Below are 115343 nucleotides of genomic sequence, written 5' to 3'. Positions count from 1 at the left end.
CGCGACGACGCCGGGGCGGTGCGCCACGTCTACTCGGTACATCCCCGGATGGCCGAGGACATCGACCAGCGCGGGATCGACCTGCTCACGCCGGTGTGGCATCTTCTCGACCTCACGCCCGGGGGCCGTGGCGAATGGTTCCCGGCGCTGCGCTACTAACGCGTGTCCGACCCTGACCCATCGGACAGGCCCTGGCTTCGGAAGGACAGTGAGGGCCTCCTGGTCACCGGTTGCAGATCTCGCGATCCGCACCGGGCCAGAAGGCCCTCGTCCCGTTTCGGGCCGCTCACGGAGTTTCGGTGGTCACCACACTCCGCGCACCGACCGAATTAGACCGGGCCGTCCTTGCCGCACAGATTCTTGACTTCGTCGGCAGTCATGTCGTTGGGCTGGAACCTGATGAGCTTGTAAGTGATGTCCGAATCGACGTCATGGAATTCGCGCGGCCCAACGGCGGTGTACTTGTTCGCCGTACCGAAGGGATTTGTCTCACTGACGCCTGCGATCTTCCAAGTCCCCTTCGCCTTCTGGGTGACGGGGACCGACTCGAACCAGCCAGTTTGATGGGGGGCCAGTGTGCCTGTGAGCGCATTGCTCACAGTGTTCGACTTGAACCAGCTCTGATCGACTTTCGCCGTCGCCCCGAGGCCTGCGATCGACAAGCCGACTGTGGTCGTTTCGCCGATGGTCTCAGCCTCTTCGAACTTCTGTGTAGCCGTTTCGGTGGCGGAGCAGTTCTGGCTCGGCGTCCCCACCCTCGTCGGCGTACCGTAAACCGGGTCCCCGATCTTTTCGAGGGGCACGAAGGTGCACGTGTCACCGGGGCAACCAGAGAGGTACTTGGCGAGCCCCTCGGGAGTGCTCCAGTCGTCGGTGTCCTGGGGGACGACTCCAACCCCAGGCTTCGGCATAAGGCTGCCACCGCCGCCAGGCGAGTCTGCCTGCGCCGGGGTGATGGTCAGGCACAGCGCCGCCACGACGGCCGCTGATCCCACCGCGGCCGCCTTCGCCCGCCAACTGCCTATTCTGCTGTTCATTTTGCTTCCCTTGCCTTCCACCTGAAGTGCGGATTGCGTCCTGCGATTCCGTTCACGACTCCGGGCGATGCCGTCCAGGGAAGGCGGAGCCCGTTGTGAGCGAGGGGTGCATCAGCTCCGAACCCTCCGGGAACGAAGTGCCGCCGGCCACGCAGCAGAAGCGAATTGCCTCCGCGACCGGCATATGAGAAGGCTCGGCCACGTCGCTCACGATCGGCTCACACCACGCTCATGCGACGTCGCCGGCCTGATCCGCAGGACACCCCCTGGCACGCACCGGCGGCGGCCCTCTGCCGGCTGTCACCAGGAGAAAGGCAATCGAGCGGCTCGTCGGCGGGCTCTTAGAACTCTCTTAATCCCGCTGACTATTCACTCCAGTATGAATCCCCACCTCCCCAAGACCACAGGGCGGCACCGCCGTACCACCCGTGTGCTCGCCGCCTCCCTGGCCCTCACCGCGACCACCTTCGGTGCGACCGGATGTGACAGTGCTGCCGCCGGCACGCTGGAGGGAAGCCGGCTCGAACTTCCCGTCCGCGGCGGTACGGCCGTAGTCGACACCGCCTCGCTGGCGGTCGACGCGCGCACCGCGGACGGGCGGCGGCTGGTGCTGTCCGGTCCGGCGGGTGGCGGGCTCGGGAAGCCGGGGCCGGTGACGCGGACGGCCGACGGGGCGAGCTGGAGCTACCCCGCCAAGGGGCTGAAGGTCACGGCGAGTTCGGAGCGCGGGCGGCTGCGGATCAAGCTGCGGGCGGACCGCGACGGGTCGGTCAGCTGGCCGGTGACCGGTACCGACCGGGCCGCCTCCGCGCTGCAACTGCCGCGCGGCGAGGGCCTGGACGTGCCGGTGCGGGACGCGTTCTGGAACGCGAGCGCGGAGAAGGGCGGGCTGGCCGGCAGCACCGTCGACGTCGGCGAGGGCTTCTCGCTCCCGCTGTGGGGCTATTCCATGGGGGCGGCCGGGGTCAGCTATCTCACCCCCACCGACATCGGCACCTCGCTGCGCTTCGCCTCCACCGGAGGCAGGCTGCGGGCCACCGCCGCGCATGCCTTCGACGCCGGTGAGGGCACCCGTGACTACGAGGTGTCCTTCGCGCTGACCGACGGCAACCCGGTCGCCCCCGCCGCCGACTACCGCTCCTACCTCTCCCAGCGGGGAAAGCTCCACAGCCTGCGCAAGAAGATCCGGCAGAATCCGGCCACCAGCAAGCTGCTCGGCGCCTTCCACGCCTACGGGTGGGGCGAGGCCCGTACCGCCGCCGGGGTCGACAAGCTGAAGCGGCTGGGCGTGGACCGGATGTGGCTCGGTTATGACGCCGGGCCGGACCCGATGAACGCCGCGGCGGTGCGGGCCGCCAAGAAGGCGGGCTATCTCGTCGGGCCGTACGACACCTTCGCCAACGGGCAGGACCCGAAGACCACCGACAGCCCCACCTCGGCCTGGCCGGACCGGGTCTACCCCGACTTCTGTATACGGAAGGCGGACGGCACCCCGGAGACGGGGTTCGGGAACCGTGGCTGCTACCTCAGCTCCCGCGCCTTCGAGAAGGCCGAACCGGGCAAGCACTACCTCGCCGACCGCACCCGCAAGATGGTCGCCAACGGGGCGGACAGCTACTTCCTCGATGTGGATGCGACCGGTGAGGTGTTCCGCGATCACGGCAAGGGTCATGAGATGACCAAGGCCGGTGACCGTGAGATGCGGCTCGCGCGGATGCGGCGGCTGTCCAAGAACCTCGTCCTCGGATCGGAGTCCGCCCAGCCCTGGGCCAACCAGGTGCTGGCCTACAACCACGGCTCGGGCACCCCGGTCGCCGACGGCCTGTGGAAGCTGCAGCGCGACAAGAAGACCTGGGGCGGCTGGGCCCCGGGGAACGCCCCGGAGAATTTCTTCAAGCCGGTGAAGCTGCCCGCCGAGCTGGCCACGGCCATGTACGACCCGAAATACCGCGTCCCCCTCTACGAGACCGCGCTGCACGGCTCGCTGGTCAACACCGAGCGCTGGGAGCTGTCGTACGAGAAGCTGCCGGAGCAGAAGACCACCCGGGCGCTGCTGGCAATGCTCTACAACACGCCGCTCAACTACGCCCTTGACGGGCCGACGCTGGACAAGAAGGGGTCCGAGCTCGCCGCGCTGCAGAAGTACTTCTCGCCGCTGCACCGCGCGGCCGGCACCGAGCAGCTGACCTCTTTCCGGTGGCTGACCCCCGACCGCAGCGTCCAGCGCACGGTCTTCGGCAAGGGCGCGCTGACCGTCACGGCCAACTTCGGCACCGAGGCCCACGACGGTCTGCCGGGCGGCTGTGTCGACGCCAAGCTGCGCACCGACAAGCAGCCGCGGCGGCTGTGCCCGGCGCAGCTGAGCGGCTGACCGGACGGTCAGACGGGGGCGGGCCTGACGGTCAGACGGGGGCGGCCTGACAGCCGGGCCGTACGGCCGGGGCGGGCCCGCACCGGGCGGCCCGCCCTCACACGGCGCCCCGCCCGCCACTGAGGGCAGCGTTCCGCCCGGGAAACAGAGCAGATGCGGGCGGGTAACAGCCGGACCGCAGGCTGATGAACATGACCTCGATGCCGCCGCACCCGGAAGCCACGCCAGCCGCCGCGCCTGGCACCACCCCCACCCTTGTCCTCATCGGCCACGGCATGGTCGGCCAGCGTTTCCTGGAGGAGCTGGCCGACCGCGGCGTCACCGAGCGGAACCGGGTGGTCGTGCTGTGCGAGGAGCCCCGCCCGGCCTACGACCGCGTCCAGCTGACGTCGTACTTCGCCGGCCGCGGCCCGGAAGACCTGAGCCTGGTCGATCCGGACTTCATGGCCCGCCACGGCATCGAACTGCACCTCGGTGACCCCGCCACCGCCGTCGACCGCACGGCCCGCACGGTCACCGCCCGCTCCGGCCTGACCGTCCACTACGACACCCTGGTGCTGGCCACCGGCTCCTACCCGTTCGTCCCGCCGGTGCCCGGCAAGGACAGTGCGGGCTGTTTCGTCTACCGCACCATCGAGGACCTGCTCGCCATCGAGGAGTACGCCAAGAACGCCCGCACCGGTGTGGTGGTCGGCGGCGGACTGCTCGGCCTGGAGGCGGCCGGGGCGCTGAACGGGCTGGGGCTGCGCACCCACATCGTGGAGTTCGCGCCGCGGCTGATGGCGCTCCAGGTCGACGAGGGCGGCGGCCGCGCGCTGCGCCGTACCGTCGAGGAGATGGGCCTGGAGGTGCACACCGGCGTCGGCGGCAAGGAGATCGTCGCGGACGCGGCCGGTGCGGTGACCGCCATGGGCCTGTCGGACGACTCCCGGATCGAGACCGATCTGGTCGTCTTCTCCGCCGGTGTCCGGCCCCGCGACCAGCTCGCCCGGGACTGCGGGCTGCCGGTCGGCGAACGCGGCGGCATCGTCGTCGACGAGCAGTGCCGCACCACCGACCCCGCCGTGTACGCGATCGGCGAGTGCGCCCTGGCCGCCGACGGCCGGGTCTACGGACTGGTCGCGCCCGGCTACGACATGGCCCGCACGGCCGCCGGCACCATCGCCGAGGCACTCGGCGCCGGCACCGGAGAGACCGAGGGCTTCACCGGCGCTGACCTGTCCACCAAGCTCAAGCTGCTCGGGGTGGACGTCGCGTCCTTCGGCGACGCGCACGGCGCCACCGAAGGCTGTCTGGACGTGGTCTACTCCGACGCCCGCAGCGGTGTCTACAAGAAGCTGGTGATCGGCGCCGCGGGCGAGCTGCTGGGCGGGGTGCTGGTCGGCGACGCCGAGGCGTACGGCATGCTGCGCCCGCTGACCGGCAGCGTTCCCCCGGTGGCGCCCGAGCAGCTGGTGCTGCCCGCCGGGGCGGCGGAGGGCGGGGCCGCCGCGCTCGGCCCGTCCGCGCTGCCGGACAGTGCGGTGCTGTGCAACTGCCACAACGTGACCAAGGGGACGGTGCGGGCGGCGGTCACCGAGCACTCCTGCGGCACCCTCCCCGAGATCAAGAAGTGCACCAAGGCCGGTACCGGCTGCGGCAGTTGCGTCAAGTCGCTGACCGCCGTGATGAACGACGAGCTGGCCGCGAACGGCGCCACCATCGACACCGGGCTGTGCGGCTGCTTCCCGCACACCCGCGCCGAGCTCTACGAGATCGTCCGCACCCTGCGGCTGACGACCTTCGCCGAACTGCTGGACTCGCACGGCCGCCCGGAGGCCAGGAACGGCGACGGCTGTGAGATCTGCAAGCCCACGGTCGGCTCGATCATCGCCTCCCTGGCGCCCTCCGTCGGCGCCGACGGCTATGTCCTCGACGGCGAACAGGCCGCCCTCCAGGACACCAACGACCACTTCCTCGCCAACCTCCAGCGCAACGGCTCGTACTCGATCGTGCCGCGCATCCCCGGCGGGGAGATCACCCCGGACAAGCTGATCGTGATCGGCGAGGTGGCCCGCGACTTCGGCCTCTACACCAAGATCACCGGCGGCCAGCGGATCGACCTGTTCGGCGCCAGGGTCGACCAGCTCCCCGAGGTGTGGGCCCGGCTGGTGGACGCCGGCTTCGAGTCGGGGCACGCGTACGGCAAGGCGCTGCGCACCGTGAAGTCGTGTGTGGGGCAGACCTGGTGCCGCTACGGCGTGCAGGACTCGGTCCGTATGGCCATCGAACTGGAGCTGCGCTACCGGGGGCTGCGCTCCCCGCACAAGCTCAAGTCCGCGGTCTCCGGCTGCGCCCGGGAGTGCGCGGAGGCCCGCGGCAAGGACTTCGGTGTCATCGCCACCTCCAACGGCTGGAACCTGTACGTGGGCGGCAACGGCGGCGCCGATCCGCGCCACGCCGATCTGCTCGCCCAGGACCTGAGCGACGCCGAACTGATCCGGCTGATCGACCGGTTCCTGATGTTCTACATCCGCACCGCGGACCGGCTGGAGCGCACCTCCGCCTGGCTGGAGCGGATCGAGGGCGGCCTCGACCACGTCCGGGACGTCGTCGTCCATGACTCCCTGGGGCTGTGCGACGAGCTGGAGGCCCTGATGGCCGCCCATGTCACCCACTACCGCGACGAATGGGCCGAGACCCTCGCCGACCCCGAGCGGCTGGCCCGCTTCGTCTCCTTCGTCAACGCGCCCGACGCGCCCGACCCGTCCGTCCGCTTCGTGCCGGAGCGCGACCAGGTCAAGCCGGACCTGGAGCTGCTGGCCGGCCCGACCCTGCCCGTACGCACCCTGGAAGGGACCTCCGTCTGATGACCACCGCCACCGCCACACTCACCCGCACCGAAGAAGACATCGAGGCCGCCACTACGGCCGCCACGGTCGAGATCCGCTGCCCCCAGGGCTGGGTCGCGGTCTGCACACTGGACGACCTCATCCCGGGGCGCGGGGTCGCCGCGCTCCTCCCGGACGGCACCCAGGCCGCACTCTTCATCGACCGCGCCGGGCAGGCCTATGCCATCGCCAACCGCGACCCGTTCACCGGCGCCCAGGTCCTCTCCCGCGGCCTGACCGGCTCGGCCGACGGCCGCCCGTTCGTGGCATCACCCCTGCTCAAGCAGCGTTTCGACCTGGCGTCGGGGAACTGCCTGGACGATCCGTCGGTCTCGGTCCCGGCGTATCGCGTAAGGAGTGTGGAGCAGGTACGGGGTGCGGGGGCTCGGGGTGGGGAGAGGGGTCTCTGATCGGTGGCGGGGAGCCGGTGACCGGTGACCGGTAGCTGAGAGCTGATAGCCGACGCCGGTGGCCGACGGCCGGGGTGACGGAGAGCAACGCGCAACCGCTCGGTTGCACCTCCTGGGCTTACGTGCAACCATTGGGTAGCACGTAAGGCATCAGTCGATCCGAGAACGGCAGGAGGCGCGCGCCATGAGCACCGACGGCAACCAGAGCACTGACAGCGGCGCGGGCGGCGACGGCAGGGACCGCATCGAGCGGGAGATCAGCATCGCCGCGCCCGTGGAGCGAGTCTGGGCCGTGCTCACCGAACCGGAGCATGTCGGCTCGTGGTTCGGGCAGGGCCGGCCGACACCGGTCGACCTGCGGCCGGGCGGCATCATGCAGCTCGACCACGGCGAGTACGGCCAGTTCCCGACCACCATCGTGACCGTGGACCCGCCGCGTCACTTCTCGTACCGCTGGGCCAGCGCCTTCCCGGGCGAGGTGGCGACCGAGGGCAACTCCACCCTCGTCGAGTTCACCCTCACCCCGGAGGGCGACGGCACCCGGCTGCGCGTCGTGGAGACCGGATTCGCCGCGCTCACCATCCCCGAGGACCGGCGGAAGACCGCCGGGTACGAGAGCCACTCCGAGGGCTGGTCCGGCCAGGTGGAGAACATCCGGCGGTACGCGGAGCAGCTCGCGGCATGACGAGGGATGCGGGGCCGGGGGCAGAGCGGCCGGGAGGAGAACGGCCGGGGGAGAAATGGTCGGGCGCTGGGGCGGGAGCGGGGCCGGGCGGGGGGCCGGGCAAGGGCGCGGGCACCGGAGCAGATCCGGGCTCGGGCCCCGGCTCGGGCCCTGCCCCCGGCTCGGGCGCGGACGCCGGCTCGGACGCGGGCGCGGACGCCGTGGCGGAGGTGTTCGCCGCGCTGGCGGACCCGACCCGGCGCCGGATACTCGACGCCCTCGCCGCACACGGCGAGGCGACCGCCACCGTCCTTGCGGCGGAACTGCCGGTCAGCCGCCAGGCCATCGTCAAACATCTGGGGGTCCTGGACCGGGCCGGTCTGGTCGCCGGCCACCGGGAGGGCAGGGAGGCCCGCTACCGGGTCATACCGGAGCGGCTGGGGGTCACCGCCCGGTGGATGGACCGGGTGGCCGCCGCATGGGACACCCGCCTCTCGGCGATCAAGCGCCTCGCCGAAGGGGAGTGACCACGGCCGGTGCGGTGGCGGCGGACGGTGTCCGTGCGCGCCGCGCCCGCCCGTCACCTCCGCACCTCCGGACCCATCCGCCTCACCACGCGGCGTAACCTGGTTGCCCCCTACGGAGGAGTGCAGGCGTGACCAGGTGGAACACCAGCCACATCCCCGACCAGACGGGCCGCTCGGCGGTCGTCACGGGCGCGAACAGCGGCATCGGCTATGTCACCGCCCGCGAACTGGCCCGCCAGGGCGCCCGCGTACTGCTGGCCTGCCGCAACGAGACGCGCGGGATCGCCGCCCTGGACCGGCTGCGCTCCGAAGTCCCCGCCGCCGAGGCGGAGTTCCGGCCGCTCGACCTGGCCGACCTGTCCTCCGTACGGGACTTCGCCGCCGCCCTCGACGACTTCGACGGCGACCGCCTCGACCTGCTCATCAACAACGCGGGTGTGATGGCCCTGCCGTACCGCACCACCGCCGACGGCTTCGAGATGCAGTTCGGCACCAACCACCTCGGCCACTTCGCGCTGACCGGGCTGCTGCTGCCCAAGCTCCTCGCCACACCCGGCGCCCGGGTCGTCACCGTCTCCAGCATGCTGCACGCCCTCGCCGACCTCGACTACAGCGACCTCAACAGCGAGCACTCCTACCGCCGCTGGATCGCCTACGCCCGCTCCAAGAGCGCCAACCTCCTCTTCGTCCACGAGCTGGCCCGGCGGCTGGCCGCGGCCGGTTCGCAGGTCGTCGCGGCCGCCGCGCACCCCGGATACGCGTCCACCAATCTGCAGACCACGGGCGTCCGGATGGAGGGCCGCACCTCCGCCGAGCGGGCCATCGAGCTGGGCAACCGCCTCATCGCCCAGTCCCCGGACGGCGGCGCCCTGGGCACCCTCTGCGCGGCCACCGCCCCGCACATGCGGCCGGACTCCTTCATCGGCCCGCGCAGCGGACTGCGCGGCGCCCCCGCCCAGTCCTTCCGCGCCCCCTGGACCAGGAAGGACGCGAACGGCGAGCGCCTGTGGGCCGCCTCGGAACAACTCACCGGTGTCCGCTACGACTTCTCTCGGCCCGCTGCGGCGTTCTGACCCGCTCGGCATGGAAAGATCCGGACCTGTGTACGAGCGACCTTTCCCTCCCCAGCAGCCTTCTCCATACCCACCGCAGCAGCCCTCTCCGCAGGGCCCGCCGTCCCCCTATCCGAACCCGCCGCACCCATACGGCCAGCAGCCGTACCAGGGACAACAGCACCCGTACCAGGGGCCACAGCAGCCGCCCCAGGGGCCTGCGCACCCGTATTCACCGCAGTCGGCTCCGCATTCCCCGTACGCTCCGCCCGCCGCGGCTCCGCGCATCCCCAACGAGACGAACCTGCTGCGCCGGCTCGGCGGGATATTCCTGGACGGGCTGCTGGCGCTGACCGCCGCCTACGTCGCCCTGCGCTCCGCCAACCACGCCGGTCTGCCCGCCCTGCAGACCTTCTACACCGTCGCCGGCGCGGGCTTCGGACTGTCGTTCCTCAACCATGTCCTGCTGACCCGTGTCGCCGGTGCGAGCCTCGGCAAGTTCGCCGTCCGTACGCGCGTCATCCGCGAAACGGACGCCACCCGCCCGCGGCTGCCCCGGCTGTTCCGCCGCTGGCTCGGGGGCTACTTCTTCCTGGTGATCTGGATCATCGCCTCCTGCTTCGACCTGGAGGACGACCCCGAGGACTTCTGCGGGCTCCGTCTGGTCAGCTACCGCGATCTGCGGGCGGCCACCGGGGCACCCCTCCGCTGAGCGGGCGGTCACCGGGGCTCTTCCGCTGAGCGGGCGGCGGCGCGGCGGCGGGCCGGTACGCGTCCGCGTCAAGAACCCGTTCTGCCACCCGCGCAGCTGGATGGCGATCGGCCGTCCGGGACAGCGCACACCACCTCACGTCCCGGCACTGCCATGAGCCGGTCGCCTACCGGTCGGTCGTGGCCTTCTCAAGAAGCGAAGTGAGGATCGACTCGGAATGTGTCCACAGCAGCGCGCCGCCGATCCCCGGGACGACACGGTGATGAGCACCGGGTATACGGGTAGCGAGCAGTGCTCCGTTATCGGGCGAGTGGCTGGTGTCCCGTTCGCCGTACCAGATCCCGACCGGGACAGTGATCTCGTCGAGGGCGAACGGCCATCGCCCCATGGACAGGACCGTGTCGCGGGCGTATCCAGCAGCACCTTGAACAAAACCCTCGTCCAAGGCCCTGCGGTAAACAGCCGCGAAATCAGGATCCTGATACACGGCGAGGTCGCACCCTGGACTCCCGGCCATGACCATGCCCCACATCGCATCCGCAGTGAAGCCCGCGAAAAACTCCTCGGCGCCGACCGGGTCGCACGCGGTCCGCTCAACCAGGCCACGCAGGTCCGCCGCCAGAGCGGAAGCGAACTCCGGCGCGGCGACCTCATCCGCGCCGGAGACGACAGCCAGTACCGAGGCCACACCCTCCTCAGCGCAGGCGAGAGCAAACGGCGCGCCTTGTGAGTTCCCGACCACAGCCGGATGCCCCAGCCCTCGCAGCACGCAGAGTTGCCGAATATCACCAGCGAAGTCGGAGAAGGTCCGGCCGGGCGCAGGTGTTGAGGCACCGAGCCCCGGGCGGTCCACAGAGACAAGACGCACTCCAAGCGCCTCAACGACCCCTGCGCCGAAGCCGAGCCACCGGCTCGTAGCCGCACCCGGACACAACAGAACGGGCACCCCGTCCAACGGCCCCCACTCGGCCCAACCAAGCAACCGTCCATCAGACAGACGACTCTCACCGAGCCGGGCAGGATTGTCGACGTACACAGTCATGATCCACATCATGGCCATGGAGCAGGATGTCTCGCACTCGACTTTCACCGTAGCCCCGTACAGGGCGAACGTTTCCTGATGCGGCACTAGCTGAGCGCTTGCCGCGTCACGGTAATCGGGTCCAGCGCCGGGAAGCGCTGCCGGATCTGCTGTTGCGCCTGAGAGATCAGGTCATCGAGTAGGACCGGCGCGGCGCCGTACAGCAAGTCATGGAGGTACGGCACCACCGCGGAAGGGCCACGGTGTACTGGCGCCGGCCGCCGTCGCCGCCGCGCTGCTCATCTTCTCCGGCGGCGCCTCGGCGACGAGGTGGTGGCGGTCACCGTCACCCACGACACCCCCGAGGACCGCCCGGCCACCGAGACGCTCCGCCGGGACTGGGAACTCTGGAACCCCGGCGTCGAGCTCCTCGAACTGCCCTCGGCCACCCGGTCCCTCGGCCGCCCATTGCCGCCCACGTCACCGGCCTGGCCGCCCGCCGTCCCGGCACCCGCATCACCGTGCTGATCCCGGAGGCCGAACCCGGCCACCTCTGGCAGCGCCTGCTCCAGAACCAGCGCGGCGCGGTCGTCGCGCATGCGGTCCGCCGGGACACCGACGCGGTGATCTGCCGGTTGCGGTTCCGCCTGGCGGCGCCCGCTGGCATGTGGTGACGGCCAGTTGTCGGTGGGGGCCTCTACCGTGACGACATGGACGCCACCACCACGGATATGGATTTCGACGACCATTGCGCCGAAATCGTCGACCAGGCCGACCTGCTGAGCACCGGCCTCGACGAGGGCACCCGGCTGACGGCCTCCGTGCCCTCCTGCCCCGACTGGAACCTCGCCCAGCTGCTCCGGCATCTGGGCGAGGCCCACCGCTGGGTCGAGGAGCTCGTCCGGACCCGGGCGACCGAGCCCCCGCCCGACACCGCGCTCCGGGACCTCCCCCGCGACACCACCGAGACCCCGGTCGCGCTCGCCGCCTGGCTGACCGAGGGCGCCCGGCTCCTCGCCGGCACCCTCCGCGCCGCGGGCCCCGACGCCCGGATCTGGACCCCGCTCCCCTCCGGCTCCCCGCGCTTCTTCGCCCGCCGTATGGCCCACGAGACGGTCATGCACCGGGCCGACGCCACTCTGACCCTCGGCACGGACTTCACCGTCGACCAGCGGGTCGCCCTCGACTGCCTCGACGAGTGGATGGAACTCGGCTCCCTGCCCGAGATGTTCGACCACCACCCCGACCGGCGCGAACTCCTCGGCCCCGGCCGCACCCTCCACTTCCACGCCACGGACACCCCACCGGAAGCGGCGGCCGACTGGCTCGTCGACCTCACCGGCACCACCCTCACCTGGCGCCGCACCCAGGAACCGGCCGCCGTCTCCGTCCGCGCCCCCCTGACGGACCTCTTGCTCCTCATCTACGGCCGCGCCCCCAGCGACCGCGACGTCTACGAGATCAGCGGCGACACGGAGTTGCTGGAATTCTGGCTGGCGCGGGTGTTGTTCGGGTGAGCGCTTGGGGGGGTGGTGGTGCGTCGCGGCAGAGGGGCGTCGCGGCGGAAGGGCAGCGCGGCGGTGGGGGTGAGTCCGGTGCGGGGTCGGCCTCCCGGACTTGCGGTCTCCCGGTACCTGGCCTCCCGGTTACCCAGCCTCCTGGCCTCCCGGACGTGAACCGATCGGGCCGCCACGGCGTGAGTTAGGTTGACCGTCATCCGTGTGTCCAGCATCAAGGAGTCAGAACATGACCGATTCCGACCAGTCGGGCAGCACCCCGGGCCTGCCTCCCACTCCGCCCCCGCTCCCCCCGCAGACCGGACCGCAGACCGTTCCGGCGAACGCGGACGAAGCGCTGGAGATCGGCCGGGAGCACTACCCCGAGGTCGGCTCACCCGGCGGCCCTTCCGGCTTGTTCGTCCATGAATTCGACATCGGCTACCTGATCCACGCGAGCTGGCCGCCGGCCGAGGACCCCACCGCCCCTCCCGCGAATCCCGGAGGAAGCAACGTCGTGATCTCCAAGGCCGACGGCGAGGTGTCGTTCCTGCCCAACTTCCCCCCGGAGGCAGCAGTCGAGCTCTACCACCGCCTCCGCGGCCGGCAGACTCCCTGAGGCCCCTCAGCCGGATCTCCTTCGCCCCAGGCGGAGCCAGGGCCTCGCCAGTAGCACCTGGTGGGTTGTCAACCTCGGCGGTTAAGCTTTGGCTTGAATATCTCGTTGGGTAACCAGTACGAACACGGGGGATGTCATGGCTGGCGCCGGCGGATTCCAGACCGACGTGGAGAGCCTCAAGGCTGAGGGCACGAACTTCGTCAAGCTCGGTGAGGACTTCTATTCCTCGGTGGCGCGGCTGATGGACGGCCTGCATGCGCTGGGGGCGGGGCCGCCCAGCAACGGGCAGGAGAAGCCTCCGCCGGAGAAGTCGTTCGGCGAGCAGTTCATGAGCGGTCTGACGACGTTCGCCAGCAAGGACGGGGCTCCGCCGTGGGGCGATGACGAGATCGGCGAGAAGTTCGGTGTCGTCTACGAAGGCGTGCGTGACGGCATGAACGAGTCGATGGGCCATCTCTCCGCCCAGCTCCAGAAAATCGGCAAGGCGCTGACCTCGATGTCCAAGAACCACGCGGAGAACGAGGAGTTCAACGACTCGCTGATGAAGCAGCACGTCGAGAACAAGCAGGCGTGGCGGGACCCGACCGTCGACGACACGGTCCGCACGTCCATCACGCCCGCGAAGCACTGAGGCCACCGGCCGGTTCCGGGGATTTCCACACAGCGGGCCTTCCGCAGCGGGTCTTCCGCGCGGCCCGCGCCTGCAACACGTCTAGAAGCACTTTTCACGGGGGAGCTCCATCTTGTCTGTCATGCTGCCGGATCCTCTTGAGTGGGTCCTGGACATGCTCGGCTTCAACTGGCCGCATGCGGACGAAGACAAGTTGATGGAATGCGCGCAGGTCTGGCGCAATTTCGCGGCGGAGGTACAGGGGCACCAGGCCCGGGGCGCCGGCTATGCAAGCAATGTGCTGGCGGAGAACTCCGGCGATGCCATCGAGGGCTTCAGCAAGGCATGGGAGAAGTTCTCCGGCGGTTCGGGGTATCTGAACGACGCGGCGCAGGCGGCCGAGGTCATTGCCTTCACTTTCGAGGCCGCCGCCGTGCTGGTCATCGGCATGAAGGTCGCCGTGATTGTCCAGTTGGCGATTCTGGCCGCGGAAATCATCGCGGCGCAGGTCGCGGCCCCCTTCACCCTCGGACTGTCCGAAATAGCCGGCGCGGCCGCCACGTTGGCCACCCGTGAAATGGTCCGCAGGATCCTCAAGGAGGTCGCCAAGCAGCTGCTTGACGCGATCATGGAGGCCGCCAAGGAGCCGGTGATCTCCGCGCTGGAGGCCATGGCGTCCGACCTCATCGCCCAGACCGTCAACCAGAACTTCGGCGCCCAGAACGGCTACGACCTCGGCCGCACCGCCAAGGAGGGCCAGAAGGCCGCCACCGAAGCCCTCAAGAACACCGGCGAAACCCTCGGCGAAAGCCTCCGCGACGGCGCCGGCGGCCGCGCCGGACGCCACGCCCGCAACGGCCTGGACAGCGCGGCGGGGCACGGCAGCGACTCCTCGGACAGCGGCAGCGACGGCGGCTCCAGCGGGTCGGAGAGCGGGTCCGGCAGCGGGCCGGGCAGCAGGTCCGGGAGTGGGTCGGGCACTGGCTCCGGTAGTGGGGCCGATGGCGGGGGTTCCGGAAGCGGTTCCGACGGGGGCAGCTCCGGCAGCACCTCGGGGACCGGCTCGGGGACCGGCTCGGGGACCGGCTCGAACGGCGGCTCCGACGGAGGCTCCGACGGGGGCGGTTCCGGCAGCACCTCCGGTGACTCCGGCGGCAGCAGCACGGGCAGCGGCAACCGCGGCAGCTCGGACACCGGTGGTTCCACCAGCCACACCCCCCGCGCCTCGGACAACACGGGCCCCGGCAGCACGGACTCCGGCAGGGGCTCCGACACAGGCTCAGGGACGAACTCGGGCACGGGCACGGGTACGGGTACGGGCACCAACCCGAGCTCCTCCGCCGACAGTTCTTCCCACGGCTCGGACCCCTCGCGCAGCGTCCCGGAAGCCCAGCCCCTCCCGCCCCCGGACCAGCGCTCCCCCTTCGACGAGGGCTACTCCGGCAGCAACGACAGCCCGTACGGGACGTCCCCCACCCCCGACTCGGGGCCCGCCCCTGACTCCGGACACACTCCCGAATCGGGGCCCACCCCGGACACCTCCCGCCCGGACACGGACTCGATCAGCACCCAGCCCACCCCCGACAACACCCCCGACGCCGCCCGCCCCGACCCTGACTCGATCAGCACCCAGCCGACGCCCGACAACACCCCGGACGCGGTACGTCCGGACCCCGACTCGATCAGCACCCAGCCCGCACCGGACACCACCCCCGACGCCGCCCGCCCGGACTCGGACGCGATCAGTACCCAGCCGGCCCACGACAACACCCCGGACGCGGCACGCCCCGCCCCCGCCCCTGCCCCTGCCCCTGCCCCGGACTCCGTCAGCACCCAGCCCGCACCGGACCAGTCCCCCCAACAGGGCGCGCCTTCACACCCCGACGCGCCCCAGTCGGCACCGACTCCCTCGCCGAGCCCGGACCCCGTAGCCGGCAACCCGCCCTCGTACGGCGACAACTCCCATGACGCGGGCAGCAACGGCACCTCCAACGGGGACAACTCCGCCACCGGCAGCGGCCGCGCCTCGATGCCGCACGTCGGCACACCGCAGGGCGCACCCGTACAGCACACCCCGTCGTCCGGCCAGCCCATCCAGCAGCGTGACCCCGCTCCCGGCGACCCCATGCCCACGGTGGACGTCCCCGACGACACCACCGTCACCACCCAGTCCGCGGGCACCGCAACGCTCCCCCCGCCCACCCAGCACACCGCCGACACCGGCGCGCCCGCCACCCCCACCCCGCAACAGACGGCGCAGCCGAACACCCCTCAGGCCAACGGCCCGATGATGACGGGCGCCATGCCACCCCAGGGAGCCGGGACCGCTACGACCACACCCCGCGGCGGCACCCCGTCCCACGGCAACACCAGCGGCAACGGCAACGGCAACGCTTCCACCCGCTCCAACCGTCGCCCCGACGGCTCCCAGGCGATCCACGACGCCAGCCAGCAGCCCACCCCGGACCGCCCCGCCTACAACCCCCGCCTCGACGGGCCCCGCCGGGAAGAGACGTCCCGGCCCTACAACCCGCGCCTGGACGGCCCCCGTCGCGACGCCCCCTCCACACCGCCCGGCGACAACCGCCGCCCGGACGGCTCACAGATCATCCAGGACCACACCCAGCAGCCGAGCCCCGAGCGCCCCCCGCACAACCCCCGCCTCGACGGCCCCATCCGCGACAACGAACCCCGCCCCGACCAGAACAACACCTCTCGGCCGGACGCCAACACGCCCCACCAGAACGACAGCCACCAGCAGGCCCCCGGCGACCCGAGCGGAGCCACCACTCATCCGGACGCGGCGCAGCAATCCGACTCCCCCCGCACGGACCGACCTCGGGCCGACGTCCCCCAGGCCCCGGCGCGCCCGGACGCCCAGAACCCCGGCGTACCGAACGCCAACTCCCCCCACCCGCAACAACATCCGCAGCAGCAGCCGTACTCACAGCAGCAGAACCCCCAGCACCAGCCACAGCAACACCCGCAGCAAAGCCACCAGCAACAGCCCACGCTGCAAAGCCACACACCGCCTCAGCAGCACTCGCAGCAGAACCCACAGCAGCAGGCACCTCAGCAGCCACACCCCCAGCACCAGCCGCCACAGCAGCATCCGGCCCCACACCACCAGAACCAGAACCCCAGCCAGAACCAGAACCAGGCCCCCCACCAGACCCAGCCCACCCCGGACCAGCAGCCTCAGCAGCAGGCGCCGGTCCCGCAGCCCGCGAACCTGCAGAGTCACACCGATGTCCGGATCGGGCTCAACGTCCAGCCGGGCGGCCTGTATTCACCGTTTCCCCACGACCAGCAGGCGCTGGTGGCGAGCTTCCCGCGGAACCCGGACGGCACCCCGCGGCCGTTCAACGACCCGTTCCAGCCCTGGGCCCAGCTCCAGAACGACGGTGGCCACACCGTGGTCGGCCGGTCCAACAACTGCGCCGACTGCACCCGCTCCTTCATGGAGTCCTGGTACGGCAACCCGCAGGTGTCCGCGCCACGTACCTACGACCCGGACGGCAAGGGCGGCATCGACCGCAATTCCGGTGAACGCAACGGCACCGCCAACATCCAGCAGTACACGGGCACCACGTTCCGTAACTCCGGACCGAACTCCAAGGACGGCTACGCCCGAATAGCCGACGAGCTCCGCCAGGCCGGCCCTGGCGCAGCGGCAGCGGTGCTGGTCACCTGGCCGAAGAAGCCCAACGGCGATCCCGGCGGCGCGCACGTCTTCAACGCCGTCAACCACAACGGCCGGGTCATTTGGGTCGACAGCCAGACCGGCAAGGTCAGCGAACAACCGATCAACACCAGCGCCGAGAACGTCTGGCACCTCGTCCTGGACGCCGACCGCAAACCGTTCGACCCCGCCACAGCCCAAACCCAGACCCCACAGCAACAAACCCCGCAACCGCAGCCACAAAACCAACAGCAGCAGGCCCAGTCCCAACAGCAGATCCAGCAGACCCAGCAGCCGCACCCGTACGCCCAGCAGCAGCCCAGCCCCTACCAACAGCAGCAGGCCCAGCCCCCGCAGCACCAGCCGAACCCATACGCCCAGCAGCCCCACCAGCAGCAGACCTCGTACGCCCAGCAGCCCGGCCCGCAGCAACCCAACCCGTATCAGCAGCCGGCCCCACAGCAGCAGCCTCACCACCAGGCCCCGCAGCAACCGGCTCCCCACCAACAGCACCAGCCGGGCCCCTACAACCCGCAGCCCCAGCATCAGAGCCCGTACACGCAGCAACCCAACCCGTATCAGCAACCGCACCAGCAACAGCCCGGCCCACAGACACAGCCGCACCAGCAGCAGAGTCCGTACGCGCAACAGCCCAACCCCTACGCTCAGCCTCAGCCGAACCCGTACGCCCAGCAGCAGCCAGGTCCACACGCGCAGCAGCAGCAGCCCAATCCGTACACCCAGCCACCGCATCAGCAGCCCCAGAACCACAACCCGTACCTGCAGCCGTCCCCGCAGAATCCGCAGCACCCAACGCACCCGGCAGCAGCACCGGAGACCATCAGCGGCTCACCGGACTCCGTGCGGCCCAACGACCGCACCCAGCCGGACGCGGGCGACACCACCCCGCGACCTGGCACGGAACCACGCCGACCTGCCCAAACCCCGGACTCCGACGCCCAGGAACCGGCAGAGCCAGGTGCTTCCGGCGATCACCGTGTCGACGATGACGCCGACCACACCCCGCGTCCTGAGGGGACCCCTCAGGACCAGGACGCCGATGTCTCTTCCCCCGATCCGGAAGAGCACAACGACACCGACACCCCGCCCGCCGGACAGCCGCCTGCCGACGCCGGGGATTACCACCAACCGAGCTTCGAGGACATCCGCAACGAGCTCCTGGAGGGCGAGGGCGGGCTCGTCCTGCCCGATTCCCACGACCAGCAAGCGCTCGAGGATGCCGTACCACGCGACGAGGACGGCTATTTCCAGCGGTTCCCTGACCCCTACGGTGACTGGGCAGATCTCCAGAACGACGGCGGCCAGTCCGTACCGGGCCGCGACGACAACTGCGCCGACTGCAGCCGCTCGTACCTGGAGACCTGGTACGGAAACCCGCAGGTATCCGCGCCCCGCATGCAAGACGGCGACTTCGGTGAGAGGGACGGCGAGGACAACATCCAGCGCTGGCTCGGTGCGGAATTTCAGCACGCGGGCGACGATGCCCTGGCGTACTCACGGGTCGCGGAGGACCTGCGTAACGCCGGGCACGGAGCCGCCGCCATCGTCTGGGTCGGGTACGTCGACAGCGACGGAGATCCTTACTCGTCCCACCTCTTCAACGCGGTCAACTACCACGGCTCTGTCGTCTGGGTGGACACCCAGTCGCGCGAGGTAATGAACCGGCCGATCAACACAGCGGACGTGGGCGAGGTCTGGCACCTCCCCCTGGATGCGGAGGCACAGCCGCTCTATCCCCCGAGCGACTCGGAGTCGGATGCTTCGGAGTCGGATGCTTCGGAGTCGGGCGCCGCGCCCGCTGCGAGGGACGGTGCCGCGGCCTACCCGGATCCCGGGGGCCACCGAGAGCAGGGTCGGTCGGACCCGTCGGACAACCAAGACGCCGATCCCTCACATGCTGTGTCGGCCGCTGCGCCGGACAACCAGCCGGAGCCCGCGCATTTGGCCTCGGACTCGCGTCCCCGGACGGAGCCCGGCGGAATCATCGATCCCGACCCGGAGCACCAGAGGGATCTTGAGAACAGGATCCCCCGGACCCCAGAAGGCACCGCCCAGCGCCATCCGGACCCGAACGAGGGGGACTGGACGGACTTCATCAACCAGCCTGGTGCCGATGCCCCGGGGCGCAGCAACAACTGTGTCGACGTGGCCTTGTCCACGGCTGACACATATGCAGGCGCACCGACCGCGGCCGGAGCTCGCACACCTGACCTCACTGCTGATGGCGTCGCGTCCGATCGCGGTGAAACGGGCGGCCGCGACCGCATGGAAAATGCCCTCGGAGCCCGCTTCACGGACTTCGGCAACGGCCGCCAGGCCTTCAACGGCATCGAGAACGCCCTTCGCCAGTCCGGGCACGGCTCCCAGGCCGTTATCGTGACCCAGCACTCCGACGGCCGTGCGCACGCCTGGAATGTGGTCAACCACAACGGCAGAATCACCTACATCGATGCCCAAACGGGCCGCCGCAGCGACAAGCCACTCCACAGCGGCGAGCACGGCGTATTCGCAGTACCCCTGGACAGCAACCGCAAGCCCATTCAGGTTGTCCCCTCTGCCGGCACCAGTGGACAGCACGACCGGCAAAGTGCTTCTTCGGCCCAAGCTGGGCGCCGTCCGTCGGAGAATCCTGCCGGCACTGCTGATGGCTCAACCGAGCAGGACGGACAATCCCAGCCCAAGAGCAAGTACAGAGAACCCGGCATGCCAGACGGGCAACCGGCCAATCACCTGCCAGAGAATGTCCGGGTACTGCCCGATGGGGGACAGCAACTGCTGCGGGACAACCTCGACGTCTACGAGACAGATATGCAGGCTGTCTACGACAACGTGCGCGACTGGGTCAATGATGGAAGCGTCGAAGCTCTGATCCAGCACCTGACCCCCGATGAGGAATCGCCGTCGGAGGAGGGTGACTCCACCCCGGAGACCGGAGCCACCGATGCCGGCTCGAAGAAGCCCCCGAGGTTCACTCTGACGTCGGAGGAGCTCGGGCAAAGGCTCGACGGCTTTGCGGACATGGACGCCGGACAGCGTGGAGCGGTGGTATCGATCATCGCCCGTCTGAGTCTCTCCTTTCATGAGAGCCATGCCGTCGGCGTTTCCCCGTACCCCGTCGAACGGCCGTACAAATGGAAAGAAGATGCTCAGCGACCGACTCCACTGCGGCGCGATGTGCGGCGCCAGGCCAACGACGCGAAATCCGCGGAAGAAGAAGACTCTCGCGGCGTGAAGCAGCACCGCAAGGCCAACTTCATGGAGGCAAAAGACTTCGCCGGAAATGTACGCAAGCATCTTCTCGCGGAGCTCGCGGATGCCGGCCGACCGGCATCGGACCTCAAGAATTCATCCGAAGGTGACGGCGCCAGCAACACTCGACCGGACTTCAGTGGCCGCAATTACGCAGTGATTGAGGTGTACGACCCGAAATCACAGAAGACGAATTACATCGTTGACAGCTCGATTCCGCCCGGCGAAAAGGGCGTCAGCACCGCGCACTCCGAACCTCATCTGGTTGGCTACGTGAAGCGACTGAATGAGGAACGGGGCACCGACATTAGTCAACACATACAGATACGCGCCATGTTCACGGAGCGAGAGCCTTGCGGAACGGTGAAGGGCGCGGGCCATGCCGAGTGCTCCCCCTACCTGGTCCAGCACTCCGAGGGGACCACCGTGCACTACGCCACGACCTATCGAAGTGGCCCGTGGGTGGCGGATCCGGATCCGAACGGAATCCAGACCCGGACCAAGGCTCAGATCAAGGCAATGGTTGACGCCGAGTTCCAGGATCACCTCAACGAAGTCGGCGAAATCTGGCTTTCGTTGCGCGACGCCCAGCGAAAGAACGGGACGGGCACGGACGACTGATAGGCAGATGCACTGGCCCCGACTCAAATGACACACCAATTCCCGTCTAGTAGGGTATGTCCATGACCGATGCGCGCGATGCGGAACTCCATGCCTCCGCCAGTCGACTTCTGGATGGTTTGACGGCATCGGGCCGCGCCGGTGACGTCTCCTTCGTAGCCGGCCCTCCTGCTGCCGGGAAGAGTCGCACACTGGAGCTGGTCCGTCGGCGTATGCCCGAAGCAGCACTTATCGATTGCGTCGGGCTGCGCGCCGATGAAGTGATCCTTCAGGTGTTGGATGTGTGCGGAGTTCAGCGTCCGCATTCAGTCGCCAAAGAGAACCTTGATGCGCTGGTGAAGGGCATCCGCGGCGATCACACCGTCCTGCTGACGAACGTGCAATGGGCAGGCACCCTGCGTACCACTGATGAGCCAGGACGCATCAGGCGCGCGGCTTTCCGGATGGGCAGGGCGAAGCGGTCTCGCATCCGCTTGGCGCTGGAGACCGCCGAACCACAGCCGGCGCAGGCGGATGAGCCGCCCCAACTCATCCGCCTGGGATCCGGAAACCTCTTCAGTACCCCTGAAGGACTGGCTCCCGAGATCCAGGCCCTGGCCTTGGCGGAATACCCCGTGGTACCCGTCCAAGCGTGGAGCATCCTGTGTGAAAGCACGGGACTGACCACCGCGCCCGCAGACCTTCAGGGATTTCCGGATCGATATCCCGATCTGCTGAAGTGGGTGCCGAATGACGCGTTTGCCGGTCCTGGTGTGGCGTTCACCCACGAAGGGATTCCTCACGCTCTGCGCCTCTCAGGCCACCCGGGCGCGGGCGAAGCACACGCGATGATCCGGCAGTTGCTGAGCGAGCGGCTCATAGTGCACACGCATCCGCACGGCTGGGCGGACGGCGGCCCGTTGGCTCGTTATGCAGCTCACGGCCTGCCGGGACATGCCGCAGCATCCGGCAGTCTGCAAGAAGTTCTGGAGGACCGGAGGGTACTTGCTCTCCTGGATCCGAGTTCGGTCATGGAGGCGTATCGTGCCGCCTTCGGCCGGGATATCCCGCCGGACACCATGGCTGCGAGCCTGCGGTATGGGGAGTTGTCCGGCATGGAACCCATGCGCCAAGGGGAGTGGGCGGCCTGGCTGCACCATTTCGCCGTCACACATGGAGATCAGGAGGCCGCAAACGCAGTACTGGCCTCCGAAGTCGCCCTGGAATGGCAGACATTGTGGTCTGACCAGCGTCCGACCGGTGCTTTCCTCGGGGAGGGACTCTCGTACCGCCCGACCGGTATCACCAGCCTTGTCGCCACCGAACATACAGTCACCGCGACCAACGAATTGCTCGGAACCTCGTGGGCGTGGGAGCTTCGCTCAGGTCGGCCACACGAATCGGCCGATACGAGCACCCAAGCCCTGGAAGTACAACGCATGGTCAATACGTCACAGGGCTGGCGCCCGGCCCCTGACGAACCCCAGGGTGCGTTCATTCCCCGCTGCCCCAGGGACATTCGCGCGGCAGTACGGATCGGGGACATTGCCGTGTTGGGTGGAGACCGCGGGGTGTTCGCCGTGAAAATCCTCGAAAAGGAACCAGAGCACGAAGTGTCGCCCTGGCATGGCGCGCCCTTGCTGGATGCGTACGAGCGTGAAGTCGCCACGCGTCCGCTCCCCGAAGCCTTCCGGGGCCCGTCAGCGACGCAACTGTCCGAGGTATTCGGGAACGATTCGGTGTTCCGGCCGACCGAGTCGGAAATCCCCGAAAGCCTGCACGGCACGGAAGCGGCTCAGTGGCTCATCGAGCACGGCCTGCCAATGGTGGAGTTCCTTACCCTGAACACACGTGGTCTGCGCACCCAGGGACTTCGAGAGGTTCCACCGCCCGATGAGCTAGAGGTTCCTTCGCACCGGCACACCGGGCCCTACTTCGCGTTGGGAGAACTCCTCGGCGGCGACTTGATCCTGGACGGGGGAACCGGGCAGGTGCTGTGCACGTCCGGTGCCGTGGAAGATCAGCTCTCGGGCAGCAGTCTGCGGCAATTCGTCGCCATGTTCCATGTGGTGGGGCGATATCACCTACTGCTCTCCGATTCACTCACCGTAGACAAACTCGAGGCGGATGCGGAGCTGCAGTCATGGCTCCTTGAGATTGATCCTGCTGCCCACGGAGAGGTCTGGGAAACTTTGCTCAATGACCCGGAAATCGAGCCGTAGGTCTCCCCGTCGTTCCTGGAGCGAGCTCCCCCAGCACGGCACGAGTTGCATACAGCGAGGAAATCACATGACAGAGCCCAGTTCTTCGACACCCGATCGACCACTGCCGACAAACGCCGAGGAAGCACTGGAAATCGCCCGCACGAAATACTCCCCGATTTGGCCGGATGGGACTCCGGCCCCCCTCAAGGTCCTTGAGTTCGACATTGGATACCTCGTTTATCCCAAGCTCCCGCCCCATCCTCGGACGACACCGACGGGGGAGCGTAAGCCCCCCAGGAACCCCGGCGGTACCTGCGTCGTGGTCTCCAAGGACACCGGTGAAGTCAGCAGCGTCTCCCTGCGGCCACCGTCGGACGCCATTGCGTTGTATCGCAAGTTCTACCGGCCCGACACGCTCTGAGCGCGCGTCTATCGGTAGGGCAAAGCGTCCCCGTGCCCGGCCTCCCCACGGAGACAGCCATCGCCCACTTCCTGGCAGCAGCGTCAGCCCCCGCCTAGGCAGGCACGGCATCATGGCACAAAGCGATCCCAGCAATTGCAGCGATTCACCGGAGTACCGGAATGCCGTCCCGAAGACGGCCGACGAGGCGCTGTCCATGGCCCGCGCCCACTTTCACCCCCGCTGCCGCGACGGCTCCCCCGCGTCCCTGCACGTCCAGGAATTCGACCTCGGCTACCTCATCTTCGCCACGTTCCCGCCCACCGAGCCCCGTTCGTTCGGTGGCAGCCACCTTGTCGTGTCCAAAGTTGACGGAGCACTGACCTTCGTTCCCAACTTCCCCCCGAAGTCCGCGATCGCCCTCTACCGCAGACGCCACCACCCCAACCCCTGACGCCGGGCGCCCGCGGCCCCTCAGGTCAGCTCGTCCGCACGACTCCACTTCTCACCACTGGACTATCGATCCAAGTCTGAAACCGCTAAAGAGCCACCCGCACAGGAGTGAAAACGCGCATCGAGGAAGACGACTGTGACTTTGGAGACGACATGCTCGTCTACCACAATGGAGAACCGCTCACCGGTGAAGTCGTCACACGGGACGCCGAAGGCCGGATGATTAGCCTCATCCACTACGTCGGGGGAATCACCTCCGGGCCGCAGAACCATTGGTACCCCGACGGATCAAAGAAGACGGAAGGCACAGTCATGCGAGGAGAGGCCGTCGGCGAATGGCGCAGCTGGCACGCCAATGGCCAACTCTCCGAATACACCCTTTTCAGTCAGCACGGTGAATATATGCGTCGTCAGCGATGGGACAAGGACGGAAATCTCACGGTGGACAAGTCGTACACGGCTTGAGTCGCTTTCCATGGCCTGATCCGGGCAATATTTAACGGACGCTTGCCTCGCCACTCGCCACTCGCCACCGAATCCGGCGGCTTCGCCGCCCCCACCGCAGTTGCGTACCCGCCCGAGGCACCGCACCCGACGGAGTGCGGGACGGGCGAGCGTCGCGTGCAAGAACCACGCTGAACAGGAGAGATACGACTATGCCGCAGGGCAGCACCACCCCGCCGACCACCCCTGAGGAAGCGCTCGCCATCGTCCGTGGCCGCTACGCCGATCCCACACTGGCGGACGGCTCTCCCGCTCCGATGCACGTCGACGAATTCGACATCGGCTACCTCGTGTACGCCACTTACCCCGCCACCGCCGACGCCACGGGCGAGCCCCAGCCGGCCCCGCCGGGCGGGGCAAAGATCATCGTGGCCAAGGACACCGGCGAAACCGTCACCGTGCCCAACCTCCCCACCGAGAGCGCCATCGCCCTCTACCGGCAACAGCGCCCGTCCCAGGCATAACAGCGCAGAGGAGACCGCACGGCGGCGGATGAGGTCACGGCGGTACCGGCGGGAAGGCGGCAGCTGCGCACACGCTCTTCCGCACGTTCTATCGGCCTGGCGCGGGATGCTGCGATGGAGGGGAGTGCGCGTCCAGCCAGCCGGTGGCCCTCAGGACCTCCCCGGCGATGTCTGTGACGGATCGGGCGTCGGTGGCCACCCGGAAGGTGTCGTCGGACGCCCTTTCGTCCAAGAGCCGGGCCTTGTACGCGCTGTTCCTGAGCTCCCGTTCGAGCTCCGATCCGATCTCGCGGGCCGCCATCCGCTCGTGGGTGGTGGAGTCGGAGGCGGTGAGGAGGACCCGTACGGTCCGGATGTCTGCACCTATGGCTCGCTCGAAGATCCCTGCGCTCTCCGGTAGCACACTCACCGTGTTGGTGTAGATGAGGCGGCGATAGCCGAGTTGGTGGTAATTGGCCCATATCGCGGTCAGGTTGCGTTCGGTGATCCGGGAGCGGTGCGGGTCTCCCTCCGGGGCGGGATGCACCTGGCCCATGAAATCGCCCTCGATGATGGCGTGGGGAACGGACGCGGCGCGTAGTTGATCCGAAACCTCCCAGCCGACCGTGGACTTGCCAACGCCTGCCCTGCCGCCGATCAGCAGGAGTTCTGTGCAGTTCATGGCGACAGGATGACAGCGGACTGGGTGCTGGGGACTGGGAACTGGGAACTGGGGCTCCTGAGAGCTGATTTCAGCTCGTCCGCCAGCAGATCCATCAGCAACCCGTCCGCCCAGCCGCCCGTCCGGTAGTCGCGTCCGTAAGCCCGCATGATTCCCACGGGTTGGAAGCCGACCTTGCGGTAGCTGCGGATGGCGGCGGTGTTGGCGGCGGCCGGGTCGATGGTCAGGCGGTGGTGGCCGCGTGTGTGGATCAGCCAGTGGGCGAGGGTGCGGACGGCGTCCGTGCCGAGGCCCTGGCCGTGGTGGCGCGCCGTGAGGAAGATGTCGATGCTCGCGTGCCGGAATTCGGGGTCGGTTTCCTCGGAGAACTGGATCGCCCCGATGACCTCCTCGTGGAAGAGAATGGCGAGCATGTCCCGATAGTCGTCGGGCACCGACCACCACGCCGCGACCTCCGGTTCGCGGACGATGCGGTCGAGGGTGGGAATGTCCGCATCTGTCGTCGGCCGCAGCACGACCGCCGCTCCGCGCAGCTCCCCCACTTCCCCGCCCGGTTGCTGTTGTCGGTCGTTGCCGCTGTCCGAGTCCATTTATGCAGTGTCCTGCGCGGGCAGGATCGGACGGGCGACCGTGGTCCGCATTCGGTCAAGATGGGTGCGACCGTACGGAGGAGCGCAGGAGACCAGAGGATCGAACCCGGGGAGGCCGGATTGAGGACGCCCAGCCCGTCGAGCAACGAGGGCCCGCGGAGACCGGCAAACGCTCGCGGCGAGGACCCGCAGAGAGCGGCATACGCCGGCGACGAGGGCCCGCGGAGACCGGCAAACGCCGAGGAGGCCCTGGAGATTGCCCGTACGCAGTACGCGCCCGTGTGGGCCGATGGGACTCCGGCTCCCCTGCGGGTGCACGAGTTCGATATCGGGTATCTCGTCTGTGCACAGCGGGAGCCGCTTCCGCCGGTCGCGGCGCAGGGCACACGTCGGCGGCCCATGAGGAACCCCGGTGGTACCTGTGTGGTGGTGTCCAAGGAGGACGGCGCGGTCTGCCGGGTTCCCCACCGGCCGACGGCCAACGCCATTGCGCTGTACCGCAAGTTCTATCGGCCGGAGACCCTGTAGGCGGAAGATGCCGTACGGCCCAGGAGGAAGGCGCCGTACGGCCCAGGAGGAAGGCGCCGTACGGCTGCCGACGACCGGGGCAGCCGCCCAGCCACCCAACCCAGCCGCCCCGGCCCCCCGTTTCGCAGAGACGCAATGCACCCGTCACGCCCATACGGCAGCATGGACGGTCGCACCGTCGGTGATCGACCATCATCGGGACGTGACGAGCGCAGGGGGCGATGTGCCATGACGGAGATCGACAGGCGGCGGCTGCTGGCGGCCGGTGGTGGGGTCGCCCTTGCGGCGGGGCTGGCGACGGCGTGTGGTTCCAACACCGGGCGGGGCGGGGGTGGTTCGGGGACGGAGATCAGCCAGTGGTACCACCAGTACGGGGAGCCGGGGACCGAGCGGGCCGTGAAGCGGTATGCCGCCGCGTACCGGAAGGCGAACGTCTCGGTGCAGTGGCGGCCGGGTGACTACGACCGGCAGACGGCGGCGGCGCTGCTCACCGACTCGGGGCCGGATGTCTTCGAGGTCAACGGGCCGCTGCTGGACCAGATCCAGGGCGGGCAGGTGGCCGATCTGACGGAGGTCGTGGAGCCGGTCAAGGACGACTTCAACCAAGCCGTGCTGGCGCCGAAGATCTGGCAGGACAAGATCTGGGGCATCCCGCAGGTCGTGGACACGCAGGTGCTCTATTACCGCAGGAGCCTGCTCAAGGAGGCCGGGGTCCGGCCGCCGGGGACGCTCGACGAGCTGGTGGACGGGGCGAAGAAGCTCAGCGACAGGAAGACCAAGGGGCTGTTCCTGGGGAATGACGGCGGGGTCGGGGTGCTCGGTGGGACGCCGTTGTTCGCCGCCGGGCTGAGTCTGATCACTGAGGACGGCAAGGTCGGGTTCGACGATCCGGCCGCGGCGCGGGCGCTCGGGAAGATCCGGCAGTTGTACGCGGACAAGTCGTTGCTGCTGGGGGCGCCCACGGACTGGTCCGATCCGGCCGCGTTCGTCCAGGGGCTGACCGCGATGCAGTGGTCGGGGCTGTGGGCGCTGCCGCAGATCAAGAAGGCGCTGGGGGACGATTTCGGGGTGCTGCCGTTCCCGAAGGACGGAAGCGGCGGAAAGCCTTCCGTTCCGGTGGGTGCTTATGGCTCCGCGGTCAGTGCGCGCAGCAGGCACAAGGCGGCGGCCACGGCCTTCGCGAAGTGGCTGTGGGTGGACCGCACCGACTTCCAGCAGGACTTCGCGCTGTCGTACGGCTTCCATATCCCGGCCCGGACCTCGCTGGCGAAGAAGGCCGAGCAGCTGCGGGAGGGGCCGGCGGCGGACGCGGTCCGGTTCGCGACCGATCACGGCTATGCCGAACCGCTGTTGTGGACGACCGCGGACCGTACCGCCTATCAGGACGCGCTGAGCCGGATCATCAAGGACGGCGCCAACCCGGAGAGTGAGCTGAAGACCGTGGTGCGCAAGGTCAACGCCGAGCTGCAGCGGGTCAAGAAGAAGGTCAAGAAGAAGTGACCCAGGGAGTGGCCGACGACGTACGGGGGCCCGCGGTCGCGGCGCCGCCCGCCCCCGAGCGCCCTTCGCTCGGTGCCCGGCTGCTCGGGCCGCAGCGGCGGAATCTGTGGTTCTGGGCCTTTGTCGGGCCGTTCGCCGTCGGGCTGGGGCTGTTCACCTATGTGCCGTTGGCGTGGAGCGTCTACCTGAGCTTCTTCGACGCGCACAACACGGTGAGTCCGTCCGGCGCGGATTTCGTCGGGCTGGGCAACTACACCGCGATGGTGACCAACGAGGCGTTCCTTGGCAGCCTCGGCACCTTTGCGCTGTTCACCGTCTTCATCGTGCCGGCCACCTACGCCCTCTCGCTGGCGCTGGCGCTGATGGTCAACCGGCTGCGGTTCGCCCAGGCGTTCTTCCGGTCGGTGTTCTTCCTGCCGACGGCCTGCTCGTATGTGGTCGCGGCGGTGATCTGGAAGCTGTCGATCTTCAACGGGGTGCGGTTCGGGCTGGCCAACACCGTGCTGGGGTGGTTCGGGGCGGACCAGACCGCCTGGCTGTCGACGACCGATCCGCCCTGGTACTGGCTGGTCATCGTGACCGTACGGCTGTGGCTGCAGGCCGGGTTCTACATGATCCTGTTCCTGGCCGGGCTGCAGCGGATCTCACCGCAGCTGTACGAGGCGGCGGCGGTGGACGGGGCGCGTCCGGGCTGGCAGGTCTTCCGCCACATCACCTTTCCGCAATTGCGTGCCACCTCGGTGGCGGTGGTGGTGCTGCTGGTGATCAATGCGTTCCAGGCGTTCGACGAGTTCTACAACCTGCTGAGCGATGCGCGGGGCTATCCGCCGTATGCCCGGCCGCCGTTGGTCTATCTCTACTACACGGCGCTCGGCCGGGATCAGAACCTCGGGCTGGGCAGTGCGGGCGCGGTGATCCTGGCGCTGATCATCGCGCTGGCGACGGTGGTGCAGGCCCGCTGGTTCGGCCTCGGCCGCAAGGAGGAGTGAGCGGGATGAGCGGGATGGACGATGCGCTGACGAGGGTCGGGCGGGCGCTGCGGGTGGTGCTGCTGGTGGCGCTGGCGCTGCTGTTCCTGGTGCCGTTCTTCCTGCTGGTGCGGAACGGGCTGGCGACCGAGCAGGACATCACCGCGCCCGACTGGACGTTCTTCCCGCAGGTGCTCCAGTGGTCGAACCTCACGGAGGTCTTCCAGGACCCGAACCTGCCGCTGGGGCGGGCGCTGCTCAACTCCACGCTGATCGCGGTGTCGACGACGGCCGGTACGGTGCTGCTCGCCTCGCTCGCGGGGTACGGCCTGGCCCGGATTCCGTACCGGCACGCCAACATCGTCTTCTACGCGATCCTGGGGACGCTGATGGTCCCGGCGGCCGTGACGTTCGTGCCGAGCTTTGTGCTGGTGTCGTCGCTCGGGTGGATCTCCACCCTGCGCGGACTGGTCATTCCGACGCTGTTCAGCGCGTTCGCCTGCTTCGTCTTCCGGCAGTACTTCCTGGGCTTCCCCCGGGAGCTGGAGGACGCGGCACGGGTCGACGGGCTCGGCTACTGGCGGACGTACTGGCGCATCGTGGTGCCCAACGCCCGGCCCGTCTTCGCCGCCGTCGGCACGATCGTCTTCATCGGCGCCTGGAACGCGTTCCTGTGGCCGCTGGTGATCGGGCAGGACCAGGAGGCCTGGACGGTGCAGGTGGCGCTGTCGACGTTCACCACCGCGCAGAACCTCAATCTGCACGAGCTGTTCGTGGCCGCTGCGGTCTCGATCGCCCCGCTGGTGGTGGTGTTCCTGCTGCTGCAGCGGTACATCGTCGCGGGGGTGGAGCGCAGCGGGATCGATGACTGAGGCATTGAGGACATCGGTCCGAGGAGGTACGGTGCGTGGCATGAGCACGCACCTGGACGTCCGTGAGGCGGAGCCGCGCGACCGCGGCCCCCACGGCGAGTGCGCGCCCCGCGGCCTGAGCTTTCTGCGCCGCCGCGGCCGGGTGGGATCTCCCCCGGCCGGCTGTTCCTGTTCCTGTCAGTCCTGACGGCTCCGCGCGTCTGTCCTGACGGCGTCGTGTGCCCGTCCTGACGGCTCCGTGCGTCTGTCCTGACGGCTCCGTGCGCTGACGCCCGGCGGACGGTGGCCCCACGGCGCGCCGGCCCCGGCCGCTCCGGCCGCTCCGGCGGTTCCCGCCTCCCCCTCACGGCTCCCCCCGTGCCTCCCCTTCTCGCGTTCCAGGAGCACCAGTTGACGACACTTGCCGATTCCGCGGCTCCCCGTACCCCTGCCCTGCGCCCCCACCGCATCCCCGCCGACGGGCTGTACGAAGGGCCCCGCCTCCTGCGCCGGACCCCCGATGGAGCGGACGACCGGCCCTACGAGCGCTTCGAGGCCGTGCCGCAGGCGGCCACCATCGGGGCCGAAATCCGTGGGCTGGACCTGTCCCGGCCACTGTCCGGGGAGCTGCGTGCGGAGCTGAACCGGGCGCTGCTGGAGTGGAAGGTGCTGTTCTTCCGCGGGCAGCGGCTGAGCTCCCGGGAGCAGCGGGAATTCGCCAGGAATTGGGGCGAGCTGGAGTCCAATCCGCTGCTGGCGCGGGGTGATTCGAAGGACGTGGTGCGGTTCGACAAGACGGCCGGCGGGGTCGCGACGTTCGAGAATGTATGGCACACGGATGTGACGTTCCGGGAACGCCCGGCGATGGGTGCGGTGTTGCAGCTGCGTGAGGTGCCGCCCGCGGGCGGGGACACGATGTGGGCCGATATGGCGGCGGCATACGACAATTTGCCGCCGGAAATCCGGGCACGGGTCAATGGGGCGCGGGCGGTGCACGACTATCTCCCGGGCTTCGCGCGCTTCTACTCCCCCGTTCAACTGGCGCCATTTCAGGAGGAGTTCCCTCCGGTCGAGCACCCGGTGGTGCGCCGGCACCCGGAGACGGGGCGGCGGATGCTGTTCGTCAACGCGTCCTTCACCACCCACATCGTGGGTCTCGCCCAGGAGGAGAGCGACCGGTTGCTGCGGCTGCTGTTCCAGCAGGCGCAGGTGCCGGAGTTCCAGGTGCGCTGGCGCTGGCAGGCGGGGGACCTCGCGTTCTGGGACAACCGCGCCACCCAGCACTATGCGGTGAACGACTACGGGACGCACCGCCGGGTCGCCGAACGGGTCGCCATCGCGGGCGACCGCCCCTACTGACCGAAGGCCCTGCGCCGCCGACGGGAGTCCGGACGCCCCGCACACCTGCGGCGGGCGGCCGGGCACACCCGGCACCCGGCACGGCGTCCCCGGCGTCCCCGGCGCACCCGTCGGCGCCCGCGGCGCTCCTCACCGGAGCCGCTCGTACGCCGCCTCCTCCGCCGGGCGCGCGCCGCGCAGCAGGGCCGCGCCCAGCGGGGTGAGGGTATGCAGCACCGCGTTGCCCTGCCGCAGGGTGAGCAGCAGTCCGGCGTCGCGGAGCACCGTCGCATGCTGGCTGGCGGAGGCCAGCGAGACATCGGCGCGACGGGCGAGTTCGCTGGTGGTGCAGCCGACGCCGATCCGCTGGAGTATCGCCGAGCGGGTCTGGCCGACCAGCCGGCCCAGCGAGCGCTCCGGCGGCACCTGGGGGGTGAGCCGGGGCGCGGGGTGCTCCACGGGATAGACCAGGACGGGCGTCAGCTCCGGGTTGTGGAAGGTGACGGGGGTCCGGCGGCAGAAGTACGACGGCAGCAGCAACAGCCCCCGCCCGTTGAGATGGAGATCGCGGTCCACGGGATAGTCGGCCTCCAGGACCGGCGGGCGCCAGCGCATCATCGGCGGGAGCGAGGCGAGCAGCCGGTCCGCGCCGCCGTCGAGCAGCGCCCGGCCACGGGCCGCCCGGTCGGCCTCTATGCGGCCCTGGACGCGCGGCCAGTACGGGGCGACGGCCGCCTCGTAATAGCGCTGGAGTATCCCGGCGAGCCGGCCGAGGGCCCGGGTGTCGCCGTCGGCCATCGCCCGTATCCACGACGGGAACGGGCGGGCGGCCGTGGAGAGCCGGCCGAGCTCGGCGCCCAGCCGGGCCGAGGGTGTCTCCCGCAGGGCGGCGAGCGCGTCGGTCATCCCGAGGAGCCCTTCGGCGGGCGTCAGGAAATCGGGAAAATAGCCGCGGGTGGGCACCAGCGGCGCCAGCAGCCGCGCTTCGCCATTCAACCTTCCACGTGTTTCCGATCGCCATTTACCGAACGCCGAATCGTCCCGTCTGTCACGAAGCCGGTGAAAGCTTAAGACGGTCTCCCACAGTGCGTCCGGGCGTGCCGCAATGCGCACACGGGCCAGATCGAGTCCACTGAAATGGACGCGTAACACCGAACCCCCACCCCTGGTTTCCTCAGTCGGCCCCCGGCACGCCTGAGTATGCACGCCAACACGCGCGGTCACCATGCCCTTTTGGCCAGACTTGAAAGTGGTCGCGCCACCGGGCGGCCGGAAGGAATGCTGTACTCAATTCAACGGCGGCGCGAACGGCCCGGGTTGCTCGATCCCGTGGGGGGTGATGGGCAAGGAACCGGCCGCTCGCCAGCCCCGTTGAAGGCCGCCTTCCCGCGCCGACCGGGGTGGCGGCAGCTCCCGAGGGGGGAGTCCGGAGAAAGCGAGGGCGGCACCTCCGCACAGGTGCCGCCCTCGTCGGACAGCTCCTGCACAAACGGGCGTCGCCCGGCAGCCCCCACTCCACCGGATGCACCCTCGGGGACACGGGGGCAGGCTGGAGGCATGGCCGAGCACCCGCCCGTCATCGTGCATCCGCCGTCTCCGACCGGTGGCCGGCGCGTCACGATCGAGGGCGAGATCCTCGGCCTCGCGTACAGCAGCGTCGACCTTCTGGAGTTCCTGCGCCGTGCCGGTCTGGACACGGACGTGGTGTCGCTCGACGACCACGACTTGATCGAGTGGCGGGGCGGCGGCCACAACGTCTGGATATGACGGACCCGTGTGAACCGTGCCCCGACCGCCGGTACCGGACCGCCTCGACGACACGGGAGCCGACGGGCCCCGGAACCGAAGCGAGGGCGGCACCTCCGCACAGGTGCCGCCCTCGTCGGGGTGCCGGAGCCGACAGCCACTGGCGGCTGAGGGTGAGGTGCCGTGGCGCCGGCTCCGGTGGGCTGTCCGGGGCCCGCGGACGCGCCTGGCGCCCGCGGTGCCCCGGTGGGGTCAGCGGCTGTCGCTGCCCTTGGACTCGGCGGCCGCGCGGCCCGCCTCCAGCCGTGCGACCGGGATGCGGAACGGCGAGCAGGAGACGTAGTCCAGTCCGGCCTCGTGGAAGAAGTGGACGGACTCCGGGTCACCGCCGTGCTCACCGCAGACCCCGAGCTTGAGGTCGGGGCGGGTGGCGCGGCCGGCCGCGGCGGCGTTGCGGACCAGGGAGCCCACACCGTCCTTGTCGATGGTCTCGAACGGGCTGACGCCGAAGATGCCCTTCTCCAGGTACGCGGTGAAGAAGCTGGCCTCGACGTCGTCGCGGCTGAAGCCCCAGACCGTCTGCGTGAGGTCGTTGGTACCGAAGGAGAAGAAGTCGGCGGATTCGGCGATCTGACCGGCCGTGAGGGCGGCGCGGGGCAGCTCGATCATCGTGCCCAGGGTGAGCTTGAGGCTGACGCCGTGGGCCTTCTCGACCTCGGCGATGACCTGCTCGGCCTCCTCGCGGACGATCTCCAGCTCCTGGACGGTGCCCACCAGCGGAATCATGATCTCCGCACGCGGGTCGCCCTTGGCGTTCTTGCGCTCGGCGGCCGCCTCGGCGATCGCGCGCACCTGCATCGCGAACAGACCGGGGATGACCAGGCCCAGCCGCACACCGCGCAGACCCAGCATCGGGTTCTGCTCGTGCAGCTTGTGCACCGCCTGGAGGAGCCGCAGATCGTTCTCGTTGGCGTCCTTGCGGGCCTCGGCGAGCGCGACCCGCACCGACAGCTCGGTGATGTCGGGCAGGAACTCGTGCAGCGGCGGGTCCAGCAGCCGTACGGTCACCGGCAGCCCGTCCATCGACTCGAACAGCTCGATGAAGTCGGCCTTCTGGAGCGGCAGCAGCTGGTGGAGCGCGGCCTCCCGGTCGGTCTCGGTGTCGGCCAGGATGAGCCGCTCGACCATCTCGCGGCGCTCACCGAGGAACATGTGCTCGGTGCGGCACAGGCCGATGCCCTGGGCGCCGAACCGGCGGGCACGCGCGGCGTCCTCGGCGTTGTCGGCGTTGGCCCGTACGCGCAGCCGGCGCACCCGGTCCGCGTACGCCATGATCCGGTGGACGGCCTTGACCAGCTCGTCGGCGTCATCGGCGCCGGCGTGCATCCGGCCCTCGAAGTACTCCACGACCGGGGACGGCACGACCGGCACCTCACCGGCGTAGACCTTGCCGGAGGAGCCGTCGATGGAGACGACGTCGCCCTCCTCGATGACGGTCCCGTCCTGGGTCGTCATCTTGCGGGACTTGGTGTCGACCTCCAGCTCCTCGGCGCCGCAGACACAGGTCTTGCCCATACCGCGGGCGACGACGGCGGCGTGCGAGGTCTTGCCGCCGCGGGAGGTGAGGATGCCCTCGGCGGCGATCATGCCGTTGAGGTCGTCGGGGTTGGTCTCCCGGCGGATCAGGATGACCTTCTCGCCGGAGCGCGACCACTTGACGGCGGTGTACGAGTCGAAGACGGCCTTGCCGACCGCCGCGCCCGGGGAGGCGGCGATACCGCGGCCGATCATCTCGGACTTCGCGCCGAGGTCGAAGCGGGGGAACATCAGCTGCGCCAGCTGCGCGCCGTTGACCCGCTGGAGGGCCTCGGCCTCGTCGATCAGACCCTGGTCGACGAGCTGGGTGGCGATCCGGAAGGCGGCACCGGCGGTGCGCTTGCCGACCCGGGTCTGCAGCATCCACAGCTTGCCGCGCTCGATGGTGAACTCGATGTCGCACAGGTCCTTGTAGTGCGTTTCGAGCGTCTCCATGATCTGCATCAGCTGGTCGTACGACGCCTTGTCAATCTGCTCCAGGTCCGCGAGCGGGACCGTGTTGCGGATACCGGCGACGACGTCCTCGCCCTGCGCGTTCTGCAGGTAGTCGCCGTAGACGCCCTGGTGGCCGCTGGCGGGGTCGCGGGTGAAGGCGACGCCGGTGCCGGAGTCCGGGCCGAGGTTGCCGAAGACCATGGAGCAGACGTTGACCGCGGTGCCGAGGTCGCCGGGGATGCGCTCCTGGCGGCGGTAGAGCTTGGCGCGGTCGGTGTTCCACGAGTCGAAGACCGCGCGCACGGCGAGGTCCATCTGCTCGCGCGGCTCCTGCGGGAAGTCGCGGCCGGTCTCCTTGGCGACGATGTCCTTGAAGTGCGCGACCAGGCTCTTGAGGTCGGCCGCGTCCAGCTCGATGTCGACGCGGATGCCCTTGGCCTGCTTGGCCTCCTCCAGCGCCTCCTCGAAGAGCTCGCCGTCGACGCCCAGCACGGTCTTGCCGAACATCTGGATGAGGCGGCGGTAGGAGTCCCACGCGAAGCGCTCGTCGCCGGCCTGCGCGGCGAGGCCGGAAACCGACGCATCGGAGAGGCCGATGTTGAGGACGGTGTCCATCATGCCGGGCATGGAGAACTTCGCCCCGGAGCGGACCGAAACGAGCAGCGGGTCATCGGCCTGGCCGAGCTTCTTGCCCATCTTCCGCTCAAGGGCATCGAGATGCTCGGAGACCTCGGCACGCAGTGCCGCGGGCTCGCTGCCGCTGTCGAGGTAGACCTTGCAGGCTTCGGTGGTGATGACGAAGCCGGGAGGGACGGGAAGTCCCAGGTTGGTCATCTCGGCGAGGTTCGCGCCCTTGCCGCCTAGCAGGTCCTTGAGGTCCTTGTTGCCCTCGGTGAAGTCGTAGACGAACTTCGCGGACGAAGGCTGGGTTACGTGGGGATCTTGTGTTTCCGGCACGGCACTGACTCCTCGCCGACGGGCTGCCCTGACGGCGAGGAACATACCCAGATCGAAGGCGTATGGGTACGTCCACTTGGTCGACATACCTGCGTAACCAGTCGTCCGCCACCAGATCGAAAGTGATCACGCCTTTGGAGCAGACTTCATTACCTGAATGCATCAATGCGCTGCGCAATCAGAAAGCGGATCTATGCTACGCACTGCAACGAATGGCTTAATCATTCGAACACATGAAGCGTGGCACCGGGTGCCACCATTGGAGAGGTGGAGTCCAGCTCTCAGTGCTCATCTGAGCGCACCCCCTATCAGGGGTGGCGAGAATCACGCGCTCATGTGTGACCGGGTTCCATCATTTGGACCCCCACTCCAGCTGTGTGATCAAGGAAAGCGTCCGCCCGCGCTGCGTGCGCCGAGCGCAGCAGGGCCCGTTCCCCTTCGATCCAGGCATTCCTTCACGCCACCGACCACGGAGCACCGAGCGTAAGGATCAGGCCATAGTCCTCGGCCGCCGGGAACACCACGTCGACGTCCGGGTTCGTATACCGTCCGGCCGGCACGACGAGCAGCTCCGCCAGCTCATGGCCCCGTTCGGCCGGCCGCTCGTCCATATGGCCCGCGGTGGGCAGAGGGCCAAGAACGCCGAACCCTGCGCGTCCCGCCCGTCGTTCCCCGCGCGCGGGACGGCCGCCGGACGAGCGGCCGTCCCCGGCTCAGCGCCGTGTGCGCAGCAGCGGGAGGATCGCCAGCGCGCCGAGCAGGGTGCCGGCCGCCACCGGCAGCGCGGTCGCGTACAGGGCATGCGCCGAGGCGACGGCCGACGGCGCGGCGACGGCTCCGGCGGTCCCGGGCCGGTCGGCGAGGGCCAGGAAGATGCTGCCGTACGCCGCGACACCGACCACCTGCGCGAGCTGCGGGACGGTGGTGAGCACCCCGCTGGCATCCGAGGCGTCCGCGGGGTCGATCCGGGACAGCGCGAGGGTCAGCAGCGGGCTGGTGGTGTACCCGAGACCGAGCCCCCAGAGGAGCTGCAGCGCCGGCAGGACGAGACCACCCTGGCCGCCCGCGCGCAGGGTGCACCCGATGCCCAGATATCCGGCCGCCGCAAGGGCCGAGGCGGCGGCGATCATCGGCAGATGCCACCGGGCGGGCAGCTTCCGCCAGGTGAGGCTGCCGGTGGCGACGCCGAGGGCCAGCGGGACGAAGGCCAGACCGGCGCGGGTCGCGGACTCGCCGAGCCCCGACTGCAGATGCTGGGAGAAGGAGAAGAGGAAGCCGGCGTATCCGGCCATGCCGAAGAACAGCGCGGCCGCACCGCACACCAGGTCCGGTGAGCGCAGCACCCGGCCGGGCACCAGCGGAGCCCCGCCGCCCCGTGCGACCCCCCGCTCGACCAGTACGAACACCCCGAACATCGGGGCCGCAGCGGCCAGACAGAGCGTCGTCCACAGCGGCCAGTGCTGCTCATGGCCCAGGACCAGCGGTACGACCAGCAACAGCAGCGCGGCCGTCAGTGTGACCAGGCCGGGCAGGTCCAGACCCTTGGACGACCGGGGCGTCCCGACGGGCAGCAGCCGTACCGCGGCGGCCAGCAGCGCCAGCCCGACGGGCACATTGATCAGGAAGGCCGGACGCCAGCCCGTGCCGAACAGATCCGCACTGACCAGCAGTCCGCCGACGACCTGGCCGACCACCACGGCGACCGCGATCACCGTGGCGTACAGGCTCAACGCCCGCGCCCTGGCGGGCCCTTCGAAGGTCAGCTGGATCAGGCTGTAGATCTGCGGGACCATCAGCCCCGCACCGAGGCCCTGCACCACACGGGCGGCGATCAGCACGCCCGCCGTGGGCGCCAGACCACAGCCGAGCGAGGCGAGGGTGAAGGTGGCGAGACCGGTCAGGAAAACGGTCCGGAAGCCGTGCCGGGCGCCGAGTCTGGCGCCGGTGATCAGCAGCGCCGCATAGGAAATCGTATAGCCGGCGACGATCAGCTGGAGTGCGGAACCGGTGGTGTCGAGGTCGGTCCGTATGGTCGGGGTGGCGACATTCACCACGGTGGCATCCAGCAGCGCCATGAACACCGCGCCAAGGACGACAAGAAGGATTCCGGTGTGCTGCGGGCGTTTTCCTTTCGGGGCGGCGGGCGGCGCATTCCTTGTGACGCCGTCCGCGGATTCCACGGCGGATATCCGGCCGGGTTCGGGGATGCGGTCCTGTGTCAGCTCGCTCATGACAGCGATGATCACGGGCGGGGTATTCGGGTACCAGATATCCAGTGATCCTGGTACCGGCGGTATCTGGCACGGGGTCACGGCGTCCCGCATGATGGTGCGGTGTCCAGCACCAGCACCCGTTCCGCAGCCGCCGCGGCCTCCCGGCGCGGTGAACTCGCCGCGTTTCTGCGGCTCCGCCGGGAGCGCATCACACCGGCCGACGTCGGACTGCCCGGCGGTCCGCGGCGGCGCACACCGGGACTGCGCCGTGAGGAGGTCGCCCAGCGCGCCGGGGTCGGGGTGGCCTGGTACACCTGGCTCGAACAGGGCCGGGCCATCAACCCGAGTGTGCAGGTGCTCGATGCCATCGCCCGCGCGCTGCTGCTCGGTCCGGCCGAACGCGAGCATCTGCACCGGCTCGCCGGTGTCCCCGGCGTCGCGGACTGCACCCCGGCGCGGCAGCCGCTGCCGTCCGAGGCACAGGCCATTCTGGATGCGCTGAATCCCTTGCCGACGGGCCTGGTGTCCGCCGGTTATGACGTACTGGCGTTCAACGACGCCTATGCGGCGCTCGACCCCCGTATCGTGCTGCTGCCACCGGCCGACCGTAATGTGCTGTGGCGCCTTTTCACGGCGGACGAGGAAAGCCAGCCGCTCGTCGACTGGGAACGTGAAGTCTCCTTCATGGTGGGCCAATTGCGATCCGAATTCGGCCGCCGCCTCCATGACCCGCACTGGCAGGCGTATATCCGGAAACTCTCCGGGGCGAGCCCGCTCTTCGCGGAAATGTGGGACCGGCACGAAGTCACCGCACCGGTCACCCACCGCAAGAGATTCCGGACGGCCGACGGCCGCGAGGTCACCATCACGGCGACCGGCTTCACGACGATCGCCGTCCCGGACGCCAAGATGTGGATCTACACGCCGGCCGACGAGGAGGCGGTCCGGGTACTCGGTGAACTCCTCGTCCGCTACCGGGAGATCGGCGCCGCCGGGCTGGTGGCCGCCGGCGCGGGCGGCGGCCCGGAGAGCTGACCGGCACGGCGGCCGGTACGGGGCGCCCGGAGAGCCGACCGGCACGGCGGCCGTACGGGGCGGCCGGTCGTGCGGGCGGCGCGGGTGGTGAGCCGGGGAGCCACGGCCCCCGCCCCACTCCCTACCTCTTGGCCCGGCGTCCGCTCCGCCGCGGGCGCGGCTCATGGCCGTCCAGCAGCTCCAGCCGCCGGTCCTCGCCCCGGGTCTCGACCTGGTCCACGACCCGGCGCAGCAGATCCGCCAGGTCCAGCGCCTCGTCGTCGCTCAACCCCTCGGTGACAAAGACTTCTTCGGCGTTGAACTCCGGGAAGACCCGGGCGATCAGCCGCTCGCCCTCGGGCGTGAGCGCGAGCAGGGCGAGCCGTCCGTCGGTCGGATGGTCCTTGCGCTCCAGCAGACCACGGCTCTGGAGGGTGCGGGCGACGCCGGTCAGCGTGCCCTTGGAGATACCGGCTTCCTCGGCGACCTGGCGGGTCTCCCGCTCGCCCCCGATCCACACCACCCACAGCACGACGAAGGAGGTCCAGGTCAGCTCGACGCCGCGCAGTACGGAGTTCTCGAAGTGCTGCCGTACGGCGGCCGCGGCGCGGTAGAGATTCGCGACCGCGGCCATCCGCTCGTGGCGGACGGGGGTGTCACCGAGCTTGGCCTGGACGGCCTTCTCCGTGTCCCCGATGGAACGGTGCCCGCTCACCACAGCGACTCCTTCGGCCTCGGTCCCGCCGCCCGTGCCTGCCGGGTTCCGGGGGCGGCAGTACGGGCTGCCGGGCGCCTCCCGTACGGGCGCAAACGGTAGGGCGCCGCGGCCTCGGCGGCCCGCGCCTGCGCGCTGACACGCCATGGAGGTACACGGGTGCCGTAGGGGTGGGGCGGAAGGCGCCCTTCGCGGCGCCGCCGTTCCCGGCCCGGCTCAGCCGCCCGAGGTGTCCAGTTCCGCGCCCGCGTCCACGCCCGCGCAGTCGTACGGGTCGTCGAGCCAGCCGTCCGGCAGGACGACCCGGTTGCGGCCCGAGGTACGGCCGCGCGGGCCGTCCGCGCCGGCCGGCCACGGCTGGTCCAGGTCGAGCTCCGACAGCAGCGCGTCCAGCTCGTCGAGGGAGGAGGTCACCGCGAGACCGCGGCGCATCTCGGAGCCGATCGAGAAGCCCTTGGTGTACCAGGCGACATGCTTACGGAAGTCGATCACGCCGCGCGCCTCGTCGCCGATCCACTCGCCGAGGAGGGTGGCGTGCCGCAGCATGACGGCGGCGACCTCCTTGAGCGTCGGCTGGGCGTAGGTGCCGGTGCCCTCGAAGGCCGCGACCAGATCCCCGAACAGCCACGGCCGCCCGAGGCAGCCGCGCCCCACGACCACCCCGTCGCAGCCGGTCTCCCGCATCATCCGCTGGGCGTCGTCGGCCGACCAGATGTCGCCGTTGCCGAGCACCGGGATCTCCGGGACATGCTCCTTGAGGCGGGCGATGGCGTCCCAGTCGGCGGTGCCGCCGTAGTGCTGGGCCGCGGTGCGCCCGTGCAGCGCGATCGCCGTGATGCCCTCCTCGGCCGCGGTCCGCCCCGCGTCGAGGTAGGTGAGGTGGTCGTCGTCGATGCCCTTGCGCATCTTCATCGTCACCGGCAGGTCGCCCGCGTTCGCCACCGCCTCGCGCAGGATCGAGCGCAGCAGATTCCGCTTGTACGGCAGCGCCGAGCCGCCGCCCTTGCGGGTCACCTTCGGGACCGGGCAGCCGAAGTTGAGATCGATGTGGTCGGCGAGGTCCTCCTCCGCGATCATGCGGGCGGCCTTGCCGACGGTGTCCGGGTCGACGCCGTACAGCTGGATCGAGCGCGGCTTCTCGGTCTCGTCGAAGTGGATCAGCTGCATGGTCTTCTCGTTGCGCTCGACCAGCGCCCGCGTCGTGATCATCTCGCTGACGAACAGGCCCTTGCCGCCGCTGAACTCCCGGCACAGCGTCCGGAACGGGGCATTGGTGATCCCGGCCATCGGCGCGAGGACCACGGGTGGCTGCACCGCGTGCGGACCGATCTGCAGCAGAGTCATGGCGGCGATACCTTCGGCTTTCTTCGGCTTCCGTTGGCGGGGCGGGCGGGCCGCGGCCGTACGGGGTTGCCGGCCGCTGCGACCTCCCATTGTCCCGCACCGCGCGAGTGGCCCCGCCAGGACCGGGGACGGCAGATCGTTGTAGCGTTCAAGAATGCCTGAGCTCAGCCGTCGACGGCGTCTTCTGGTGCTGGCGATCTGCTGTATGAGCCTGCTGATCGTCAGCCTCGACAACACCATCCTCAATGTCGCCCTGCCGTCCATCCAGCGCGACCTGCACGCCTCGGTCGCCGGCATGCAGTGGACCATCGACGCCTACACCCTGGTCCTGGCGGCGCTGCTGATGCTGGCCGGTTCCACCGCAGACCGGCTCGGGCGGCGCCGGATCTTCCTGGTCGGCCTGGTGGTCTTCGCGGTCGGCTCGCTGCTGTGCAGCCTGGCGCCCGGCCTGGAGTGGCTGGTGGTCTTCCGGATGGTGCAGGCGGTCGGCGGCTCGATGCTCAACCCCGTCGCGATGTCGATCATCACCAACACCTTCACCGAACCGCGGGAACGGGCCCGGGCGATCGGGGCGTGGGGCGGGGTCGTCGGCATCAGCATGGCGGCCGGTCCGGTGATCGGCGGGCTGCTGGTCCAGAGCGTCGGCTGGCGTTCGATCTTCTGGATCAACGTCCCGATCGGCGCCCTCGCGCTCTTCCTGACCCTGCGCTACGTCCCCGAATCGCGCGCCCCCAAGGCGCGCCGCGTCGACCCGGTCGGCCAGCTGCTGGTGATCGGGCTGCTCGGCTCGCTGACGTACGCGATCATCGAGGCCCCGGACGCCGGCTGGACGTCCCCGGAGATCCTGGCGTTCGTGCTGCTCGCGCTGGCCTCCCTGGCCGGTCTGATCGGCTATGAGCGGCGCCGCCGGGAACCCCTGATCGATCTGCGGTTCTTCCACAGCGCACCGTTCAGCGGGGCCACGGTCGTGGCGGTCTGCGCCTTCGCCGCGCTGGCCGGCTTCCTCTTCATCAACACGCTGTATCTGCAGAACATCCGCGGTCTGTCCGCTCTGGACGCCGGGCTCTACATGATCCCCATGGCCGGGATGACGCTGATCTTCGCGCCGGTGTCCGGACGGCTGGTCGGCAGCCGCGGCCCCCGGCTGTCACTGCTCCTGGCCGGTACGGCGATGGGGGCGAGCGGGCTGCTCTTCGCGGCCTTCGACGCCCAGTCGACGAACCCGCTGCTGTTCACCGGCTATGTCCTGTTCGGCATCGGGTTCGGCCTGGTCAACGCCCCGATCACCAACACCGCGGTGTCCGGGATGCCCCGCGCCCAGGCCGGGGTGGCCGCCGCTGTCGCCTCCACCAGCCGGCAGGTCGGACAGTCGCTCGGCGTCGCGGTGATCGGCGCCGTACTGGCGAGCGGGGCACATGCCGCCGCCACCGCGGACGCCTTCCTCGCGGCCGGCCGCCCGGCGTGGTGGATCATCGCCGGCTGCGGCGCTGCCGTCCTGCTGCTCGGCGCACTGACCACGGGCCGGTGGGCGAGGGCGACGGCCGACCGCACGGCGGCGCTGTTCGAGGACGAGGCCCGGGGGTACCGTCCGGCGGATGCGCGCCCTTAGGCGGGGGCTTCCTTCCGTCCAGCGAGCCTGCGCCCCTCGGACGCCCGGCCGTACGGTCACACCGCGGCGAGCGCCGCCGGCTCCGCCGCCAGCTGCTTCAGCCGCTCCCGGGACGTCTCGTCCACGGGCGTGTAGGACAGCAGCTTGGGACCGGGGCTGGGCCCCGTCCACAGGCTGGTGGCGGTCAGTTCGAGTGCGCCCACCCGCGGATGCCGGAAGAGCTTGACGGAGCTGACCGGGCGGATGACCTCGTGCTGCGCCCAGATCTCCCGGAACTCCGGTGAGGCCTCCGTCAGCCGCGCGACCAGCGCCTTCCAGGCCGGCTCCGCGACATGCTCGGCCATCGACGCCCGGAACTTGGCGGCCATCACCCGCATCGCGGCCTCCAGATCGCCCACGGTGGCCCGCCACTCGGGGTGAGTGAACGCCAGCCACATGCAGTTGCGGTCCTCTTCGGGCAGCGCATCGAGATCGCACATCAGGCGGCCGTACGTGCGGTTGTAGGCGAGGATGTCGAACCGGCTGTTCTGGACGACCGCGGGGAACGGGGTGAGCTGTTCCAGGATCTGCCGCAGCTCCCGCGTCACGCCCGTGCACTCCCTGCCGGGCATCGGATCGACCGCCCCCGCCAGCGCGAACAGATGGCTGCGCTCGGCGCGGTCGAGCAGCAGCGCACGGGCCACCGCGTCCAGGACCTGCGGCGATACATGGATGTCCCGGGCCTGTTCGAGCCAGGTGTACCAGGTGACCCCGACCGCACCCAGGTGCGCGACCTCCTCACGGCGCAGACCGGGCGTCCGCCGTCGGGCGCCCCGCGGCAGCCCGACCTGCTCGGGCGTGATCCGCTCCCGTCGGCTGCGCAGGAAGGCGGCCATCTCGGCCCGGCGGGCGGCGTCGTCGCGCGGAGCCGTGCCGTACGGCGGGGCGGCGGCGCCACCGGGGCCTGTGGCAGGCTGCGGCAGGGGCGGGTCCAGGGTCATGGGTCCAGCGTGCCGCAGGCCCGAGCCCGTTGCCAGGTAGCACTGGTACCAGGATAAGAACACTCTGGTACCCGGGTGAGCGGTCGACGATCGTCGAACCCGTGAGCGATATCCGAGCACAGACGACCACCCCGGAAGCCCCGGCCGTGCCATTGGGGGCCCCGGCCACCGCCCCGGAGGCCGCGTTCCCGGACGCCCCGGCGACCCCGGAGGCGCCGGCCGCACCCGGCCCCGCCCCACAGCAGCAGCGGACTCCGACCGTGCTGACCCCGCTCGGCCTGCTGACCGTACTGCTGGGCGCGGCCCTCCCCCTGATCGACTTCTTCATCGTCAATGTCGCGCTGCCGACCATCGACCACGATCTGCACGCGGGCCCGGCGATGCTGGAGATGGTGGTGGCCGGTTACGGCGTCGCCTACGCAATGCTGCTGGTCCTCGGCGGCCGGCTCGGCGACATGGTCGGCCGCCGCCGGCTGTTCCTGTGGGGCCTGGCCGCCTTCGGGCTGACCTCGCTGGCCTGCGGTCTGGCGCCGGACGCCTGGACGCTGGTGGCCGCCCGGGTCGCCCAGGGCGCCGCGGCCGCACTGCTGCTGCCGCAGGTGCTGGCCACCATCCAGGCGACGACCACCGGCAAGCGGCGCGCCAAGGCCGTCAGCCTGTACGGCGGCACCGCCGGAGTGTCCAGCGCCGTCGGCCAGGTGCTCGGCGGGCTGCTGGTCTCCGTCGACCTGGCGGGCACCGGCTGGCGCGCGGTCTTCCTGGTGAACGTCCCGATGACCGCCGCGGCCTGGCTGCTGGCCGCCCGTACGGTCCCCGAGACCCGCTCCCCGCACCCGGCCCGGGTGGACGGACCCGGCACCGCACTGCTCGCCGCCACCCTGATCACCCTGCTGCTGCCGCTGACCGAGGGCCGGGCGGCCGGCTGGCCCCTGTGGTCCTGGCTCCTGCTGGCCGTCTTCCCCTTTGCCGCCACCGCGTTCGTGCTGTTCGAGCGCCGGGCCGAACGCCGCGGCCACACGCCGCTGGTCCCGCCCTCGCTGCTGCGCATCCCCTCCGTGAACAGCGGACTCCTCATGCTCGTTCCGTTCACGCTGGGCTTCGGCGGCTTCATGTTCGTGGTGGCGGTCGCCCTCCAAAGCGGCCTGCACTTCGGCCCGTTCGCGGCCGGGCTGTCCCTGGCGCCGATGTGCGTCACCTTCTTCCTCGCCTCCCTCGCCGGTCCGCGGCTGGTGCTGCGGTTCGGGCGGCGGGTGGTGATCGCCGGTTCACTGATCCAGGGCACCGGGCTGGTCCTGCTGGCGCTGACCGTGCACGCGGGCTGGCCCGGGATATCGGTGGCCGGCCTCGCGCCGAGCATGGCCGTACTGGGCATCGGACAGGGCATGGTGATGCCGGTACTGATGCGCATCGTGCTGAGCGAACTGCCGGTGACGCAGGCGGGCGTGGGCGGCGGCGTCCTGGTCACCACCCAGCAGTCCGGCCTCGCCCTGGGCGTGGCCACTCTCGGCACCCTCTTCCTCTCTCTGATGCCGTCCGTCGGCATCCGCGACGCCCTGCTCACCGCGCTGCTGACGCAACTGGCGATCGTCGCGGGCACGACGCTGCTCGCCCTGCGCCTGCCACGCACCGTGCACTGAGGTGCCCTGACCTGGGCTGAACTGGCCCTGGGCTGAACTGGCCCTGCGCTGAGGCGAGGAGCAAGAAACCCCGGGCACGGCTCACAGGCGACGGCAGGCGACGGGCGACGGGCGACGGGCGACGGCAGACGGTGAGAGACGACGGCAGGCGGTGAGAGGCGACGGCAGACGATCGGGCGTCCGCCCCGCCCGATGTCCGACGCCCGATCCACATGACGGCTGACAGATATTGAAATCTGTCAGCCGTCATGTCATGGTGAATGCACGGCAGCCGTTTCCCGTCCCCTCAGCCACCCTCCTTCTCTCACCTCCAGGAGCACGCAGTGCAGACCCGCACCCTGGGCACCACCGGCCCGCAGACCTCCGCCCTCGGCCTCGGCTGCATGGGCATGTCCGCCCTCTACGGCGACAGCGACCGCGGCGAATCCCTCGCCACCCTTCACACCGCCCTCGACGCGGGCATCACCCTGCTCGACACCGGCGACTTCTACGGCATGGGACACAACGAACTGCTGATCAACGAAGCCCTGCGCACCGCCTCCGCGGCGGCTCGCGAAAAGGCGCAGATCAGCGTGAAGTTCGGCGCCCTGCGCACCGTCGAGGGCCACTTCACCGGCTATGACGGCCGACCGAACGCGGTGAAGAACTTCGCCGCGTACTCCCTCCAGCGCCTGGGCGCCGACCACATCGACATCTACCGGATCGCCCGGGTGGATCCGGACGTCCCGATCGAGGAGACCGTCGGCGCCATCGCCGAGCTGGTCGAGGCCGGACATGTCCGCCACATCGGCCTGTCCGAGGTGGGCGCGCAGACCCTGCGCCGGGCCGCCGCCGTGGCCCCGATCGCCGACCTCCAGATCGAGTACTCCCTCATCTCCCGCGGCATCGAGGAGGCGATCCTGCCGACCGCCCGCGAACTGGGCATCGGCATCACCGCCTATGGGGTCCTGTCCCGCGGCCTGATCAGCGGCCACTTCACCCGCGACCGCAAGCTGGCCGCGAATGACTTCCGCGGCATGAGCCCGCGCTTCCAGGGCGAGAACCTCGACCGCAATCTCGACCTGGTGGACGCGCTGCGCAAGATCGCCGAACAGAAGGGCGTCTCGGTCGCGCAGACCGCCATCGCCTGGATGCTCTCCCGCGGCGAGGACATCGTCCCGCTGATCGGCGCCCGCCGCCGCGACCGGCTGACCGAGGCCCTCGGTGCCCTGGACGTCACTCTGGACGCCGACGACCTGACCGCGATAGAGCAGGCCGTCCCGGCCGGGGCCGCCGCCGGCGACCGCTACCCCAGCGAACAGATGGCCCACCTGGACAGCGAGCACTGACGACCGGGGAGGCGGAGCACTGGGGAAGCGTCACGGCTGGGAGGCGTCGCCACCGGCCCGGGTGACCACGGGGGCGGTGTCGCCACAGGGCCACGCGGCTACCGGGCCACTGGGCCACCGCAGCGGTTACGGGGCACGGCCAGGTACCGTCCGTACGTACCACCGTCCCCACGCCCTCCCGGCCCCGTGACCACCCGCTCTCCCGAAAGGCCGACCCGCCCCATGCCGCCCGAGACGTTGACCCCAGAGCGCATCCTCGAAGCCACCGAGGAGGTGCTGCGCCGCTACGGGCCGGCCAAGGCCACGGTCGTGGATGTGGCGCGGGCCCTGGGCGTCAGCCATGGCAGCGTCTACCGCCACTTCCGTACGAAGACGGCGCTGCGGGAGGCGGTCACGGAGCGCTGGCTGGACCGTACGAGCAAGGAACTGTCGGTCATCGTCACGACGGAAGGACCGGCTCCCGAGCGGCTGGACCGCTGGCTGACCGCTCTTTTCGAGGCCAAGCGGCACAAGGCCGGCGACGATCCCGAACTGTTCGCCACCTATATGACGTTGATCGGAGAGAGCGGCGGCGTGGTCGACCGCCACATCACCGACCTCGAAGCCCAGCTCACCTCCATCATCGAAGCCGGCGTCAGCCAGGGCGACTTCCACACCCCCTCCCCCGCCACCACCGCCCGCGCGGTCTTCGACGCCACCGGCCGTTTCCACGACCCGTGTTACGCCCCAGAGTGGTCCCGCCCCGAGATCACCGCCGACTTCGAGGCCGTCCGCGACCTGGTCCTGCGGGGCCTGCGCACGCAGACCTGAGCACGGAGGCCCGAGAACGGCGGAGGCCCGAGAACGGCGGCCCGAGCAGGGCTGCCTGAACAGCACACCGCCGGCCGCTACGTCGTGCCTGCTGCCGTGCCGTGCAGAAAGAGGGCCCAGGCGAGAACGCCGAAGGCAACGGTGTGGAGGAAGGCGCGGACGAGGTTCCAGGTGACCCAGCGGCCCTCGAAGGCGGCCCTGGCGGCCTCGGCCCGGTCGTCGTCTCCTGTATCGGCCTTGTCGAGGGCGTTGTTGAGCGGGACGTTGGCCCCGCTGGTGACGAAGAAGCCCACCAGGTAGAGCGCCAGCGCGGCGAGGATCCAGGGCAGGGCCACCCGCCCATGGCCGTTCCAGGCCAGGACAGTGGCGAGGAGGAGCAGCGGGATCGGCAGCAGGAAGGGGAGCAGGAACCAGCCGTTGATGATGGCCCGGTTGATGTTCTGCATGGCCTGTACGAAGGTGCGGTCGGCAGAGCGGGCAAGTCCGGGCATCACCGCATAGGCAAAGGCGGCGAACAGGCCGGCCATCAGGCCCGCACCGAGCGTCGCCACCAGGAGCGTGACGGTCTGCAGGGCTCTCATGGCTCCTCCGTATCCGATACGTGGGCCGACCCTACCGAGAGCGGCCCCACGCTTCCGTAACGAGCCACCCGGCGCCGCCGTACGCCGCGGGCCGGGCTCAACGACCGTACGCCGCAGATCGGGCCCCACCGCCGTACGCCGCAGATCGGGCCCAACGGAGGCACGCCCCGGGCCGGCCTCCGGCACCGTGCGGCACGGGACGCTCAGGGCAATTCCTGGCCGGCCGCACGGGACGCTCAGGGGGATTCCTGGCCGGTCGCACGGGACGCTCAGGGGGATTCCTGGCCGGTCGCACGGGAGCGCTCGGACAGCTCCGCGGCCCACCCCTCCGACCAGCAGGCGAGGGGGCGAAGGGCCCGGTGGGCGTCCTCGCCGAGTGCGGTGAGGACGTACTGGCCCTCGGGGGTCTGCTCGACCAGGCACGCCTCGACCAGTTCCAGAAGGCGTTGGCGCAGCACGCTGGAGGACATGTTGTCGCACCGTTGCTGAAGGGTACGGAAGCCCAGGGCGCCTTCCTTCAGCTCCCACACGATGCGCAGACTCCACCGCCGGCCGAACAGATCGAGCGCGGCCATGAGCGGCCGCCCCGTGGCCGAGCCACGGACGGGCTGCCCCGGTGTCGGCGTTGCCATGGGCGGTTCCTCCTGCGGACCTTCTGGTGGCTGGGCTCCCGGAAGACTAGATGAGCAGTTCCGATGTGTTCAGCCGGCGAATGCGGCCGGTTTTCCTGGAGGAGCGCAGCGGGCGCACTTCGAGGGCGTGCTCGGCGGCCCTGGGAGGCTAGTGCACGCAGAACTCGTTACCTTCCGGGTCCGTCATGACCACCCACTCGCCGCCCTGTTCCGCGACGTGGCGCTGGGTCCCGGCGCCGAGGGCACGGAGGCGCTCAACCTCTGTGTCCCGCTGGCCCGCGGGACCGTGCAGGTCGATATGCAGGCGATTCTTGGACGTCTTCTTCTCCGACGGCGGTACCCGGTTGAAGAGCAGCCGACGCCCCAGTCCCGCGCCGCTCTCCGCGTCATACGGGTCGTCGGGGTGACGTACCGCCGCCGCGTCCCGCCAGGCGCGCCGATCGTGGTGGTCGAGGAGGATCTCGGACGGGATGGCACCGAGGTCGAGGAGCTTGGCGATCAGGGCGCTGTGGTCCTCGACCTCGTAGCCGAGCGCAGCCGCCCAGAAGTCGGCCTGGGCGTGTGGGTCGTGAGCGTCGACGACGAGCTTCCAGTGCACAGGAGTTGAGGTCATGGTCACCACCTATAGCCCATGGCACTGACACTGACGGCCCTCCGCCCGCACCCAGCCGGGTGGTTCAGATGCGATCGGTGAGCACATGCGGTCAGCGACCGCAAGACGGGCGTCAGGTCCGGCAGATACGGGGCCCGCCCCACCCACGACCTGGCCCGCCCCACCCCATGCCAAGGCCCGCCTCCCGACCAAGCCCCACCACTCGCCCAGGGGGCCCACCCCACCGACCAGCACCAGCACCAGCACCAGCACCCCACCAACCAGCAGCCAGCAGCCAGCAGCCAGGCCCGAACGACCCCTAACCCCCCACCCCCAGGAAATGCAGCACCGCCAGCACCCGGCGGTGGTCGGCGTCCGCCTTCGGCAGGTCCAGCTTGGCGAGGATGTTGTTGATGTGCTTGGCGACCGCGCTCTCGCTCACCACCAGTTGTGCGGCGATGCCCGCGTTGGAGCGACCCTCGGCCATCAGGGCGAGAACCTCCCGTTCTCGGGCCGTCAGCCGCTCCAGTGGATCGCTCGCCCGGCGCACCAGCAGCTGGGCGACGACCTGCGGGTCGAGCGCGGTGCCGCCGGCCGCCACCCTCCGCAGCGCCTCGATGAACTCCTCGACATCCGCGACCCGCTGTTTGAGCAGATAGCCCACGCCGCTGGTGTTCGTCGCCAGCAGATCGGCCGCGTACCGCTCCTCGACGTACTGGGAGAGCATCAACACCGCGGTGCCGGGCCACTTCTGCCGGATCGCCAATGCCGCCCGCACGCCCTCGTCCGTGAAGCCCGGCGGCATCCGGACATCCACCACCGAGAGTTCCGGCCGGTGCTCCTCGACCGCCGCCAGCAGCCCCTGCGCGTCCCCCGCCTCGGCCGCCACCTCGAACCCGGCCATCTCCACCACCTTGACCAGCCCGATCCGCAGCAGAACGGAGTCCTCGGCGATCACGGCACGCCTCACATCGGGCACGGCAGCTCCACGCTCATCATGGTCGGGCCCCCCACGGGGCTGCTCATCCGGAACGTTCCGTCCACGGAGCGCACGCGCTGGGCGAGCCCCTTCAAGCCGCTCCCCCTGGCCGGATCGGCGCCGCCCATACCGTCATCGGCGATCACCACCCGGAGTATCCCGCCGAGCCGGGTGACCGTCACCTCCGCCCGGGTCGCCTCCCGCGCATGCTTGGCGATATTCGTCAGCGCCTCGGAGACGACGAAGTAGGCGACCGCCTCGATGGCCGGCGCCGTGCGCTGCGGCAGATCCGCCGGAAGGTCCACCCGCAGCCGTACGGGCAGCGGCGCGCGGGCCGCGAGCCCCGACAGCGCGGCATCCAGCCCCAGTTCGTCCAGAACGGCCGGATGCAGTCCCCGCACCAGATTGTTGAGCTCTTCGATCGCGTCCTTCGCCTCGCGGTGCGCGGCGTCGATGACCTGCTGCGCCTGCGGCGGCAGATCCGTGAGGGTCGCCTTGGCGAGTCCGAGGTTCAGCGCGAGGGACACCAGCCGCTGCTGTGCGCCGTCGTGCAGATCCCGCTCGATCCGCCGCCGTTCGGCGTCGGCGGCGTCCACCGCACCGGCCCGGCTCTCGGTGAGGTCCTCGACCCGCCGCGCCAGTTCCTCGGACCGGCTCACACCCAGCACCGCCCGTCCGACCAGGATCTCCAGCCGGCCGAGCCCCGCGGCCAGACCCGGTATCACGGCGAGTGCCACCAGCCCCAGCACGGTGAGATAGGCGCCGGGGACGGTGTAGCCGGGGTGCCCGCGGCGCCACTGCGGCGGAACGAGCCACACCCACACCAGCACCAGCGCCGCGGCCGACGCCGCCAACAGCAGCGTCAGCAGCAGGAGTTCCAGCACTCCGAGCAGCGGGCCGATCAGCAAGTTGTAGCCGAACTGCCGCTTGGCCTCCCTGAACCGCAGCCGCGGCAGCTCCACCCCGCATATCGCCCGGAACCGCCGGCGCTGCGCCTCGGTGAACCCGTATCCGGCGATGACCAGCAGGGTCAGCGGGGCGATCAGCTCCACGGGAGCCTCGGAGGAGACCCCGTTCACCGTGTCGGCCAGCAGGGAAACGGCCCACCAGGACAGCAGCGCCGGGACGAGGTGCAGCGGCACCCCGGCGGCGACGAAGGCGAGGTCGCGCCGCATGCGGACGAGGGCCCGGCGCAACCGGGGTGGGACGGTCATGATCACACCGTATGGGGCCGGTGGTGCAGCGGCCATGACAGCAGTGTCCGTTCCGGGGGTGTAGCTGGTGCCACCCCAAGTCGGACAGCGGCGTTACTGACGGCGGGCACCGGAAACCGGAGTGTTGATCACGAGCCCGACGGCCGGGTTCGCCACTCCGAAAGAGAACCTTTCCATGGCCCTCATCGCCTTCAACTCCCCGGTCACCCGTGGCAGTTACCCTCTCCGCGCGGTCTCCTGCGCCCCGGCGCGAATCGGCACCGGACGCCGGTGGCAGGGCAGGATCCTGACCGGCGCGGGCCTCATCCTTCTCCCCTGGCTCGGCTACCTCGCCGGCACCCTTCCGCCCGCCGAGGCCGTCGCCTGGATCGCCCTCGACGCCCTGGAGGCCGTCGCGCTCCTCGCCACCGGCACCCGCCTGCTGCGCGGCGACTCCCGGCACCGCGCCCCCGCGGCCGCCGCGGCCGTCCTCCTCCTCGCCGACGCCTGCCTCGACCTGGCCACCGCCGCCCCCGGCACGGAACTGGCCACCGCCGTCGCCATGGCAGTCGGAGCCGAACTGCCCCTGGCGGCCCTGTGCGCGGTGCTCGCCACGTGCCCGAAGCGGAAGAGCTAGGGAACCGGCGCCGCGGAGAACCTAGGGCGCGGCCGAACAGAACCCGTAGGGGTGGCGAGGGCCCCCTGCGGGCCACAACGTGGGGGCGCTGGGAGGCATTCCCGCTGCCCCGTCCCGACGCCATGGCGATCAGCCCCCACGACGAGCGCCCCTCGGCGAGCGGTTCCCACAGCGAGCGCGCCCCCGGCGAGCAGCCCCCACAGCGAGCGCCCCCACCGCGTATCCCCCAGCAAGCGCCCCCACCACGCATCCCCGGCGAGCAAGCCCCCACGCCACCCGTCAGCGTTCCCCGCCCAACAGCAGCCCCACCCACCACCCCCGCACAAAAGCGCCGGCCCGGCCCGGAAGTTCCGAGCCCGACCGGCGCTTGAGGTCACAGGGCACAGGTGGGGCACCGTCCCAGAGAGACCGGCGCCGCCCCGCGCGGGACTAGCAGCCCAGCAGTCGCGCGCCCAGGTAGGCCTGGATCTGGTCCAGGCTGACCCGCTCCTGCTTCATGGTGTCGCGCTCACGCACGGTCACCGCGTTGTCGTCGAGGGTGTCGAAGTCGACGGTGACGCAGAACGGCGTGCCGATCTCGTCCTGGCGGCGGTAGCGGCGGCCGATCGCGCCCGCGTCGTCGAACTCGATGTTCCAGTTCTTGCGCAGGTCCGTGGCCAGCCCCTTCGCCTTCGGCGACAGCTGCGGGTTGCGGGACAGCGGCAGCACCGCGACCTTGACCGGCGCCAGGCGCGGGTCGAGCCGCATGACGGTGCGCTTCTCCATCTTGCCCTTGGCGTTGGGCGCCTCGTCCTCGATGTACGCGTCGAGCATGAAGGCGAGCATCGCGCGGTTCACACCGGCCGCCGGCTCGATGACGTACGGAGTCCAGCGCTCGCCGGCCTCCTGGTCGAAGTAGGAGAGGTCCTGGCCGGAGGCCTTGGCGTGCGCCGACAGGTCGTAGTCGGTGCGGTTGGCCACGCCCTCCAGCTCGGAGAACTCGGTGCCGCCGAAGTTGAAGCGGTACTCGATGTCAGCGGTGCGCTTGGAGTAGTGCGAGAGCTTCTCGGCCGGGTGCTCGTACCAGCGGATGTTCTCCTCGCGGATGCCGAGGTCGCGGTACCAGTTCCACCGCTCCGCCATCCAGTACTCCTGCCACTTCTCGTCCTCGCCCGGCTTGACGAAGAACTCCATCTCCATCTGCTCGAACTCACGGGTCCGGAAGATGAAGTTGCCGGGCGTGATCTCGTTGCGGAAGGACTTGCCCATCTGCGCGATGCCGAACGGCGGCTTCTTGCGGGAAGTCTGCTGCACCTGGGCGAAGTTGGTGAAGATGCCCTGCGCGGTCTCGGGGCGCAGGTAGGCGACCGAGGCGGTGTCCTGGGACGGGCCGAGGTGGGTGGAGAGCAGGCCGGAGAACTGCTTGGGCTCGGTGAAGCCGCCCTTGTTGCCGCAGTGGGGGCAGTTGACGTCGGCGAGGCCGTTCTCGGGAAGCCGTCCGTGCTTGGCCTCGTACGCCTCCTCCAGGTGGTCCGCGCGGAAGCGCTTGTGGCAGGAGGTGCACTCGGTGAGCGGGTCGGTGAAGGTGGCGACGTGGCCGGACGCCTGCCAGACCTCGGGGGCCAGGATCACCGACGAGTCGAGACCGACGACGTCTTCGCGCGAGGTGACCATGGCGCGCCACCACTGACGCTTGATGTTCTCCTTGAGCTCGACGCCCAGCGGACCGTAGTCCCAGGCAGCGCGGGAGCCGCCGTAGATCTCACTGCACGGATAGACGAAGCCACGGCGCTTGCTCAGGCTGACGATGGTATCGATCTTGTCGGCGGCCACGGTGCTCTCTTCATTACGACGACGAACGATGGATGGGCGGCGCCCTAGCGTCTCAATGAGGGGTGCTGGTCAAAAGACGGCCGGGCGAATAGTTCAGGGTACCGGCGGCCGTACCCCCTGGATCAAATCGGTTCCGGCCCACTGTCGCACCGCTCACACCGGCCCATCCGTTGTTGACAATCGTTTCCAACTTTGTTGAAAATGAGTGTCATGAACATACGCCGTCCCATATCCACCGCGACCCTCGCCGGAGTCTCGGCGCTCGGCCTGCTGGCCCTCTCCGCCTGCTCCCCCTCCGGCGGCGCCCGCACCGAGGACGGCAAGCTGAAGGTGACAGCGTCCTTCTACCCCATGGAATTCCTCGCCCGGCAGATCGGCGGGAAGCACGTCGAGGTGACCGACCTCACCAAGCCGGGGGTCGAGCCGCACGACCTGGAGCTCTCCCCGCAGCAGACCGCCCAGCTCGGCGAGTCCGGCGCGATCGTCTACCTCAAGGGCCTGCAGCCCGCCGTGGACGACGCCGTGGAGCAGTCCGGCGTCAAGAACGTCGCCGACGCGGCCTCCCTCACCTCCCTCGAAGAGCACGGCACCGAGGTCGACGGCCACCACCACACCACCGGCGACAACCACTCGCACTCGGAGTCCGAGGGCGGCAAGGACCCGCACCTCTGGCTCGACCCGGTGAAGTACGCCGAGGTCGCCAAGGGCGTCAACAAGACCCTCGCCAAGGCCGACCCGAAGCACAAGGCCGACTACCAGAAGAACACCGACGCCCTGGTGAAGAAGCTGGAGGGGCTGGACAAGGACTTCAAGGACGGGCTGAACAAGCGCACGTCCGACACCTTCCTCACCACCCACGCGGCCTTCGGCTACCTCGCCGAGCGCTACGGCCTCACCGAGGAGGCCATCAGCGGACTCGACCCGGAGGCCGAGCCCAGCGCCAAGCGCATCAGGGACCTGCACACCCTCGCCAAGGATCACCACGTCTCCACGGTCTTCTTCGAGACGATCGCCAACCCGGCCACCGCCAAGGCCCTGGCCGGCGATCTCCATCTGAAGACCGATGTCCTCGACCCGCTGGAGGGGATCAACGCCAAGTCCCGCGGCAAGGACTACTTCGGCGTCCAGCGGGCCAACCTCGCCGCGCTGCAGAAGGCGCTCGGCAGCAAGTGACGGACACCGCACCGCACGTGACGGAGGCCTCCATGAACCAGCCGCCCACCCAGCCGGTGATCGACCTGCGCGGGGCGAACGCCTCGCTGGGCGCCCGTCCCGTGCTGCGCGGTGTCGACCTCACCGTGCGGTCCGGTGAGGTCGTCGCGCTGCTCGGTGCCAACGGCTCCGGCAAGTCCACCGCCGTACGCTCCGTGATCGGCCAGGTCCCGCTCACCGGCGGTGAGCTGACCCTCTTCGGTACGGAGTTCCGGCGGTTCAGGGACTGGGCCCGGATCGGCTATGTCCCGCAGCGCACCACCGCGGCCGGCGGCGTGCCCGCCACGGTCCGCGAGGTCGTCACGGCCGGCCGGCTGGCCCGTACGAAGCTGGGCATCCTGCGCAAGGCCGACCGGGCCGCGGTGCACCGGGCGCTGGAGCTGGTCGGCATGGCCGACCGCGCCAAGGACTCCGTCGACGCGCTGTCCGGCGGCCAGCATCAGCGGGTGCTGATCGCCCGTGCGCTGGCCGGCGAACCGGAACTGCTGATCATGGACGAGCCGATGGCCGGCGTCGACCTGGCCAGCCAGGAGGTGCTCGCCGCCGCCCTGCGCGAACAGGTCGGCCGCGGCGCCACGGTCCTGCTGGTGCTGCACGAGCTGGGCCCGCTGGAGCCGCTGATCGACCGCGCGGTGGTGCTGCGGGACGGCTGCGTCGTCCACGACGGCCCGCCGCCCGAGGCCGTGGGCCAGCATGCGCTGCCCGGCCACGACCATGTCCACCCGCACGCCGACCCGGCCGCTGAACCGGTCCGGACGGGGCTGCTGAGCTGATGCCGCGATCTTCGGGGGACGACCCCCGCACCCCCAGCCGACACCCGAGCACCGGCTCCCTTTCGCGAGGTCGACCGACATGGAAATCCTGAACTACGCCTTCATGCAGCGGGCCCTGATCGCCGCCCTGATCGTCGGCGTCACCGCCCCCGCCATCGGCATCTACCTCGTTCAGCGCCGCCAGGCCCTGATGGGCGACGGCATCGGCCATGTCGCGCTCACCGGCGTCGGCCTCGGCTTCCTGCTGAACACCAGCCCCATCTGGGTCGCCACCGCCGTCGCCATCGCCGGCTCCGTCGTGATGGAGCTGATCCGCTGGTACGGCAAGACCCGCGGCGACCTCGCCCTGGCCATGCTGTTCTACGGCGGTATGGCGGGCGGCGTGATGCTGATGAACCTCTCCGACGCGGGCTCCAACGCCAACCTCGGCACCTACCTCTTCGGCTCGATCACCACCGTCTCGCCGCAGGACATGACGACGATCTATGTGCTGGCCGCCCTGGTGCTGGCGATCACGATCGGCCTGCGCCGGCAGCTGTTCGCGGTGTGCCAGGACGAGGAGTTCGCCCGGGTGACGGGCCTGCCGGTGCGGCTGCTCAATCTGCTGGTCGCCGTCACCGCCGCGGTCACCGTCACCGTCGCCATGCGCGTCGTCGGTCTGCTGCTGGTCAGCGCCCTGATGGTGATCCCGGTCGCGGCCGCCCAGCAGATCAGCCGCAGCTTCGCGGTGACCTTCTCGGTGGCGGTGGCGATCGGTGTCGCGGTCACCCTGACGGGCACCACCACCTCGTACTACGTGGACGTCCCGTCCGGCGCGACCATCGTGCTGTTCGCCATCGGGGTGTTCGTGCTCTTCACCGGGCTCGCCGCGCCGCTCGCGAAAAAGCGTGCAAGGGCTGCCGCAGAGGCCTCGAAGGGGTGCACTCTGGAGGTACCCGGCGACCGCACCGTCGCCGACGATGTGAGTGTGACCGGGTGAGGACGGGCAAAGGGGTGCCGGCGCACCACCGTCGGCAGACAGATGCGTGTACGGGTAAGCGTCTCACCGGGGAGCCGGTCATCACCTGGCACAATGGCGGGACGCACGTGCAGGGGGAAGTCCTGACGTCCTAGGGAGGCAACGGTGGCGACGAGCGCGGGATCTCCGGTACGCGGCCGGTCGACGCGGCAGCGGACCGCGGTGTCGGCCGCACTCGACGAGGTCGACGAGTTCCGCAGTGCGCAGGAGCTGCACGACATGCTCAAGCACAAGGGCGACTCCGTCGGGCTGACCACCGTCTACCGGACGCTGCAGTCCCTCGCCGACGCCGGTGAGGTCGATGTGCTGCGCACCAGCGAAGGCGAGGCGGTCTACCGCCGGTGCAGCACCGACGATCACCACCACCACCTGGTGTGCCGGGCCTGCGGCAAGGCCGTCGAGGTCGAGGGCCCCGCGGTGGAGAAGTGGGCCGACCAGATCGCCCGGGAGCACGGCTTCCAGGACGTCGCGCACACCATCGAGATCTTCGGGACCTGCGGCGAGTGCGCCGCCGCCCGGACCGCCGCGAAGCAGTAGCCGGCAGCACGGACAGCCATGCGTACGGGCCGCCTCCGGTCATCGGAGGCGGCCCGTACGCATGGCCCTGGCCCGTCGGGCGTCGCCCTCAGGTAGCCGTCCGGCCCTCCGGCTCCGGCGCCGCACCGAACCTGCGGTCCCGCTTGGCGTACTCCAGGCACGCCTCCCACAGGTTCCGCCGGTCGAAGTCCGGCCACAGAATGTCCTGGAACACCATCTCGGCGTACGCGCTCTGCCAGATCAGGTAGTTCGAGGTCCGCTGCTCACCCGACGGCCGCACGAAAAGGTCCACATCCGGCATGTCCGGGTAGTACATGTACTTCGCGATGGTCTTCTCGTTGACCTTCGACGGGTCCAGCTTTCCGGCCCGCACATCCGCCGCGATGGCCGCCGCCGCGTCCGCGATCTCGGCCCGGCCGCCGTAATTCACGCAGAAATACAGCGTCATCGCGTCATTGTTCTTGGTCTGCTCCTGGGCGATCTGGAGCTCCTGCACGACCGACTTCCACAGCTTCGGCATCCGCCCGACCCAGCGGATACGGATACCCAGCGCGTCCATCTCGTCACGGCGCCGCCGGATCACATCGCGGTTGAAGTTCATCAGGAAGCGGACCTCGTCGGGCGACCGCTTCCAGTTCTCCGTCGAGAAGGCGTACAGCGAAAGGTTCTTCACGCCCATTTCGATGCAGCCCTTGAGGACGTCCAGGACGACGCCCTCGCCGACCTTGTGGCCCTCGGTGCGCGGCAGCCCGCGCTCCTTGGCCCACCGGCCGTTGCCGTCCATGACGACCGCCACATGGTTCGGGACGAGCTCACCGGGGATCTTCGGCGGCCGCGCACCGGAAGGGTGCGGCTCGGGCGTCACGTACTCACGTCGATTACGGCCCAGAATCCCGCGTCGTGCCATGCGGCCCACGTCTCCTATATGTCTTGAGGGCGTTTCGCCTTGAGGATGGTCGTTTTCGCTATTTCTCTACGTACCGGAGAGAGCGCAGGCCCCGCTCCAGATGCCAGTGCAGATACGCCGTGACGAGCCCGCTGCCCTCCCGGGCATGACGGGCCTCACAGGCGTCCGCGGTCTCCCAGTCGCCGGTCAGCAGCGCACTCAGGAGTCCAATGGCCTCAGAGGAGGGTACGACGCTCCCCGGCACCCGGCAGTCGCCACAGGTCACCCCGCCCGACGCGACCGAAAAGAACCGGTTGGGGCCGGGCAGCCCGCACCGTGCGCAGCTGTCGAAGCTCGGCGCATAGCCGTTGACGGCGAGCGAGCGCAGCAGGAACGCATCCAGCACCAGATGCGGCTCGTGCTCCCCGCGGGCCAGCGTCCGCAGCCCACCGACCAGCAGCAGATACTGCTGCACGGCGGGCTCGCCCTCGTGGTCGGTGAACCGCTCGGCGGTCTCCAGCATGGCCGTCCCGGCCGTGTAGCGGGCGTAGTCGGTGACGATCCCTCCGCCGTACGCCGCGATCGTCTCGCTCTGCGTACACAGTGGCAGCCCGCGCCCGATCAGCTCGCTGCCGCGCGCATGGAACTGCACATCGACATGCGAGAACGGCTCCAGCCGCGCCCCGAACTTCGACTTCGTCCGCCGCACCCCACGGGCCACCGCACGGACCCTGCCGTGACCCCGGGTGAGCAGCGTGATGATCCGGTCCGCCTCACCCAGCTTCTGGGTGCGCAGCACGATGCCGTCGTCGCGGAACAGACTCATGGCGCCATTCTCGCGCATGGGCGAAGCGGGCTGGGCGCCTTCACTGTTCGCACAGGCAGGGTGACGCTGCGGAATCAGGCTGGGCGGCGAGGAAGAGATGGAGGTCTGCGACAACCACCCCGCCCCCGTCCCCGTCCCCGTCCGTGACGGCGAGGTCCCCCATGGCGCCGCGGCCGTCTTCCCCGCGACCGCCTGGGCCGCCTTCACCGACGCCGTCAAAGACGGGCATTTCCCGGGCGCCTGACCAGCTTTCACCGGCCGTACACAACAGGGACACAAAGGCCCCGCCATCTCACTGGATGACGGGGCCACATCACGTTATGGTCCGGGTCATCGCGGGCGGAAGACGACCTTCCGCACTTCTCAGTCGCCCCTGGGAAGTGGCCCTCACGGCACGTCAACTGCCCGGTAGCATCCGGTGATGTTCGGCAGCACATCGCCGTGAAGGCCGGCCGATCCAGTCAGTACCCCAATTGAGGATCTCGATGACATCCATACCGGAGGCGCTGTTGTGGTGCCTCAGCGCAGGTACGGCCGCCGCCGTGGTCCTGGCGGCGCTCTCGATCCGTGCGGGCAGGCAGCGCGCGGACCTGAGAAGGCGCCTGTCCGCCGCTGAGGAACAGAACAGCGCCACGCTCCACAGCAATACGGAGCTGACGGCCCGGCTGCGCGCCACCGAGGCCGAGATCCGGCATCTGGCCGGTAGCCGGCTCCCCGACCTGACGCTGGCGCTGGCCCACCCCCATGTGCCCGTACCGGGGCTGCTGGACGCGCGGTTCACCGGGTCGGAGACCGAGCAGGCGCTGAACGCCGTACTGGAGCAGGTCAGCGACGCGATCACCAAGGAGCGGGCGCGGGTGGACGCCGCCGCCCAGTCCACCCTCCGCGGGGCGACCACCACCATCCAGGCGCTGCTCTACCAGCTCCAGACGTCGCTGCAGGAGATGCAGCACCGCTACGACGACCCGAACGTCGCCCAGGACCTGCTGAACGCCGACTTCCTCAACGAGCAGGCGCTGCGGCGCATCCAGGCCACCGGCGTCGTCTGCGGCGCCTGGCCGGGCCTGACCCGCGAGGACTCCTACCTCGCCGAGCTGGTCGTCGGCGCCACCTCCCGGCTGCGCGGCTACGAGCGCGTGAACGTCAGCAATCAGCTGCGTGACCCGGTCGCGGTGGTCGCGCGGGCCGTGGAGCCGATCGCGATCACCGTGACCGAGCTGCTGGCCAACGCGCTGCACCACTCGCACCGTGAACTGCCCGTCACCATCACCCTCCAGCAGGGCAACCGCGGCGCCTCGGTCATCGTCGACGACTACGGCGTCGGCATGCACGACGACGAGATCAAGGCGGCGATGGAGCTGCTGTCGGGTGACGAGGACCTGCTGCTCACCCAGCTCGGTGACCCGCCGCGGTCCGGGTTCGCGGCGGCCGGTCAGCTGGTGCGCCAGTACGGCTTCGGGGTGCATGTCGAGCCCTCGCCGTACGGCGGGGTGCGTGCGGTCGTGTACATCCCGGGTGACCCCCTCCTCACCGTCCTCGACGAGAGCGCCCAGCCGATGTCCGTGATGGCTCCTCTGCCGCACCGTTCCGCGGTGCCGGATCGTTCCGCCTCCGTGCTGCCCACCGGTTCCGCGACGCCGTCGCAGGCCGCCGCCGCGCCCCCCGCGCAGCCCGCACCCGCCGCACAGCCCGCGCCCGCCCCTTCCTACGAGGCACCCGCCCAGCAGGCCGAAGGGGAACTGCCGCGCCGGCGGCGCCGGAAGCCCGTGTCCGAACTCGACGAGAGTGCCGCGCGCACCGAGTCGGCTCCGCCGCGCTCCCCGGAAGAGACCGGAACCCGCTGGGCCGCGCTCCAGCGCGGCACCGAATCCGGCCGGGCAGCCGCCCAGTCAGAACCCCCTCGCAGTCCCGAAGGGAACTCCCAGTAATGAACAGCCCCACCCGCCGCCGTGTTGCCGAGGACAAGTCCTGGGTGCTGGCGCCCCTCCTGGAGTTGCCGCATGTTATTCACGCAGCAGTCATCTCCGGCGACGGATTCATCGAGGGCTCCTCGCCCGGCCTGAAGCGGGACTCCGCCGAGGGTGTCGCCGCGATGATGTCCGCGCTGCAGGGTGCGGGCCGTGCCGTCACCGCGGCGTTCGCCGAGAAGGACGACACCCGGCTGCGGCAGACCGTGATCGAGTCCGATGAAGGCTTCGTCTTCGCGATACCGGCCGGCGAGAACACCTGCCTGGCCGTCTTCGCCGGCCCGGAGGTGAACATGGGTGTGGTCGCGCACCATATGCAGGTCCAGGTCACGACCCTGGGCAACAAGGTCATGAACAGCCGGGCACGGGACCTCGGTAACCCGGCATGACCCCGCGCCAGAGCAGCGGCAGGCGCCTCGTACCGGCCTATCTGGCGACCGGCGGACGCGCCCAGCCCAGCCGCAACACCTTGGACCGGCTCACCCTGCTGCACAGCGTGGGAATGCCGATCACCAGTGAGGTACGCCCGGAGGAGCACCGCATCCTGGAGCTGCTGCAGCCCGGGGCGCTGTCTCTGGCCGAGGTCGCCGCCCACCTTCACCTGCCCGTGAGCGTGGTGAAGGTGCTGGTGGCCGACCTCGTCGACGCCGGGCGGCTGCACGCCCGTGCCCCCATCCCCGAAGCCGAGCAATTCGACCGACACATCCTGGAGAGGGTTCTCGATGGACTCCGCTCTCTCAAGTCCTAGCCCCGGCACCGGCGCGAGCACCGGCAGCATGTACCTCTCCGGCGAGAACCAGACACTGGTCAAACTGCTGATCGCGGGACCGTTCGGGGTCGGCAAGACGACCCTCATCCGTGCGCTGTCGGAAACCCCGCCGCTGCACACCGAAGAGGTCATGACCCAGACCGGCGCCGCCGTTGACGATCTCGCCGGAGTACGGGAGAAGACCACCACCACCGTCGCCATCGACTTCGGGCGGCTGACCCTGCCCGGGGACCTGGTGCTGTACCTGTTCGGCACGCCCGGACAGAAGCGCTTCCGTCCCCTGTGGCAGGACATCGCCCGCGGCGCACTGGGCGCCCTCGTCCTCGCGGACACCCGCCGGCTGGCGGACTCCTTCGAGGTGATGGACATCGTCGAGGAGGCCGGGCTGCGCTACGCGGTCGCGGTCAACACCTTCCCCGACGCGCCCCAGTACGACGTCGAAAAGCTCCGCGAGGCGCTCGATCTGCATCCCGAGACGCCGCTGGTGCTGTGCGATGCCCGCGACCGGGAGCAGTCCGTCGACGCGCTGATCGCGCTCGTCGGGCACGTCCTGGCCCACACCCCCGAGGAGAACCCGAACCCGTGACTTCCCCGCACCAGCCGGGAGCCGTACCGCCACCGGGCTGCCCGGCGCACGCCGCCCCGTACCAGCAGGCACCGGCCCAGCCCGACGCCCACACGCCGGTGAAGCTCTACGGACCGGATTTCGCCGCCGACCCGCACCGCATCTACGCACAGCTGCGCCAGTACGGGGCGCTGGCGCCGGTCGAGATCGCGCCGGAGGTGACCGCGATGCTGGTCACCGACTACCGGGCGGCCCTCGACCTGCTGCACGACGACAGCACCTGGTCCAAGGACTCCCGTGAGTGGATGACGACCGTCCCCGCGGACTCGCCGGTCATGCCGATGCTGATGTGGCGCCCCAACATCTTCTACGCCGACGGGCCGGCGCACGTCCGCTACCGGGACGTCGTCGTCGACAGCTTCAAGCTGGTCGAGCCGCATGAGCTGCGGGCCCGCGTCCACCACGCCGCGGACACCCTGATCCAGCGCTTCGGCGCGCACGGCGAGGTCGATCTGATCGCCGACTACGCGCGGCTGATCCCGCTGCTGATGTTCAACAACCTCTTCGGGATGCCCGACTCCTACAGCGACCGGCTCATCGAGGCCATCGCGGGGATGCTGGACGGCACCTCCCCCGAGGAGGCCGCGGCCGCCAACGAGGCGTACACGAACTACATCATGGAGCTGGTCGGCTCCAAGAAGGCCGAGCGCGGTCCGGACCTGACGTCCTGGTTCATGGACCACCCCAACGCGCTCAACGACGAGGAACTGATCCACAACATCATCCTCACGATGGGCGCGGGCAACGAACCGCTCGCCAACCTCATCGGCAACGCGCTGTCGCGGATGCTCTCCGACGACCGTTACTACAACACCCTGTCCGGTGGCGCGCTGACCGCGCACGACGCCATCAACGAGGTGCTGTGGAACGACCCGCCGCTGACGAACTACTCCGCCCACTTCCCGGTCCGTGACGTCTTCTTCCACGGCACCTGGGTGCGCAAGGGGCAGCTGGTGATGGTGTCGTACGCGGCCGCCAACAGCCAGTTCGACACCACGTCGCTGGGGACGCCCGGTTCGGGCGGCGGCTCACACCTGTCCTGGGCGGCGGGTCCGCACGCCTGTCCCGTGAAGCGGCATGCGCTGCTGATCGCCACCACCGCGATCGAGCGGCTCACGGCCTGGCTCTCCGACATCGAACTGGCCGTGGACGCAAGCGAGTTGCAGTGGCGCAACGGCGCCTTCCACCGGGCACTCGTCGGGCTCCCGGCCCGCTTCACCCCCATCACCCCCGACCAGGCAGGAGCAACTCCATGGCACAACAGGGACAGCAGCCCTTCGTCATCGACCCGGTCGGAAGCGACATCCACGGGGAGGCAGCCCGCCTCCGCGCACTAGGCCCGGTGGCGCGGACCGAGCTGCCCGGCGGTATCGAGGCCTGGTCGGTCACCAGCCACACCCTCCTCAAGCAGCTGCTGACCGACGACCGGGTCTCCAAGAACCCCCGGGACCACTGGCCGGCCTGGCAGCGCGAGGAGATCCGCAGCAGCTGGCTGCAGTCCTGGATCGGCGTCACCAACATGTTCACCGCGTACGGCGCCGATCACCGGCGGCTGCGCAAGCTGATCGCCCCGGCGTTCACGGCCCGCCGCACCGACGCGATCCTGCCGCGCGTGGAGAGCATCACCATGGCGCTGCTGGACGACCTCGCCACGCACCCCGAGGGCGAGCCCCTGGACCTGCGGGCGCGTTTCAACCACCCGCTGCCCATGCAGGTCATCTGTGAGCTGTTCGGCTTCCCGGAGGGCGAGCAGCGCGCCGAACTCGCCCGCCTCGTCGAGGCCATCATGGACACCACGGCCACCCCGGAGCAGGCCGGCGCCACCGCGGCGGGCGTCCATGCGCTGCTGTCCGAACTGGTCGGCAGCAAGCGGGAGAACCCGGCCGACGACCTCACCAGCCTCCTGGTCTCCGCGCGGGACGACGAGGGCCAGCGGATGACCGAGCAGGAGCTGCTGGACACCCTCCTGCTCGTCATCGGCGCCGGTCACGAGACCACCGTCGATCTCCTCGGCAACGCCGTGCACGCCCTGCTGACCCACCCCGAGCAGCTCAAGCCGGTGCTGTCGGGCCAGGTCCCCTGGGCCGACGTCATCGAGGAGACCCTCCGCTGGGCCCCGAGCATCGCCGCCCTCCCGCTCCGCTTCGCCGTGGAGGACATCGACATCCCGGACGGTCCGACCATCCGCAAGGGCGAGGCGATCCTCCCGGCGTACGCGGCGGCCGGACGGGACGCCGCGTTCCACGGCGACACGGCCGCCGACTTCGACATCCGGCGGACCCGCCAGGAGCACCTCGCGTTCGGCCACGGCGTCCACCACTGCCTCGGCGCCCCGCTGGCCCGTATGGAGGCCCGGATCGCCCTCCCGGCCCTCTTCGCCCGCTTCCCCAACCTTCAACTGGCCACCCCGGCAGAGCAGTTGGAACCCACCAGCGGCTTCATCTCGGGCGGCCTGCGCACCCTGCCGGTCCGTCTGACCCCGGCCTGAACCGGTCCGGTCGCTCCCGGTACCCGACCCCGTCACCCCGTTTGGGATGGCGGGGCTTTCCGCCGTTCTCCAGGGCTCAGGACGGCGTACGCGCCGCCGCCAGCAGGCGGTTCGTCTCGGCGGGGCGCAGCATGAGGGCGCTGCCGACCGTGCTCAGCACCTCGCGTTCCGCGGGCGTGTAGGAGCCGTCGGCGAGGGCGATACGGGCGGCCTGGAGGAGGAGGGACTCCCGGCCCGCGGGGGCGAGATGCGGGGCGAGCGGTTCCAGCGCCTCATGGAGCTCTATGGCCAGCGCGGTGCCGCACGGGTCCAGGCCCTGGTGGCCGCAGTGGCCGCCGGTCACCGCGTCATAGGTGCCGGTCAGCCGGCCGGTGTCGGCGGCGAGGGCGGCGAGCAGGGTCAGCAGCTCGTCCTCGGAGCAGTCCGCGAAGCCGGCCGCACGGACCGTGTCGACGGCGGTGTCGCGGACCGCGCGGGAGGAGGTGCCGCCGGCGGCCAGCAGCGCGAGGGTGACGGTGTGGACGGCGTCCCTGAGCATCGCCGAGAAGCGGAGGGTGGTGGGGTGGTCCAGGGCGTCCGGGCCGAAGTGGCCGTGGCAGGCGGAGCACTCCAGGACCGGTCCGGTTGCGCCGCGCGAGAGGAGCGGCAGGCCGAGGAGGGTGAGCCGGCGACGGCCGGTCCGGCGGAGGTAGTTGCGGTCCCCGCCGCAGTCCGGGCAGAAGAACTCGCCATCGGCGACGGTCCGCCAGGACGTGCGCACGCCCATCACACACATCTTGTGCATCACGTCAGCCCTCCGTAACTCACCCGTGCCCCTCCGGACACGGGTGGGGCCCCCAGCGGTAGCTGGGGGAGTACCCCCACGGCCCCCTCGTCGTATGGGACGTGATGTTAGCCACATACGTGATGCGGCGTCAGCACCCCGTACCGGACAACTGGCCGGATGACGAAGGACCCCGCCCCTCCGGAAGGTAGGGGACGGGGCCTATGGACGCCGTGAAGGGCATGGCCATGAGGAGGCGGGCGACGGGTGGGGCGGCTGAGGGGTCCGCTCCTGACGGGGCCCGGCTTGGCCAAAACCGGTGGGGGGTACGGCAGGGGCCGCGCCGGGACCGGTGTCAGTCTTACGGGGTCATCAGCGCCCGGCTCACCTGTCGTGTCTGGTTGTCCAGACCGCGGGCGTTGGGGTGGACGAAGGTGCAGGCCTCACCGGCACCGGGAAGGGAGCGGCACGTCTCGTTCGGCGGGTCGGTCTGGTCGCCGTCACCGGTGAGGTTGTCCTTGATGCCGTACATCCACTTGGCGTCGCCGCTCTCGCACACCCCGTGCGCCGCACTCGGCCCGTAGGTGTCGACATAGCTCGCGGCGTGGTACGCGGCGTGCTTCTCCAGCAGCGCGTTCAGATGCAGTTCGAGGCCGTCGAGCCAGGGCATATCGCCCTTCTTGACGCTGCCGAGCTGGTTCCAGTGCCAGAAACCGCAGCCGGTGTTGTCGGGGACGATGGCCGGGTAGCCCACGACGGCGACCCGGGCGTGCGGTGCGCGCCGGTGGATCACCGTCATCATGCGGGCGAGGTCGGTGTCGAGCCGGGTGAACTGCTCCTCCAGCCAGTCCTCGCCCGCACCGCCGTTGCTGTAGTGGTTGGTACAGGGCCGGAGCTGCAGGGGCTTGGTGGCGCCCAGTTCGAGGCACTTTTTCACGATGGGCCCGAAGCCGAGGGAGTTGCCGCCGATGCCGACGGTCACGTAGTCGGTCTCCGGGGACAACGCGTCGACCTGCGCAGGCAGATCGGACCAGCCGCCCGGGGGCGGGGTGGTCGGCGGCCCGTAGATCTTGGAGGCGGGCTGGGGCGCAAGGACACCGTCGACCACCTCGGCGGCCCCGCAGGTCACATCCGTCAGCTCGTATCCGAGCTGACCGGCCACCTGATGCGGGTAGTTGCGCCCGGAGCGGCCGCAGCCGTCGTGCTCCTCCCAGGGGCGGACGAACACCCCGGCGCTGTACGAGTCGCCGAGCGCCACGTACTCCGGGCGGTCGGCCGTCCGGGCCGGGGCCCCGGATGCCGCCGGGGCGAATGCGGAGGCCACCACGGCGAGCGAGGCAACCGCCGCGACGGCCAGCCGGGAGAGTGCGGGCATGCCATGTCTGCTCATCTGCACGTCCTTGGTGTCCGCGCCGCGGCCTGTCCGACGGGCGCTGATCACCAAACGTACTGAATCACTTACTCACCGTGACAGGCGCGGAGTCCAAACCCCACCTTCAGGTGGCGGGGTCGCACAACGGCGCCCCCGCGGCTCGGTGAGAGCCACGGGGGCGCGGGAGGAGGCGGCCGTGCCGGGTCAGCGGCCCGCGCGGTTCACGGCGGAGACGACGGCCTTCAGTGAGGCGCGCGTGGTGTTGGCGTCGATACCGATGCCCCACAGGACCTTGTCACCGATCGCGCACTCGATGTACGAGGCGGCCAGCGAGGAGGCGCCCTCGCTCATGGTGTGCTCCTGGTAGTCCAGCAGCCGCGCGTCGACGTCGATGCTCTGCAGCGCGTCGAAGAACGCGGAGATCGGGCCGTTGCCGGTGCCGACCAGCACCGTCTCCGCACCGTCCACCTCGGCCTCGACGGTGAGGGTGTCGATGCCGTCCTTGTCGGTGGTGGTCTGGCCGTTCTTGACCTGGATGCGGCCCCACGGGTTCTCGGGGTTGGGCAGGTACTCGTCCTGGAAGGCCGACCAGATGGCGGTCGGCGTGACCTCGCCGCCCTCGGCGTCGGTCTTCTCCTGGATGATCCGGGAGAACTCGATCTGCATCCGGCGCGGCAGTTCCAGCTTGTGGTCGTTCTTCAGGACGTAGGCGATACCGCCCTTGCCGGACTGCGAGTTGACGCGGATGACGGCCTCGTAGGAGCGGCCGACGTCCTTGGGGTCGATGGGCAGGTACGGGACCGCCCACTCGATGTCGTCCACGGTCTTGCCGGCGGCGGCGGCCTCGGCCTCCATGGCGTCGAAGCCCTTCTTGATGGCGTCCTGGTGGGAGCCGGAGAAGGCGGTGTAGACCAGATCGCCCGCGTAGGGGTGGCGCGGGTGGATCTCCATCTGGTTGCAGTACTCGCTCGTGCGACGGATCTCGTCGATCTGCGAGAAGTCGATCTGCGGGTCGACGCCCTGGGAGAACAGGTTCATGCCCAGCGTCACCAGGTCGACATTGCCGGTGCGCTCGCCCTGCCCGAACAGACAGCCCTCGATCCGGTCGGCCCCCGCCATGATCGCCAGCTCGGCGGCGGCGACGGCGGTGCCCCGGTCGTTGTGCGGGTGTACGGACAGGCATACGTGCTCGCGCCGGGACAGGTTGCGCGACATCCACTCGAAGCGGTCGGCGTGGGTGGACGGCGTGGAGCGCTCGACGGTGGCGGGCAGGTTCAGGATGATCTCGCGGCCCTCTTCGGGCTGCCAGACGTCACAGACCGCCTCGCAGACCTCCAGCGCGAAGTCCAGCTCGGTGTCGGTGAAGATCTCGGGGCTGTACTGGTAGCCGAAGATCGTCTCGTCGCCGAGGATCTTGTCGGCGTACTCCATGACCAGCCGGGTGCCGTCCACGGCGATCTGCTTGACCTGCTCCTTCGAGCCGCGGAAGACGACCCGGCGGAAGGTGGGGGCGGTGGCGTTGTACAGGTGCACCGTGGCGCGGTGGGCGCCGCGCAGTGACTCGACGGTGCGCTCGATCAGCTCCTCGCGTGCCTGCGTCAGGACGGAGATCGTCACGTCCTCGGGGATCGCGCCCTCTTCGATGATCGAGCGGACGAACGCGAAGTCCGTCTCCCCGGAGGAGGGGAAGCCGACCTCGATCTCCTTGTAGCCCATGCGCACCAGCAGATCGAACATCTCGCGCTTACGGGCGGGCGACATCGGGTCGATCAGCGCCTGGTTGCCGTCCCGCAGGTCGGTGGAGAGCCAGCGGGGCGCGACGGTGATGCGGTTGTCGGGCCAGGTGCGGTCGGGGATGTCGACCGCTTCGTAGCGGCCGTACTTGTGGACCGGCATCCCGGAGGGCCGCTGCAGCTGCGTCGTGTTGGTGACCGGGGTGGGCCGGCCGACGGCATGACCTGCGGGGCTCGACGGATTCGTCATGGTGCGTAGGGCTCCTCGTGTGTCCGCTGGGGGTCCCCCTGCTCCGGAAGAGCCAGGGAGAGGCCGACGGGGCGATAGATCGCAACACCGAACTCCGCGGGGAGGGGGTCGGCCTACGACTACAGGCCCTCGCCGCGGCAGCTAAGGAGAAGCAGCCCGAAACGCATGATGCACAGCACCCTAGCCGAGGTACGCCCTGTATGGCGGTCGCGTATCAGTATGCGGGACCGGACGGACGTTACGGCCTAAATGCGACCAACCACACTTTTACGGGAATCTTGGACGCAGGCAGTGACAGCGGCATTACAGAGTGCCACCGTTTGTGCATGGACCTCAACGACGCGCAGCCAGATCCCGCCACCTGCCACACGCCCGTCTTCTGCACGATCATCCCGCCGCACATCCTCGACAACCTGGCCCAGTCCGACGACCCGGACCGGCACGAGCCCGCCCGCCGCACCCTGGAGCACGACCACGTACGGCGCACCGAGCGCCGCGCGATCGCCGACCGCGGCGGCCTGACCCCCGGCGAGCCCGGAGCCGGCGCCGACAAGCCGAACCGCACCATCTACGACGCCCGCCACCACGAGGACCTGCCCGGCACGAAGGTGCGCAGCGAATCCGACGGCCCGTCCAAGGACGCCTCCGTCAACCGCGCACACGCCGGCCTGGGCGCCACCTTCGAGCTCTACCTCAAGATCTACGGCCGTAAGTCCATCGACGGCGCCGGACTACCGCTCAACGCGACCGTCCACTACGGGCGGCGGTACGACAACGCCTTCTGGGACGGCGAGCGGATGGTCTTCGGTGACGGCGACAACGACCTGTTCAAGGACTTCACGATCTCGGTCGACGTGATCGGCCACGAGCTCACCCACGGGGTCACCCAGTACACCGCCAACCTCGACTACCAGGGCCAGTCCGGCGCCCTCAACGAGTCGGTCTCCGACGTCTTCGGCGTGCTGATCAAGCAGTACGCCCTCGGGCACACCGCCGACCAGGCCGACTGGCTGATCGGCGCCGACCTGCTCGGCCCGAACGTCACCGGCACCGCCCTGCGCTCGATGAAGGCCCCGGGCACCGCCTACGACGACGACGTCCTCGGCAAGGACCCGCAGCCCGCCGCCATGAAGGACTATGTCCAGACGACCGACGACAACGGCGGCGTGCACATCAACTCCGGTATCCCCAACCACGCCTTCTACCTGGCCGCCACCGCCCTCGGCGGCAAGGCCTGGGAGCGTGCCGGGCAGATCTGGTACGACGTGCTGACCGGCGGCGAGCTCACCAAGACCGCCACGTTCACCGACTTCGCCACCCTCACCGTCAAGGCCGCCCGGACCCGCTTCGGCGCCGGTGACGAGCACGAGGCGATGATCAAGGCCTGGACACAGGTCGGCGTCACCACGAAGTAGCGGCACGACGGTGCGCGGGGCGGGAGGATTCGGCAGCGCCTTCCGCCCCGCGCACGATTACCGTGGCTGTACGGGGTAGGAGTCCGTCGAAGACGTCGGAGGAGTCCGTTATGCGCATTCACGTCCACCGCACCGGAGGCTTTGCGGGCGTCGACCGCCGCGCCGAGATCGACACCTCGGGCCGCCCCGATGCCGACGACTGGCAGGACCTGGCCAAAGAGGCCGTCGCCACCGCCCGCACCGAACCCCCCGTAGGAGTTCCGGACGGCTTCAGCTACCAGATCACGGTCGACGGCCGGACGGTCTACTGCTCCGACCCGCGCCTCACGAAGGAACAGCGGTCACTGATCACGAAGGTGATGAAGGAAGGCGCGTAGGCGCCTCCACGGGGGCACCGCGGGGTCGCTGCCGGGTCAACTCCTGGGCACCACCGCCCTCTTGACACCGTTACCGCCGGTTACAAAGATCCGGCACATGACGAGCGAACCGGTGCCCTGTGCCCTGCCCCGCTTCCCCCATGACTTCGTGTGGGGGGTGTCCACCTCCGCCGCGCAGATCGAGGGGGCGGTGGCGGAGGACGGGCGGGGGCGGTCCGCGTGGGATGTGTTCGCGGCGGAGGCAGGGCGGATCAAGGACGGTTCGGATCCGTGGGTGGCGACCGGCCACTACCACCGCTACCGCGAGGACGTGGGGCTGCTGAAGGAGCTCGGGGTCGGGGCGTACCGGTTCTCGGTGGCCTGGCCGCGGGTGGTGCCGGACGGGAGCGGGCCGGTCAACAAGGCCGGGCTGGACTTCTACGACCGGCTGGTGGACGCGCTGCTGGCGGCGGGCGTCGCCCCGGTGCCGACGCTGTTCCACTGGGACACGCCGCAGGCGCTGGAGGAGGGCGGCGGATGGCTCGTCCGGGACACGGCCGAGAAGTTCGCGGCGTACGCGGACGTGGTGGCGGAGCGGCTCGGGGACCGGGTGGAGCGGTGGATCACGCTCAATGAGCCGGCCGAACTGACCTTGCTGGGCTACGGGCTGGGACAGCATGCGCCGGGGCGCCAGTTGCTGTTCGAGGCGCTGCCGGCGGCACACCATCAGCTGCTGGGGCACGGGCTGGCCGTCCAGGCACTGCGGGCCCGCGGGGCGACGAACATCGGGATCGCCAATTCGCACGGGCCGACATGGACGGCGAGCGCGTCGGAGGCGGACACCGCGGCGGCCGATCTCTATGACCTGCTGCTCAACCGGCTGTTCGCGGAGCCGGTGCTGCTGGGGCGGTATCCGGACGAGGAGCTGGCGGCCCTGCTGCCGGGGCCGGTCGCCGAGGATCTGAAGGTGATCGCGCAGCCGCTGGACTGGTACGGGATCAACTACTACCAGCCGACGCTGGTGGGCGCCCCGGGAGCCGAGGGGACGGGGGCGGCCGACTTCGGCGGGATTCAGCTGCCGCCCGAACTGCCCTTTGCGCCCCAGGAGATCGAAGGGTATCCGCGGACCGACTTCGGCTGGCCGGTGGTGCCGGAGGCGCTCACCGAACTGCTGGTGTCGTTCCAGGAGCGGTACGGCGACCGGCTGCCGCCCGTCGTGATCACCGAGAACGGGTGCTCGTACGAGGGGATCGAGGACGCGGAGCGGATCGCCTTCCTGGACGGGCATCTGCGGGCGCTGCACGCGGCCATGGCGGCCGGGGTGGAGGTGCAGGGGTACTTCGTCTGGTCGCTGATGGACAACTTCGAATGGGCGGAGGGGTACGCCCGGCGGTTCGGGCTGGTGCATGTGGACTTTGCGACGCTGGAGCGGACGCCCAAGGCCTCGTTCCGCTGGCTGCGTGACGCGCTCCGGGAGCAGGCCCGGGGATGAGCCGGCCGACGGCTCCGGAGGCGCTCGCGGAGCCGACGGAGCGGGCCGGGCGCGGGTGGACCGCCTCGCTGTCGCTGGCCAACGGGGCGATCTGGGTCGGGTGGTACGGACCGCTGCAGATCCTGCTCGCCCTGCAGGCCGCGGAGCTCGCCCCGCCGGGCACGGCGAAGGAGTCGGTGCTGGCGTGGGTGACGGGCGCGGGGGCCGCCGTCTCGATGGTGGCCAACCCGCTGTTCGGGGCGCTGTCGGACCGTACGGCCTCGCGGTTCGGGCGGCGCGCCCCGTGGGTCCTCGCGGGGGTGCTGGGCGGGGCCGGGGCGCTGGTGCTGCTGGCCGGGGCGGGCACGGTGCCGGCGATGGCTCTGGGGTGGTGTCTGGTGCAGCTCACCCTCAACGCGGCGTTCGCGGCGATCACGGCGGCGGTGCCCGACCGGGTGCCGCAACGGCAGCGCGGGGCGGTGGGCGGCTGGCTGGGGGCCGCGCAGATTCTCGGGGTGGTGGCCGGGACGGGGCTGGCGACGGTGGCGGGCGGCGTGGTCGCGGGCTATCTCGCCTGTGCCGGATTCGTCGTGCTGGGCGCCCTCCCGTATGTGCTGCTGCACCGGGACCCGGTGCTGCCGGCCGCGCGGCGTCCGGCGCTGACCTGGCGGGCCGTGCTCGCCGGATTCTGGATCAGCCCGCGCCGCCACCCCGATATGGGGTGGGCCTGGCTGACCCGGTTCCTGATCAACCTCGGCAACGCGCTGGCCCTGCTGTACCTGCTGTACTACCTGCGGGATGTGCTGCACCGTCCGGACCCGGACGGCGGGGTGCTGGTGCTGACCGCCGTCAACGCCGTCACCCTGCTCGGCACCGTCGTCGTCGGGGGCCTCTGGTCGGACCGGGTCGGCCGCCGGCAGCCGTTCGTGCTGGGGGCGGGGGTGATCATGACGGCCGCGACCGGACTGCTCGCCGGGTGGCAGACCTGGCCGGGCGCGCTGTGCGCCGCGGCGCTGCTCGGGGTCGGCTTCGGCGTCTTCACGTCCGTCGACTTCGCGCTGATGACGGAGGTGCTGCCGGCCGCCGCCCACCGCGGCAAGGACATGGGCCTGATCAACGTCGCCAACGCGCTGCCGCAGGTGGCCGCCCCGGCACTGGCCGCGCCGATCGTGCAGCACCTCGGCGGCTACCGGGTGCTGTACTGCGTCGCGGCGGCCATCGGGCTGCTGGGGGCGCTGCTGGTACGCAGGATCCGGGGCGTGGCCTAGGTGTATTGACCTGGGGCCGGAGCGGGCTCAGAAGCCCAGCTTGCGCAGCTGCTTCGGGTCGCGCTGCCAGTCCTTGGCGACCTTGACGTGCAGATCCAGGAAGACGGGCGTGCCCAGCAGAGCCTCGATGTGCTTGCGGGACTTCATGCCGACCTCCTTCAGCCGCTTGCCCTTGGGGCCGATGATGATGCCCTTCTGGCTGGGGCGCTCGATGTAGACATTGGCGTGGATGTCGAGGAGCGGCTTGTCGGCGGGGCGGTCCTCGCGCGGGAGCATCTCCTCGACGACCACCGCGATGGAGTGCGGCAGCTCGTCGCGGACGCCCTCCAGCGCGGCCTCGCGGATCAGCTCGGCGACCATGACCTGCTCGGGCTCGTCGGTGAGGTCGCCCTCGGGGTAGAGCGGCGGGCTCTCGGGGAGCATCGGGACCAGCAGGTCCGCGAGCAGGGACACCTGGGCGTCACCGACCGCGGAGACCGGGATGATCTCGGCCCACTCGATGCCCAGCTCCTTGCCGAGCTGGTCGATGGCGATGAGCTGGGCGGCCAGTGCCTTGTTGTCGACCAGGTCGGTCTTGGTGACGATGGCGACCTTGGGGGTCTTCTTGATGTCGGCCAGCTCACCGGCGATGTAGCGGTCGCCGGGGCCGATCTTCTGGTCGGCGGGCAGACAGAAGCCGATGACATCGACCTCGGACCAGGTGGTGCGGACGACATCGTTCAGCCGCTCACCCAGCAGTGTGCGCGGTTTGTGCAGACCAGGGGTGTCGACGAGGACCAGCTGGGCCTCGGGGCGGTGCACGATGCCGCGGACCGTGTGGCGGGTGGTCTGCGGGCGGTTGGAGGTGATGGCCACCTTCGTGCCGACGAGCGCGTTCGTCAGGGTCGACTTGCCCGCGTTGGGGCGGCCGACGAAGCAGGCGAAGCCCGCGCGGTGCGCGGCGGAGGACTCGGTACGAACGCTCATGGCGCCCATTCTCCCCGATCCCGGGCGCGTCTCCGACCACCCCGGCCCGGAGACGGCGGTGGGTGGGCGCGGACGGCCCGGGGCGGCCCTCCGGTGCCGGCGGGCCGCCCCGTACGCCGTCGTACGGCCTTCCGGCTCAGGCCGGGGTGCCGCCCGCCGGGACGGTGCTGCGCAGGGTGCCGTCGAGGCCCGCGACCAGCACCGGCGTCTCGGGGCCGCCGAGGTCCCGTACGGCCGCGCGGTCGGCGTCGGTGGCGCGCTCGGCCTCGGTGACCACGGCCGCGGCCTCCAGGGACGTCGCCCCGCTGGCGACGGCCATGGCGACGGCCGTCTGCAGCGCGCTGAGCCGCAGCGAGTCCAGGGCGACGGTGCCCGCGACATAGGTGCGGCCGGTCTCGTCGCGGACGGCGGCGCCCTCGGGCACGCCGTTACGGGCCCGCGCCGAGCGCGCGAGCGTGATGATCTTGCGGTCTTCGGGGTCCAGCGGTGCGGCTTCGCTCATACGGGCGAGCATATGCGGGGCGGCGGAGGACGGCGGCAAGGGGCGGCGGCCCTGCCCTGCCCCGGGTCGTCAGCCCGCGACCGAGGACATCCCGCCGCGCCGGCCCTCCGGAGAGGTCAGCCACTCCAGCTTGGCCGCGGTGTCCGTCTCCGGGCGCGGATGGTGCAGCACGATGTTGAGATCGGGGCGGACCGGGACCCGCAGCTGGGTGGTCTCGAAGAGCAGGGCGCCGACGAGCGGATGGTCCATCTCCTTGTGGAGCTGGCCGCCGTCCTGCACATCGCCGCGCCCCCACAGCTCGGTAAACTCCTCGCTGAGCTCGGAGGCCTCGCGGACCACCTCGTCGAAGCCCTCGTCACCGGGCCGCGCCGACCATGCGGCACGGTACTGCGCCACGATCAAGGGGGCGTTCGCCTCCCAACTCGCCGCCCGCGCACGGTAGACGGGGTCGGTGAAGAAGGCGATCAGGCAGTTCGGCGAGACACCGGGGCGGCCGTGGCCGAGCACCAGATGCGCCGCGTCGTTGTGAGCGATGGTGTTCCAGTACGGGTCCATGATGTGCGCCGGGTACGGCATCCAGGCGTCGATCAGCCGCTGCAGGCCCGCGCAGACATCGGTGAGTCCCAGCTCCTCGGCGTCCTGCCGCAGCGGCGGGTTCAGGCCCGCCAGGACGTACAGATGCCGGCGCTCGGCGCCGCTGAGCCGCAGGACCCGGGCGACCGCGTCCAGCACCTGCGGCGAGACGGTGATGTCGCGGCCCTGCTCCAGCCACTGGTACCAGGACGCGCCGACCCCGGCCAGGACGGCGACCTCCTCGCGGCGCAGGCCCGGGGTGCGGCGGCGGCCGCCGTCCGGCAGACCCGCCTCGGCGGGGGTGACCCGGGCGCGACGGCTCCGGAGGAAGTCGCGCAGATCCTGGCGCCGGCGCGCGGTGTCCCGGGTGGCTGTGTACGAGGCCACGTGTTTCCCCCTGTGTGCCGTGGCTGGTGGTGCGGACACCACGATAAGTTCCCGCTCCCCACTCGGTATTCCGGGGCCGCAGCCTCTTCCCATGCCGATAACCGACACCGCTGTTGCCCCCGATACACCGACGGCCGCAGCCACCGCACCGGCCGCCGCCCCCGCCGACGCACGGATGACCCCGCGCGCCAAGCTCATCCTGCTGCTCCTGTGCGGCGCGCAATTCATCATCGCGCTGGACTTCTCCATCCTGAATGTGGCGCTTCCCGTGCTCGGCAGGGATCTGGGGATGGACCAGGCCGATCTGCAGTGGGCGGTCACCGCGTTCGCCCTGCCCTCCGGCGGTTTCCTGCTGCTGTCCGGCCGGATCGCCGATCTCTACGGGCGGCGCCGGCTGTTCCTCATCGGGCTCGGGCTGTTCACCGCGGCCTCGGTGCTGACCGCGCTGGCCTGGTCCCCGGCGGCCTTCCTGGCCGGGCGGGCGCTGCAGGGCCTCGGCGCGGCGATCATCGTGCCCACCGGAATGTCGCTGCTCACCACCACCTTCGCCGAGGGCCCGCAGCGCGAGCGCGCGCTGGGCATCAGCGGCACCGTGCTCTCGCTGGGTTTCACCATCGGCATGGTGCTGGGCGGGGTGATGACCGATGCGCTGGGCTGGCGCTCCACCATGGGCCTGCTGTCCGTGGCCGGGGTGGCCGTCCTCGCGGCGGCGCCGCTGCTGCTGACCGAGCCCCTCCCCCATAGCCCTGAACGGGCCATGGGAGGTGCCCCCATCCCCCAGCGGCCGCGGATCGATGTGCCCGGCGCGGTCACCGTCACCGGCGGGCTGCTGTCGCTGATCTACGCCCTGTCGACCGCGGCCGAGCAGGGCTTCGGCCGCCCGGACGTGCTGGTGACACTGATCGTGGGGGCGGGGCTGCTGGCCGCGTTCGTGCGGGTGGAGTCGCGGGCCGAGCAGCCGCTGGTGTCGCTGCCGATGCTGCGCCGCCGGACCGTCGCCTGGGGCAATCTGGCGGGCCTGGTGACCTTCGCGATGATGAGCGCCGTCATCTTCCTGCTGACCCTCTACCTCCAGGAAGTGCTGCGGCTGTCCGCGTTCCACACCGGTCTGGTCTTCGGGGTGCAGGGTGTGGTCTCGGCGTGCGCCGGCCTCGTCGCGCCGAAGGTCATCGGCCGGCTCGGCGCCCGCCGCACCCTGCTGACCGGGCTGCTGCTGCAGGCCGGTTTCACGGCCGCGCTGCTGGGGCTGGGCACCGGCACGGGGATGTGGCTGGCCCTGACCGGGGTGACCCTCGCCGGCCTCGGCCACCTGTGGGCGATCATCTCCTACGGCGTGACCGCCACCTCCGGGGTGCCGGACGCCGAGCAGGGCCTGGCCACCGGGCTGGTCACCAGCTCGCAACAGGTGGGCCTCACCGTCGGCATTCCGCTGCTGAGCGCGGTCGCCTCGGCGCATATCGCCGCGCTGCGAGCGGACGGCAGCGGCTTCGCCGAGGCCACTCTCGGTGGCATCAAGCTGGGACTGGGCCTGGACGCGGCGCTGGTCGCGCTGGTCGCGCTGCTGGTGGCGGCCGGGCTGCGGACGACGCGCCGCCGCTGAGGAAGAAGGTGGTTGCCCCGGTCCCCCGTCGCCGGGGCAACCTGCGTTACAAGATTTCTCTCACGCATTGCGGCCGCGTGTTTGCGACCGCTTGAAGATCCTTCCATGGCGCCCACCGCGGAATCCAGCTCCCCCGGATATGGCTTGCAGAACATTTCTGCTGCACTGGAGATAAGTAACCGCCCGGAGCGCGACAGCGGGAAATATTCCCGACTTCACCAGGAATTACGCGCCGAATTCCCCGGATGTTCAGCCGGCGGAGCGGCCGCCCGCGGACGGCTCCTCGGCGGCGCTCGCGCCCGCCGGGCGCACCGGCTCGCACAGCACCGTAATGATCTTGTTGCGGCGGCCGGCCGGGGACTCCGCGGTCAGCCGCAGCGCCTTCAGGGCCGGGTCGGAGGCGTCGTCGGAGAGATCGACCTCGGCGGTGGCCCCGGCGATCGGGACCCGGCCGAGGAGCTTGGCGAGCAGTCCGCCGACCGTTTCGACGTCCTCGTCGTCCAGCTCGGCCAGGCCGTACAGCTCGCCGAGGTCGCCGATGTCCAGCCGGGAGGTGACGCGATAGCGGCCGTCACCGAGTTCCTCGACGGGCGGCAGTTCCCGGTCGTATTCGTCGGTGATCTCGCCGACGATCTCTTCCAGAATGTCCTCGATCGTGACAATGCCGGCCGTGCCGCCGTATTCATCGATCACCACCGCGACATGATTGCGGTCCTGCTGCATTTCGCGCAGCAGATCACCGGCATTCTTGGTGTCGGGCACGAAAACGGCGGGGCGCATGGCCGTGGAGACCAGCTCGGTCTCGGCGTCGCGGCTGATGTGGACCTTACGGGCCAGGTCCTTGAGGTAGACGACGCCGACGATGTCGTCCTCGTTCTCGCCGGTCACCGGGATACGGGAGAAGCCGGAGCGCAGGGCAAGCGTCAGCGCTTGGCGGATGGTCTTGAACCGCTCGACGGCGACCAGATCCGTGCGCGGCACCATCACCTCACGGACGAGGGTGTCGCCGAGCTGGAAGACGGAGTGCACCATCCGGCGCTCCTCGTCCTCGATCAGCGACTCCTTCTCCGCGAGGTCCACCAGGGAACGCAGCTCGGCCTCGGAGGCGAACGGGCCCTTGCGGAAGCCCTTGCCGGGAGTGAGGGCGTTGCCGAGGAGGATCAGCAGCTGCGGGATGGGGCCCATGATCCGGGCCAGCGGCAGCAGGACGTAGGCCGCGGCGGTGGCGGTGTTCAGCGGGTGCTGACGGCCGATCGTCCGCGGGGAGACCCCGACAGCGACATAGGAGACCAGCACCATCACGGCGATGGCGACGGTCAGCGCCTCCCAGGTCTCGTCGAAGGAGCGCAGACAGGCGTAGGTCACCAGGACCCCGGCGGCCATCTCGCAGCCGACCCGCACCAGCAGGGCGACATTGAGATAGCGGGTGGGGTCGGCGGCGACGGCGGCGAGCTTGGCGCTGCCGCGGCGGCCGGAGCGGACGGCTTCCTCGGCCCGGAAGCTGGTCGTCCGGGCCAGGCCGGCCTCCGCGCAGGCGGCGAGCCAGGCGATCACGACGAGCAGGACCGCGACCGCGATCAGCTGGGTGGTCATCGGCTGTCCCGTCAGGTCACGGTGGGGGCCGGAGAGGGGCCGGTCAGACCCCGCTCGGCGCGCCAGCCGTCGATGATCGCCGCCTGCAGACCGAACATCTCGGCCTTCTCGTCCGGCTCCTCGTGGTCGTAGCCGAGGAGGTGGAGCACCCCGTGGACGGTGAGCAGCTGCAGCTCCTCGTCCATGCTGTGCCCGGTCGGCGCCTCCTCGCCCTGCTTCTTGGCGACCTCGGGGCAGAGCACGATGTCACCGAGGAGGCCCTGCGGGGGCTCCTCGTCGTCCTTGGCCGGCGGACGCAGCTCGTCCATCGGGAAGGACATGACATCGGTCGGTCCCGGCAGGTCCATCCACTGGAGGTGGAGCTGCTCCATGGCCTCGGCGTCCACGACGATCACGGACAGCTCGGAGAGCGGGTGGATGCGCATCCGGGCGACGGAGTAGCGGGCGACATCCAGGATGGCCTGCTCGTCGATCTCCGTGCCGGACTCGTTGTTGACGTCGATGGACATGGGGGCGTTGCTTCTCGCTTCTCGGGCCCGGCCCGATGGTTGCTGGGACCGCGGGTCGTGCGCCCGGCCGGCCGGGGCGGCCGGCCGGGCGGGGCTCACGAGCCGTTGCGGCTGTCGTACTTCTCGTAGGCGTCGACGATACGGCCGACGAGCTTGTGCCGGACCACGTCCTGGCTGGTGAGCAGGGAGAAATGCACATCGTCGACGCCGTCCAGGATCTCCCGGACCTGGCGCAGACCGCTCTTCGTCCCGCCCGGGAGGTCGACCTGGGTGACATCGCCGGTGATGACGATCTTCGAGTCGAATCCGAGGCGGGTGAGGAACATCTTCATCTGCTCGGGGTTCGTGTTCTGCGCCTCGTCGAGGATGATGAACGCGTCATTGAGCGTCCGGCCGCGCATGTACGCCAGCGGGGCGACCTCGATCGTCCCGGCAGCCATCAGCCGCGGAATCGAGTCGGGGTCGAGCATGTCGTGCAGCGCGTCGTAGAGCGGGCGCAGATAGGGGTCGATCTTCTCGTAGAGCGTGCCGGGCAGGAAGCCGAGCCGCTCACCGGCCTCGACGGCGGGGCGGGTCAGGATGATGCGGTTGACCTGCTTGGCCTGCAGTGCCTGCACGGCCTTGGCCATCGCGAGGTAGGTCTTGCCGGTGCCGGCCGGGCCGATGCCGAACACGACGGTGTGCTTGTCGATGGCGTCGACATAGCGCTTCTGGTTGAGGGTCTTGGGCCGGATCGTACGACCACGGTTGGAGAGGATGTTCTGGGTGAGCACCTCGGCGGGTGTCTCACTCTCCGCGCCCTCGCCGTCCTCCGCCGCGCGCAGCATGGCGATGGACCGTTCCACTGCGTCCTCCGTCATCGGTTGTCCGGTGCGGAGCACCAGCATCATCTCGTCGAAAAGGCGCTGGATGAGGGCCACTTCCCGGGCGTCACCGACAGCGCTGACCTCGTTGCCCCGGACGTGGATGTCGGTCGCCGGAAAGGCTTTCTCGATCACGCGCAGTAGGGAATCACCGGATCCCAGGACCGTCACCATCGGGTGCTTGGCCGGGACGGTGAACTGGGCGCGCGCCTGCGGTTGCGTGGGTGTCTGAGTCATAGGGCGGCTCGGTGGCCTGCTCAACCCCATCCTTTGCTCATAAGAAGTGCCTGCCTGCACTCGACTCCTTGGGATACAAGAGTACGACGGAGCACTGACGAGCCCGAGGGCTTTTCCTGCCGGGACAGGAACGCCGGGGACGCGCCGCCCGGCCCCCGGGGCGGGGCCTGCCGGGGGCGCCGGGCCCGGCCCCGCGGCGGCTCAGGCCGGGCGGCGGAAGCCGATCGTGGGGACGGCGCGGGCCAGCGGGGCGGGCCGGTAGGCCGCGGGGAGCACCTCGTCCAGAAAGGCGTACGGGCGGCGCAGCACGCCCGGTGCGCCCGCCTCACAGGCCCGCACCTGCTGCCACCAGGCGGCGATCTCGGCCCAGCCCGGCGCCGACAGCGAGCCGCCGAATTCCTGCACGGACAGCGCGGCGCACAGCCCCGCGAAGGCGAGCCGGTCGGCCAGCGGCCAGTCGGCCAGGGTGCCGGTGACGAATCCGGCGACGAAGACATCGCCGGCGCCAGTCGGGTCCAGGGCCTCCACGGCGATCGCGGGCACCTCAGCGCTCTCACCGGTCCGCCCGTCCACCGCGTAGGCGCCCTCCGAACCCAGCGTGACCACCGCGAGCGGCACCAGATCGGCGAGCTTGCGGGCCGCGGCGCGCGGGCAGTCCGTCCGGGTGTAGCGCATCGCCTCCTCCGCGTTGGGCAGGAAGGCCTCGCAGTGCTCCAGGTCGGCGAGGTCGGCCGGGTCCCAGCGGCCGCTGTCGTCCCAGCCCACGTCCGCGAAGATGCGGCTGCCGCGGCCCGCCGCGCAGCCCAGCCAGCCCTCCCGCCGGCCCGGGACCAGCGAGGCGATGCAGGCACGGGACGGCGGCGGGCAGCCGGGGGCGTGCTTGCCGTCGAAGGCGAAATCGGGCGGGGGCGCCTCGTGGCCGTGCGAGACCATCGTGCGCTCGCCCTCGTAGGCCATGGAGACGGTGACCGGGGAGTGCCAGCCGGGGACGGTGCGCGACAGCGCCAGGTCGATGCCCTCGCCCTGTGCGAGCGCCTCCCAGCAGTACTCCCCGTAGTGGTCGTCGCCGAACGCCGCGGCCAGCGAGGTGCGCAGCCCGAGCCGGGCCAGCGCGGTGGCCATGTTGGCGACGCCGCCGGGACTGGAGCCCATACCGCGGGCCCAGGACTCGGTGCCGCGGACCGGTGCGGAATCCAGGCCGGTGAAGATGATGTCCAGGAAGACCGTGCCGGTGAGGTAGACGTCGGTGGGCGGATCGCCGTCGGCGCGCACCCTGGCCAGCGGATCGAGGGCGGCCGGCACCACAGCCGGGCCGGCGGGCGGAGGGTCTTCGCGTCGGCTGCTCACCGTGCTCGCTCCTCTCGTATCGGCACGTGCCGCCAGTGTGCCTGATGCTGCGGTACGTTCCGCCCCATGAGGCTCACGATTCTGGGCGGGGGCGGTTTCCGGGTGCCGCTGGTCTACCGCGCCCTGCTGGACGACCCGGGCCGCGCCGTCTCCGAGGTGGTGCTGCACGACACCGATCCGCGCCGGGTGGCGGTGATCGCCGAGGTCCTGGCGCGGCTGGCCCAGGGGCATCCGGCGCCGGTGCCCGTACGGGTCGCGGACGGTCTGGACGACGCGCTGGAGGGCGCGGGCTTCGTCTTCTCGGCGATCCGGGTGGGCGGCACTGCGGGCCGGATCCGCGACGAACGGATCCCGCTGTCCCAGGGCGTGCTCGGCCAGGAGACGGTCGGCGCGGGCGGTGTCCTCTACGGCCTGCGGACGATCCCGGTGGCGCTGCACATCGCCGAACGGGCCGCGGCGCTCGCCCCGGGGGCCTGGGTCATCAACTTCACCAACCCCGCGGGCATGGTCACCGAGGCGATGTCCCAGGTACTCGGCGACCGCGTCATCGGGATCTGTGATTCGCCGGTGGGGCTGGTGCGCCGGGCGGCGCGGGCTGCCGGTGCGGACCCGGCGGCCGTCGGGGACCCGGACCGGGCCGGATACGACTATGTGGGGCTCAACCACCTCGGCTGGCTGCGGTCGTTGACGCTGGACGGCACCGAGCTGCTGCCGGGGCTGCTCGCCGACGACGCCGCGCTGGGGTCCTTCGAGGAGGGCCGGCTGTTCGGCGGGGACTGGCTGCGGACCCTGGGCGCGCTGCCGAACGAGTATCTGCACTACTACTACTTCCGCCGCGAAACCCTCGACTCCGTACGGGACACCCGGGAGACCCGCGGCGAATTCCTCGACCAGCAGCAGGGCAGCTTCTTCACGCGGGCAGCGGCGGCCGGCGGCCCGGACGCGGTGTATGCGCTGTGGGAGCGGGCCCGGCTGGAGCGCGAGGAGACGTATATGGCGCACAGCCGGGAGGCCAGTGGCGGCTGGCAGCGCGACAGCCACGATCTGGAGGGCGGCGGCTACGACCGGGTGGCGCTGGCGTTGATGCACGCCATCCTGGGCAACAGCGGCAGCCGGCTGATCCTCAATGTCCGCAACGGGACGACGGTGCCGCAGCTGGCGCCGGACGCGATCGTGGAGACGGTGTGCGAGGTGAGCGCGCAGGGCGCCAGGCCGCTGCCCTGTGCGCCGCTGCGGGAGGACCAGCTGGGCCTGATGTTGCAGGTCAAGGCGGTGGAGCGGGCGACCGTGGAGGCCGCGGTGTTCAAGGACCGGGGCGCCGCGCTACGGGCGCTGGCGCTCCATCCGCTGGTGGACTCCCCCGCGGTGGCCGCCCGCATTCTGGAACGGGCGGCCAAGGAGGCGTGAGGTTATGGGGGCGTGCTGTCACCGGGGCGTGCTGTCACGGGGGCGTGCTGTCACGGAAATACCCTCCGCCCCCGCCGCGTTGTGGCCCCGCAGGGGGCGCCTGCAACCCCTACGGGATGTGTGCGACCGCGCCTTAGTGGCCGCACCGCCCTGGTGGCCGCGCTTGCGTAGTGCCCGCGCTTGCCCCAGTGGCCGCACCCCAGCCAGCCGCGTCACCAACCTCTCCGGACAACACACCTAGTGCCCGCGCTTGATCCACTCCTCCAGGTGCGGGGCCTCCGTCCCGATCGTCGTCGGATCACCGTGTCCGGTGCGGACCTCCGTCTCCGGCGGCAGGGTCAGCAGCCGGTCCCGGATCGAGGCGACGATCGTCGGGAAGTCCGAGAAGGACCGGCCGGTGGCGCCGGGGCCGCCCTGGAAGAGGGTGTCGCCAGTGAAGACGGTGCGCAGCTCGGGCGCGTGGAGGCAGACCGCGCCGGGGGCGTGCCCCGGGGTGTGCAGCACGGTCAGGTCCGTACCGGCGATGGTCAGCACCTGACCGTCCGCCAGCTCCGCGTCCGGTGGGGTGCCCGGGTGGGTCATCTTCCACAACGGCAGGTCGGCGGGGTGCAGATGGATACGGGCGCCGGTGCGGGAGGCCAGCGCCGGGGCCGCGTCGATGTGGTCGTTGTGCCCATGGGTGCAGATGATCGCGCGCAGCGTCCGGCCGCCGAGGGCCGCGAGGATGGCGTCGGCGTCATGGGCGGCGTCGATGACGATCGCCTCGTCGTCGTCACCGACGATCCAGACGTTGTTGTCGACGTCCCAGGTGCCGCCGTCGAGGGAGAAGGTGCCGGACGTGACCAGGTGGTCGATGCGGACCGCCATCAGAGCATCACCACCGAACGCAGCACGTCGCCCGCGTGCATCCGCTCGAAGGCCTGCTCCACGTCGTCGATGCCGATGGTCTCGGTGACGAACGCCCCCAGGTCGATCCGGCCCTGCAGATGCAGATCGACCAGCATCGGGAAGTCGCGGGAGGGCAGACAGTCGCCGTACCAGGAGGACTTGAGGGCGCCGCCGCGGCCGAAGACGTCCAGGAGGGGGAGTTCCAGGGTCATGTCCGGGGTGGGGACGCCCACCAGGACGACGGTCCCGGCCAGGTCGCGGGCGTAGAACGCCTGCCGGTAGGTCTCCGGGCGGCCGACCGCGTCGATGACGACATCCGCCCCGAAACCGCCGGTCAGTTCGCGGACCGCCTCGACGGGGTCGGTGGAGCGGGAGTTGACCGTATGGGTGGCGCCCATGGAGCGCGCGGTCTCCAGTTTGCGGTCGTCGATGTCCACCGCAATGATCTTGGCCGCGCCGGCCAGCCGGGCTCCCATCACGGCCGCGCCGCCGACGCCGCCGCAGCCGATGACCGCGACCGAGTCGCCCCGTGCGACACCGCCGGTGTTGAGGGCGGCGCCGATGCCCGCCATCACCCCGCAGCCCAGCAGGCCGGCCGCCGCGGGCGCGATCTCCGGGCTGACCTTGGTGCACTGTCCGGCGGCGACCAGCGTCTTGTCGGCGAAGGCGCCGATGCCCAGCGCCGGGCTCAGCTCAGTGCCGTCCTTCAGCGTCATCTTCTGCCGGGCGTTGTGGGTGTCGAAGCAGTACTGGGGGCGCCCGCGCAGACATGCCCGGCACTGGCCGCACACCGCCCGCCAGTTGAGGACGACGAAGTCGCCGGGCGCCACATCGGTGACACCGGAGCCGACCGACTCCACCACGCCGGACGCCTCGTGCCCGAGCAGGAACGGGAAGTCGTCGTTGATGCCGCCCTGCTTGTAGTGCAGATCGGTGTGGCACACCCCGCACGCCTGGATCTTCACCACGGCCTCGCCGGGACCCGGGTCCGGCACCAGGATGGTCTCCAGCCGGACCGGTTCGTTCTTCCCCGGCGCAATCACGCCGCGCACTTCCTGTGCCATCGGGACAGCCCCTTTCAAAGATCACTTACGGGACCACTGTGGCGCACCGCCACTGAGCCGTGCCTCACCGTACGCGTGCCGGGCCACCGCGCACAGGACCACGGCCGGGTCCGTGATCTCCGGCCCGGGGCCGCCGGCCGCGGTCCCGCTCGCGGTGCCCGCCGCCGCGGACCAGCGCCACGCCGAGCGCCGCCAGGACGCCCACACCGACAGCCCGATCAGCCCGCCCCGGGTCGAGCCGGTGGCGTCCTGGAGGATCCCGAAGGCGGCCGCGGAGATCCCGACGTCGGCGCGCAACTGGTCTTGGGCAAAGCCGATGTTGACGCGGTCGACGTAGTTGGCGACGAACATCACGAAGCACAGCGGGACCACGCGGCGGAAGATCTTCCGCACGGCGCTCCGCAGCTGCGGGTCCGGGGGCTCCGGGGGGCGGGGCGGTCCGGGGCGGTCCGGGGCGGTGCTCACATGCGACTCCGTTGTCGTCTGACCGGCCTGGGGGGCTGGGGAGCAGGAGGCGGGCCGCCGGGGTCACCAGCGCGGAAGGGCGGGGGTGACCCAGCCGGGGTCCGCGAGCCGCATGGCGGCGGCGTCATCGCGGTCGCGCAGACCGCCGTCGTCGGCGAGCCAGCGGCGGTGCAGCACGGCGAGCCGGTCACGGTCGAGGGTGACGCCGAGGCCGGGGGTGTCGCTGACGTCCACCCGGCCGTCGCGGAAGGGGAGCCGCTCGGTGAGGACGTCCTCGGTCTGCCAGGGGTAGTGGCTGTCGCAGGCGTGGTCGAGGTGCGGCACGGTGGCCGCGACCTGGGTCATCGCGGCGAGGCTGATGCCCAGGTGGGTGTTGGAGTGCATGGACAGGCCGACGCCGAAGGTGCGGCAGACGGCGGCGAGTTCCCGGGTGGCGCGCAGCCCGCCCCAGTAGTGGTGGTCGGCGAGCACGACCTGTACGGCGTCCAGGGCGAACGCCCCGGCGATCTCGTCGAAGGTCGTCACGCACATGTTCGTGGCCAGCGGCAGGCCCGCCCGTCCGGAGGGGCGACGCCCCGCCCCGCGCACCGCGGCGGCCACCTCCGCCATCCCTGCCGTGCCGCTCGTCGGGTCCTCCAGATACTCCAGGACGTCGCCCAGCTCGTCCGCGACCCGGCAGGAAGTCTTCACGCTCCAGGCGCCGTTGGGGTCGAGGCGCAGCGGCCGGCCGGGGAACTCGGCGGCCAGCGCCCGGACCGCCGCGATCTCCTCGTCGGGCGGGAAGACGCCGCCCTTGAGCTTGAAGGAGGTGAAGCCGTAGGTGTCGGCGAACCGGCGGGCCTGGGCGACGACACCGGCGGGGTCGAGCGCCGCGCGCCAGTCGTCGCGCTCACCGCGGCCGCCCGGGTGCCCGGCCCAGCGGTAGAAGAGGTAGGCGCTGCACTCCACCCGGTCGCGGACCTTGCCGCCGAGCAGGGCGTGCACGGGCAGTCCGGCGGTCCGGCCCCAGGCGTCCAGGCAGGCGACCTCGAAGCCGGAGAGGACGGAGAGCCGCAGTTTGCCGGCGGTCTGGACGCCGCGGAGCCCGCCGACGTCCACGGCGTCCGCGCCGGTCGCGGCCGGCGGGTCTCCGCACACCTCGGCGGCCAGCGCGGGCAGTTCGTTCAGATCCGTGACCGACCGGCCGATCAGCGCCGTCGCCAGCAGCTGGGCCGGCGCCAGGTACTTGCTGTCCCCGTAGGTCTCGCCGAGCCCGGTGACGCCGCCCGCGGTGATCAGCTCGATGATCAGTCTGGGGGTGTACGGCTGGTGCACACCCTGCGTGTTCAGCAGCGGCGGATCGGCCACCAGGACGGGCGTGAGCCGGACCTCGGTGATGGTGAGGCCGTGCCGGGCGTCGGTCATCCAGAAGCTCCTACGAGGCCGGGGCTGTTTCCCTACGGGCTGTTTCCATATGTAGATGATGTCTGCATATGGAGTTGGAGGTTAGGGAGCCCGCACGGCGACCGTCAACACCCCGCACCGCGGCGAGCTTTTACCAAGGGTTGAATCTGCGCGCGTAGATACCGATGTGAGGCTCTGTTAGACCTACTGGGTCCGCTCATGACTCCCGGAGGAGCCGCGCATGCCCCGTCCCGCCCGTTTCCGCCCCGCCCTCTCCCGGAGGGCCCGCCTCGGCGCCGCCACGGTCGCCACCCTCGTCGCCGGCACCGCCGTCTTCGGCATCGGCCAGGCCACCGCCGAACACTCCGTACCGCGCACCGACAAGGAGATCCCCAACCTCACGCAGGTGCAGGACAAGATCAAGGCGTACTACGGCGACACGGTGACGGCTGACGGCGAGCACTACGCCTCCCCGCGCAGCAACTACGCACACCAGGTCCGCGGCATCGAGGCCAAGGCCCGCACATATCTGTCCAAGGCCCTGGCGCGGCACGGCCGGACGGGCAAGCAGTCCAAGCCGGCCATCGTGCTCGACATCGACGACACGACCCTGCTCACCTACAACTACGAGCTCCAGGTCGGCTTCCACTACACCGAGGAGAGCCAGGACAAGTACCTGGCCCACACCGACATGGACCCGGTCTTCGGCATGGACCGGCTGGTCAACTGGGCGCACGACAAAGGCGCCGAGGTCTTCTTCCTCACCGGCCGCAAAGAGGCGCAGCGCGCCTGGAGCACCCGCAACCTCAAGAACGTCGGCTACGGCGTGCCCCTGGACCGCCGGCACGTCTACCTGAAGGACAAGGAGCACCCGCCCGCCTACCTGCCCTGCGGCGCCACCTGCACGACCATCGAGTACAAGTCGGGCACCCGCAAGCACATAGAGTCCCTCGGCTACGACATCGTCGCCAACTTCGGGGACCAGTACAGCGATCTGCGGGGCGGCGCCGGGGACCGGACGTTCAAGATGCCGAACCCGATGTACTACCTGCCGTAGGCGAGGCCTGCCGGCCCATCCGGCCCGACCCGGTCCGGTCCGCGAGGGCCGGACCGGACGGGCGGCGCCCGCCACCACGTCCGGCGCCGTAGCGGCCGGCGCCGTGCCGGTCAGCGCCGTTTGGGCAACGGCACCCGCGACAGGTCCTGGGCGATGGTCAGTTCGCCGGTGTACCCCGCCGTGCGGGCCTGCCGCTCGAACTCCGTGGGATCGGCGTAGCGCTGCGAGAAGTGCGTGAGCACGAGATGCCGCACCCCGGCCCGCACGGCCACTTCGGCGGCCTGCCCGGCGGTCAGATGACCGTGGTCCACGGCGAGCTGGACGTCCTCGTCCAGGAATGTCGACTCGATGACCAGCATGTCCACCCCCTCCGCGAGCGCATGCACGCCCTCGCACAGCCGGGTGTCCATGACGAACGCGAACCGCTGGCCCCGCCGCTGCTCGCTGACCTCGTCGAGGGTGACACCGTTCAGCTCGCCGAGCTGCTTGAGCCGTCCGATGTCCGGCCCGGCGATGCCGTGCTCCGCCAGCCGGTCCGGCAGCATCCGGCGGCTGTCCGGCTCCACGAGGCGGTAGCCGTACGACTCGACGGGGTGCCAGAGCCGTCGTGCCTCCAGGACGTACGACTCCGCGCGGTCCAGCTCACCGTCGGCGGCGACCGGCCGCTCGATCAGCCGGACCGTCTCGCGGTAGGCGGTGGCATAGCGCAGCCGGTCGAAGAAGCGCTGGCCGCTGGCCGGGTAGTGGGCGGTGACCGGATGCGGCACCCGGTCCAGGTTGATCCGCTGGATCACCCCCGCCAGGCCCAGCGAGTGGTCACCGTGGAAGTGCGTGACACAGATCCGGTTCAGGTCATGGGCGGCGACCCCGGCCCGCAGCATCTGCCGCTGGGTGCCCTCACCGGGGTCGAAGAGCAGCCCCTGGCCGTCCCAGCGCAGCAGATAGCCGTTGTGGTTGCGGTGGCGGGTGGGGACCTGACTGGCGGTGCCGAGGACGACCAGTTCACGTACGGACACGGTCGGCTATCCGGGAGGCCACTGGAGGCCGCGGCCGCCGAGCACATGCAGGTGTGCGTGGAAGACGGTCTGGCCCGCGCCCGCACCGGTGTTGAAGACGACCCGGTAGCCCCGGTCTTCCACCTTCTCCTCGGCGGCGACCTCACGGGACTCACGCAGTATGTCGGCGATGATCTGCGGTTCGGCGGCGGCGAGGGCCGCGGCGTCCTGGTAGTGCACCTTGGGGATGATCAGGACGTGCGTCGGCGCCTGGGGGTTGATGTCGCGGAACGCGACGGTCGTCTCCGTCTCCCGGACGATGGTCGCCGGCACCTCCCTCGCCACGATCTTGCAGAACAGGCAGTCGGCCTGCGGTTCTCCCGCCACGGGTGGCTCCTCCCGATCACCGCCGTACACCCGGTGCGTACGGCCTTCGGATGCTACCGGGCGACGCCCACGGGGGATTGCATCGACCGGGGGCGGCCGGGCTCCGTCCGGCTCCCGACGGGGCCGTGCCGGCCCGCCCCGCGGCGCGGCGCACCGGCCAACTGCGGACCGGCACGGCGCGGACCGGACCGGCACGGCCCGCTGGATCACTAAGCTGGCGCGCAGACCGCTTTCGCCCACAACCGGGAGTTCTGCACCATGGCAACCACGCGCACCGCCAAGACCCACTGGGAAGGCAACCTCCTGGAGGGCAAGGGCACCGTCGCCCTGGAGTCCTCCAAGGTCGGTACGTACGACGTGAACTGGCCCGCCCGCGCGGAGCAGCCCAACGGCGTCACCAGCCCCGAGGAGCTCATCGCGGCGGCCCACTCCTCCTGCTACTCCATGGCCTTCTCGCACGGCCTGGCGGGCAAGGGGTACACCGTCGAGGCCCTGGACACCCAGGCCGATGTCACCTTCCAGCCCGGTGAGGGCATCACCGCCATCGCGCTGACCGTCAAGGCCCGCGTCCCCGGCCTGTCCGAGGAGGACTTCCAGGCCGCGGCCCAGGACGCCAAGGCCAACTGCCCGGTGAGCCAGGCGCTGGCGGGCGTCAAGAACATCACGCTGGCGGCGGAGCTGGTCTGACGGGACGACCGGCCCGGCCGGTTCCTCTTCGCGTGAACGGCGGTGCGCCGGGCGGGCCCTGCGGGCGCGTCCGGCGCACCGCCGCGTTGTCAGTGGGCTGTGCCACGATCTTTGTGCTGCGCAACGGCCCGGTGCCGTTCCGTGGACCGCCGCACGCCCGCCCCGCGAAGGGATTCCCGCCCGTGACCCACAGCTCCCCCGCCGCGCTCCGCCTGGCGCTGCGGCTCGCCGCTCCGGACACCGCCGATGCGCTCGCCGAGCGGCTGCGTCCGGACCTGCTGGCCGCGCTGTCCCACCGGTTCGGGCTGCCGGAGGAGATGGTGGAGGCCGTGACCGGGCCGGGCGGCGCGGCGCTGCGTGCCGCACTGGACGCCGGTCCCGAGGCGTTTCTGATGCGGGCGGCGGAGACCGGCGATCCGGTGATCGCCCGCGCGCTGTGGAGGGCGCGCTACCGCCCCTCCCCGCAACAGACCCGGCGCGCAAGGGACCTGCCGGATCTGCTGCCGGCGATTCTGCGCGCCGCCGACCCCACGGACCCGCGCTGGAAGGGCGAGGACGGCCTCGTCCCGCTGCTCCAGGAGGAGGCCTCCCGCTTCGAGCTCCTTCCCGCCCTGGCCGGCCCGTTCCCTCAGCTGCTCTCCTTCGCCCTGGTCCGGCTGGCCCCGTTCCTCCCGCTGCCGGCCGCCCTCGACGCCTGTGTCGCCCTGGTCCAACTCGCCGGCGGTGAAGGGCTGCTGGCGTTCGCCGACGGGGTCGAGCGGGCCCCGGACTTCGACCTCGGACGCCCGGAGCTGCTGGAGGTGATGCGGGCGGCCGCGGCCGACGCCGACCCGGAGGCGTTCCTGCGGGAGCGGCGCCCGGCCGGGGAATGGACGGACCCCGCCGCGCTGCGGGCCCTGCTGATGGTCCGTGACGGCGCCGGCGCGGTCGCGAAGCCCGCCGCCCTCGACTGGGAACTCGTTCGGCGCGAGCACGCCCGCCTGCCCTTCGAGACGGGTTGGACGAGCGGCCGCGGCCGGCAGAGCGGCAACCGCCTGTCGCAGCTCACCCGGTGGGAAGGCTGCCCTGACGACCTCGTCATGGAGTGCTTCCGCGCCGACCCCTGGAGCACCTCGCAGGCCGCCGTCGAGCTGCCCTTCGAGGCGCTGGTGGGGCCCGAGGCGGCGGCGGGCAAGGTGCCCTTCGACGAGGTCCTGGGGCGCGGCATCCGTACGGGCCGGCTGCCGGTGGAGCGCGTGCTGGCGGAAGTGGGCCCGGCGACGGAGGTGCTGAACGCGCTGCCGTACGACCACGAGCCGACCCGCAAGGCCCTCGCAGGACTCCTCGACCGGCTCGGCACGGACCCGGTCAACTGGCTGACGTGCTACGCCCGGATGGGCCGGGCGCGGGGCGGCGTCGCCGAGCTGATCGACGACGCCGCCTCGGCCGGCCCCGCCAAGAAGCGCAGCACCACCTGGCCGCGCCCTTTGGAGGCGGTGTTCCCCGCCACTCCCCCCGAGGCCTCCCGGGCCGCGTTCCTGAGCCTGTTCCAGTGCGCCTCCGAGGAGGCGCAGATCGCCGTCGTACCGCACTTCGACCCGCGGGCCGTGCAGCATCTCCTGGTGTACGGCGATCCGGCGCCGGCCGTCCGGGACGCGGTGGTCGCCGCCCACGGGGTGTCTGCACAGGCCGCGCAGGCCGCCACCACGGCTCTCTCCCCCGAAAAGCTGGCGTACCTCCTCGACCTCGACGAACCGCAGGTGGACGCCAACCTGTTCTTCCACCGCGGTATCGACCAGCGGGAGCGGGAGCGGATGCTCGCCGGGCGGCTGCGCGGCGGCGGTACCCGTGCCGTCCCCGAGGAGCTGCTCCATGTCCTGCGGGAGGCCCACCTCAGCCACCACCGCCACTGGCTCATCGCCGGCCTTAATTCCGGCGACCTGGGCGTGGCCCGCACGATCGTCGGGCGGCTGAAGCTCCGGATACCGGCGGCCCGGCTGCGGCTGCTGGTGGCCGTGTGGGAGCGCGGCGGCCCGGACGCGGTGCGCGAGATCCTGGCGATGGACCGCCTCCCGCTCACCCTCCGCCGGCAGACCGAGAAGCTCCTCGACGTCCCCGACGGGCTGGACCGGCTGCGCGCCCGCCTGGCCGCGGAGGAGGACCCGGCGAAGCTGCTGGCGTTCCTCAACAGGGCACCGGGCTATGACGGTGACCAGGCGCACAAGCTCACCGGCGAAGGCATACCCCTCCCCTGGCCCGAGCTGATCGCGGCGCACCGCTCCGGCACGCTGGCCCCCAGTACGGCCAAGGACCTCGCGGAGCTCGCGGACTGCCCACGCGAGCTGCTGCTGGCGCTGCTGTCGAACACCCCGGAGCTCGGCCGCTCCAACCTCTCGTGGCCCCAGCTCGCCCTCCGGCGCGGCACGCTCACCCCGGAGGACCTCCTGACCCATGCCGCCCCCGCGCGCCAGGGCCTGTCCCACCTCCTCCGCCTGCTCAACTCCTCGGACCGGCAGGCAAACCAGCGGGCGGTCCGGCAGGTGGACCGGCAGGAGCTGCGGACCCGGGCGACCGCGCTGACCGCGGAACATCTGGGCAGCGACCCCGAGGCCTGGGCCGTCTGTCTCCAGCTGCTGCCGACCTTCGCCGGCACCCTCACGGAGCTGTTCGCGACGGCGGCCGCGATCGTGCGCCCCCCGGCCTGAGCGCCGGGAGCAGCAGCCCGTTTCTCCGCCACCGGCAAGGCGCACCGGACCACCTAGGTAAAGCCCCACCGGCCTTTCCCCCTCCCCCAACGGGAGGGGACGGGCCGGAGCGGGTGGGGTGCCGGACGTAAAGCGCAGCAGTCCGGCACCCCACCCGCGGAGGCCCGTCACCGCACCCCGACAGCCCCGCGCAGCGGCCCCCGCCCGCCGCCAGGCGCAACGGCGAACAACCGCCACGGCGGGCCAGCCGAAACGTGGGGCGGGGCCGAAGGCAAAGCGCAGCGGACCGGCCCGCCGCCAGGCGCAACGGCGAGCAACACCCACGGCGGGACGGCCGACAACGTGGGCCGAAGGCAAAGCGCAACGCACGGCGGGGGCACCGCGCAGCGGGCCACAAACGGCGAGCAACACCCACGGCGGGTCAGACAAAAACGTGGGCCCGAGGCAAAGCCTCAGCTCCACCGCCCCGTCCGCCCCAGCAGCAGCGCGGTGGCCGCGGTGCCTGCCGTGGAGGTGCGCAGGACGGTCGTCCCCAGGCGGTACGGCTTGGCGCCGGCCTCGGCGAAGGTGGTGAGCTCCTCCGGGGAGACACCGCCTTCCGGGCCGACGACCAGCACGATCCGTCCCTCGGCGGGGAGTTCGGCCGTTGCGAGCGGCGTGCTGCCCTCCTCGTGGAGGACGGCCGCGAAGTCGGCGTCGGCGAGCAGCGCGGCCACCTGCTTGGTCGTCAGCGGGTCCGCGACCTCGGGGAAGGTCAGCCGGCGCGACTGCTTGCCCGCCTCGCGGGCGGTGGCGCGCCATTTGCCCAGCGCCTTGGCGGCCCGCTCACCCTTCCACTGGGTGACGCAACGCGCCGCGGGCCAGGGCACGATGGCGTCCACCCCGGTCTCGGTCATCGTCTCGACGGCCAGCTCACCGCGGTCCCCCTTGGGGAGTGCCTGGACGACGGTGATCGTGGGGCGGGGCGGGTCCTCGGTGCGCAGCTCGGCGACCGCGACGGTGAGCCTGTCCTTGCCCTCGACGGCGGTGACCGTGCCGTACGCGCCGGTGCCGTGCCCGTCCGTCAGCACGACCTCCTCGCCGGCCCGCAGCCGGCGCACCGAGACCGCGTGCCGGCCCTCGGGACCGTCCAGGGTCAGCGTGCCGCCGGCCCGTGCACCCGCGAGGGACTCGACGAGGAAGACCGGCGCGGTCATGAGGCACTGCCGGTGGCGGGAAAGTTCAACGTGGCGCGTGCCGCGTCCAGTTCGGCCGCCAGCACCTCCACCAGCTGCCGGGCGGGCAGCTCCCGCGCCAGCCGGTGCCCCTGCCCCGCCCACAGGTTCATGCCCTGGGCGTCGCCCGCCTTGGCCGCGGCCTTGCGCACGGTGGAGGTGAGGTAGTGGACGGCCGGGTAGGCGGCCGGTGCGTACGGGCCGTGCTCGCGCATGAAGCGGTTGACCAGCCCGCGGGCCGGCCGCCCGGAGAACGCCCGGGTCAACTCCGTATGCGTGAACAGGGGGTTGGTCAGGGCCTGCTTGTGCAGCGGGTTGGCGCCCGACTCGGGGGTGGCGAGGAAGGCGGTGCCCAGCTGCGCCATGCTCGCTCCGGCGGCCAGCACCGCCGCGATCTGCGCCCCGCGCATCAGCCCGCCCGCGGCGATCATCGGAATCTGCACGGCCTCCCGGACCTGGCCGAGCGCCGCCAGCAGCCCCAGCCCCGCGCCGGTCCCGTCCGCATGCGGATCGTCCCGGTGGGTGCCCTGGTGGCCGCCGGCCTCCACGCCCTGCACACACACCGCGTCCGCACCCGACCACTGCGCGGCCTGCGCCTCGGCAGCGGTGGTGACCGTGACGACGGTGTACGTACCGACCTTGGCGAACGCGTCCAGGACGGCGCGCGAGGGGCAGCCGAAGGTGAAGGACACCACCGGCACCGGGTCCTCGCGCAGTATCGCGAGCTTGGCCTCGTAGCCGTCGTCGATGGGCCCGTCGGTGTCACCGAGATCGGTCTCGTACCAGGTGACCTCGCCGGCGAGCTGTTCGCGGTAGACCTCGACGACGGAGCCGTCGGCCAGGGAGGGCTGCGGCATGAAGAGGTTGACGCCGAAGGGCCGGTCGGTCAGCGACCGCAGCTGTTTGATCTCCTGGTACATGCCGTCGGCGGTTTTGTAGCCGGCGGCGAGGAAGCCGAGACCGCCGGCGCCGCAGACGGCGGCGGCCAGCTCGGGTCCGGAGCCGCCTCCCGCCATCGGGGCCTGCACGATCGGGTAGCGGCAGAGATCGGTCAGTGCAGTGGGCATGAGCACATCGTGTCACGCCCACCCCCTCGCTCCGAACCGGGGAGGCGGCTGCCGCGGGGGTCCGCGGCAGCTCCGCGGACCCCGGGCCGACCTGGGCTATCGCCCGTTGAACGCATCCTTCAGACGCGAGAACAACCCCTGCTGCCCCGGCTGGAACTGCCCCGTGGGCCGCTCCTCGCCGCGGAGCTTGGCCAGCCGCCGCAGCACCTCCTCCTGCTCGGGGTCGAGCTTGGAAGGTGTCTGTACCTCGACATGGACGATGAGGTCGCCGCGGCCACCGCCGCGCAGATGGGTCACACCGCGCTGGTGCAGCGGGATCGACTGGCCGGACTGGGTACCGGGCCGGACATCGATCTCCTCCACCCCGTCCAGCGTCTCCAGCGGGCACTTCGTGCCCAGCGCCGCCGCTGTCATCGGGATGGTGACCGTGCAGTGCAGATCGTCGCCGCGCCGCTGGAAGACCGCGTGCGGCAGCTCGTGGATCTCCACGTAGAGGTCGCCGGCGGGGCCGCCGCCGGGGCCGACCTCACCCTCGCCCGCGAGCTGGATGCGGGTGCCGTTGTCGACACCGGCCGGGATCTTGACGGTCAGCGTGCGGCGGGAGCGGATACGTCCGTCGCCCGCGCACTCGTGGCACGGCGTCGGGACGACCGTGCCGAAGCCCTGGCACTGCGGGCAGGGCCGCGAGGTCATGACCTGGCCCAGGAACGACCGGGTGACCTGCGAGACCTCACCGCGGCCGCGGCACATGTCACAGGTCTGCGCCGAGGTGCCCGGCGCCGCGCCCTCACCGCTGCACGTCGTACAGACGACGGCGGTGTCGACCTGGATGTCCTTGGTCGTGCCGAAGGCCGCTTCGTTCAGCTCGACATCGAGCCGGATCATGGCGTCCTGGCCACGGCGGGTGCGCGAGCGCGGCCCGCGCTGCGACGCGGTGCCGAAGAACGCGTCCATGATGTCGGAGAAGTTGCCGAAGCCCGCGCCGAAGCCGCCCGCGCCCTGGCCGCCGCCCGCCTGCGAGAGGGGGTCGCCGCCGAGGTCGTAGACCTGCTTCTTCTGCGGATCCGAGAGGACCTCGTAAGCGGCGTTGATCTCCTTGAACCGCTCCTGGGTCTTGGGATCCGGGTTCACATCCGGGTGCAGCTCGCGCGCCAGCCGGCGGAAGGCCTTCTTGATCTGGTCCTGCGAGGCGTCACGGCCGATGCCGAGGACCGAGTAGTAATCCGTGGCCACTTACGACTCCGCGAGGATTTGTCCGACGTAACGTGCCACTGCGCGTACCGCTCCCATCGTTCCGGGGTAGTCCATGCGGGTCGGTCCGACCACGCCGAGTTTGGCGACTGCCTCGTCGCCCGAACCGTAGCCGACCGTGACGACCGATGTGGACGCCAGGCCTTCGTGGGCATTCTCATGCCCGATGCGTACGGTCATGCCCGAGTCCTTGGCCTCGCCGAGCAGCTTGAGCATCACCACATGCTCCTCAAGTGCCTCCAGCACCGGCCGGATGGTCAGCGGGAAATCGTGCCCGAAGCGCGTGAGATTGGCGGTACCGCCGATCATCAGCCGCTCTTCGGTCTCCTCCACCAAAGTCTCCAGCAACACCGACAGCACTGTCGAGACCGTGCCGCGGTCGTCCTGCTCGAAGGACTCCGGGAGATCCTGCACCAACTGCGGCACATCCGCGAACCGGCGCCCCACGACCCGGCTGTTGAGCCGGGCCCGCAGATCCGCCAGCGAGGTCTCGCCGAACGGTGCCTGGCAGTCGATCAGCCGCTGCTCGACCCGCCCGGTGTCCGTGATCAGCACCAGCATCAGCCGGGCCGGGGCCAGCGCCAGCAGCTCGACGTGCCGGACGGTGGACCGGGTCAGGGACGGGTACTGCACGACCGCGACCTGCCGGGTCAGCTGCGCCAGCAGCCGGACCGTGCGGCCCACCACGTCGTCGAGATCGACGGCGCCGTCCAGGAAATTCTGGATCGCCCGCCGCTCCGGGCTGGACAGCGGCTTCACACCGGCCAGCTTGTCGACGAACAGGCGGTAGCCCTTGTCGGTCGGGATCCGCCCGGCACTCGTGTGCGGCTGGGCGATGAAGCCCTCGTCCTCCAGGACCGCCATGTCGTTGCGGACGGTGGCCGGGGAGACGCCGAGCTGATGGCGTTCGGTGAGGGCCTTGGAGCCGACCGGCTCCTCCGTCCCCACATAGTCCTGGACGATGGCGCGCAGCACTTCGAGCCTGCGTTCACTGAGCATCCCGCGCACCTCCTGTCCGGCCGTCCGCCGTATCGACTCTCCTGGCACTCACACGGGCCGAGTGCCAGACCCGGAGCCAGTGTACGGCCGAGTAGCACGCACACGGCAAGGGCAGCCGCGCACGGCACCCGCCCGATGACCGTGTTCGGCCGATCTGTCGGGCAACGCTATCGCGATGGCGCTAGCGTCTCGGTATGCACACTGCTTGGGAAGAGGCCGGTTGGGAACAGCTCGGTGACGGTGTCGCCAGACGCCGTATGCCGGGGTGGGACGAGACGATCGGGGTGATCGCGGGAACCACCGGCGTCATGATCGTCGACACCGGCGCGACCCTGCGCGACGGCGCGGATCTGCGGCGTGCGATCCGCGGGGTGCTGGGCCGCGGAGTGACGCATGTCGCGCTCACCCACCCGCATTTCGATCATGTGCTGGGCACCGCCGCCTTCGCGGGCGTCGAGGTCTTCGGCGCGGCCGGGCTGGGCGAGCTGCTGCGCCGCGGCAAGGACGTACTGCGGCACGACGCGATGCGGCACGGCGTCGGCCGGGACGCCGCCGCCGAGGCCGCCGATCTGCTGGTCGCCCCGCACCACCACGTCCACGACCAGCTGACCGTGGAGCTCGGCGACCGGCAGGTGCTGCTCGCCAACGTCGGCCCCGGTCACACGGCCCACGATCTGGCGGTCCTGGTACCGGGCCGGGGAGGGTCCCCGGAGATCGTCTTCTGCGGCGATCTGGTCGAGGAGTCCGGCGAACCCCAGGCGGGCCCGGACGCGCTGCCGCAGCGGTGGCCCGGCGCACTGGACCGGCTGCTGGCCCTCGGCGGCGAGGACGCACGGTATGTGCCCGGCCACGGCGCCGTGGTGGACGCCCGCTTCGTCCGCGCCCAACGGGACGCCCTCGCCGCCCGCTTCGGCGTCGCCCCCTCCTGACCACCGCCCGCTCACCCACGGACAGGCCCCCATGCAGAGCAGGCGCTACGGCCCCGATCGCACCCCGCCCTGACTGCACCCCCCCGGGGGGGGCGCCCCCCGGCCCCCCGCCGGCCGAAACACCGACCACCCGCAGAGAACAGGCCCCACCCGATGCAGAACAGGCACTACAGCCCCGACCTCACCCCGTCCTGGAAGAAGCAGCGGCCCGCACCCGAGGTGCCCGCAGAGCCCGATCTGGTCGTCGAGGAGGTCACCTCGGGTTTCTGCGGCGCCGTGATCCGCTGCGAGAAGACGGCGCAGGGCCCGACGGTCACCCTGGAGGACCGCTTCGGCAAGCACCGCGTCTTTCCCATGGAACCGCGCGGCTTCCTCCTGGAGGGCAAGGTGGTCACGCTCGTACGCCCCCAGGGCGCGCCGGCGCAGAGCGGCCCCGCACGAACGGCCTCGGGCTCTCTCGCCGTGCCCGGCGCCCGCGCACGGGTCGCCCGCGCCGGGCGCATCTATGTGGAGGGCCGGCACGACGCCGAGCTGGTGGAGCGGGTGTGGGGCGACGACCTGCGCATCGAGGGCGTCGTCGTGGAGTACCTGGAGGGCATCGACGACCTGCCGGCGATCGTCCGCGGCTTCTCCCCCGGCCCGGACGCCCGCCTCGGCGTCCTCGTCGACCATCTCGTGCCCGGCTCGAAGGAGTCCCGTATCGCGGCCGGGGTGACCGGTGCCCATGCGCTGGTGGTGGGCCACCCGTACATCGACGTCTGGGAGGCGGTGAAGCCGTCCTCGGTCGGCATCCCCGCCTGGCCGTCCGTCCCGCACGGCCAGGACTGGAAGACGGGCGTGTGCCGGGCCCTGGGCTGGCCGGAGAACACCGGGGCCGCCTGGCAGCGGATCCTGTCCTGCGTGCGGTCCTACAAGGACCTGGAGCCGGCGCTGCTGGGGAGGGTGGAGGAGCTGATCGACTTCGTTACGGGCGGCGGTGACGTGTGACGGCAGGAAGGGTTCCGAACCGGGAGGTGTCCAGCTTGATGCCGAGGGTGTCGACGCGGAGAGGAACACCGAACGAGACGGTGCGCTGAACCTCGTAGTCGGCGTCCTCTCCCGCGCCGTCCGGTTCCGTCAGCAGTACACAGCGGGCGTCATACGGGTCGACGATCAGATACGCGGGGATTCTCCCTGCGGCGTAGATGGAGCGCTTCAGGCCGTAGTCGCGGTCGGCGCTGCGCAGGGAAACCACCTCGAGCAGCAGCGTCACGTCCGAAGCGGGTACGAGCCATCCGGAACCCTGGCACCTTCCGCGCTCCATCACCACGAGGTCGGGCTGCGGCTTGCTGACCTCCCCCGGGATCGAGAGATGCTGTGTCGCGAATCTTTGCCAGCGGTCGTGCGGAATCTGGCCCGTCACCTCGCTGACGATCCTGTTGTGGGCGATGTCCGTCCCGCCGGTCAGCAGAATCTCCCGGCGCAGGAGCTCCGCCCGGAGCCCTTCTGGAGGCTCGAACTCCGCGAAGTACTCCTCGATGCACTGATCGTGCACTATGGCCAACCGCCCAACTGTCCCTGCCTGCCGATGTGTTGCCTGCAGCCTAGGGACAGCGATGCCCGGTGGGCCGGGTCTCGGGGTGAGATCCCTCAGCCGAGTGATCAGTCCACCAGATCCCGCACCACCGCGTCCGCCAGCAGCCGCCCCCGGAGGGTCAGCACGGCACGGCCGCGCTCGTAGGGAGACGGCTCCAGGAGGCCGTCGGCCAGCGCACGTGCCGCCGCCCGCGCTCCCGCCGGGGCCAGGATGTCCAGCGGGCAGCCGTCCGCCAGCCGCAGTTCCAGGAGGATGCGTTCGACCCGGCGGTCCTCGTCCGACAGGATCTCCCGGCCGGCGCCCGGGGAGCGGCCCTCGCCGAGGGCCTGGGCGTAGGCGCCGGGGTGTTTGACGTTCCACCAGCGGACGCCGCCGACGTGGCTGTGGGCGCCGGGGCCGGCGCCCCACCAGTCGGCGCCGGTCCAGTAGAGCTCGTTGTGGCGGCAGCGGGCGGCGTCGGTGGTGGCCCAGTTGGAGACCTCGTACCAGGTGAAACCTGCCGCGGCGAGGCGTTCGTCGGCGATGAGGTAGCGGTCGGCGTGCACGTCGTCGTCGGTCATCGGGACCTCGCCGCGGCGGATCCGGCGGGCCAGCTGGGTGCCCTCCTCGACGATCAGGGCGTAGGCGGAGACATGGTCGGGGCCGGCGCCGACCACGGCGTCGAGGGAGGCGCGCCAGTCGTCGTCGGTCTCGCCCGGGGTGCCGTAGATCAGATCGAGGTTGACGTGCTCGAAGCCGGCCGCGCGGGCCTCGGCGACACAGGCCTCGGGGCGGCCCGGGGTGTGCGTACGGTCGAGGATCTTCAGGACGTGCTGCCGGGCGCTCTGCATGCCGAAGGAGACCCGGTTGAAGCCGCCCGCCAGCAGCTCGTCGAGGTAGCGGGGGTCGACGGACTCCGGGTTGGCCTCGGTGGTGATCTCCGCGCCCGGCGCGAGGCCGAATTCCTCGCGGATCGCGGCCAGCATCGTGCCGAGGTCGGCGGCGGGCAGCAGGGTCGGGGTGCCGCCGCCGACGAAGACCGTCTCGACGGGGCGCGGGTCGTCGCCCAGTACCTTGCGGGCCAGCCGGATCTCCTCCACGACGGTCTCGGCGTAGTTGTCCCGCGAGGCCAGTGCGCCGCCGGAACCGCGCAGCTCGCTCGCGGTGTAGGTGTTGAAGTCGCAGTAGCCGCAGCGGGTCGCGCAGTAGGGCACATGCAGATAGAAGCCGAGGGGGCGTCCGGCGGCATCGGCCGGCGTATGACCGGGCAGCGCCCCGTCCTCGGGCATCGGCTCACCATCAGGCAGTGCGGAAGGCATGGGAACCATTGTCCGTCATGGCGGGGCGGTACCCGTCCGGTGCCGCTGTGCCTCAGGACACCCCGGGCCCCGACGCCTGCAGGACCAGCAGGGCCAGGTCGTCGTCGGGCGGGGTGGGGCCGAAGGCGTGGACGGTGCTGCGGATGTGGTCCGCGAGGGCGGTGGCGCCCAGGCCGGCGCCCGCGACGAGGGCGGTGGCCAGTCCGTCCTCGTCGTCGAAGAGCCGCCGCCCCGAGCGCCGCTCGGTCACCCCGTCGGTGACGCACAGAAGCGTTTCCCCCGGGCAGAGGTCGAACGATTCGCTGACGTACGCGGCGTCCTCCACCACCCCCAGCAGCATCTGCGGCGCCGCGACGACCCGGACCGCGCCGTCCGTACCCAGGACCAGCGGCAGCGGGTGTCCGGCGCTGGCGAGGGTGCAGCGGGCGCCACCGGAGCCGCCGGGGTAGGGGACGATCTCGCCGTAGAGCAAAGACAGGAAGCGGGCCTGTTCGCCCTCCTCGCGGATCTCGACCGGTGCCTCCGCCCCGGCGCCGGCCGCCGCGACCGCCGCCGCGACCGCCGCGACCGAGTCCGCGGCCTCCCGCGCCATGGTCTTGTTGAGCCGGTCGAGCACCGCCGCGACACCGAAGCCGTCGCGGGCCAGCAGCCGCAGCACCGGCCGGGCCAGCCCGGTCACCGCGGCCGCCTCGGGGCCGCTGCCGCAGACATCGCCGAGCGCGAAGCACCAGCGGCCGTCCCCGGCGTCGAAGAGGTCCCAGAAGTCGCCGCCCGCCCAGGCGCCCTCGCGCGGCTCGTAGACCACCGCCGACTCCACGCCGGGCACCTGCGCCCGCCCCCGGGGCAGCAGCCGGCGCTGCAGGACCTGGCTGATGCGCTCCTGGCGGCTGTAGGCACGTGCGGTGGCGACCGCGCGGGCGACCCGGCGGCACAGGTCCTCGATCAGCCCGACCGCCTCGTCGGGGAAGTGCGGCAGTCCGCCCCGGCCGAGCAGCAGGGTGCCGAGCCGCCGGCCGCCGGCGACCAGGGGGCAGGCCAGTGCGGCGCCGCCGGGGCCGTAGCCGCCCGGCTCGTACGGGCAGGGCCAGGGAACGACGCCCGGCGCGCTGCCGGACGCGCCACCGCCCGGGAGCTCCGGCGGCTGCTTCTCCAGCGCGGTGCGCAGCGCGTCGATCCGGCTCTCGCTGGTGTGCCAGACGCCGGCGAGCCGCTGCTCGTCGCCGGCCTGGGCGATCCCCCGGCCGGGTGCGCCGCTGTCGCCGTCGTACAGCCACACCGCGCACCATTCGGCGAGCCGGGGCACGATCAACTGGGCGGCGAGCGCGGCGACTTGGTCGGCGTCGAGCTGGCCGGAGAGCAGATCGGAGGCCTCGGCGAGGAAGGAGAGGGCGCCGTTGTCGATCCGGCCGGTGCCGGGTTCCGGCCGGGCGGCCCGGCGCGGCGCCGGGGCGAGGAGCTCGGCGGCCCGCAGCTCGCACTGCAGCAGCTGGTTGTCGAGGGTGAACTCCGGCTCGGGCCACCCGGCGCCGTCCACGGCCCCCACGGGCAGCCGGAACCACACGGTCTTCATGGCCCGGCGGTAGGTGACGCCCCACGATTCGGCGACCGCGCTGATCAGCTGGAGCCCGTGCCCGCCGTTCTCCGAGGCGGCGCTCTCCGCACGGGCGCGGACCGGCTGGGTGGGATGGTGGTCGGAGACCTCGATGACGATGCCGGGGCCGGACGCGCCGTCGGCGCCGGCTCCCGGGGCGGCCGTCGCTTCCCGGTGCGGCGCCTCGTACGGCTCCCCGGTGCGGCCCCGGTACGGCTCAGCGCCGCCGTCCCGCCCGGCCTCCGGATCCAGCCGGCAGCGGAGTTCGACGGTGGTGCCCGCGTGCACGACCGCGTTCGTGACCAACTCGCTGACCAGCAGCTCCGCTGCGTCCGCGAGCCGGTCGGTCAGGCCCTCCGCGCCGGTCAGCTGCCGGCCGGCCCAGTCGGCGAAGGTGGCCCGGACGAAGCGCCGGGCGGCGGCAGCGGCCTGCGGATCACCGGGCAGACTGGCCCGACGGGAACGGGCGGCGGGACCGTCGGCAGGCCCGGCCGCGGGTCCGCCGGGGAACCCGTCCGCCCTCGTCGTGCGCGCCGCCGTGACGTCGTCGTCCCGTGGAGACGAAGTGGTCGTCCTCATTGAGCAACTCCCGAGCAGCTCCGCTACAGCGCCGGATGCGCCAACGACAGAGTGACAGAACGAGCGCAGACATAAGCACTGAGTCACAGAAGTGGGTGGGCGCAGCCACCAATTCGGCTGACGCGCCGAGGGAGTTGGCCGACGCGGGGAGGACGGGCCCGGGGAACCGGCAGGGACGATCTACGGGCTGCCGCGGTGGTTCCCGCGGCAGCCGCATCTCACCCATACGGGCGCGGCGGTACGGGCGGGGCCGACCGGGGCCCTTCCCGCACCGCCGTGCCGTACGGCTACGCCTCGCGCGCCCCCGCGTACATCTCGTCAAGCAGATCCTTGAACGTCCGCTCCACCACCGGCCGCTTGATCTTGAGGCTGGGGGTCACCTCGCCGTGCTCGATGTCCAGGTCACGCGGCAGCAGCCGGAACTTGCGGATCTGCTGCCAGCGCTGCAGCCCCTCGTTGACCCGCTCGACATAGCCGTCGATCAGCTCCCGGACCTGGTCGGTGGCGACGACCTCGGCGTAGCTCCTGCCGCCCAGGCCGTGCTCCTTCGCCCAGGTCAGGATCGTCGGCTCGTCGAGGGCGATCAGTGCGGTGCAGAAGTTCCGGTTGGCGCCGTGCACCAGCACGTTGGAGACGAACGGACAGACCGCCTTGAACTGACCCTCCACCTCGGCCGGTGCGATGTACTTGCCGCCCGAGGTCTTGATCAGGTCCTTCTTGCGGTCGGTGATCCGCAGATAGCCGTCCGGGGAGAGCTCGCCGATGTCGCCGGTGTGGAACCAGCCGTCCTCCTCCAGGACCTCGGCGGTCTTGTCGGGCAGGCCGTGGTAGCCCTGCATGATGCCGGGGCCGCGCAGCAGGATCTCGCCGTCCTCGGCGATCCGCACCTCGGTGCCGGGCAGCGGCTTGCCGACCGTTCCGGTGCGGTAGGCCTCGCCGGGGTTGATGAAGCTGGCGGCGCTGGACTCCGTCAGGCCGTAGCCCTCCAGGATGTGGATACCGGCGCCGGAGAAGAAGTAGCCGATCTCCGGCGAGAGCGCGGCCGAGCCGGAGACCGCGGCGCGCAGCCGGCCGCCGAACGCCTCCCGCAGCTTGGTGTAGACGAGGGTGTCGGCGACCTTGTGCTTGGCGCCGAGCGCGAACGGCACCGAGGCGCTGCCGGTGCGGCGGAAGTTGTCCTGCGAGACCTTGGCGTACTCGCGGGCCACCTCGGCCGCCCACTGGAAGATCTTGTACCTGGCGGCGCCGCCCGCCCGGGCCTTGGCCGCGACCCCGTTGTAGACCTTCTCGAAGATCCGCGGCACGGCCGCCATGTACGTGGGCCGGACGACCGGCAGATTCTCGATGATCTTGTCGACCCGGCCGTCCACGGCGATCACCTGGCCGGTGGCGATCTGCCCGGCGGTGAGCACCTTGCCGAAGACATGCGCCAGCGGCAGCCAGAGGTACTGCACATCGTCCTCATGGACCAGGCCCGTCGCCTGAATCGCGCGGGCCATGTACGACCAGCAGTCGTGCGGCAGCCGGACGCCCTTGGGACGGCCGGTGGTACCGGAGGTGTAGATGAGCGTGGCCAGCTGGTCGGCGCGCAGCGCGGCGACCCGCTCCTTGACGCACTCCGGGTGCTCCTCCAGATAGGCGGTGCCGCGCTTCTCCAGCTCGCCGAGGGTGAGCACCCAGCCCTCCGGATCGCCCTCGGCGGGCTCCGCGCCCGCCTCGTCGATGACGACGACATGGGCCAGCTCGGGCAGCTCAGCGCGCTGCGCGCGGGCCTTGGCGAGCTGTCCGGCGTCCTCCGCGATCAGCACCCGGCTGCCCGAGTCGGCCAGGATGTAGGCGGTCTCCTCGGCGTTGGTGCTGGGGTAGACCGTGGTGGTGGCGGCGCCGGAGCAGAGCACCCCGAGGTCGGCAAGGATCCACTCGACACGGGTGTTGGCGGCCAGCGCCACCCGCTCCTCGGGGCGTACGCCGAGCGCGATGAGCCCGGCGGCCACGGCGTAGACCCGCTCCGCGGCCTGGGACCAGCTGATCGCCTTCCAGTCGTCCGGGCCCTGCCCCGTCGAAGGAGGGACCGGATAGCGATAGGCCTCGATCTCGGGCGTGGCCGCGACCCGCTCCAGGAAGAGTTGTGCCACCGAAGGCGGCCGGTTTTCGATCAGCGTGTGGGTGTCCGTCACGGCGTCCTCCGGGGCCCGCTTCATTGCTGGTGACTCGCGAGTAACCTTTGAGCAGTGATCAGACTAGAGCGCGATGCGCCGACGCGTAAGGGGCTGCGACCTACCGGTTCACGATGTGACCAGTGCGATAGCTGTACGTAGCACACACAATGCCCGATAGTGCGCCGCGCCGCTCCCCCACACCAGACCACACCCGGCGGTCCGGATCACGCCACCCCCGGCGCCATGCGGCGCGTTCATCCCGATGCGCAGCCGGGAAGCCGACAGGGCGCCGGCCCCTGGGGACCTGCGCCCTGTCGCCGCCGTCACCGGCTACGCGCTACTTCTTCTTCGCGTCACCGTCGGAGTCCGAGGACAGCACCGCGATGAAGGCCTCCTGCGGGACCTCCACGCTGCCGACCATCTTCATCCGCTTCTTGCCTTCCTTCTGCTTCTCCAGCAGCTTCCGCTTACGGGAGATGTCACCGCCGTAGCACTTGGCGAGGACGTCCTTGCGGATGGCGCGGACCGTCTCACGGGCGATGACCCGGCTGCCGATGGCGGCCTGGATCGGCACCTCGAAGCTCTGCCGCGGGATCAGCTCCCGCAGCTTGGCCACCAGCCGCACGCCGTATGCGTACGCCTTGTCCTTGTGGCAGATCGCGGAGAACGCGTCGACCTTGTCGCCGTGCAGCAGGATGTCGACCTTGACCAGGTCGGCCACCTGCTCACCGGTGGGCTCGTAGTCCAGCGAGGCATAGCCGCGGGTCTTGGACTTGAGCTGGTCGAAGAAGTCGAAGACGACCTCGGCGAGCGGCAGCGTGTAGCGGATCTCGACGCGGTCCTCGGAGAGGTAGTCCATGCCGAGGAGGTTGCCGCGGCGGTTCTGGCACAGCTCCATGATCGCGCCGATGAACTCGCTGGGCGCCAGGATCGTGGCCCGGACGACCGGCTCGTGCACCTTGTCGATCTTGCCCGTCGGGAACTCGCTCGGGTTGGTGACCTCGTGCTCGGTCCCGTCCTCCATGTCGACGCGGTAGACCACGTTCGGCGCGGTGGCGATCAGATCGAGGCCGAACTCGCGCTCCAGGCGCTCGCGGATGACCTCCAGGTGCAGCAGACCGAGGAAGCCGACGCGGAAGCCGAAGCCCAGGGCCGCGGAGGTCTCCGGTTCGTAGACCAGCGCGGCATCGTTGAGCTGCAGCTTGTCCAGCGCGTCACGCAGCTCCGGGTAGTCCGAACCGTCCAGGGGGTACAGGCCCGAGAACACCATCGGCTTGGGGTCCTTGTAGCCGCCCAGCGGCTCCTGGGCACCCTTGGTGAGCTGGGTGATCGTGTCACCCACCTTGGACTGCCGGACGTCCTTCACACCGGTGATCAGATAGCCGACCTCACCGACGGACAGACCGTCGGCGGCCTTCATCTCCGGGGAGTTCGTGCCGATTTCCAGCAGCTCGTGCGCGGCGCCGGTCGACATCATCCTGATGCGCTCGCGCTTGCTGAGCGTGCCGTCGACGACCTTCACGTAGGTCACGACACCGCGGTAGGCGTCGTAGACCGAGTCGAAGATCATCGCGCGGGCGGGGGCGTCCTTGACGCCGACCGGGGCCGGCACCTCGCGGACGACCTTGTCCAGCAGCTCGGCCACGCCGACGCCGGTCTTGGCGGAGACCCTCAGCACGTCCTCGGGCTCGCAGCCGACCAGATTGGCCAGCTCGGCGGCGAACTTCTCGGGCTGCGCGGCCGGCAGGTCGATCTTGTTGAGGACGGGAATGATCGTGAGGTCGTGCTCCATCGCCAGGTACAGGTTGGCGAGGGTCTGGGCCTCGATGCCCTGGGCGGCGTCGACGAGGAGGATGCAGCCCTCGCACGCGGCGAGCGAGCGGGAGACCTCGTAGGTGAAGTCGACGTGGCCCGGGGTGTCGATCATGTTGAGGATGTGGGTCGTGCCACTTCCCTCTTCACCCTCGGAGGGGTCCCAGGGCAGCCGGACCGCCTGAGACTTGATCGTGATGCCACGCTCGCGCTCGATGTCCATGCGGTCGAGGTACTGCGCGCGCATCTGCCGCTGGTCGACGACACCGGTGAGCTGGAGCATCCGGTCGGCGAGCGTCGACTTGCCGTGGTCGATGTGCGCGATGATGCAGAAGTTACGGAGGAGGGCCGGATCGGTACGGCTCGGCTCCGGCACGTTCGTAGGGGTCGCGGGCACGCAGGGTCCATTCAGTGAACGCGGGTAGGCGGGACTCGGGTATGTGACGTCTCCCCCATCGTCCCATGAGCGAGGGGCCCGGTCCGGTTTGGGCGGGGCGGAGACGGGATCGGGCGGTTCCGGGGCGGGGGATGGAGAGGTCGGGGGGCGGGGACTGGTGGGCTCGCAGCGGGTGCCGAGGGGCTCGGGGAGCGGGAACGGGCGGACCGGCGGACCGCGCGGGCCGGCCGCTCCGGCGGGGGCGGGCGGGAGTCGGGCGGCGGTCAGGTGGTGGATCCGGCGGGGGCGGGCGGCGGTCAGGTGGTGGGTCCGGTCCGGTTTGGGAGGCCGTAGACCCTGCTGGTAGCCTGGTCCACTGCGCTTCGTGCCCTCTCTCGTACGAGGCGCCACTCGAAACTCCAACGAACCTGAAAAGGCTCTTTCGTGGCGAACATCAAGTCCCAGATGAAGCGGATCAAGACCAACGAGAAGGCTCGTCAGCGCAACAAGGCTGTCAAGTCCACTCTGAAGACCGCGATCCGTCGCACCCGCGAGGCCGTCGAGGCCGGTGACCTGCAGAAGGCCACCACCGCCCAGGCCGCCGCCGCCAAGACGCTCGACAAGGCCGTCAGCAAGGGTGTCATCCACAAGAACGCCGCCGCCAACAAGAAGTCGGCGCTGGCGAAGAAGGTCGCGTCCCTCAAGGGCTGACCTTCCGACGGACGAAGGTCCTCGGCCCGTCCAGGGCTGATCCTCGTCCCCCCGCAGTACCAGAGCAGTAACCCTGCCGACAGGGACCCAGCGGCCCCTCTCTCCGCTCCCTGACCGGTGCACCACCGCGCCGCACACGGCCTGCGTTCGCCACGCGGGTGCGGCGCACCCGGCTCACCCGGCGGTCACCACCGCCGACGAAGCCGCAAGAGCTTGATACGAAGGCCCCGCCTTTCCCCTTCCCCAGGGGCGAGGCGGGGCCTTTTGTCGTGGCGGGGGCGAGCAGGACGCTGCAGGCTTTTGTCGGTTGTTTATCGGGTGGGCTTCGGCTGGGTGGGCTTTAGCCGGGTGGGCTTCCGCTGGGCGGGCTTCCGCTGGGCGGGCTTCCACCGGCGGCGTGTGCCTGCGATAACAACGGCCCCACAGCGACAGCCCTGTCTCAAAGCCACCTCAACAAGGGCCCCTCGACGGATCCCTCACCACAAATGCCGCTCAGGAAATGCCCGGAAGCCGAGCCCCGTAGCAAAACCGCAGCAAAACCACAGCAACAAGGGCATCCACAACACATCCCACAGCACATTTCACAACAAAGCCCGCAAGGAAAACCCGTAACAAGAGGCGCGGGCTGCTCACCGTAGAGGGAATTCGGGGCATCGGGCCAGGTTCACTTTCGGCCAGTTCCGCTACGCTGCGGCCATGTCCATATCGGGGGATCAGAACAATCCGTACAACCAGCCACAGCCCCATCCCTACGGCCAGGTTCCCGCGCCGCAGAATCCGGTGCCCGCGCAGCAGAATCCCTACGCACAGCAGGCCCCACCGCAGGCGCCGGCCGCCGGATACGGCTATCCCGCATCCGGCGTGCCTGCTGCACCTCTGGGGGCGCCCGGCGCTCCTGACGGGGCGGGCCGCGGTATGTCCGGCTGGCTCTGGGCGATCGGCGGGGCCGTCGCCGCGTCCGCGATCTGGGGCTCCGTGTTGTTCGCCACCGGCGGCTTCTCCTCCGAGCCCAGCCCCGATCTCGCGGGCTACGGCTACACCAGTGATCTGTGTGCGGACACCTCGATGGCCCCGTTCGAGAACGCCGACTTCAAGACCAAGGCAAACACCGGCACGGCCTCCAAGAACACCAACCCGCAGCACAGCGGCGCCCAACAGGCCTCGCTGGACACCATGTGGTGCAACATCTCGCTGGAGAAGGAGAACGCAAGCAGCTCCGACTACTCCTCGACCTGGCTCTACAACACCGCCACGCTGCACAAGAAGACCGACCCCGCGCCCGAGTTCGCCGACGGCTACCGCTCCTACGAGAAGCAGGACGCCTCCGTCGGCTACCGGGTCGAGGCCGTGCCGGGCCTCGGTGACGAGGCTTTTCTGGTGACCCGTAAGGACGACGGCAGCACGAGCTCGGGCTCGTATGTGATCCTCGGCGTCCGGGACGGCTGGATGACCTACCAGTCGACATGGTCGAGCTATGCCTCGAGCCGCAGCTCCACCAAGCCGCCGACCGCCGACGAGGTCGCGACGATGCTGAAGACCAGCGCCACGGAGACGCTCAAGCGGCTGCAGAACTCCCGGTCCCGGTGAGAGGCTCGCCGTCTTGGTGACGGGCTCGCGGGCTCGGTAGGAGTTCGCGAGCTCGGTGAGGGTGGATCGCGGTGCCCGTGGATCGCGGGGTCGGCAGATCGCGGGGCGGCGGAGCGTGGGGCAGGGGAGGTCGCCGTACCGGGATCGCTTCACCGGGACGGGGCCCACAGCTACTGCGCCCAGGTCCTGGACACGTAGCGCCGCTACCGCAGCATGACGGGACACACGGTTGCCGCCGTGTCCACCGCGGCCGGACCGGAGTCGACCGCCGTCCGCGGCTGCCGCTTCACCGCGAGCGGGCCGCCCGCGCGATCGCCACGACGGCCTTCTCCAGGGCGTACGCGGGATCGTCACCGCCGCCCTTCACTCCCGCATCGGCCGCCGCCACCGCGCGCAGCGCCGTGGCCACCCCGTCCGCCGACCAGCCGCGCATCTGCTGCCGTACCCGGTCGATCTTCCAGGGCGGCATGCCGAGGTCGCGGGCGAGGTCGCCGGGGCGGGCGCCGCGCGGGGCGGAGGCCAGCTTGCCGATGGCGCGGACGCCTTGGGCCAGCGCGCTGGTGATCATGACGGGTGCGACGCCGGTGGCGAGCGACCAGCGCAGTGCCTCCAGCGCTTCGGCGGCCCGGCCCTCGACGGCCCGGTCCGCGACGGTGAAGCTCGATGCCTCGGCCCGGCCGGTGTAGTAGCGCGCGACGACGGCCTCGTCGATCGTGCCCTCGACATCGGCGGCCAGCTGTGCACAGGCCGATGCCAGCTCACGCAGATCGCTGCCGATCGCATCGACCAGCGACTGGCAGGCCTCGGGCGTCGCCGAACGCCCCGTCGCACGGAACTCGCCCCGTACGAAGCCCAGCCGGTCGGCCGGCTTGGTCATCTTGGGGCAGGCCACTTCCCGCGCCCCGGCCTTACGGGCGGCGTCCAGCAGGCCCTTCCCCTTGGCACCGCCGGCATGCAGCAGCACCAGCGTGATCTCCTCGGCGGGCGAGCCGAGATACGCCTTGACGTCCTTGATGGTGTCCGCGGACAGATCCTGGGCGGCCCGCACCACGACGACCTTGCGCTCGGCGAAGAGCGAGGGGCTGGTCAGCTCGGCGAGGGTGCCGGGCTGCAGCTGGTCGGGAGTGAGGTCACGCACATCGGTGTCCGCATCGGCCGCCCGGGCAGCCGCCACCACCTGCTGCACCGCGCGGTCCAGCAGCAGGTCTTCCTGGCCCACCGCGATCGTGACGGGGGCGAGCGGGTCATCGTGAGCTGTCTTCCTGGCCATCGCGGTCCAGCATCCCACGTGCCACTGACAACCCTGCCCGGACGCTCTCCGCCCCCTGCCGGACCGGACCCTCCTCCCCCTGTCGGACAATGGCCCGGTGAATGATGCTGCCCCACACCACCCCGATGTACGACATGTGCGCCACGTACTGGTACTGCCCGACCGCGACGCGGCGGAAGAGGTGGCCGAAGCCCTGACCGAACGCTTCGGTGTCACCGAGGAGCCCCAGCTCGTACGGGACGCGCTGGCCGGTGAGGACGACGCCGAGGACGCACAGTGGCTGGTCGTCGTCGAGGACCCGGACGCCGCTCACGATCCCGCGCGGCTGCACGACCTCGCGGCGGAGTACGAGGGCTGGCGCGAGGCCGAGTAACGACAGGCCCCGCCCCACCGAGCGGATGACGAGGCTACGGACGCCCCTGGGCCCCTACAGCGGGCGGCGGCACCTCGCCCACCACGGGCTCCCGCTCCAGCGCGATCCCGAAGTGCTCCCGGTAGGCGGCGAGGATCTCGTCCGCGCCTACCTGGCGCTCCTCGCGTGCGCCGTCCACCGCGGTGGTCACGAGCGTACGGCCGGAGAGCGTGATCCGACCGGTCTCCGTCAGCCGTGAGCACACCAGGGACTGGGTGAAGTGCGATGTGGGCGAGGTCTGGTTCCACCAGCAGCCGACCTCGAAGTCCGCGTACGCACGCGGGCGTTGCTCCAGGCGGTACTGCGGGGAGCCGTCCCTCAGAACGTCGAGATCGCCCGTCTCCGCCTCCTCGATCCGGAACACCCCGCCGGGATCGGTCTGCTCGGCGCGGCTGTCCCAGCGCAGCGGAAAGTGGCTGTGCCTGCCGAACCCGACGTCCGCAAGCCACGGCCCGTCGGCTGTCTGTACGCGCAGCGCAAGGTGGTCGTACGGAATCCCGAGCTTCCCCTCGGCGCCGAACACCCGGGCGGACAACAGCTCGACCTCATAACCGAGCGCGCCCAGCAGCATGGCGAACGCGCCGTTGAGCTCGTAGCAGAAGCCGCCGCGCCGGGCACCGACGATCTTGTCGAGCACCGGCTGCTCCGCGAGCACGATCTCCTCGCCGAGGTGGATGGACAGGTTCTCGAAGGGGACGGTGCGCAGATGGCTGAGGTGCAGTGCACGCAGCGCGTCGGCATCGGGGGAGGCGGGGCGGCCGGCGCCGATCCGGTCCAGGTAGGCGTCAGTGGCAGCGGTGTCCATCAGGTGTGCGTCCTCTCCGCAGCGAACCAGCGGCGGGTCCGTTCCGCCGCCGAGGCGGGCGTACCTGCCATCACCTCGGCAAGGGTCTGTGCGGCCAGCTCTCGCCGCCAGGCCAGCTCGGCCTTGCGCATCGCCGTGGAGATGCCACACGGCCGGCCGAACTCCCTGCCGGACGCCTCCGCACCGGCCCCTTTCCGACGGATCTCGGTACACCGGAATACATCGTCGGTGCCCTCGATCGCCGCAACGACATCCATGAGGGTGATCCGCTCCGGCGGCCGCGCCAGCTGGAAGCCACCCCGCGCGCCGGGGGTGGAGCTCAGAATCCCGGCCCGCACCAGCGCCTGCAGCCGCTTGTTCAGGTAGGCCGCGGGCAACTCGAAGGAAGCCGCCAGCCGAGCGGTGGACACGGGTCCGTCCCCTTCGAGCCAGGCCAGCGTCACACAGCAGTGCAGGCCCCACTCGACGCCCTCACTCATCCTCATAATCTGGATTCTACAGGTCCTGGTTCAGCACCTCTCCTCCTTCCATCCGGCCGCTGCCGCCACTCCGGCGTCCGCCGGGCGGGCAGCGGGGGCGACTCAGGCACCGCCGCAGGCTGCGGGTCGTTCGGCGTCTCGGTCGGCTCAGCTGGCATCTGGGTTGGCGTCTCGGTTGGCGTCTCGGTCGGCTCGGTTGGCGGTTGTCGAGGGGACGGGTGCGGCTCCTGGAGCGGCGGTTGCCTGCTGTACGTACTTCGGCTCGACCCGCGCCAGGATGCGTAGGTGTCCGGGTTCTCGGACCGTTGGCCATGCGGGCCTTGACCCGATGACCGGTGACGGTGGCGGAAAGCCTGGCCTCGGTGCCGAGGATCGCGATGGCCCCGTCGGTGTCCGTACGCAGCACCCGGGCGCCCTGGGCCCGGAGCGCCGCGATGGTGCGGGGCGCCGGATGGCCGTACGGGTTGTCGGCGCCGCAGGAGATCAGCGCCAGGCGCGGCGCCAGCCGGTGTATCAGCGGCGGGTCCTGATAGGCGGAGCCATGGTGTGCCACCTTCAGGACATCGACGCCGCCGAGTTCGGGGTGCGCCGCGAACAGCCCGCGCTGTGCGGGCGGTTCGAGGTCACCGAGCAGCAGGATGGTCAGCCCTCCCGTACGGACGAGCAGGGTGACGCTGGCGTCGTTGGGGCCGTCGAGGGCGTCGGGCCCGGAGGGACTGCCGGGACTGCCAGGAATGCCGGGACTACCAGGGCTGCCGGAGCTGCCGGAGTCGTAGGGGCCTCCGGAACCCGCTTCCTGACGGTGAGGGTAGGCGAAACCAGTGGGGTCGTAGGGGTCGGTTGAGCCGTGAGGGTCGGTGGCGCCGGCTGAGCCGCGAAGGGCGGTGGGCTTGGTTGAGCCGTGGGGCTCGGTTGGATTGGTCGAGTCGCGAGGCCCGATGGGATCGCTGGGGCCGGGACGGGCCGGCGGGGCGGGTGGCCAGAGGACCTCCCAGGTCAGCGGACCCAGGTGGCGGCGCTCCCCCGGTGTGGCACGGACGATCGGTACCCGGGCCGCGGCAGCCGTACTGCGCACGAACTGTGCCTGCCCCGGAGGCTCTTGCAGGGTCGTCGTCTCGATCGCACCGACCGAGCGCCCGCGGAGCGCTCCCGGGAGTCCGTCCACATGGTCTGCGTGGAAGTGCGTCAGGACGAGGAGGGGGATGCGACGGATCCCCAGGTCGGTCAGGCAGCGGTCCATGGCGTGGGGCTCGGGCCCGGTATCCACCACCAGTGCCGTACCGTCCCCGGCTGCCAGCACCAGGCCGTCGCCCTGCCCCACGTCGCAGACCACGGCTCGCCAACCCGGCGGCGGCCAGCCGGTGAGGACGCGGGTGAACGGCGCGGGGCGGCACACGGCCAGGATCACCGCCAACGCGCAGAGGAAACACAGCCAGGGACGGCGCAGCACCCTACGGCCGACCGGCACCAGGACCACCATGGCGGCCGCCAGCGCCATCCCACCGGCCCAGCCGCCCGGCCAGGCGAACTCCGCTCCCGGCAGGGCCGCCCCCGTACGGGCGACACCGGCGATCCACTCGGCGGGCCAGCCCGCACACCACGCCAGCGCCTGGGCGACCGGCGGCACGACCGGAGCGGCGGCGAGGGCCGCGAAGCCCAGGACCGTCGCGGGGGCCACGGCCAGTTCGGCCAG

General features: G+C 70.7%; 101 protein-coding genes and 2 pseudogenes (2 of these 103 running past the window's edge). 55 read left to right on the top strand and 48 right to left on the bottom strand.

The genetic code is table 11. The features are described 5' to 3' along the window. Positions 1 to 159, top strand: the end of a protein-coding gene (locus tag SLV14N_RS27360; RefSeq protein ID WP_208684408.1) for a DUF899 family protein. The gene continues 522 nt to the left of window position 1, outside the view; only the last 159 of its 681 coding nucleotides appear in the window; the start codon falls outside the window, past its left edge; the stop codon is at positions 157 to 159. 170 nt (positions 160 to 329) lie between these two features. On the opposite strand, the gene SLV14N_RS27355 is transcribed toward SLV14N_RS27360, so the two are convergent. Further along, entirely contained in the window at positions 330 to 1037 is a 708-nt protein-coding gene (locus tag SLV14N_RS27355) for a hypothetical protein (protein WP_263271485.1), read from the bottom strand. A 379-nt stretch (positions 1038 to 1416) separates the two neighbouring features. On the opposite strand from SLV14N_RS27355, the gene SLV14N_RS27350 reads away from it, so the two are divergent. The 7 genes from SLV14N_RS27350 (at position 1417) to SLV14N_RS27320 (ending at position 9643) form a co-directional block, all read left to right on the top strand. After that, positions 1417 to 3408 (top strand): glycoside hydrolase, encoded by a 1992-nt coding sequence (locus tag SLV14N_RS27350; RefSeq protein WP_263271484.1) that lies wholly within the window; start codon positions 1417 to 1419, stop codon positions 3406 to 3408. Positions 3409 to 3599: 191 nt separating this feature from the next. Continuing rightward, the gene (nirB, locus tag SLV14N_RS27345; RefSeq protein WP_269470890.1) at positions 3600 to 6257 is read left to right on the top strand and encodes a nitrite reductase large subunit NirB; all 2658 of its coding nucleotides are present in this window, start codon (positions 3600 to 3602) and stop codon (positions 6255 to 6257) included. Further along, positions 6257 to 6688, top strand: coding sequence for a nitrite reductase small subunit NirD (gene nirD / locus SLV14N_RS27340; RefSeq protein ID WP_259670537.1), 432 nt, complete (start codon positions 6257 to 6259; stop codon positions 6686 to 6688). Before nirB ends, nirD begins: the two co-directional genes overlap by 1 nt. 184 nt (positions 6689 to 6872) lie before the next feature. Further along, positions 6873 to 7373, top strand: coding sequence for an SRPBCC family protein (locus SLV14N_RS27335; protein WP_263271483.1), 501 nt, complete (start codon positions 6873 to 6875; stop codon positions 7371 to 7373). A 200-nt stretch (positions 7374 to 7573) separates the two neighbouring features. Then, the gene (locus tag SLV14N_RS27330; protein WP_018088131.1) at positions 7574 to 7879 is read left to right on the top strand and encodes a helix-turn-helix transcriptional regulator; all 306 of its coding nucleotides are present in this window, start codon (positions 7574 to 7576) and stop codon (positions 7877 to 7879) included. Positions 7880 to 8007: 128 nt separating this feature from the next. Beyond that, complete coding sequence (locus SLV14N_RS27325; protein ID WP_263271482.1) at positions 8008 to 8952, top strand: oxidoreductase; 945 nt, start codon at positions 8008 to 8010, stop codon at positions 8950 to 8952. A gap of 28 nt (positions 8953 to 8980) precedes the next feature. Then, positions 8981 to 9643, top strand: coding sequence for an RDD family protein (locus SLV14N_RS27320; protein ID WP_263271481.1), 663 nt, complete (start codon positions 8981 to 8983; stop codon positions 9641 to 9643). A 166-nt stretch (positions 9644 to 9809) separates the two neighbouring features. Here the strand turns inward: SLV14N_RS27320 and SLV14N_RS27315 are convergent, their stop codons facing one another. Further along, complete coding sequence (locus tag SLV14N_RS27315; RefSeq protein ID WP_263271480.1) at positions 9810 to 10685, bottom strand: alpha/beta fold hydrolase; 876 nt, start codon at positions 10683 to 10685, stop codon at positions 9810 to 9812. A gap of 297 nt (positions 10686 to 10982) precedes the next feature. On the opposite strand from SLV14N_RS27315, the pseudogene SLV14N_RS27310 reads away from it, so the two are divergent. The 9 genes and pseudogenes from SLV14N_RS27310 to SLV14N_RS27270 all read left to right on the top strand — a co-directional run. Further along, positions 10983 to 11338 (top strand): annotated as a pseudogene (locus SLV14N_RS27310) (amino acid permease); the annotation flags it as partial. A gap of 36 nt (positions 11339 to 11374) precedes the next feature. Further along, a complete protein-coding gene (locus tag SLV14N_RS27305; protein ID WP_263271479.1) occupies positions 11375 to 12181 on the top strand; it encodes a maleylpyruvate isomerase family mycothiol-dependent enzyme in 807 nt (268 codons plus the stop codon). A gap of 229 nt (positions 12182 to 12410) precedes the next feature. Beyond that, positions 12411 to 12779, top strand: coding sequence for a hypothetical protein (locus tag SLV14N_RS27300; protein WP_208684395.1), 369 nt, complete (start codon positions 12411 to 12413; stop codon positions 12777 to 12779). A 136-nt stretch (positions 12780 to 12915) separates the two neighbouring features. Then, positions 12916 to 13410 (top strand): hypothetical protein, encoded by a 495-nt coding sequence (locus SLV14N_RS27295; RefSeq protein WP_208684393.1) that lies wholly within the window; start codon positions 12916 to 12918, stop codon positions 13408 to 13410. 121 nt (positions 13411 to 13531) lie between these two features. After that, positions 13532 to 20962: a toxin glutamine deamidase domain-containing protein gene (locus tag SLV14N_RS27290; protein WP_263271478.1), complete on the top strand. Its 7431-nt coding sequence runs from the start codon at positions 13532 to 13534 to the stop codon at positions 20960 to 20962. Positions 20963 to 21024: 62 nt separating this feature from the next. Next, positions 21025 to 23163, top strand: coding sequence for an SUKH-4 family immunity protein (locus SLV14N_RS27285; RefSeq protein WP_263271477.1), 2139 nt, complete (start codon positions 21025 to 21027; stop codon positions 23161 to 23163). 515 nt (positions 23164 to 23678) lie between these two features. Beyond that, positions 23679 to 23999: a hypothetical protein gene (locus SLV14N_RS27280; RefSeq protein WP_263271476.1), complete on the top strand. Its 321-nt coding sequence runs from the start codon at positions 23679 to 23681 to the stop codon at positions 23997 to 23999. 107 nt (positions 24000 to 24106) lie between these two features. Next, entirely contained in the window at positions 24107 to 24463 is a 357-nt protein-coding gene (locus SLV14N_RS27275; protein WP_263271475.1) for a toxin-antitoxin system YwqK family antitoxin, read from the top strand. Positions 24464 to 24654: 191 nt separating this feature from the next. Beyond that, complete coding sequence (locus SLV14N_RS27270) at positions 24655 to 24966, top strand: hypothetical protein (RefSeq protein WP_263271474.1); 312 nt, start codon at positions 24655 to 24657, stop codon at positions 24964 to 24966. Between the two features lie 88 nt (positions 24967 to 25054). Here SLV14N_RS27270 and SLV14N_RS27265 read toward each other — a convergent pair whose 3' ends face one another. Next, entirely contained in the window at positions 25055 to 25627 is a 573-nt protein-coding gene (locus SLV14N_RS27265; RefSeq protein ID WP_208684379.1) for a hypothetical protein, read from the bottom strand. A gap of 71 nt (positions 25628 to 25698) precedes the next feature. Next, positions 25699 to 26217: pseudogene (gene aac(6'), locus SLV14N_RS27260) on the bottom strand (aminoglycoside 6'-N-acetyltransferase); the annotation flags it as partial. Between the two features lie 399 nt (positions 26218 to 26616). Between aac(6') and SLV14N_RS27255 the strand changes: the two are divergent. The 6 genes from SLV14N_RS27255 to SLV14N_RS27230 all read left to right on the top strand — a co-directional run bounded on the left by SLV14N_RS27255 (position 26617) and on the right by SLV14N_RS27230 (position 31423). Beyond that, positions 26617 to 26745 carry a hypothetical protein gene (locus SLV14N_RS27255; protein WP_263271473.1) on the top strand — a complete coding sequence of 43 codons (129 nt, stop codon included), beginning with the start codon at positions 26617 to 26619 and terminating at the stop codon, positions 26743 to 26745. A gap of 228 nt (positions 26746 to 26973) precedes the next feature. Continuing rightward, entirely contained in the window at positions 26974 to 28245 is a 1272-nt protein-coding gene (locus tag SLV14N_RS27250) for an ABC transporter substrate-binding protein (protein ID WP_263271472.1), read from the top strand. A gap of 80 nt (positions 28246 to 28325) precedes the next feature. Continuing rightward, on the top strand, positions 28326 to 29234 hold the full coding sequence (locus SLV14N_RS27245) for a carbohydrate ABC transporter permease (protein ID WP_263273293.1): 909 nt from the start codon (positions 28326 to 28328) through the stop codon (positions 29232 to 29234). A gap of 14 nt (positions 29235 to 29248) precedes the next feature. After that, on the top strand, positions 29249 to 30085 hold the full coding sequence (locus tag SLV14N_RS27240; protein WP_208688124.1) for a carbohydrate ABC transporter permease: 837 nt from the start codon (positions 29249 to 29251) through the stop codon (positions 30083 to 30085). 40 nt (positions 30086 to 30125) lie between these two features. Next, entirely contained in the window at positions 30126 to 30272 is a 147-nt protein-coding gene (locus SLV14N_RS27235; RefSeq protein ID WP_263271471.1) for a hypothetical protein, read from the top strand. 203 nt (positions 30273 to 30475) lie between these two features. After that, complete coding sequence (locus tag SLV14N_RS27230; RefSeq protein ID WP_263271470.1) at positions 30476 to 31423, top strand: TauD/TfdA family dioxygenase; 948 nt, start codon at positions 30476 to 30478, stop codon at positions 31421 to 31423. A gap of 129 nt (positions 31424 to 31552) precedes the next feature. On the opposite strand, the gene SLV14N_RS27225 is transcribed toward SLV14N_RS27230, so the two are convergent. Beyond that, positions 31553 to 32398 (bottom strand): helix-turn-helix transcriptional regulator, encoded by an 846-nt coding sequence (locus tag SLV14N_RS27225; protein ID WP_208684375.1) that lies wholly within the window; start codon positions 32396 to 32398, stop codon positions 31553 to 31555. 561 nt (positions 32399 to 32959) lie between these two features. On the opposite strand from SLV14N_RS27225, the gene SLV14N_RS27220 reads away from it, so the two are divergent. After that, positions 32960 to 33169 (top strand): hypothetical protein, encoded by a 210-nt coding sequence (locus SLV14N_RS27220; RefSeq protein WP_085927096.1) that lies wholly within the window; start codon positions 32960 to 32962, stop codon positions 33167 to 33169. 231 nt (positions 33170 to 33400) lie between these two features. Here the strand turns inward: SLV14N_RS27220 and ppdK are convergent, their stop codons facing one another. From ppdK to SLV14N_RS27205, 3 genes are all read right to left on the bottom strand, one after another. Then, positions 33401 to 36136, bottom strand: a complete 2736-nt coding sequence (gene ppdK / locus SLV14N_RS27215) for a pyruvate, phosphate dikinase (RefSeq protein WP_208684373.1) — start codon at positions 36134 to 36136, stop codon at positions 33401 to 33403. A 455-nt stretch (positions 36137 to 36591) separates the two neighbouring features. Continuing rightward, positions 36592 to 36747 carry a hypothetical protein gene (locus tag SLV14N_RS27210; RefSeq protein WP_208684371.1) on the bottom strand — a complete coding sequence of 52 codons (156 nt, stop codon included), beginning with the start codon at positions 36745 to 36747 and terminating at the stop codon, positions 36592 to 36594. A gap of 102 nt (positions 36748 to 36849) precedes the next feature. Next, entirely contained in the window at positions 36850 to 38367 is a 1518-nt protein-coding gene (locus SLV14N_RS27205) for an MFS transporter (RefSeq protein WP_263271469.1), read from the bottom strand. Positions 38368 to 38469: 102 nt separating this feature from the next. Here SLV14N_RS27205 and SLV14N_RS27200 point away from each other — a divergent pair, with 102 nt between their 5' ends. Then, complete coding sequence (locus SLV14N_RS27200; RefSeq protein ID WP_263271468.1) at positions 38470 to 39384, top strand: helix-turn-helix transcriptional regulator; 915 nt, start codon at positions 38470 to 38472, stop codon at positions 39382 to 39384. A 121-nt stretch (positions 39385 to 39505) separates the two neighbouring features. Here the strand turns inward: SLV14N_RS27200 and SLV14N_RS27195 are convergent, their stop codons facing one another. Then, the gene (locus SLV14N_RS27195) at positions 39506 to 40078 is read right to left on the bottom strand and encodes a MarR family winged helix-turn-helix transcriptional regulator (RefSeq protein WP_208684367.1); all 573 of its coding nucleotides are present in this window, start codon (positions 40076 to 40078) and stop codon (positions 39506 to 39508) included. Positions 40079 to 40294: 216 nt separating this feature from the next. After that, positions 40295 to 41422, bottom strand: a complete 1128-nt coding sequence (gene dusB, locus SLV14N_RS27190; protein WP_263271467.1) for a tRNA dihydrouridine synthase DusB — start codon at positions 41420 to 41422, stop codon at positions 40295 to 40297. A gap of 154 nt (positions 41423 to 41576) precedes the next feature. On the opposite strand from dusB, the gene SLV14N_RS27185 reads away from it, so the two are divergent. Beyond that, positions 41577 to 43031: an MFS transporter gene (locus SLV14N_RS27185; protein WP_263271466.1), complete on the top strand. Its 1455-nt coding sequence runs from the start codon at positions 41577 to 41579 to the stop codon at positions 43029 to 43031. 56 nt (positions 43032 to 43087) lie between these two features. Here SLV14N_RS27185 and SLV14N_RS27180 read toward each other — a convergent pair whose 3' ends face one another. Continuing rightward, a complete protein-coding gene (locus SLV14N_RS27180; protein ID WP_263273292.1) occupies positions 43088 to 43906 on the bottom strand; it encodes a helix-turn-helix transcriptional regulator in 819 nt (272 codons plus the stop codon). A gap of 206 nt (positions 43907 to 44112) precedes the next feature. Here SLV14N_RS27180 and SLV14N_RS27175 point away from each other — a divergent pair, with 206 nt between their 5' ends. The 3 genes from SLV14N_RS27175 to SLV14N_RS27165 all read left to right on the top strand — a co-directional run bounded on the left by SLV14N_RS27175 (position 44113) and on the right by SLV14N_RS27165 (position 47786). Further along, positions 44113 to 45648 (top strand): MFS transporter, encoded by a 1536-nt coding sequence (locus tag SLV14N_RS27175; RefSeq protein WP_263271465.1) that lies wholly within the window; start codon positions 44113 to 44115, stop codon positions 45646 to 45648. 323 nt (positions 45649 to 45971) lie between these two features. Then, entirely contained in the window at positions 45972 to 46976 is a 1005-nt protein-coding gene (locus SLV14N_RS27170) for an aldo/keto reductase (protein ID WP_263271464.1), read from the top strand. A 222-nt stretch (positions 46977 to 47198) separates the two neighbouring features. Beyond that, on the top strand, positions 47199 to 47786 hold the full coding sequence (locus SLV14N_RS27165; RefSeq protein ID WP_263271463.1) for a TetR family transcriptional regulator: 588 nt from the start codon (positions 47199 to 47201) through the stop codon (positions 47784 to 47786). A 77-nt stretch (positions 47787 to 47863) separates the two neighbouring features. On the opposite strand, the gene SLV14N_RS27160 is transcribed toward SLV14N_RS27165, so the two are convergent. The 5 genes from SLV14N_RS27160 to SLV14N_RS27140 form a co-directional block, all read right to left on the bottom strand. Further along, positions 47864 to 48367, bottom strand: coding sequence for a DUF1772 domain-containing protein (locus SLV14N_RS27160; RefSeq protein WP_208684363.1), 504 nt, complete (start codon positions 48365 to 48367; stop codon positions 47864 to 47866). Positions 48368 to 48636: 269 nt separating this feature from the next. Next, positions 48637 to 48999 (bottom strand): helix-turn-helix domain-containing protein, encoded by a 363-nt coding sequence (locus tag SLV14N_RS27155; RefSeq protein ID WP_208684362.1) that lies wholly within the window; start codon positions 48997 to 48999, stop codon positions 48637 to 48639. A gap of 148 nt (positions 49000 to 49147) precedes the next feature. Beyond that, entirely contained in the window at positions 49148 to 49612 is a 465-nt protein-coding gene (locus SLV14N_RS27150; RefSeq protein ID WP_263271462.1) for a VOC family protein, read from the bottom strand. Positions 49613 to 49910: 298 nt separating this feature from the next. Further along, positions 49911 to 50549 (bottom strand): response regulator transcription factor, encoded by a 639-nt coding sequence (locus tag SLV14N_RS27145; protein ID WP_263273291.1) that lies wholly within the window; start codon positions 50547 to 50549, stop codon positions 49911 to 49913. Positions 50550 to 50557: 8 nt separating this feature from the next. After that, positions 50558 to 51784, bottom strand: coding sequence for a sensor histidine kinase (locus tag SLV14N_RS27140; RefSeq protein WP_263271461.1), 1227 nt, complete (start codon positions 51782 to 51784; stop codon positions 50558 to 50560). A gap of 175 nt (positions 51785 to 51959) precedes the next feature. On the opposite strand from SLV14N_RS27140, the gene SLV14N_RS27135 reads away from it, so the two are divergent. Further along, the gene (locus SLV14N_RS27135) at positions 51960 to 52400 is read left to right on the top strand and encodes a hypothetical protein (protein ID WP_263271460.1); all 441 of its coding nucleotides are present in this window, start codon (positions 51960 to 51962) and stop codon (positions 52398 to 52400) included. A gap of 429 nt (positions 52401 to 52829) precedes the next feature. On the opposite strand, the gene SLV14N_RS27130 is transcribed toward SLV14N_RS27135, so the two are convergent. Beyond that, a complete protein-coding gene (locus SLV14N_RS27130) occupies positions 52830 to 54212 on the bottom strand; it encodes a glycine--tRNA ligase (RefSeq protein ID WP_018088167.1) in 1383 nt (460 codons plus the stop codon). A gap of 210 nt (positions 54213 to 54422) precedes the next feature. Between SLV14N_RS27130 and SLV14N_RS27125 the strand changes: the two genes are divergently transcribed. The 4 genes from SLV14N_RS27125 (at position 54423) to SLV14N_RS27110 (ending at position 57752) form a co-directional block, all read left to right on the top strand. Next, positions 54423 to 55385: a metal ABC transporter substrate-binding protein gene (locus SLV14N_RS27125; RefSeq protein WP_208684354.1), complete on the top strand. Its 963-nt coding sequence runs from the start codon at positions 54423 to 54425 to the stop codon at positions 55383 to 55385. 32 nt (positions 55386 to 55417) lie between these two features. Beyond that, complete coding sequence (locus tag SLV14N_RS27120) at positions 55418 to 56197, top strand: metal ABC transporter ATP-binding protein (protein ID WP_208684352.1); 780 nt, start codon at positions 55418 to 55420, stop codon at positions 56195 to 56197. A 79-nt stretch (positions 56198 to 56276) separates the two neighbouring features. Further along, entirely contained in the window at positions 56277 to 57176 is a 900-nt protein-coding gene (locus tag SLV14N_RS27115) for a metal ABC transporter permease (RefSeq protein ID WP_208684350.1), read from the top strand. A gap of 144 nt (positions 57177 to 57320) precedes the next feature. Continuing rightward, a complete protein-coding gene (locus tag SLV14N_RS27110; RefSeq protein WP_127150776.1) occupies positions 57321 to 57752 on the top strand; it encodes a Fur family transcriptional regulator in 432 nt (143 codons plus the stop codon). 88 nt (positions 57753 to 57840) lie between these two features. Here the strand turns inward: SLV14N_RS27110 and SLV14N_RS27105 are convergent, their stop codons facing one another. Further along, on the bottom strand, positions 57841 to 58659 hold the full coding sequence (locus SLV14N_RS27105) for an isoprenyl transferase (protein ID WP_208684348.1): 819 nt from the start codon (positions 58657 to 58659) through the stop codon (positions 57841 to 57843). Positions 58660 to 58717: 58 nt separating this feature from the next. Next, positions 58718 to 59464, bottom strand: coding sequence for a DNA repair protein RecO (gene recO / locus SLV14N_RS27100; RefSeq protein WP_026169380.1), 747 nt, complete (start codon positions 59462 to 59464; stop codon positions 58718 to 58720). Positions 59465 to 59561: 97 nt separating this feature from the next. Between recO and SLV14N_RS27095 the strand changes: the two genes are divergently transcribed. The 7 genes from SLV14N_RS27095 (at position 59562) to SLV14N_RS27065 (ending at position 65313) form a co-directional block, all read left to right on the top strand. Next, entirely contained in the window at positions 59562 to 59708 is a 147-nt protein-coding gene (locus SLV14N_RS27095; RefSeq protein WP_263271459.1) for a DUF397 domain-containing protein, read from the top strand. 241 nt (positions 59709 to 59949) lie between these two features. Beyond that, a complete protein-coding gene (locus SLV14N_RS27090; protein ID WP_208684344.1) occupies positions 59950 to 61392 on the top strand; it encodes an ATP-binding protein in 1443 nt (480 codons plus the stop codon). Next, complete coding sequence (locus SLV14N_RS27085) at positions 61392 to 61820, top strand: roadblock/LC7 domain-containing protein (RefSeq protein WP_208684342.1); 429 nt, start codon at positions 61392 to 61394, stop codon at positions 61818 to 61820. Before SLV14N_RS27090 ends, SLV14N_RS27085 begins: the two co-directional genes overlap by 1 nt. Beyond that, positions 61817 to 62179: a DUF742 domain-containing protein gene (locus SLV14N_RS27080; RefSeq protein ID WP_085927072.1), complete on the top strand. Its 363-nt coding sequence runs from the start codon at positions 61817 to 61819 to the stop codon at positions 62177 to 62179. Before SLV14N_RS27085 ends, SLV14N_RS27080 begins: the two co-directional genes overlap by 4 nt. A gap of 28 nt (positions 62180 to 62207) precedes the next feature. After that, a complete protein-coding gene (locus SLV14N_RS27075; protein WP_127155136.1) occupies positions 62208 to 62786 on the top strand; it encodes an ATP/GTP-binding protein in 579 nt (192 codons plus the stop codon). Then, entirely contained in the window at positions 62783 to 64162 is a 1380-nt protein-coding gene (locus SLV14N_RS27070; RefSeq protein WP_263271458.1) for a cytochrome P450, read from the top strand. Before SLV14N_RS27075 ends, SLV14N_RS27070 begins: the two co-directional genes overlap by 4 nt. Continuing rightward, a complete protein-coding gene (locus SLV14N_RS27065; RefSeq protein ID WP_263271457.1) occupies positions 64078 to 65313 on the top strand; it encodes a cytochrome P450 in 1236 nt (411 codons plus the stop codon). Before SLV14N_RS27070 ends, SLV14N_RS27065 begins: the two co-directional genes overlap by 85 nt. A gap of 76 nt (positions 65314 to 65389) precedes the next feature. Here the strand turns inward: SLV14N_RS27065 and SLV14N_RS27060 are convergent, their stop codons facing one another. From SLV14N_RS27060 to leuA, 3 genes are all read right to left on the bottom strand, one after another. Next, the gene (locus SLV14N_RS27060; protein WP_093644151.1) at positions 65390 to 66097 is read right to left on the bottom strand and encodes a TerB family tellurite resistance protein; all 708 of its coding nucleotides are present in this window, start codon (positions 66095 to 66097) and stop codon (positions 65390 to 65392) included. 340 nt (positions 66098 to 66437) lie between these two features. Further along, on the bottom strand, positions 66438 to 67466 hold the full coding sequence (locus SLV14N_RS27055) for an SGNH/GDSL hydrolase family protein (RefSeq protein WP_263271456.1): 1029 nt from the start codon (positions 67464 to 67466) through the stop codon (positions 66438 to 66440). A 186-nt stretch (positions 67467 to 67652) separates the two neighbouring features. After that, positions 67653 to 69431 carry a 2-isopropylmalate synthase gene (gene leuA, locus SLV14N_RS27050; protein WP_208684335.1) on the bottom strand — a complete coding sequence of 593 codons (1779 nt, stop codon included), beginning with the start codon at positions 69429 to 69431 and terminating at the stop codon, positions 67653 to 67655. A 326-nt stretch (positions 69432 to 69757) separates the two neighbouring features. Here leuA and SLV14N_RS27045 point away from each other — a divergent pair, with 326 nt between their 5' ends. The 4 genes from SLV14N_RS27045 to SLV14N_RS27030 all read left to right on the top strand — a co-directional run bounded on the left by SLV14N_RS27045 (position 69758) and on the right by SLV14N_RS27030 (position 73941). After that, complete coding sequence (locus SLV14N_RS27045) at positions 69758 to 70846, top strand: M4 family metallopeptidase (protein WP_263271455.1); 1089 nt, start codon at positions 69758 to 69760, stop codon at positions 70844 to 70846. A 110-nt stretch (positions 70847 to 70956) separates the two neighbouring features. Next, positions 70957 to 71223, top strand: coding sequence for a protealysin inhibitor emfourin (locus SLV14N_RS27040; RefSeq protein WP_018088185.1), 267 nt, complete (start codon positions 70957 to 70959; stop codon positions 71221 to 71223). Between the two features lie 97 nt (positions 71224 to 71320). Then, positions 71321 to 72694 (top strand): GH1 family beta-glucosidase, encoded by a 1374-nt coding sequence (locus SLV14N_RS27035; RefSeq protein WP_263271454.1) that lies wholly within the window; start codon positions 71321 to 71323, stop codon positions 72692 to 72694. Next, positions 72691 to 73941: an MFS transporter gene (locus tag SLV14N_RS27030; protein WP_208684329.1), complete on the top strand. Its 1251-nt coding sequence runs from the start codon at positions 72691 to 72693 to the stop codon at positions 73939 to 73941. The genes SLV14N_RS27035 and SLV14N_RS27030 overlap by 4 nt, the downstream gene beginning before the upstream one ends. A gap of 27 nt (positions 73942 to 73968) precedes the next feature. Here SLV14N_RS27030 and era read toward each other — a convergent pair whose 3' ends face one another. From era to SLV14N_RS27015, 3 genes are all read right to left on the bottom strand, one after another. Next, positions 73969 to 74907 carry a GTPase Era gene (gene era / locus SLV14N_RS27025; RefSeq protein WP_042155493.1) on the bottom strand — a complete coding sequence of 313 codons (939 nt, stop codon included), beginning with the start codon at positions 74905 to 74907 and terminating at the stop codon, positions 73969 to 73971. Between the two features lie 136 nt (positions 74908 to 75043). Beyond that, entirely contained in the window at positions 75044 to 75409 is a 366-nt protein-coding gene (locus SLV14N_RS27020; protein WP_208684327.1) for a cytidine deaminase, read from the bottom strand. A 69-nt stretch (positions 75410 to 75478) separates the two neighbouring features. Next, positions 75479 to 76369 (bottom strand): helix-turn-helix transcriptional regulator, encoded by an 891-nt coding sequence (locus tag SLV14N_RS27015; RefSeq protein ID WP_208684325.1) that lies wholly within the window; start codon positions 76367 to 76369, stop codon positions 75479 to 75481. Between the two features lie 91 nt (positions 76370 to 76460). Between SLV14N_RS27015 and SLV14N_RS27010 the strand changes: the two genes are divergently transcribed. After that, positions 76461 to 77969, top strand: a complete 1509-nt coding sequence (locus tag SLV14N_RS27010; protein ID WP_263271453.1) for an MFS transporter — start codon at positions 76461 to 76463, stop codon at positions 77967 to 77969. Positions 77970 to 78218: 249 nt separating this feature from the next. Here SLV14N_RS27010 and SLV14N_RS27005 read toward each other — a convergent pair whose 3' ends face one another. The 4 genes from SLV14N_RS27005 to SLV14N_RS26990 form a co-directional block, all read right to left on the bottom strand. Next, positions 78219 to 79562 (bottom strand): hemolysin family protein, encoded by a 1344-nt coding sequence (locus SLV14N_RS27005; RefSeq protein ID WP_263271452.1) that lies wholly within the window; start codon positions 79560 to 79562, stop codon positions 78219 to 78221. An 11-nt stretch (positions 79563 to 79573) separates the two neighbouring features. Then, positions 79574 to 80071, bottom strand: coding sequence for an rRNA maturation RNase YbeY (ybeY, locus tag SLV14N_RS27000; RefSeq protein ID WP_018088195.1), 498 nt, complete (start codon positions 80069 to 80071; stop codon positions 79574 to 79576). 95 nt (positions 80072 to 80166) lie between these two features. Continuing rightward, entirely contained in the window at positions 80167 to 81171 is a 1005-nt protein-coding gene (locus SLV14N_RS26995; protein WP_208684323.1) for a PhoH family protein, read from the bottom strand. A 201-nt stretch (positions 81172 to 81372) separates the two neighbouring features. Next, the gene (locus SLV14N_RS26990) at positions 81373 to 82518 is read right to left on the bottom strand and encodes a carbohydrate kinase family protein (protein WP_263271451.1); all 1146 of its coding nucleotides are present in this window, start codon (positions 82516 to 82518) and stop codon (positions 81373 to 81375) included. A 66-nt stretch (positions 82519 to 82584) separates the two neighbouring features. On the opposite strand from SLV14N_RS26990, the gene SLV14N_RS26985 reads away from it, so the two are divergent. After that, positions 82585 to 83925: a 6-phospho-beta-glucosidase gene (locus tag SLV14N_RS26985; protein ID WP_263271450.1), complete on the top strand. Its 1341-nt coding sequence runs from the start codon at positions 82585 to 82587 to the stop codon at positions 83923 to 83925. Between the two features lie 237 nt (positions 83926 to 84162). Here SLV14N_RS26985 and SLV14N_RS26980 read toward each other — a convergent pair whose 3' ends face one another. The 4 genes from SLV14N_RS26980 to SLV14N_RS26965 form a co-directional block, all read right to left on the bottom strand. Further along, complete coding sequence (locus SLV14N_RS26980) at positions 84163 to 84792, bottom strand: MBL fold metallo-hydrolase (protein ID WP_208684318.1); 630 nt, start codon at positions 84790 to 84792, stop codon at positions 84163 to 84165. Then, positions 84792 to 85877 carry an S-(hydroxymethyl)mycothiol dehydrogenase gene (locus SLV14N_RS26975; protein WP_208684316.1) on the bottom strand — a complete coding sequence of 362 codons (1086 nt, stop codon included), beginning with the start codon at positions 85875 to 85877 and terminating at the stop codon, positions 84792 to 84794. Before SLV14N_RS26975 ends, SLV14N_RS26980 begins: the two co-directional genes overlap by 1 nt. A gap of 21 nt (positions 85878 to 85898) precedes the next feature. After that, on the bottom strand, positions 85899 to 86342 hold the full coding sequence (locus SLV14N_RS26970; RefSeq protein ID WP_263271449.1) for a hypothetical protein: 444 nt from the start codon (positions 86340 to 86342) through the stop codon (positions 85899 to 85901). A gap of 63 nt (positions 86343 to 86405) precedes the next feature. Beyond that, on the bottom strand, positions 86406 to 87746 hold the full coding sequence (locus SLV14N_RS26965) for a glucarate dehydratase family protein (RefSeq protein ID WP_263271448.1): 1341 nt from the start codon (positions 87744 to 87746) through the stop codon (positions 86406 to 86408). 220 nt (positions 87747 to 87966) lie between these two features. Between SLV14N_RS26965 and SLV14N_RS26960 the strand changes: the two genes are divergently transcribed. Continuing rightward, the gene (locus SLV14N_RS26960; protein WP_263271446.1) at positions 87967 to 88782 is read left to right on the top strand and encodes an HAD family acid phosphatase; all 816 of its coding nucleotides are present in this window, start codon (positions 87967 to 87969) and stop codon (positions 88780 to 88782) included. Between the two features lie 110 nt (positions 88783 to 88892). On the opposite strand, the gene SLV14N_RS26955 is transcribed toward SLV14N_RS26960, so the two are convergent. Together SLV14N_RS26955 and SLV14N_RS26950 are read right to left on the bottom strand one after the other, a co-directional pair. After that, positions 88893 to 89798 carry a ribonuclease Z gene (locus SLV14N_RS26955; protein WP_208684310.1) on the bottom strand — a complete coding sequence of 302 codons (906 nt, stop codon included), beginning with the start codon at positions 89796 to 89798 and terminating at the stop codon, positions 88893 to 88895. 6 nt (positions 89799 to 89804) lie between these two features. Continuing rightward, positions 89805 to 90164 carry a histidine triad nucleotide-binding protein gene (locus SLV14N_RS26950; RefSeq protein WP_018088205.1) on the bottom strand — a complete coding sequence of 120 codons (360 nt, stop codon included), beginning with the start codon at positions 90162 to 90164 and terminating at the stop codon, positions 89805 to 89807. Between the two features lie 258 nt (positions 90165 to 90422). On the opposite strand from SLV14N_RS26950, the gene SLV14N_RS26945 reads away from it, so the two are divergent. Next, on the top strand, positions 90423 to 90851 hold the full coding sequence (locus tag SLV14N_RS26945; RefSeq protein WP_018088206.1) for an OsmC family protein: 429 nt from the start codon (positions 90423 to 90425) through the stop codon (positions 90849 to 90851). A 182-nt stretch (positions 90852 to 91033) separates the two neighbouring features. Next, a complete protein-coding gene (locus SLV14N_RS26940) occupies positions 91034 to 93535 on the top strand; it encodes a hypothetical protein (RefSeq protein WP_263271442.1) in 2502 nt (833 codons plus the stop codon). A gap of 452 nt (positions 93536 to 93987) precedes the next feature. On the opposite strand, the gene SLV14N_RS26935 is transcribed toward SLV14N_RS26940, so the two are convergent. The 4 genes from SLV14N_RS26935 to hrcA form a co-directional block, all read right to left on the bottom strand. Continuing rightward, positions 93988 to 94731: a 16S rRNA (uracil(1498)-N(3))-methyltransferase gene (locus SLV14N_RS26935; RefSeq protein WP_208684307.1), complete on the bottom strand. Its 744-nt coding sequence runs from the start codon at positions 94729 to 94731 to the stop codon at positions 93988 to 93990. Next, positions 94728 to 95816, bottom strand: a complete 1089-nt coding sequence (locus SLV14N_RS26930; RefSeq protein ID WP_208684305.1) for a nitronate monooxygenase — start codon at positions 95814 to 95816, stop codon at positions 94728 to 94730. Before SLV14N_RS26930 ends, SLV14N_RS26935 begins: the two co-directional genes overlap by 4 nt. 96 nt (positions 95817 to 95912) lie before the next feature. Next, positions 95913 to 97049 (bottom strand): molecular chaperone DnaJ, encoded by a 1137-nt coding sequence (dnaJ, locus tag SLV14N_RS26925; RefSeq protein WP_018088210.1) that lies wholly within the window; start codon positions 97047 to 97049, stop codon positions 95913 to 95915. Further along, complete coding sequence (hrcA, locus tag SLV14N_RS26920) at positions 97050 to 98066, bottom strand: heat-inducible transcriptional repressor HrcA (RefSeq protein WP_018088211.1); 1017 nt, start codon at positions 98064 to 98066, stop codon at positions 97050 to 97052. It lies immediately after the preceding gene. A 194-nt stretch (positions 98067 to 98260) separates the two neighbouring features. Between hrcA and SLV14N_RS26915 the strand changes: the two genes are divergently transcribed. Together SLV14N_RS26915 and SLV14N_RS26910 are read left to right on the top strand one after the other, a co-directional pair. Beyond that, entirely contained in the window at positions 98261 to 98995 is a 735-nt protein-coding gene (locus tag SLV14N_RS26915; RefSeq protein WP_263271437.1) for an MBL fold metallo-hydrolase, read from the top strand. A 153-nt stretch (positions 98996 to 99148) separates the two neighbouring features. Continuing rightward, positions 99149 to 99982: a DUF3097 domain-containing protein gene (locus SLV14N_RS26910; protein ID WP_208684303.1), complete on the top strand. Its 834-nt coding sequence runs from the start codon at positions 99149 to 99151 to the stop codon at positions 99980 to 99982. Here SLV14N_RS26910 and SLV14N_RS26905 read toward each other — a convergent pair. The 5 genes from SLV14N_RS26905 to lepA form a co-directional block, all read right to left on the bottom strand. Next, entirely contained in the window at positions 99960 to 100529 is a 570-nt protein-coding gene (locus SLV14N_RS26905) for a Uma2 family endonuclease (RefSeq protein ID WP_311044727.1), read from the bottom strand. The two genes, SLV14N_RS26910 and SLV14N_RS26905, sit on opposite strands and share 23 nt — an antisense overlap. A 107-nt stretch (positions 100530 to 100636) precedes the next feature. Then, the gene (gene hemW, locus SLV14N_RS26900; RefSeq protein WP_263271434.1) at positions 100637 to 101869 is read right to left on the bottom strand and encodes a radical SAM family heme chaperone HemW; all 1233 of its coding nucleotides are present in this window, start codon (positions 101867 to 101869) and stop codon (positions 100637 to 100639) included. Positions 101870 to 101921: 52 nt separating this feature from the next. Further along, positions 101922 to 104039: an ATP-binding SpoIIE family protein phosphatase gene (locus SLV14N_RS26895; protein WP_263271432.1), complete on the bottom strand. Its 2118-nt coding sequence runs from the start codon at positions 104037 to 104039 to the stop codon at positions 101922 to 101924. 287 nt (positions 104040 to 104326) lie between these two features. Beyond that, complete coding sequence (locus SLV14N_RS26890; protein ID WP_208684300.1) at positions 104327 to 106216, bottom strand: long-chain fatty acid--CoA ligase; 1890 nt, start codon at positions 106214 to 106216, stop codon at positions 104327 to 104329. A 319-nt stretch (positions 106217 to 106535) separates the two neighbouring features. Continuing rightward, complete coding sequence (gene lepA, locus SLV14N_RS26885; protein ID WP_208684299.1) at positions 106536 to 108407, bottom strand: translation elongation factor 4; 1872 nt, start codon at positions 108405 to 108407, stop codon at positions 106536 to 106538. 423 nt (positions 108408 to 108830) lie between these two features. On the opposite strand from lepA, the gene rpsT reads away from it, so the two are divergent. Beyond that, positions 108831 to 109097, top strand: coding sequence for a 30S ribosomal protein S20 (gene rpsT / locus SLV14N_RS26880; protein WP_018088219.1), 267 nt, complete (start codon positions 108831 to 108833; stop codon positions 109095 to 109097). Positions 109098 to 109793: 696 nt separating this feature from the next. Further along, a complete protein-coding gene (locus SLV14N_RS26875) occupies positions 109794 to 110684 on the top strand; it encodes a hypothetical protein (RefSeq protein ID WP_263271429.1) in 891 nt (296 codons plus the stop codon). Between the two features lie 286 nt (positions 110685 to 110970). Here the strand turns inward: SLV14N_RS26875 and holA are convergent, their stop codons facing one another. Next, on the bottom strand, positions 110971 to 111954 hold the full coding sequence (gene holA, locus SLV14N_RS26870) for a DNA polymerase III subunit delta (protein ID WP_018088221.1): 984 nt from the start codon (positions 111952 to 111954) through the stop codon (positions 110971 to 110973). A gap of 97 nt (positions 111955 to 112051) precedes the next feature. Between holA and SLV14N_RS26865 the strand changes: the two genes are divergently transcribed. Beyond that, a complete protein-coding gene (locus SLV14N_RS26865) occupies positions 112052 to 112327 on the top strand; it encodes a hypothetical protein (protein WP_229838196.1) in 276 nt (91 codons plus the stop codon). A 34-nt stretch (positions 112328 to 112361) separates the two neighbouring features. Here SLV14N_RS26865 and SLV14N_RS26860 read toward each other — a convergent pair whose 3' ends face one another. The 3 genes in view from SLV14N_RS26860 to SLV14N_RS26850 are tightly spaced (at most 10 nt apart) and all read right to left on the bottom strand, a layout consistent with a single transcriptional unit that may run on beyond the window. Then, positions 112362 to 113171, bottom strand: coding sequence for an arylamine N-acetyltransferase (locus tag SLV14N_RS26860; protein ID WP_208684297.1), 810 nt, complete (start codon positions 113169 to 113171; stop codon positions 112362 to 112364). Next, the gene (locus tag SLV14N_RS26855; protein ID WP_208684295.1) at positions 113171 to 113656 is read right to left on the bottom strand and encodes an Rrf2 family transcriptional regulator; all 486 of its coding nucleotides are present in this window, start codon (positions 113654 to 113656) and stop codon (positions 113171 to 113173) included. The genes SLV14N_RS26860 and SLV14N_RS26855 overlap by 1 nt, the downstream gene beginning before the upstream one ends. A 10-nt stretch (positions 113657 to 113666) precedes the next feature. After that, positions 113667 to 115343 carry the 3' end of a ComEC/Rec2 family competence protein gene (locus SLV14N_RS26850; protein ID WP_263271426.1) on the bottom strand. 1902 nt of this gene lie beyond the right edge of the window, so 1677 of the gene's 3579 nt are visible here — the last part of the coding sequence; its start codon lies beyond the right edge, outside the window; its stop codon occupies positions 113667 to 113669.

Origin of the sequence: Streptomyces sp. Je 1-4 4N24 (assembly GCF_026239515.1) — a bacterium.
GTDB lineage: Bacteria > Actinomycetota > Actinomycetes > Streptomycetales > Streptomycetaceae > Streptomyces > Streptomyces nigrescens.
This window is presented reverse-complemented; position numbering and strand designations above follow the sequence as displayed.

Excerpts from the sequence above, each read along its gene's own strand:
- SLV14N_RS27270 (WP_263271474.1), top strand. The coding sequence starts at position 24,655 with ATGCCGCAGGGCAGCACCACCCCGCCGACCACCCCTGAGGAAGCGCTC.
- SLV14N_RS26945 (WP_018088206.1), top strand. The coding sequence starts at position 90,423 with ATGGCAACCACGCGCACCGCCAAGACCCACTGGGAAGGCAACCTCCTG.
- SLV14N_RS27350 (WP_263271484.1), top strand. The coding sequence starts at position 1,417 with ATGAATCCCCACCTCCCCAAGACCACAGGGCGGCACCGCCGTACCACC.
- SLV14N_RS26915 (WP_263271437.1), top strand. The coding sequence starts at position 98,261 with ATGCACACTGCTTGGGAAGAGGCCGGTTGGGAACAGCTCGGTGACGGT.
- SLV14N_RS26875 (WP_263271429.1), top strand. The coding sequence starts at position 109,794 with ATGTCCATATCGGGGGATCAGAACAATCCGTACAACCAGCCACAGCCC.
- SLV14N_RS27095 (WP_263271459.1), top strand. The coding sequence starts at position 59,562 with ATGGAGGTCTGCGACAACCACCCCGCCCCCGTCCCCGTCCCCGTCCGT.
- SLV14N_RS27105 (WP_208684348.1), bottom strand. The coding sequence starts at position 58,659 with ATGGCACGACGCGGGATTCTGGGCCGTAATCGACGTGAGTACGTGACG.
- SLV14N_RS27315 (WP_263271480.1), bottom strand. The coding sequence starts at position 10,685 with ATGACTGTGTACGTCGACAATCCTGCCCGGCTCGGTGAGAGTCGTCTG.
- SLV14N_RS26995 (WP_208684323.1), bottom strand. The coding sequence starts at position 81,171 with ATGACTCAGACACCCACGCAACCGCAGGCGCGCGCCCAGTTCACCGTC.
- SLV14N_RS27305 (WP_263271479.1), top strand. The coding sequence starts at position 11,375 with ATGGACGCCACCACCACGGATATGGATTTCGACGACCATTGCGCCGAA.
- SLV14N_RS27265 (WP_208684379.1), bottom strand. The coding sequence starts at position 25,627 with ATGAACTGCACAGAACTCCTGCTGATCGGCGGCAGGGCAGGCGTTGGC.
- SLV14N_RS27125 (WP_208684354.1), top strand. The coding sequence starts at position 54,423 with ATGAACATACGCCGTCCCATATCCACCGCGACCCTCGCCGGAGTCTCG.
- SLV14N_RS27090 (WP_208684344.1), top strand. The coding sequence starts at position 59,950 with ATGACATCCATACCGGAGGCGCTGTTGTGGTGCCTCAGCGCAGGTACG.
- nirD (WP_259670537.1), top strand. The coding sequence starts at position 6,257 with ATGACCACCGCCACCGCCACACTCACCCGCACCGAAGAAGACATCGAG.
- SLV14N_RS26855 (WP_208684295.1), bottom strand. The coding sequence starts at position 113,656 with ATGAGGATGAGTGAGGGCGTCGAGTGGGGCCTGCACTGCTGTGTGACG.
- SLV14N_RS27035 (WP_263271454.1), top strand. The coding sequence starts at position 71,321 with ATGACGAGCGAACCGGTGCCCTGTGCCCTGCCCCGCTTCCCCCATGAC.
- SLV14N_RS26965 (WP_263271448.1), bottom strand. The coding sequence starts at position 87,746 with ATGACCGACGCCCGGCACGGCCTCACCATCACCGAGGTCCGGCTCACG.
- SLV14N_RS27005 (WP_263271452.1), bottom strand. The coding sequence starts at position 79,562 with ATGACCACCCAGCTGATCGCGGTCGCGGTCCTGCTCGTCGTGATCGCC.
- SLV14N_RS27165 (WP_263271463.1), top strand. The coding sequence starts at position 47,199 with ATGCCGCCCGAGACGTTGACCCCAGAGCGCATCCTCGAAGCCACCGAG.
- SLV14N_RS26960 (WP_263271446.1), top strand. The coding sequence starts at position 87,967 with ATGCCCCGTCCCGCCCGTTTCCGCCCCGCCCTCTCCCGGAGGGCCCGC.
- SLV14N_RS27075 (WP_127155136.1), top strand. The coding sequence starts at position 62,208 with ATGTACCTCTCCGGCGAGAACCAGACACTGGTCAAACTGCTGATCGCG.
- SLV14N_RS27060 (WP_093644151.1), bottom strand. The coding sequence starts at position 66,097 with ATGCACAAGATGTGTGTGATGGGCGTGCGCACGTCCTGGCGGACCGTC.
- SLV14N_RS27355 (WP_263271485.1), bottom strand. The coding sequence starts at position 1,037 with ATGAACAGCAGAATAGGCAGTTGGCGGGCGAAGGCGGCCGCGGTGGGA.
- SLV14N_RS26895 (WP_263271432.1), bottom strand. The coding sequence starts at position 104,039 with ATGAGGACGACCACTTCGTCTCCACGGGACGACGACGTCACGGCGGCG.
- SLV14N_RS27180 (WP_263273292.1), bottom strand. The coding sequence starts at position 43,906 with ATGGCCGCCTTCCTGCGCAGCCGACGGGAGCGGATCACGCCCGAGCAG.
- leuA (WP_208684335.1), bottom strand. The coding sequence starts at position 69,431 with ATGACGAATCCGTCGAGCCCCGCAGGTCATGCCGTCGGCCGGCCCACC.
- SLV14N_RS26935 (WP_208684307.1), bottom strand. The coding sequence starts at position 94,731 with ATGACCGCGCCGGTCTTCCTCGTCGAGTCCCTCGCGGGTGCACGGGCC.
- SLV14N_RS27250 (WP_263271472.1), top strand. The coding sequence starts at position 26,974 with ATGACGGAGATCGACAGGCGGCGGCTGCTGGCGGCCGGTGGTGGGGTC.
- SLV14N_RS27085 (WP_208684342.1), top strand. The coding sequence starts at position 61,392 with ATGAACAGCCCCACCCGCCGCCGTGTTGCCGAGGACAAGTCCTGGGTG.
- SLV14N_RS26975 (WP_208684316.1), bottom strand. The coding sequence starts at position 85,877 with ATGGCACAGGAAGTGCGCGGCGTGATTGCGCCGGGGAAGAACGAACCG.
- recO (WP_026169380.1), bottom strand. The coding sequence starts at position 59,464 with ATGAGTCTGTTCCGCGACGACGGCATCGTGCTGCGCACCCAGAAGCTG.
- SLV14N_RS27160 (WP_208684363.1), bottom strand. The coding sequence starts at position 48,367 with ATGAGAGCCCTGCAGACCGTCACGCTCCTGGTGGCGACGCTCGGTGCG.
- SLV14N_RS26860 (WP_208684297.1), bottom strand. The coding sequence starts at position 113,171 with ATGGACACCGCTGCCACTGACGCCTACCTGGACCGGATCGGCGCCGGC.
- SLV14N_RS27285 (WP_263271477.1), top strand. The coding sequence starts at position 21,025 with ATGACCGATGCGCGCGATGCGGAACTCCATGCCTCCGCCAGTCGACTT.
- SLV14N_RS26910 (WP_208684303.1), top strand. The coding sequence starts at position 99,149 with ATGCAGAACAGGCACTACAGCCCCGACCTCACCCCGTCCTGGAAGAAG.
- SLV14N_RS27155 (WP_208684362.1), bottom strand. The coding sequence starts at position 48,999 with ATGGCAACGCCGACACCGGGGCAGCCCGTCCGTGGCTCGGCCACGGGG.
- SLV14N_RS27065 (WP_263271457.1), top strand. The coding sequence starts at position 64,078 with ATGGCACAACAGGGACAGCAGCCCTTCGTCATCGACCCGGTCGGAAGC.
- hrcA (WP_018088211.1), bottom strand. The coding sequence starts at position 98,066 with ATGCTCAGTGAACGCAGGCTCGAAGTGCTGCGCGCCATCGTCCAGGAC.
- dusB (WP_263271467.1), bottom strand. The coding sequence starts at position 41,422 with ATGACTCTGCTGCAGATCGGTCCGCACGCGGTGCAGCCACCCGTGGTC.
- SLV14N_RS27290 (WP_263271478.1), top strand. The coding sequence starts at position 13,532 with ATGCTGCCGGATCCTCTTGAGTGGGTCCTGGACATGCTCGGCTTCAAC.
- SLV14N_RS27240 (WP_208688124.1), top strand. The coding sequence starts at position 29,249 with ATGGACGATGCGCTGACGAGGGTCGGGCGGGCGCTGCGGGTGGTGCTG.
- SLV14N_RS27030 (WP_208684329.1), top strand. The coding sequence starts at position 72,691 with ATGAGCCGGCCGACGGCTCCGGAGGCGCTCGCGGAGCCGACGGAGCGG.
- SLV14N_RS27220 (WP_085927096.1), top strand. The coding sequence starts at position 32,960 with ATGGCCGAGCACCCGCCCGTCATCGTGCATCCGCCGTCTCCGACCGGT.
- SLV14N_RS27055 (WP_263271456.1), bottom strand. The coding sequence starts at position 67,466 with ATGAGCAGACATGGCATGCCCGCACTCTCCCGGCTGGCCGTCGCGGCG.
- SLV14N_RS27080 (WP_085927072.1), top strand. The coding sequence starts at position 61,817 with ATGACCCCGCGCCAGAGCAGCGGCAGGCGCCTCGTACCGGCCTATCTG.
- holA (WP_018088221.1), bottom strand. The coding sequence starts at position 111,954 with ATGGCCAGGAAGACAGCTCACGATGACCCGCTCGCCCCCGTCACGATC.
- SLV14N_RS27115 (WP_208684350.1), top strand. The coding sequence starts at position 56,277 with ATGGAAATCCTGAACTACGCCTTCATGCAGCGGGCCCTGATCGCCGCC.
- SLV14N_RS27300 (WP_208684395.1), top strand. The coding sequence starts at position 12,411 with ATGACCGATTCCGACCAGTCGGGCAGCACCCCGGGCCTGCCTCCCACT.
- SLV14N_RS27150 (WP_263271462.1), bottom strand. The coding sequence starts at position 49,612 with ATGACCTCAACTCCTGTGCACTGGAAGCTCGTCGTCGACGCTCACGAC.
- SLV14N_RS27335 (WP_263271483.1), top strand. The coding sequence starts at position 6,873 with ATGAGCACCGACGGCAACCAGAGCACTGACAGCGGCGCGGGCGGCGAC.
- ybeY (WP_018088195.1), bottom strand. The coding sequence starts at position 80,071 with ATGTCCATCGACGTCAACAACGAGTCCGGCACGGAGATCGACGAGCAG.
- era (WP_042155493.1), bottom strand. The coding sequence starts at position 74,907 with ATGAGCGTTCGTACCGAGTCCTCCGCCGCGCACCGCGCGGGCTTCGCC.
- SLV14N_RS27135 (WP_263271460.1), top strand. The coding sequence starts at position 51,960 with ATGGCCCTCATCGCCTTCAACTCCCCGGTCACCCGTGGCAGTTACCCT.
- SLV14N_RS27010 (WP_263271453.1), top strand. The coding sequence starts at position 76,461 with ATGCCGATAACCGACACCGCTGTTGCCCCCGATACACCGACGGCCGCA.
- SLV14N_RS27045 (WP_263271455.1), top strand. The coding sequence starts at position 69,758 with ATGGACCTCAACGACGCGCAGCCAGATCCCGCCACCTGCCACACGCCC.
- SLV14N_RS27120 (WP_208684352.1), top strand. The coding sequence starts at position 55,418 with ATGAACCAGCCGCCCACCCAGCCGGTGATCGACCTGCGCGGGGCGAAC.
- SLV14N_RS27185 (WP_263271466.1), top strand. The coding sequence starts at position 41,577 with ATGCCTGAGCTCAGCCGTCGACGGCGTCTTCTGGTGCTGGCGATCTGC.
- SLV14N_RS26985 (WP_263271450.1), top strand. The coding sequence starts at position 82,585 with ATGAGGCTCACGATTCTGGGCGGGGGCGGTTTCCGGGTGCCGCTGGTC.
- nirB (WP_269470890.1), top strand. The coding sequence starts at position 3,600 with ATGACCTCGATGCCGCCGCACCCGGAAGCCACGCCAGCCGCCGCGCCT.
- hemW (WP_263271434.1), bottom strand. The coding sequence starts at position 101,869 with ATGCCTTCCGCACTGCCTGATGGTGAGCCGATGCCCGAGGACGGGGCG.
- SLV14N_RS27205 (WP_263271469.1), bottom strand. The coding sequence starts at position 38,367 with ATGAGCGAGCTGACACAGGACCGCATCCCCGAACCCGGCCGGATATCC.
- SLV14N_RS27140 (WP_263271461.1), bottom strand. The coding sequence starts at position 51,784 with ATGACCGTCCCACCCCGGTTGCGCCGGGCCCTCGTCCGCATGCGGCGC.
- SLV14N_RS27040 (WP_018088185.1), top strand. The coding sequence starts at position 70,957 with ATGCGCATTCACGTCCACCGCACCGGAGGCTTTGCGGGCGTCGACCGC.
- SLV14N_RS27295 (WP_208684393.1), top strand. The coding sequence starts at position 12,916 with ATGGCTGGCGCCGGCGGATTCCAGACCGACGTGGAGAGCCTCAAGGCT.
- SLV14N_RS27210 (WP_208684371.1), bottom strand. The coding sequence starts at position 36,747 with ATGGACGAGCGGCCGGCCGAACGGGGCCATGAGCTGGCGGAGCTGCTC.
- SLV14N_RS27280 (WP_263271476.1), top strand. The coding sequence starts at position 23,679 with ATGGCACAAAGCGATCCCAGCAATTGCAGCGATTCACCGGAGTACCGG.
- SLV14N_RS26930 (WP_208684305.1), bottom strand. The coding sequence starts at position 95,816 with ATGCCCACTGCACTGACCGATCTCTGCCGCTACCCGATCGTGCAGGCC.
- SLV14N_RS27020 (WP_208684327.1), bottom strand. The coding sequence starts at position 75,409 with ATGAGCGAAGCCGCACCGCTGGACCCCGAAGACCGCAAGATCATCACG.
- SLV14N_RS27235 (WP_263271471.1), top strand. The coding sequence starts at position 30,126 with ATGAGCACGCACCTGGACGTCCGTGAGGCGGAGCCGCGCGACCGCGGC.
- SLV14N_RS27255 (WP_263271473.1), top strand. The coding sequence starts at position 26,617 with ATGAGGAACCCCGGTGGTACCTGTGTGGTGGTGTCCAAGGAGGACGGC.
- SLV14N_RS26980 (WP_208684318.1), bottom strand. The coding sequence starts at position 84,792 with ATGGCGGTCCGCATCGACCACCTGGTCACGTCCGGCACCTTCTCCCTC.